The organism is Halobaculum sp. XH14, assembly GCF_032116555.1.
Taxonomy (GTDB): Archaea; Halobacteriota; Halobacteria; order Halobacteriales; family Haloferacaceae; genus Halorarum; species Halorarum halobium.
Genome location: NZ_CP134951.1, coordinates 1 through 115,343 on the forward strand (window position 1 = coordinate 1; position 115,343 = coordinate 115,343).

At 70.1% G+C, this 115,343-nt stretch carries 97 protein-coding genes (1 of these 97 running past the window's edge); 41 read left to right on the forward strand and 56 right to left on the reverse strand.

Features of this window, described 5'->3' with window-relative positions; translation table 11 throughout:
- Positions 1-436 precede the first annotated feature (436 nt).
- The 3 genes from RJT50_RS17730 to RJT50_RS17740 all read left to right on the forward strand — a co-directional run bounded on the left by RJT50_RS17730 (position 437) and on the right by RJT50_RS17740 (position 3,524).
- Positions 437-1,240 carry a ParA family protein gene (locus RJT50_RS17730; RefSeq protein WP_313696244.1) on the forward strand — a complete coding sequence of 268 codons (804 nt, stop codon included), beginning with the start codon at positions 437-439 and terminating at the stop codon, positions 1,238-1,240.
- A 52-nt stretch (positions 1,241-1,292) separates the two neighbouring features.
- The gene (locus tag RJT50_RS17735; RefSeq protein ID WP_313696245.1) at positions 1,293-1,733 is read left to right on the forward strand and encodes a DUF8160 family protein; all 441 of its coding nucleotides are present in this window, start codon (positions 1,293-1,295) and stop codon (positions 1,731-1,733) included.
- A gap of 492 nt (positions 1,734-2,225) precedes the next feature.
- Entirely contained in the window at positions 2,226-3,524 is a 1,299-nt protein-coding gene (locus tag RJT50_RS17740) for an MFS transporter (protein ID WP_313696246.1), read from the forward strand.
- Positions 3,525-3,562: 38 nt separating this feature from the next.
- On the opposite strand, the gene RJT50_RS17745 is transcribed toward RJT50_RS17740, so the two are convergent.
- Entirely contained in the window at positions 3,563-4,381 is an 819-nt protein-coding gene (locus tag RJT50_RS17745; RefSeq protein ID WP_313696247.1) for a hypothetical protein, read from the reverse strand.
- Between the two features lie 256 nt (positions 4,382-4,637).
- Positions 4,638-5,276 (reverse strand): ArsR/SmtB family transcription factor, encoded by a 639-nt coding sequence (locus RJT50_RS17750; RefSeq protein WP_313696248.1) that lies wholly within the window; start codon positions 5,274-5,276, stop codon positions 4,638-4,640.
- Between the two features lie 198 nt (positions 5,277-5,474).
- Here RJT50_RS17750 and RJT50_RS17755 point away from each other — a divergent pair, with 198 nt between their 5' ends.
- Entirely contained in the window at positions 5,475-6,905 is a 1,431-nt protein-coding gene (locus RJT50_RS17755) for a YjiH family protein (RefSeq protein ID WP_313696249.1), read from the forward strand.
- On the opposite strand, the gene RJT50_RS17760 is transcribed toward RJT50_RS17755, so the two are convergent.
- A complete protein-coding gene (locus tag RJT50_RS17760) occupies positions 6,902-7,552 on the reverse strand; it encodes a helix-turn-helix domain-containing protein (RefSeq protein WP_313696321.1) in 651 nt (216 codons plus the stop codon). The two genes, RJT50_RS17755 and RJT50_RS17760, sit on opposite strands and share 4 nt — an antisense overlap.
- An 86-nt stretch (positions 7,553-7,638) precedes the next feature.
- On the opposite strand from RJT50_RS17760, the gene hutU reads away from it, so the two are divergent.
- The 6 genes from hutU (at position 7,639) to RJT50_RS17790 (ending at position 16,461) form a co-directional block, all read left to right on the forward strand.
- On the forward strand, positions 7,639-9,378 hold the full coding sequence (gene hutU / locus RJT50_RS17765) for a urocanate hydratase (protein WP_313696250.1): 1,740 nt from the start codon (positions 7,639-7,641) through the stop codon (positions 9,376-9,378).
- Positions 9,375-10,385, forward strand: a complete 1,011-nt coding sequence (gene hutG / locus RJT50_RS17770) for a formimidoylglutamase (protein ID WP_313696251.1) — start codon at positions 9,375-9,377, stop codon at positions 10,383-10,385. Before hutU ends, hutG begins: the two co-directional genes overlap by 4 nt.
- Positions 10,378-11,676, forward strand: coding sequence for an imidazolonepropionase (hutI, locus tag RJT50_RS17775; RefSeq protein ID WP_313696252.1), 1,299 nt, complete (start codon positions 10,378-10,380; stop codon positions 11,674-11,676). Before hutG ends, hutI begins: the two co-directional genes overlap by 8 nt.
- A complete protein-coding gene (hutH, locus tag RJT50_RS17780) occupies positions 11,669-13,306 on the forward strand; it encodes a histidine ammonia-lyase (RefSeq protein WP_313696253.1) in 1,638 nt (545 codons plus the stop codon). The genes hutI and hutH overlap by 8 nt, the downstream gene beginning before the upstream one ends.
- A 120-nt stretch (positions 13,307-13,426) precedes the next feature.
- On the forward strand, positions 13,427-15,619 hold the full coding sequence (locus tag RJT50_RS17785; protein WP_313696254.1) for a prolyl oligopeptidase family serine peptidase: 2,193 nt from the start codon (positions 13,427-13,429) through the stop codon (positions 15,617-15,619).
- Between the two features lie 215 nt (positions 15,620-15,834).
- Positions 15,835-16,461, forward strand: coding sequence for a phosphoribosyltransferase (locus tag RJT50_RS17790; protein WP_313696255.1), 627 nt, complete (start codon positions 15,835-15,837; stop codon positions 16,459-16,461).
- A gap of 789 nt (positions 16,462-17,250) precedes the next feature.
- Here the strand turns inward: RJT50_RS17790 and RJT50_RS17795 are convergent.
- The 3 genes from RJT50_RS17795 to RJT50_RS17805 form a co-directional block, all read right to left on the reverse strand.
- Positions 17,251-18,540, reverse strand: coding sequence for a Cdc6/Cdc18 family protein (locus tag RJT50_RS17795; RefSeq protein ID WP_313696256.1), 1,290 nt, complete (start codon positions 18,538-18,540; stop codon positions 17,251-17,253).
- Between the two features lie 1,536 nt (positions 18,541-20,076).
- A complete protein-coding gene (locus RJT50_RS17800; protein ID WP_313696322.1) occupies positions 20,077-20,355 on the reverse strand; it encodes a helix-turn-helix transcriptional regulator in 279 nt (92 codons plus the stop codon).
- Between the two features lie 514 nt (positions 20,356-20,869).
- Positions 20,870-21,076, reverse strand: coding sequence for a DUF7563 family protein (locus RJT50_RS17805; RefSeq protein ID WP_313696257.1), 207 nt, complete (start codon positions 21,074-21,076; stop codon positions 20,870-20,872).
- A gap of 569 nt (positions 21,077-21,645) precedes the next feature.
- Here RJT50_RS17805 and RJT50_RS17810 point away from each other — a divergent pair.
- From RJT50_RS17810 to RJT50_RS17820, 3 genes are all read left to right on the forward strand, one after another.
- A complete protein-coding gene (locus RJT50_RS17810; protein WP_313696258.1) occupies positions 21,646-21,948 on the forward strand; it encodes a HalOD1 output domain-containing protein in 303 nt (100 codons plus the stop codon).
- 902 nt (positions 21,949-22,850) lie between these two features.
- On the forward strand, positions 22,851-23,078 hold the full coding sequence (locus RJT50_RS17815; protein WP_313696259.1) for a hypothetical protein: 228 nt from the start codon (positions 22,851-22,853) through the stop codon (positions 23,076-23,078).
- A gap of 167 nt (positions 23,079-23,245) precedes the next feature.
- Complete coding sequence (locus RJT50_RS17820; RefSeq protein ID WP_313696260.1) at positions 23,246-23,638, forward strand: DUF5658 family protein; 393 nt, start codon at positions 23,246-23,248, stop codon at positions 23,636-23,638.
- Between the two features lie 115 nt (positions 23,639-23,753).
- Here RJT50_RS17820 and RJT50_RS17825 read toward each other — a convergent pair whose 3' ends face one another.
- The 3 genes from RJT50_RS17825 to glmS all read right to left on the reverse strand — a co-directional run bounded on the left by RJT50_RS17825 (position 23,754) and on the right by glmS (position 26,694).
- Positions 23,754-24,032 (reverse strand): winged helix-turn-helix domain-containing protein, encoded by a 279-nt coding sequence (locus RJT50_RS17825; RefSeq protein WP_313696261.1) that lies wholly within the window; start codon positions 24,030-24,032, stop codon positions 23,754-23,756.
- A gap of 136 nt (positions 24,033-24,168) precedes the next feature.
- Positions 24,169-24,726 carry a DUF7344 domain-containing protein gene (locus RJT50_RS17830; protein ID WP_313696262.1) on the reverse strand — a complete coding sequence of 186 codons (558 nt, stop codon included), beginning with the start codon at positions 24,724-24,726 and terminating at the stop codon, positions 24,169-24,171.
- A gap of 150 nt (positions 24,727-24,876) precedes the next feature.
- Positions 24,877-26,694 carry a glutamine--fructose-6-phosphate transaminase (isomerizing) gene (gene glmS, locus RJT50_RS17835; RefSeq protein WP_313696263.1) on the reverse strand — a complete coding sequence of 606 codons (1,818 nt, stop codon included), beginning with the start codon at positions 26,692-26,694 and terminating at the stop codon, positions 24,877-24,879.
- 918 nt (positions 26,695-27,612) lie between these two features.
- Between glmS and RJT50_RS17840 the strand changes: the two genes are divergently transcribed.
- Positions 27,613-28,191: a DUF7344 domain-containing protein gene (locus RJT50_RS17840; RefSeq protein ID WP_313696264.1), complete on the forward strand. Its 579-nt coding sequence runs from the start codon at positions 27,613-27,615 to the stop codon at positions 28,189-28,191.
- 71 nt (positions 28,192-28,262) lie between these two features.
- Here RJT50_RS17840 and ddfA read toward each other — a convergent pair whose 3' ends face one another.
- The 4 genes from ddfA to RJT50_RS17860 all read right to left on the reverse strand — a co-directional run bounded on the left by ddfA (position 28,263) and on the right by RJT50_RS17860 (position 32,879).
- The gene (gene ddfA, locus RJT50_RS17845; protein WP_313696265.1) at positions 28,263-28,574 is read right to left on the reverse strand and encodes a DdfA family disk-determining factor; all 312 of its coding nucleotides are present in this window, start codon (positions 28,572-28,574) and stop codon (positions 28,263-28,265) included.
- 171 nt (positions 28,575-28,745) lie between these two features.
- Positions 28,746-29,813, reverse strand: coding sequence for a bifunctional sugar-1-phosphate nucleotidylyltransferase/acetyltransferase (glmU, locus tag RJT50_RS17850; RefSeq protein ID WP_313696266.1), 1,068 nt, complete (start codon positions 29,811-29,813; stop codon positions 28,746-28,748).
- A 116-nt stretch (positions 29,814-29,929) separates the two neighbouring features.
- Entirely contained in the window at positions 29,930-31,282 is a 1,353-nt protein-coding gene (gene glmM, locus RJT50_RS17855) for a phosphoglucosamine mutase (RefSeq protein ID WP_313696267.1), read from the reverse strand.
- A 115-nt stretch (positions 31,283-31,397) separates the two neighbouring features.
- Positions 31,398-32,879 carry a glycosyltransferase family 2 protein gene (locus RJT50_RS17860; RefSeq protein ID WP_313696268.1) on the reverse strand — a complete coding sequence of 494 codons (1,482 nt, stop codon included), beginning with the start codon at positions 32,877-32,879 and terminating at the stop codon, positions 31,398-31,400.
- Between the two features lie 248 nt (positions 32,880-33,127).
- Here RJT50_RS17860 and RJT50_RS17865 point away from each other — a divergent pair, with 248 nt between their 5' ends.
- The 7 genes from RJT50_RS17865 to RJT50_RS17895 all read left to right on the forward strand — a co-directional run bounded on the left by RJT50_RS17865 (position 33,128) and on the right by RJT50_RS17895 (position 42,557).
- Positions 33,128-35,575 carry a PKD domain-containing protein gene (locus tag RJT50_RS17865; RefSeq protein WP_313696269.1) on the forward strand — a complete coding sequence of 816 codons (2,448 nt, stop codon included), beginning with the start codon at positions 33,128-33,130 and terminating at the stop codon, positions 35,573-35,575.
- Between the two features lie 136 nt (positions 35,576-35,711).
- Positions 35,712-37,058, forward strand: coding sequence for an MBL fold metallo-hydrolase (locus RJT50_RS17870; RefSeq protein WP_313696270.1), 1,347 nt, complete (start codon positions 35,712-35,714; stop codon positions 37,056-37,058).
- A 300-nt stretch (positions 37,059-37,358) separates the two neighbouring features.
- Positions 37,359-38,429: a DUF1616 domain-containing protein gene (locus RJT50_RS17875; RefSeq protein WP_313696271.1), complete on the forward strand. Its 1,071-nt coding sequence runs from the start codon at positions 37,359-37,361 to the stop codon at positions 38,427-38,429.
- 1 nt (position 38,430) lies between these two features.
- Positions 38,431-39,018 carry a metal-dependent hydrolase gene (locus RJT50_RS17880; RefSeq protein ID WP_313696272.1) on the forward strand — a complete coding sequence of 196 codons (588 nt, stop codon included), beginning with the start codon at positions 38,431-38,433 and terminating at the stop codon, positions 39,016-39,018.
- Positions 39,019-39,139: 121 nt separating this feature from the next.
- Positions 39,140-40,261: a Gfo/Idh/MocA family protein gene (locus RJT50_RS17885; RefSeq protein ID WP_313696273.1), complete on the forward strand. Its 1,122-nt coding sequence runs from the start codon at positions 39,140-39,142 to the stop codon at positions 40,259-40,261.
- A gap of 330 nt (positions 40,262-40,591) precedes the next feature.
- The gene (locus RJT50_RS17890) at positions 40,592-41,287 is read left to right on the forward strand and encodes a DJ-1/PfpI family protein (protein ID WP_313696274.1); all 696 of its coding nucleotides are present in this window, start codon (positions 40,592-40,594) and stop codon (positions 41,285-41,287) included.
- A 160-nt stretch (positions 41,288-41,447) separates the two neighbouring features.
- Positions 41,448-42,557, forward strand: a complete 1,110-nt coding sequence (locus RJT50_RS17895; RefSeq protein WP_313696275.1) for a ferritin-like domain-containing protein — start codon at positions 41,448-41,450, stop codon at positions 42,555-42,557.
- Positions 42,558-42,599: 42 nt separating this feature from the next.
- Here RJT50_RS17895 and RJT50_RS17900 read toward each other — a convergent pair whose 3' ends face one another.
- The 13 genes from RJT50_RS17900 to RJT50_RS17960 form a co-directional block, all read right to left on the reverse strand.
- Positions 42,600-43,655, reverse strand: a complete 1,056-nt coding sequence (locus tag RJT50_RS17900) for a GNAT family N-acetyltransferase (protein WP_313696276.1) — start codon at positions 43,653-43,655, stop codon at positions 42,600-42,602.
- A 252-nt stretch (positions 43,656-43,907) separates the two neighbouring features.
- Positions 43,908-44,930 (reverse strand): NAD-dependent epimerase/dehydratase family protein, encoded by a 1,023-nt coding sequence (locus RJT50_RS17905; RefSeq protein ID WP_313696277.1) that lies wholly within the window; start codon positions 44,928-44,930, stop codon positions 43,908-43,910.
- 108 nt (positions 44,931-45,038) lie between these two features.
- The gene (locus RJT50_RS17910; protein ID WP_313696278.1) at positions 45,039-46,508 is read right to left on the reverse strand and encodes a flippase; all 1,470 of its coding nucleotides are present in this window, start codon (positions 46,506-46,508) and stop codon (positions 45,039-45,041) included.
- Positions 46,509-48,350, reverse strand: a complete 1,842-nt coding sequence (locus RJT50_RS17915; protein ID WP_313696279.1) for a hypothetical protein — start codon at positions 48,348-48,350, stop codon at positions 46,509-46,511.
- Positions 48,351-48,636: 286 nt separating this feature from the next.
- Positions 48,637-49,572 (reverse strand): glycosyltransferase, encoded by a 936-nt coding sequence (locus RJT50_RS17920; protein WP_313696280.1) that lies wholly within the window; start codon positions 49,570-49,572, stop codon positions 48,637-48,639.
- Positions 49,573-50,580: a GNAT family N-acetyltransferase gene (locus RJT50_RS17925; RefSeq protein ID WP_313696281.1), complete on the reverse strand. Its 1,008-nt coding sequence runs from the start codon at positions 50,578-50,580 to the stop codon at positions 49,573-49,575.
- Between the two features lie 214 nt (positions 50,581-50,794).
- Positions 50,795-51,826: a DUF354 domain-containing protein gene (locus RJT50_RS17930; protein WP_313696282.1), complete on the reverse strand. Its 1,032-nt coding sequence runs from the start codon at positions 51,824-51,826 to the stop codon at positions 50,795-50,797.
- A gap of 88 nt (positions 51,827-51,914) precedes the next feature.
- Positions 51,915-53,351: a nucleotide sugar dehydrogenase gene (locus RJT50_RS17935; RefSeq protein WP_425499742.1), complete on the reverse strand. Its 1,437-nt coding sequence runs from the start codon at positions 53,349-53,351 to the stop codon at positions 51,915-51,917.
- A complete protein-coding gene (locus RJT50_RS17940) occupies positions 53,348-54,331 on the reverse strand; it encodes a Gfo/Idh/MocA family oxidoreductase (RefSeq protein ID WP_313696283.1) in 984 nt (327 codons plus the stop codon). The genes RJT50_RS17935 and RJT50_RS17940 overlap by 4 nt, the downstream gene beginning before the upstream one ends.
- Entirely contained in the window at positions 54,328-55,449 is a 1,122-nt protein-coding gene (locus tag RJT50_RS17945; RefSeq protein ID WP_313696284.1) for a DegT/DnrJ/EryC1/StrS family aminotransferase, read from the reverse strand. Before RJT50_RS17945 ends, RJT50_RS17940 begins: the two co-directional genes overlap by 4 nt.
- Positions 55,446-56,021 (reverse strand): acyltransferase, encoded by a 576-nt coding sequence (locus RJT50_RS17950; protein ID WP_313696285.1) that lies wholly within the window; start codon positions 56,019-56,021, stop codon positions 55,446-55,448. The genes RJT50_RS17945 and RJT50_RS17950 overlap by 4 nt, the downstream gene beginning before the upstream one ends.
- A 378-nt stretch (positions 56,022-56,399) precedes the next feature.
- The gene (locus RJT50_RS17955; RefSeq protein WP_313696286.1) at positions 56,400-57,752 is read right to left on the reverse strand and encodes a right-handed parallel beta-helix repeat-containing protein; all 1,353 of its coding nucleotides are present in this window, start codon (positions 57,750-57,752) and stop codon (positions 56,400-56,402) included.
- A gap of 61 nt (positions 57,753-57,813) precedes the next feature.
- On the reverse strand, positions 57,814-58,713 hold the full coding sequence (locus RJT50_RS17960) for a polysaccharide deacetylase family protein (protein ID WP_313696324.1): 900 nt from the start codon (positions 58,711-58,713) through the stop codon (positions 57,814-57,816).
- A gap of 302 nt (positions 58,714-59,015) precedes the next feature.
- On the opposite strand from RJT50_RS17960, the gene RJT50_RS17965 reads away from it, so the two are divergent.
- The 3 genes from RJT50_RS17965 to RJT50_RS17975 are packed head-to-tail and all read left to right on the forward strand — an operon-like array spanning position 59,016 to position 61,365.
- Complete coding sequence (locus tag RJT50_RS17965) at positions 59,016-59,636, forward strand: PIG-L deacetylase family protein (RefSeq protein ID WP_313696287.1); 621 nt, start codon at positions 59,016-59,018, stop codon at positions 59,634-59,636.
- The gene (locus RJT50_RS17970; protein WP_313696288.1) at positions 59,633-60,712 is read left to right on the forward strand and encodes an ATP-grasp domain-containing protein; all 1,080 of its coding nucleotides are present in this window, start codon (positions 59,633-59,635) and stop codon (positions 60,710-60,712) included. The genes RJT50_RS17965 and RJT50_RS17970 overlap by 4 nt, the downstream gene beginning before the upstream one ends.
- On the forward strand, positions 60,709-61,365 hold the full coding sequence (locus tag RJT50_RS17975; protein ID WP_313696289.1) for a PHP domain-containing protein: 657 nt from the start codon (positions 60,709-60,711) through the stop codon (positions 61,363-61,365). Before RJT50_RS17970 ends, RJT50_RS17975 begins: the two co-directional genes overlap by 4 nt.
- A gap of 139 nt (positions 61,366-61,504) precedes the next feature.
- Here the strand turns inward: RJT50_RS17975 and RJT50_RS17980 are convergent, their stop codons facing one another.
- Both RJT50_RS17980 and RJT50_RS17985 read right to left on the reverse strand, forming a co-directional pair.
- Positions 61,505-61,723 carry a hypothetical protein gene (locus tag RJT50_RS17980; protein ID WP_313696290.1) on the reverse strand — a complete coding sequence of 73 codons (219 nt, stop codon included), beginning with the start codon at positions 61,721-61,723 and terminating at the stop codon, positions 61,505-61,507.
- Position 61,724: 1 nt separating this feature from the next.
- The gene (locus RJT50_RS17985; protein ID WP_313696291.1) at positions 61,725-63,665 is read right to left on the reverse strand and encodes a hypothetical protein; all 1,941 of its coding nucleotides are present in this window, start codon (positions 63,663-63,665) and stop codon (positions 61,725-61,727) included.
- Positions 63,666-64,183: 518 nt separating this feature from the next.
- Here RJT50_RS17985 and RJT50_RS17990 point away from each other — a divergent pair.
- The 3 genes from RJT50_RS17990 to RJT50_RS18000 all read left to right on the forward strand — a co-directional run bounded on the left by RJT50_RS17990 (position 64,184) and on the right by RJT50_RS18000 (position 67,444).
- Positions 64,184-65,821 (forward strand): alkaline phosphatase family protein, encoded by a 1,638-nt coding sequence (locus tag RJT50_RS17990; RefSeq protein ID WP_313696292.1) that lies wholly within the window; start codon positions 64,184-64,186, stop codon positions 65,819-65,821.
- Complete coding sequence (locus RJT50_RS17995) at positions 65,818-66,813, forward strand: GNAT family N-acetyltransferase (RefSeq protein ID WP_313696293.1); 996 nt, start codon at positions 65,818-65,820, stop codon at positions 66,811-66,813. Before RJT50_RS17990 ends, RJT50_RS17995 begins: the two co-directional genes overlap by 4 nt.
- A gap of 196 nt (positions 66,814-67,009) precedes the next feature.
- On the forward strand, positions 67,010-67,444 hold the full coding sequence (locus RJT50_RS18000) for a hypothetical protein (protein WP_313696294.1): 435 nt from the start codon (positions 67,010-67,012) through the stop codon (positions 67,442-67,444).
- Between the two features lie 217 nt (positions 67,445-67,661).
- On the opposite strand, the gene RJT50_RS18005 is transcribed toward RJT50_RS18000, so the two are convergent.
- From RJT50_RS18005 to RJT50_RS18015, 3 genes are read right to left on the reverse strand one after another with little or no spacing between them, the layout of a single operon-like run.
- The gene (locus tag RJT50_RS18005) at positions 67,662-68,798 is read right to left on the reverse strand and encodes an ABC transporter permease (protein ID WP_313696295.1); all 1,137 of its coding nucleotides are present in this window, start codon (positions 68,796-68,798) and stop codon (positions 67,662-67,664) included.
- Entirely contained in the window at positions 68,798-69,460 is a 663-nt protein-coding gene (locus tag RJT50_RS18010) for an ABC transporter ATP-binding protein (RefSeq protein WP_313696296.1), read from the reverse strand. The genes RJT50_RS18005 and RJT50_RS18010 overlap by 1 nt, the downstream gene beginning before the upstream one ends.
- The gene (locus tag RJT50_RS18015; protein ID WP_313696297.1) at positions 69,457-70,656 is read right to left on the reverse strand and encodes a COG1361 family protein; all 1,200 of its coding nucleotides are present in this window, start codon (positions 70,654-70,656) and stop codon (positions 69,457-69,459) included. The genes RJT50_RS18010 and RJT50_RS18015 overlap by 4 nt, the downstream gene beginning before the upstream one ends.
- Before the next feature lie 457 nt (positions 70,657-71,113).
- Here RJT50_RS18015 and RJT50_RS18020 point away from each other — a divergent pair, with 457 nt between their 5' ends.
- Positions 71,114-72,304, forward strand: coding sequence for a tyrosine-type recombinase/integrase (locus tag RJT50_RS18020; RefSeq protein ID WP_313696298.1), 1,191 nt, complete (start codon positions 71,114-71,116; stop codon positions 72,302-72,304).
- A 490-nt stretch (positions 72,305-72,794) separates the two neighbouring features.
- The gene (locus RJT50_RS18025; RefSeq protein WP_313696299.1) at positions 72,795-74,036 is read left to right on the forward strand and encodes an amino acid ABC transporter substrate-binding protein; all 1,242 of its coding nucleotides are present in this window, start codon (positions 72,795-72,797) and stop codon (positions 74,034-74,036) included.
- Positions 74,037-74,137: 101 nt separating this feature from the next.
- Here RJT50_RS18025 and RJT50_RS18030 read toward each other — a convergent pair whose 3' ends face one another.
- Entirely contained in the window at positions 74,138-74,659 is a 522-nt protein-coding gene (locus RJT50_RS18030; RefSeq protein ID WP_313696300.1) for a winged helix-turn-helix domain-containing protein, read from the reverse strand.
- 135 nt (positions 74,660-74,794) lie between these two features.
- Positions 74,795-76,741, reverse strand: a complete 1,947-nt coding sequence (locus RJT50_RS18035; RefSeq protein WP_313696301.1) for a 3-hydroxyacyl-CoA dehydrogenase/enoyl-CoA hydratase family protein — start codon at positions 76,739-76,741, stop codon at positions 74,795-74,797.
- Between the two features lie 322 nt (positions 76,742-77,063).
- Between RJT50_RS18035 and RJT50_RS18040 the strand changes: the two genes are divergently transcribed.
- From RJT50_RS18040 to RJT50_RS18050, 3 genes are read left to right on the forward strand one after another with little or no spacing between them, the layout of a single operon-like run.
- Positions 77,064-78,254, forward strand: a complete 1,191-nt coding sequence (locus RJT50_RS18040; protein ID WP_313696302.1) for a thiolase C-terminal domain-containing protein — start codon at positions 77,064-77,066, stop codon at positions 78,252-78,254.
- Positions 78,251-78,883 (forward strand): Zn-ribbon domain-containing OB-fold protein, encoded by a 633-nt coding sequence (locus tag RJT50_RS18045; protein WP_313696303.1) that lies wholly within the window; start codon positions 78,251-78,253, stop codon positions 78,881-78,883. The genes RJT50_RS18040 and RJT50_RS18045 overlap by 4 nt, the downstream gene beginning before the upstream one ends.
- 2 nt (positions 78,884-78,885) lie before the next feature.
- Positions 78,886-80,511: a long-chain fatty acid--CoA ligase gene (locus tag RJT50_RS18050; protein ID WP_313696304.1), complete on the forward strand. Its 1,626-nt coding sequence runs from the start codon at positions 78,886-78,888 to the stop codon at positions 80,509-80,511.
- A gap of 39 nt (positions 80,512-80,550) precedes the next feature.
- Here the strand turns inward: RJT50_RS18050 and RJT50_RS18055 are convergent, their stop codons facing one another.
- Together RJT50_RS18055 and RJT50_RS18060 are read right to left on the reverse strand one after the other, a co-directional pair.
- Positions 80,551-82,041 (reverse strand): aldehyde dehydrogenase family protein, encoded by a 1,491-nt coding sequence (locus RJT50_RS18055; protein WP_313696305.1) that lies wholly within the window; start codon positions 82,039-82,041, stop codon positions 80,551-80,553.
- Positions 82,042-82,137: 96 nt separating this feature from the next.
- Complete coding sequence (locus tag RJT50_RS18060) at positions 82,138-83,364, reverse strand: FAD-dependent monooxygenase (RefSeq protein ID WP_313696306.1); 1,227 nt, start codon at positions 83,362-83,364, stop codon at positions 82,138-82,140.
- A gap of 129 nt (positions 83,365-83,493) precedes the next feature.
- Here RJT50_RS18060 and RJT50_RS18065 point away from each other — a divergent pair, with 129 nt between their 5' ends.
- The 3 genes from RJT50_RS18065 (at position 83,494) to RJT50_RS18075 (ending at position 85,448) form a co-directional block, all read left to right on the forward strand.
- Positions 83,494-84,372: a fumarylacetoacetate hydrolase family protein gene (locus RJT50_RS18065; protein WP_313696307.1), complete on the forward strand. Its 879-nt coding sequence runs from the start codon at positions 83,494-83,496 to the stop codon at positions 84,370-84,372.
- 147 nt (positions 84,373-84,519) lie between these two features.
- Positions 84,520-84,681, forward strand: a complete 162-nt coding sequence (locus RJT50_RS18070; protein ID WP_313696308.1) for a hypothetical protein — start codon at positions 84,520-84,522, stop codon at positions 84,679-84,681.
- Between the two features lie 68 nt (positions 84,682-84,749).
- Positions 84,750-85,448 (forward strand): ABC transporter ATP-binding protein, encoded by a 699-nt coding sequence (locus tag RJT50_RS18075; protein ID WP_313696325.1) that lies wholly within the window; start codon positions 84,750-84,752, stop codon positions 85,446-85,448.
- A 124-nt stretch (positions 85,449-85,572) separates the two neighbouring features.
- On the opposite strand, the gene RJT50_RS18080 is transcribed toward RJT50_RS18075, so the two are convergent.
- From RJT50_RS18080 to RJT50_RS18115, 8 genes are all read right to left on the reverse strand, one after another.
- Complete coding sequence (locus tag RJT50_RS18080) at positions 85,573-86,619, reverse strand: branched-chain amino acid ABC transporter permease (protein WP_313696309.1); 1,047 nt, start codon at positions 86,617-86,619, stop codon at positions 85,573-85,575.
- Complete coding sequence (locus tag RJT50_RS18085) at positions 86,616-87,500, reverse strand: branched-chain amino acid ABC transporter permease (RefSeq protein ID WP_313696310.1); 885 nt, start codon at positions 87,498-87,500, stop codon at positions 86,616-86,618. Before RJT50_RS18085 ends, RJT50_RS18080 begins: the two co-directional genes overlap by 4 nt.
- Before the next feature lie 51 nt (positions 87,501-87,551).
- Positions 87,552-88,802 (reverse strand): ABC transporter substrate-binding protein, encoded by a 1,251-nt coding sequence (locus RJT50_RS18090; protein ID WP_313696311.1) that lies wholly within the window; start codon positions 88,800-88,802, stop codon positions 87,552-87,554.
- 202 nt (positions 88,803-89,004) lie between these two features.
- Entirely contained in the window at positions 89,005-90,087 is a 1,083-nt protein-coding gene (locus RJT50_RS18095) for a cupin domain-containing protein (RefSeq protein WP_313696312.1), read from the reverse strand.
- A 160-nt stretch (positions 90,088-90,247) separates the two neighbouring features.
- Positions 90,248-90,424: a hypothetical protein gene (locus RJT50_RS18100; protein ID WP_313696313.1), complete on the reverse strand. Its 177-nt coding sequence runs from the start codon at positions 90,422-90,424 to the stop codon at positions 90,248-90,250.
- Positions 90,425-90,671: 247 nt separating this feature from the next.
- A complete protein-coding gene (locus tag RJT50_RS18105) occupies positions 90,672-91,145 on the reverse strand; it encodes an acyl-CoA thioesterase (RefSeq protein ID WP_313696314.1) in 474 nt (157 codons plus the stop codon).
- Positions 91,138-91,887, reverse strand: a complete 750-nt coding sequence (locus RJT50_RS18110) for an acetate--CoA ligase family protein (protein ID WP_313696315.1) — start codon at positions 91,885-91,887, stop codon at positions 91,138-91,140. Before RJT50_RS18110 ends, RJT50_RS18105 begins: the two co-directional genes overlap by 8 nt.
- On the reverse strand, positions 91,880-93,256 hold the full coding sequence (locus tag RJT50_RS18115) for a CoA-binding protein (RefSeq protein WP_313696316.1): 1,377 nt from the start codon (positions 93,254-93,256) through the stop codon (positions 91,880-91,882). Before RJT50_RS18115 ends, RJT50_RS18110 begins: the two co-directional genes overlap by 8 nt.
- A 171-nt stretch (positions 93,257-93,427) precedes the next feature.
- Here RJT50_RS18115 and RJT50_RS18120 point away from each other — a divergent pair, with 171 nt between their 5' ends.
- Positions 93,428-94,177, forward strand: a complete 750-nt coding sequence (locus RJT50_RS18120) for an ABC transporter ATP-binding protein (RefSeq protein WP_313696317.1) — start codon at positions 93,428-93,430, stop codon at positions 94,175-94,177.
- A gap of 79 nt (positions 94,178-94,256) precedes the next feature.
- On the opposite strand, the gene RJT50_RS18125 is transcribed toward RJT50_RS18120, so the two are convergent.
- Positions 94,257-94,883 carry an MBL fold metallo-hydrolase gene (locus RJT50_RS18125; protein WP_313696318.1) on the reverse strand — a complete coding sequence of 209 codons (627 nt, stop codon included), beginning with the start codon at positions 94,881-94,883 and terminating at the stop codon, positions 94,257-94,259.
- A 162-nt stretch (positions 94,884-95,045) separates the two neighbouring features.
- Between RJT50_RS18125 and RJT50_RS18130 the strand changes: the two genes are divergently transcribed.
- Positions 95,046-96,488: an SLC13 family permease gene (locus tag RJT50_RS18130; RefSeq protein WP_313696319.1), complete on the forward strand. Its 1,443-nt coding sequence runs from the start codon at positions 95,046-95,048 to the stop codon at positions 96,486-96,488.
- 69 nt (positions 96,489-96,557) lie between these two features.
- On the opposite strand, the gene RJT50_RS18135 is transcribed toward RJT50_RS18130, so the two are convergent.
- From RJT50_RS18135 to RJT50_RS18160, 6 genes are all read right to left on the reverse strand, one after another.
- Positions 96,558-98,135, reverse strand: a complete 1,578-nt coding sequence (locus RJT50_RS18135) for a class I adenylate-forming enzyme family protein (protein ID WP_313696320.1) — start codon at positions 98,133-98,135, stop codon at positions 96,558-96,560.
- A 150-nt stretch (positions 98,136-98,285) separates the two neighbouring features.
- On the reverse strand, positions 98,286-99,053 hold the full coding sequence (locus RJT50_RS18140) for an IclR family transcriptional regulator (RefSeq protein ID WP_313696149.1): 768 nt from the start codon (positions 99,051-99,053) through the stop codon (positions 98,286-98,288).
- A gap of 444 nt (positions 99,054-99,497) precedes the next feature.
- Positions 99,498-101,450, reverse strand: coding sequence for an archaea-specific SMC-related protein (locus tag RJT50_RS18145; RefSeq protein WP_313696150.1), 1,953 nt, complete (start codon positions 101,448-101,450; stop codon positions 99,498-99,500).
- Between the two features lie 137 nt (positions 101,451-101,587).
- Complete coding sequence (gene rdfA / locus RJT50_RS18150) at positions 101,588-102,190, reverse strand: rod-determining factor RdfA (protein ID WP_313696151.1); 603 nt, start codon at positions 102,188-102,190, stop codon at positions 101,588-101,590.
- A gap of 198 nt (positions 102,191-102,388) precedes the next feature.
- Positions 102,389-103,204, reverse strand: coding sequence for an IclR family transcriptional regulator (locus RJT50_RS18155; protein WP_313696152.1), 816 nt, complete (start codon positions 103,202-103,204; stop codon positions 102,389-102,391).
- Positions 103,205-103,585: 381 nt separating this feature from the next.
- Positions 103,586-104,833 (reverse strand): Zn-dependent hydrolase, encoded by a 1,248-nt coding sequence (locus tag RJT50_RS18160; RefSeq protein ID WP_313696326.1) that lies wholly within the window; start codon positions 104,831-104,833, stop codon positions 103,586-103,588.
- A gap of 190 nt (positions 104,834-105,023) precedes the next feature.
- Between RJT50_RS18160 and RJT50_RS18165 the strand changes: the two genes are divergently transcribed.
- The 4 genes from RJT50_RS18165 to RJT50_RS18180 are packed head-to-tail and all read left to right on the forward strand — an operon-like array spanning position 105,024 to position 110,742.
- Positions 105,024-106,700, forward strand: a complete 1,677-nt coding sequence (locus RJT50_RS18165; RefSeq protein WP_313696153.1) for an ABC transporter substrate-binding protein — start codon at positions 105,024-105,026, stop codon at positions 106,698-106,700.
- Between the two features lie 15 nt (positions 106,701-106,715).
- Positions 106,716-107,675, forward strand: a complete 960-nt coding sequence (locus RJT50_RS18170; RefSeq protein ID WP_313696154.1) for an ABC transporter permease — start codon at positions 106,716-106,718, stop codon at positions 107,673-107,675.
- Positions 107,675-108,613 (forward strand): ABC transporter permease, encoded by a 939-nt coding sequence (locus RJT50_RS18175; protein WP_313696155.1) that lies wholly within the window; start codon positions 107,675-107,677, stop codon positions 108,611-108,613. Before RJT50_RS18170 ends, RJT50_RS18175 begins: the two co-directional genes overlap by 1 nt.
- Positions 108,610-110,742 (forward strand): ABC transporter ATP-binding protein, encoded by a 2,133-nt coding sequence (locus RJT50_RS18180; protein WP_313696156.1) that lies wholly within the window; start codon positions 108,610-108,612, stop codon positions 110,740-110,742. The genes RJT50_RS18175 and RJT50_RS18180 overlap by 4 nt, the downstream gene beginning before the upstream one ends.
- A 414-nt stretch (positions 110,743-111,156) precedes the next feature.
- Here RJT50_RS18180 and RJT50_RS18185 read toward each other — a convergent pair whose 3' ends face one another.
- From RJT50_RS18185 to RJT50_RS18210, 6 genes are all read right to left on the reverse strand, one after another.
- Positions 111,157-111,648, reverse strand: coding sequence for a DUF7965 family protein (locus RJT50_RS18185; protein ID WP_313696157.1), 492 nt, complete (start codon positions 111,646-111,648; stop codon positions 111,157-111,159).
- Positions 111,641-112,075 (reverse strand): hypothetical protein, encoded by a 435-nt coding sequence (locus tag RJT50_RS18190; protein ID WP_313696158.1) that lies wholly within the window; start codon positions 112,073-112,075, stop codon positions 111,641-111,643. The genes RJT50_RS18185 and RJT50_RS18190 overlap by 8 nt, the downstream gene beginning before the upstream one ends.
- A 43-nt stretch (positions 112,076-112,118) precedes the next feature.
- The gene (locus RJT50_RS18195) at positions 112,119-113,084 is read right to left on the reverse strand and encodes a VOC family protein (protein WP_313696159.1); all 966 of its coding nucleotides are present in this window, start codon (positions 113,082-113,084) and stop codon (positions 112,119-112,121) included.
- 151 nt (positions 113,085-113,235) lie between these two features.
- Positions 113,236-114,204 (reverse strand): amidohydrolase family protein, encoded by a 969-nt coding sequence (locus RJT50_RS18200; RefSeq protein WP_313696160.1) that lies wholly within the window; start codon positions 114,202-114,204, stop codon positions 113,236-113,238.
- 95 nt (positions 114,205-114,299) lie between these two features.
- A complete protein-coding gene (locus RJT50_RS18205) occupies positions 114,300-115,091 on the reverse strand; it encodes an SDR family oxidoreductase (RefSeq protein WP_313696161.1) in 792 nt (263 codons plus the stop codon).
- A gap of 78 nt (positions 115,092-115,169) precedes the next feature.
- Positions 115,170-115,343: the final stretch of a CBS domain-containing protein gene (locus RJT50_RS18210; RefSeq protein WP_313696162.1), read on the reverse strand. 231 nt of this gene lie beyond the right edge of the window; the window shows 174 of its 405 coding nt (coding positions 232-405); its start codon lies beyond the right edge, outside the window; its stop codon occupies positions 115,170-115,172.

Here is a 115,343-nt window from a genome sequence, read left to right on the forward strand (position 1 = left end):
GAAGTTTTGAGATCCGATTCAGGACGGCGAGAACAACTGTACCAACGAGTCGAACGGGGCGAGGCGGGCGAGCCGGAACGGAGGCCCAAACCAGCCGAGCCGCATCGAAGCGACCGGTTCGTCCGGTTCGGCTAGCAAAACCGATAGACGCCGAGGAGAAATCTCGCTGTCAACGGACTTGGTGGCCATCGATTTTTTGACCGCCAGCGCTCGACGCGGGACGGGCGAACTGACCGGCCCGGGCGAACCGCGCAACGAGGCCGATCCGCCCCGGACCCGCGAGCCGGACGAGCGAGGCAAACGGGCCGAGGAAGGCGAACGAGACACGGGGACCCAACCGCCCAAACCAGTTTAGATAGTTTGGACGGATTTCCCGTATCGTCTGACGAGCGTCTCACAAAGGGCTAATGCGGATGGGCCAGACGAACCAGTTTGTATGACCGATTCGTCTCGGACGCCGACGGTGGCCGTCTCGAACCAGAAGGGGGGCGTCGGCAAGACGACCACGGCCATCAACGTGGGCGGGGCGCTGAACGAGCGGGGCAACGACGTGTTGTTCGTCGATCTCGACCCGCAGGGCAACGCCACCGAGAACCTGGGGATGATGGAGGCGTACGACGCCGAGCCGCCGACGCTGTTCGACTGTCTCACCGACCCGGAGGAGCGCGAGGCGGTCCACGACATCGTCCACGAGCACCCGGAGATGGACGTGCTGCCCTCGAACATCGACATGACCGCCGCGGAGCCGGAGCTCACGCTCTCGCGCCGGAGCGGGGAGCAGCTCGCGCTGCTGCTCGACCGCATCGAGGACGACTACGACTTCATCGTCGTCGACTGCCCGCCGAACCTCGGGAACCTGATGGACAACGCGCTGTACGCGGCGCGCAATCTCCTCATCCCTGCACTGGCCGAATCCACCAGCAAACGGGCGTTCGAACTGCTGTTCGACCACGTCGAGGCCCTGGAACTCGACTACGACATCACCATCCGCGAGCGGGGCGTCGTCGTGAACCGCATCGACGTCCGGAAGAACCAGGCGAGCGAGATGGTCGACTGGATCAACGAGGCGTTCGACGGGGTTCCCGTGTGGGAGGTCCGCGAGCGCGCGGCCGTCCAGAAGGCCCTGGAGGACGGCTCCTCGCTGCTGCAGTACGACCCCGAGTGTGACATGTGCGAGGTGTTCCTCGAGGTCGCCGCGAACCTGGAGGAGCAGTTCGCCGTCACGGAGGTGGAAGCATGAGTTACCTCACACGCACTGCGCGTGCGGAACCCACGAGCGGAGGCGTCCGCTCATGAGCGAAGAGGACCGCGCCAGCAGGCTCCGGAACCGTCGCCAGCGGGCGAAGGACAAGGCGACGGGCGACGGCGAACCGGACGAGACGGCCGAGACCGACGAGTCGGCCGAAGCGGCCAACGTAGCCGAACCATCCAAACCGTCCGAACCGGACGAGCAGGGAGAGTCGGACGAACCGGGCGAGACGGCCGAGTCGGACGAGCCGGCGGCGGACAGCTCGGTAAAGGACGAACAGGTCGGGACGTACATGTACCTCCCGCGCGAGCAGAAGAAGGAACTCGAACGGACGTACAACCTGCTGAAGGCCGAGTACGAGTTCGAGTACGACGAGGAGTTCGAGAAGAACCGCCACTTCTTCCCGCTCGTCGTCCGCCACGGGCTGGCAACGCTGGCCGACGCCGACGCGGACGACGTTCCGTCCCTGCTCGAGGACGTGTAGGGCCGCTCCGTCGCGGGGATCCCGTCACCGACCCGCAATCGATAAATCCCATTTCGCGATACCTTCTCGTGGCCGGATGAGGCCGCAGTTCGACGTTCCCGAACACGCGGTGCGTTCCGGTTACTTCCCGTTCGGGCCGGTGCGGGCTATCGGTTCACGACCGAGTGACGCGGGACCGCCAGACCTTTATCTAGCGTCACTCATCCGACGCGTGAACCGTCCTATGATCCGCCGGCTCGCGTGTCGTCCGGTGTTCGATCCGCTCGCGCCCCCCGCCGCGCGACGGGCCCGATAGCCGCAGCACCCGGGCTCGCTTCGCTACGTCCCGTAGCCGCAGTGTACCGACCGAACACACACGCATATGCCGACAGCCGCCGAGCCGCCGGCAGGTAGCCGGGGCTCGCTCGATCACGGATCGCCGCTCGACCGACGGCCGCCTCGCTCGTATCGGCCGCTCGAACCATCGTCAACGCTCGCCGGAGGTGGCCGTCCATGACCACGGCCGACACGTCCGAGGAGGACCCGTCGCTGTGGCGGAACCGCGACTTCCGGCGGTTCTTCGCCGGTCAGTTCGTGACGAACGCCGGGGACAGCCTCTACACCGTCGCCGTCCTGTGGCTCGTCTTCGAACTCAGCGGCTCGACGGTCCTCACGGGGATCGCCAACGCGCTGTTGTTGCTCCCGTGGCTCCTCCAGATGCTCGCCGGGCCGATCGTGGACCGGCTCCCGCTCAAGCCCGTCCTCGTCGGGTCGCAGGTCCTGCAGGGCGTCGTCGTGCTGGCGCTCCCGCTCGCCGCGGCGGCCGGGCGGCTGAGCGTCGGCGTCCTGTTCGCGGTCGTCCCGCTGTTGACGCTCGCGACGCTGGTGATGACACCGGTGGGGACGACGCTCGTGCCGCGCATCGTCGCCGAGGAGCGGCTCTCGCGGGCCAACTCCGCGCTCGCGACCGTCACGCTCGGGCTCGACATGGTGTTCGACGCGCTCGGCGGCGCGTTCATCTCCGCCTTCGGCGCGACGACGCTGTTCCTGTTCGACTCCGCGACGTTCGCCCTCGCTGGCCTCCTGTTCGCCGAGATCACGGTGCCGGCTGCCGACGCCACGGAGGAGCGCCCCGACCCGGCCGGCGAATCGGTGGTCGGCTCCTACGTCGCCGACCTGCGGAACGGGGTCGACGTCCTCCGCGGAACCGTCTTCGTCGAACTCGTGTTCACGACGGCGGTGCTCAACCTCGCGACCGGCGTGACGCTCGCGATCCTCCCGGCGTTCGGCGACGCGCTCGGCGGCCCCGCCGTCTACGGCCTGTTGCTCGGCGCGCTCGGCGGCGGCCGGCTCGTCGGGTCGCTCCTCGCGCCCCGCCTCGAGGCGGTCGCGTACGGCCGGCTGCTGCTCGCCGGCGACTGCCTGGCCGCGTGCTGCTGGCTTGCCGCGGTCAGTGCGCCCTCGACGGCGCTCACCGTCGCCCTGTTCGGGCTCGCGTGGGTGCCGGCGGGGGTCGCCGGCGTGCTCACGTCGACGCTGAACCAGACGGTGTTCCCGGACGACCTCCTCGGTCGCGTCTCGTCGATCAAGGGGACGGCGGCGGGGGCCACGCTGCCGCTCGGCTCGCTGATCGGCGGCGGCGTCGCCGAGGTGCTCGGCGCGACGACGACGATGGGGCTGGCCGCGCTCGGCTTCGGATTCAGCGGGCTGTACGTGCTCGTTCGCCCCCGGCTCCGCCGTCTTCCCGCGGTCGCGGACGCCGACCCGGGCGACTTCGACGTGACGGCGTCGCCGTCCCGCGACGGGGAGTGACGCGGCGCGACTCCCCCACGGACCGGTTCGAAGCGGGCTCAGGAGGACTCGTTCGACGACCCGTTGCCCGCGTCGGTCCCGCAGGCCATCAGCGTCGACACCGTCGTCACGTCGAGCCCGCCCTCGGCGTCGAGTCGGGCCGTGGTCGACGAGTCGTTACAGTCGAAGTTCCCGGGCGAGAGCGCCGCGGTGGCGACCGCGTCCGATTCGACGACTCGCAGGTCGACCCCGTAGTCCCCGCTCTCGGTGACGGTGACGATCGCCCTCGTGTCCGCCTCGAGCGTGTAGACGCCGTCGAAGCGGGTGGTCGACGGGTCGTCCACGAGGAGCCGCACGGTCCACGAGTCGTCCGTCGGGTTCTCGATGACGACGTCGTGAATGCCCTTCCCCGTGTCCGCCGGGACCGGCTCGTCACCGACCACCTGCGGGGCGAGCCCGTCACCGTCGACCCGTTCGGTCACGACGCCCGGACAGGCCATGAGCGTCGAGATCGAGGTCGAATCCAGCGATCCGTCCGCCTGCACGCCGATCCCCGTCCGCGTGTGGTTACAGGTGAACTGCTCGGTTCCGATCGTCAGCGACTCGGTCGCGTCCGTCGCGGGCAGCGCCGCCTCGACGTCGTAGGGAGCGAGGTCCGTCAGCGACGCGGCGACGGTCGCGGCGGCGGCGAGGTCGAACCGCTCGTCGAGCAGCGCGTCACCGGATCGGACGATCGAGAGCGTCGCCTCCCGCCGCTCGTCAGTCGGGTTGGTCAGCGCGACGCGGTGGGGTTTCCTGAGCCCGCGCGCTTCGAGCGCGCCCGACCCGAGCGTCCGCTCGTCCGTCTCGTCCGCCTTGACGACGGTGGGGTCCGGCATATCGGTCTCGGTGGGAGTTCCGTCCGGCGAGGTGGGAGACGTTCCGGCACCGTCCGCGTTCGTGCCGGCGTCAGCGTCGCCACCGTCTCCACCGCCGCCCGGAGTCGCTCGCGAGACACAGCCCGTCACCGCGGTCGTCAGTCCGATCCCTGCCGCCGTGCCGATGAACGCTCGTCGGTTCACACTCGCACTGTATACGGGGGTAACCATCGCCCTACCCCAGGTTCAAAGAGGGCCTTTGAGTCCCGGACGCGAGCTAGGCCGACCCGTGACGACGCCGCCGGGGTCGGTACGTCCGCCAGTACCAGAGCCCGAACAGACAGCAGGTCACGACGAGGCCGACCCAGAGGAGGACCCCGCCGGGACCGGTCGCAAAGCCGGCGAGCGCGTCCCAGAGCGTCGGCTCCGGCGGCTGCTGGAGCGGCGTCCGGACGGGCCGGACGGACGGGCGGCCGGTCCAGCGGGCGTGGACGAGCGCGCTCGCCAGGCCGAGGACGCCGAGCGCGCCGAGCGCGCGTCGGAGCGCCGTCGAGAGCGACGGGGTCGCGTGTTCGGCCCCCGCGTGGATGACGAGCGCGCTGTTGGTGGGCGCGTACACGTCCATCTCGCGGCCCTGCCCGGAGTACCACGTCTCGACGACCTCGACCAGGTCCGCGTCCACGAGGCGGTCGAGGTGGTAGCTGGCGTTCTGGACCGACGTGTCGAGGGCCGCGGCGACGTCGGAGGCCGTCCGCGGTTCCTCGTAGAGGCTCCCCAGGATCCGACGCGCCGTCGTCGAGGAGACGGCCGCGAGGACGTCGTCGGCGTCGGCGTCCGCGAAGTCGACGAGCCGCGGGTCGAGGTCGCGGCCGGCGAGGTTCTCGGTGGCTGGCTTGAGCGGGAGGAGCGACGTCATTACGGCCCGGTTCGACCCGGGGTAGTTTACACCTGCTGAACGCTCAAAGGGTTCTTTGAGTCCCGTGCCGGTGCCTTCGAGGCCGCGGACGCCGACGCGGAGACCGCCCCGACGGCCGGGGTGAACCGGTCGCTGGCTTAAATCCCCCTCCGAGCGGCGGGAGGGTGTATACCGTCACCGTTTCACACATGGGACAGTATGGCAACCGAAGGAGCGGACGGCACGCACAGACTGGAGAGCGAGCCCGCGGCGCGGAGCATCGCCGACGTCGACCTGCACGAGTTCGACGGGCGGGCGGTGGCGAAGTTCGGCTTCGCGTTCGCCGTCGGCGCGTTCTTCTTCCTCCTGCCGGTTCCCTGGCAGGGCGAGGTGACGGTCCCGTTCGACATCGTCGTGAGCTGGATCACCGGGACGTTCCCGGACGCCGTGGGGGTGTACGCGCTGGCGATCATCGTCGCCGGCGGCGTCGCCACCACCCTCGCGGAGCTCGACGACCGCGGGCTCTGGACGACCGGGTACGACCTCTCGGCCTTCGAGAGCTCGACGGTGTTCTGGGCGCTTCGCGTGCTGGGGGCCGTCCTCGCGCCGATCATGTTCCTCAAGCTCGGCCCCGCGTGGCTCCACACGCCGAGCACTGGCGGGTTCATGTGGGGGACGCTCGTCTACAGCGTGGGCGTCATCATCCCGGTCGGTGCGGTGTTCATCACCGTGTTCGTCGAGCTCGGCGGGCTGGAGTTCGTCGGCACGCTCGCCCGGCCGGTGATGAAGCCGCTGTTCAAGCTGCCGGGACGGGCCGCCCTCGACAGCCTCGCCTCGTGGGTCGGCTCCTACAGCGTCGGCCTCTACGTGACGCGCAACGTCTTCGAGCGCGGCGACTACAGCAAGCGCGACGTGTTCACCATCGCGACGTGCTTCTCGACTGTGAGCATCGGCTTCGTCGGCGTCGTCGCGGCCACGCTGGAGATGCTGGCGCTGTTCCCCGTCATCTTCGCCGCCTACTTCGTCTGTGTCGTCGTCACCGCGGCCATCCTCGTGCGGCTGCCGCCGGTCAGCACGACCCCCGAGGCGTACATCACCGACCCGGACCCCGAGGTCCCGTTCACGGGCTCGCCCGGGGAGTACGTCCGCTTCGCGGCCAGCGAGGCCGTCGGCAAGGCCGCCGAGGGCGAGACGTTCCTCGGCGCCGCAAAGCGCGGGTTCGTCGACGGGGTGCGGCTCACGAGCCTCATCCTCGGCACCATCCTCGCGGTGGGGCTGGCCGCGACGCTGCTATCGGCCAACACCCCGACGTTCGACGTCCTGGGCGCGCCGCTCGTCCCCGTCATCGCCGCGCTCGGGATCCCGAACCCCGAGGTCGTCGCGCCGGCGACCATCGTCGGCATCACCGAGATGTACGTCCCGGTCCTGCTCGTCGTGGAGGCCGACCCGATGGCCCGCTTCTTCGTCGCCGTGCTGGCCGTCTCCCAGCTCATCTTCTTCTCAAGCGTCGGACCGATGACGATGGACATGTTCTCGGACGTGCCCGTCCGGTTCCGCGATCTCGTCCTCCTGTTCGTCATGCGGACGATCATCCTCGTCCCGTTGATCGCCGGCATCACCCACCTGGTCGCGGCGATGGGGCTGCTCTAGGCGACCACGTCGACGAGCGAATCCACCAGCTTGTTCTCGGCGCGGCGGAGGTGTTCCTCGGCCGTTCGGCGCGTCACCCCCACCGCGTCGGCGATCTCGGCGGTCGTCACCGCCCGCGGGATCTCGTAGTAGCCGTTGTCGGCCGCGTACCGCAGGACCGCGGACTGCCGGTCGGTCAGGTCGGGCGCGACCCCGTGGGGCGCGAGCAGCGGGCTTCGGGGGCGGACGGAGTCGATCTTCCGCTTCGACTCGACGGTGACGGCGGCGTCGGCCGCCAGGAGGTCGTGGAAGCAGTCGGTGAGCGCTCCGGCCGACAGCGACAGCACGCGACAGATCTTGTCGCCGCCCTCGTACTCCAGCGGGTACAACAGGAGACAGCCGTGCCGGTCGAGGACCGACTCGATCAGGTCGGCCTCGTGGTCGCGGAGGCAGTCGCCGGTGACCAGCACGGTCTCCCCGCGGTTCCGGAGCCGTTCCCGGACCCCGACCGTCTCGCTCACCCGGGCTTCCACCTCGTCTGCCGCCTCCGCGGAGACGTGGAGCAGGTCGCAGTGGCGGTTACACCAGAGTTCGATGCTCGCGGCCGTGCCCGCCGTCGCGTCGGCGTACGCCGACCGCCCGGTGATGCGCAGCGTCGCCTCGTACATGCACGGGAGCGCGGCCCGACGGTACATAAATGACACTCCGAACGGAGGGCCGAACGGTATCCGCCCACGTGTGCAACTAGCACGACATGGCAGGCCAGCAGGAACGGACCGACGCCGCGGATCGCATCGGCGAGCCGAGCGAGCAGTGGCGCGGCTACCGGGGCGCGCCCACCGGCACCGACATCGAGTGCGAGGGCTGGCGACAGGAGGCGGCGCTCCGCATGCTGAACAACAACCTCGACCCCGAGGTCGGCGAGGACCCGGAGAACCTCGTCGTCTACGGCGGCACCGGCCGCGCCGCCCGGTCGTGGGACGCCTACGACGCCATCCTCGACCAGCTTCGGGGCCTGGCGGACGACGAGACGCTGCTCGTCCAGTCCGGCAAGCCGGTCGGGCGGTTCAAGACCCACGAGCGCGCGCCGCGGGTGCTCATCGCCAACTCCAACCTCGTCGGGAAGTGGGACGACTGGGAGCACTTCCACGAACTCGAGGCGCAGGGGAAGATCATGTACGGCCAGATGACCGCCGGCTCGTGGGCCTACATCGGCACGCAGGGCATCATCCAGGGCACCTACGAGACGCTCGCGGAACTCGCCCGCCGGGAGTACGACGGCGACCTCGCGGGGCGGACGGTCGTCACCGGCGGGCTCGGCGGGATGAGCGGCGCACAGCCGCTCGCGGTGACGATGAACCGGGGCGTCTGCATCGCAGCCGAGGTGAAGGGCGACCGCATCGACCGCCGCCTGGAGACCGACTATCTGATGGAGCGCGTCGACGACCTCGACGAGGCGATGGCCCGCGCCGCGGACGCGGCCGAGGCCGGCGAGCCGTACAGCGTCGGCATCGAGATGAACGTCGTGGACATGCTGGAGACGATGCGCGCGGAGGGGTTCGTCCCGGACGTCGTCACCGACCAGACGAGCGCGCACGACGAACTGGAGGGCTACTACCCGGCCGGCTACTCGGTGGCGGAGGCCGACGACCTCCGGGAGTCCGACCCCGAGCGCTACGTCGCCGAAAGCCTGGACACGATGGAGCGACACCTCGACGCCATCCTCGCGCTCCGGGACGAGGGCGCGGTCGCGTTCGAGTACGGCAACAACCTGCGCGGGCAGGTCCGCGAGCACCGCGGCCGCGAGGACGCGTTCGACTACCCGGGATTCGTCCCGGCGTACATCCGTCCGATGTTCTGTCGCGGCCGCGGCCCGTTCCGGTGGGCCGCCCTCTCGGGAGACCCCGCCGACATCCACCGCACTGACGAGGCGGTGACGGAGCTGTTCCCCGACAAGGACGCGCTCCGCCGCTGGATCGACCTCGCGCAGGAACAGGTGTCGTTCCAGGGGCTCCCCTCCCGGGTGTGCTGGCTCGGCTACCAATCGAACGACGACGGCCTCACCGAGCGCGCGGAGTTCGCGCTCGAAATCAACGAGCTGGTCGCCGACGGCGAGATCAGCGCGCCGATTGTCGTCACCCGCGACCACCTCGACGCGGGCTCGGTCGCCTCGCCGAACCGGGAGACCGAGGCGATGAAGGACGGCACCGACGCGGTCGCAGACTGGCCCATCTTGAATGCCTTGCTGAACTGTGCCGCGGGCGCGGACATCGTCTCGGTCCACGACGGCGGCGGCGTCGGCATCGGCAACGCGCTCCACGCGAACAACCACGTCGTCCTCGACGGCTCCGAGCTCGCGGCAGAGAAGGCGCGACGCGTGTTCACCACCGACCCCGGAATGGGCGTGATCCGCCACGCTGACGCGGGCTACGAGGACGCCCTCGAGGAGGCCGAGCGGTCGGACGTCACGGTCCCGATGCGGGAGGAGCGATGACCCTCCGCGCGCCGCCCGACTGGCTCGGCCCGTCGGACGACCCGAACGACGCGCAGTTCGGCGACGTCGTCAAGCCGACGGCGCTCGCGGACGCCGACGAGTACGACGCGGTCCTCGTCGGCGAGCCGTACGACGGCGCCGTCATCGGCCGGCGCGGTGCCGCCGGAGCCCCGAGCGCGATCCGCGAGTCGCTGGCGGGCGCGAAGGCACACCACTACGAGGCCGGACCGGTGACGGGCGTCGGCGACCTGGGCGACGTCGAGATTCCGGGCAGCGCCGACGGACGGGGAGACGCAGGGACGGACGCGGGAGTGGGCGAACCGGACGTCGCCGCGGTCCAGGAGGCCGTCGCCGAGACGACCCGCGAGGTCCACGCGGCCGACGCGCTCCCCGTCTTTCTGGGCGGCGACAACTCGCTCACGGTTCCGAACGTGCTGCCGCTGCTGGACGGGGCGGGCGCCGTCGGGGACGGGGTGGCCGCCGGCGCGGCGGAGCCGAGCGTCGGCGTCGTCAGCCTCGACGCACACCTCGACTGCCGGGAGCCGACCGACGGCCCGACGAGCGGCACGCCGTACCGGCAGCTGTTCGACGCCGGGCTGGACGCGCTCTCGGTCGTCGGCGCGCGCCACTTCGAGACGTCGACCGCCTACGCCGAGTTCCTCGCCGGGCGCGACGGCACCGTGTTCACGCCGCGGGACGTCCGGGCCGACCCGGCGGGCATCGCCGACGCCGCCGTCGAGGCGCTCGGCGACGTCGATCAGGTGTACGTCAGCCTCGACGTCGACGTGCTCGACGGGGCCGCCGCGCCCGGCGTGAGCGCGCCGACTCCCGGCGGAGTTCGGACGGCAGAACTGTACGAACTGGTCGGGAGCCTCGTCCGCGACGGGCGCGTCGTCGGCGTCGAGGTCGTGGAGTGCGCGCCGCCGCTCGACCGCGACGGCCGGACGGTGACGGCGGCCTCGCGTGCGGTCGCCCACGCGCTCGCCGGGGTGACCGCCCGTGCGTGAGGAGTCGGGTTCCGGCGAGTCGGCGACGGCGGGGAGCGAACCGCCGGAACGCACGGTCGTCCACGGCGCCTCGGAACTCGTCGTCGGCCCGGACGACGGCGTCGAAGTCGAGACGATCACGGACGGGGCGTTCGCCGCCGAGGACGGCCGCGTCGTCGCCATCGGCACGACCGACGAGGTGCTGCGCGAGTACCCCGCCGGGAGCGCCGACGTCGCCGTCGACGCCGACGGTCGCCTGGTGACGCCGGGGTTCGTCGACCCGCACTCCCACGCCGTCTTCGCCGGCGACCGGACCGACGAGTTCGCGGCGAAGTTGCGGGGCAAATCCTACGAGGACATCCTCGCCGAGGGCGGCGGCATCCTCCGCACGGTGAGAGCGGTCCGCGAGGCCGACGAGGCGACGCTGACCGCGAACCTGCTCGAGCACCTCGACGTCATGCTCGCGCACGGCACCACCACGGTCGAGGTCAAGAGCGGCTACGGCCTCTCGACCGAGTCCGAACTGAAACTGCTCCGCGCCATCGACGCGGCCGCCGAAGCGCACCCGGTCTCGGTCGTGCCGACGTTCATGGGCGCGCACGCGGTCCCCGATGGCGACGACGCCGAGGCGTACACCCGACGGGTCGTCGACGAACAGATACCGGCCGTCGCCGAGCAGGGCATCGCGGACTTTTGCGACGTGTTCTGCGAGCGCGGCGTGTTCTCGGCGGACCAGTCGCGCCGGATCCTGGAGGCGGGACGGGAGGCCGGCCTGACGCCGAAGATCCACGCCGACGAGTTCGCCGACGTGGGGGCGACGGGGGTCGCCGCCGACGTCGGCGCGGCGAGTGCGGACCACCTCCTCCGGACCGACGACGACGGTGCCGACCGACTCGTCGAGGCGGGCGTGACGCCCGTCCTGCTGCCCGGAACGGCGTTCGCGCTCGGCGAGGCGTACGCCGACGCCCGCCGGTTCCTCGACGCCGGAACGCCGGTCGCGCTCGCAACCGACTTCAACCCGAACTGCTTCGCCCGCAGCATGGGCTTCGTCGCCACGCTCGGCTGCGTCGGGATGGGGATGACGCCGGCCGAGTCGGTCCGGGGGGTCACGCACGCCGCAGCGGAAGCGCTCGACCGGGCGGACGGGGCGGGCGGCGTCGGGACGCTCCGCCCCGGCGCACCCGCTGACGCGGTCGTCCACGGCGTAGGGAAACTCGTGGACGTCCCGTACAGCCTGGACGTGAACACGGTCGAGACGGTGCTCTCGAAGGGGAGTCGCGTCGTCGCGGACGGGAGGGTCGCCCGTGAGTGAGACCGAGGTCGTCCTCGACGGCGACTCGCTCACGCCCGAGGAGGTCCGCGCGGTCGCCCGCGACCGTGTGGCCGTCCGAATCGCGGACGCGGCACGGGAATCGGTCCGCGAGGCCCGCGAGCGTGTCGTCTCGGCCGTCGACTCGGGCGAGGCGGTGTACGGGCTCAACACCGGCTTCGGCCACCTCGTCGACACGCGGATCGACCCCGAGGACGTGGAGGCGCTCCAGACGAACCTCGTCCGCAGCCACGCGGCCGGCGTCGGCAGGCGGCTGACCGACGAGGAGGTCCGCGGCCTGATGCTCACGCGGGTCAACGCGCTCGTGAAGGGCTACTCGGGCGTCCGCGAGGTCGTGGTCAACCACCTCGTGGCGATGCTCAACGAGGGCATCCACCCGGTCGTCCCGGCCCAGGGGAGCCTCGGCGCGAGCGGCGACCTCGCGCCGCTCGCGCACGTCGCGATCGTCCTGCTCGGGGAGGGGACGGCGACGGTGGACGAGGAGGACGGTGCCGGCGGCGAGGGCGACGACGTGGCGGGCGGCGCCGAAACGAGCGACCGGACGGAACTGTCGGGGGCGGACGCGCTCGCCAGCGCCGGCCTCGACCCGCTCCGACTCGCACCCAAGGAGGGGCTCGCGCTCATCAACGGGACGCAACTCACCGTCGCGCTCGCCGCGCTGCTCGTCGTCGACGCCGAGCGCGTCCTCGACGCGGCCGACGCCGCGGGGGCGCTCACGACCGAGGTGACGATGTCCACGACGGCCAACTGCGATCCCGCAGTGACCGACGTCCGGCCCCACGCGGGCCAGGCCCAGAGCGCGGCCAACGTCCGCCGGTTCACCGCCGGCTCCGAGGTCATCGAGTCCCACCGCAACTGCGACCGGGTGCAAGATGCGTACTCCATCAGGTGTCTCCCGCAGGTCCACGGCGCGGTCCGGGACGCGGTCGCCCACCTACGCGAGGCCGTCGAGGTCGAGTTGAACAGCGCGACCGACAACCCGCTCGTGTTCCCGCCCGAGGCGGTCGCGGGGCGGGCCAGCGGCGGCGACGACGCGGCGGTGCTCTCGGCGGGCAACTTCCACGGCGCGCCGCTGGCCCACCTGCTCGACTACGTCGCCGCCGCGCTGACCGACCTGACGGCCATCTGTGAGCGCCGGGTCGACCGCATGCTCAACCCGGAACTCCAGGAGGACCACCTCCCGCCGTTCCTCGCCGAGCGGAGCGGGCTCCAGTCGGGGTACATGATCGCACAGTACACCGCCGCGGCGCTGCTGAACGAGTGCCGCTCGCTCGGCCGGGCCGCCACGGACTCGACGCCCGTCAGCGGCGGCCAGGAGGACCACGTCAGCATGAGCGGACAGGCGGCGCTGCACGCCCGGACGGTCGCGGGGAACGCCGCGACGGTCGTCGGCGTCGAACTCGTCTGTGGCGCGCAGGCGGCCGAGTTCCTCGATTCGGACCTCACGCTCGGCGACGGCACCGCCGCTGCCTACCGGACCGTCCGCGAAGTCGTCCCGCCACTGGAGACCGACAGGCCGCTCGACGCGGACCTGCGGGCGGGCGAGCGGCTGGTGGCGAGCGGAGCGATCCGGGACGCGGTGACGGCTGCCGCGTCGGCCGACGCCGAGTGACGGCGGCGATGGGAGCCGGGGCGGAGCCCGCGAGCCGCCGGATCGCCCCGCCGGGTCCGAACCCCCACGAACGCTGCCGGGTGCCAACGATTTATGCGCCGCCGTCGTCGCCGAGTTCGTATGCCACCGTCCCCGCCCGCGACCGAGCGCCGCCCCGTGACCGAGACCCTCCACGGCGAGGAGGTGACTGACCCGTACCGCTGGCTGGAGGAGGGGAGCGAGGCGATCGAAGCGTGGGTCGAGGCCCAGAACGAGTACGCCGACGGCTTCCTCGGCGGGGACACCGCCGAGGCGCTCGGCCCCCGGTTCGAGGAGCTGGCGCGCGTGACCGACCACGGCGCGGTCACCGCCCGCGGCGGGCGCTACTTCCAGACCGTCGAGGGCCCGGAGCAGGACCACGGCGTGCTGTTCGTCCGCGAGTCGTTCGACGAGGAGCCGCGGGGGCTCGTCGACCCGAACGCCTTCGAGGCCGAGGCCGCCTCGATGAACTGGTACGTCGTCGGCCCCGACGGCGACCGCGTCGCCTACGGCTACGACGAGGGCGGCGAGGAGCAGTACGACGTGCGCGTCGTCGACGTCGGCTCGGGGACGGTGACCGAGGAGATACCGGGGCTCGGCCGCGTGAACCCCGGCGGGTTCGCGTGGACCGACGACGGCTTCTACTACGTCGCCACCGGCGACGTCGGCGGCGGCGGCCAACTGGAGAAGGCACTGTACTACCACGAACACGGTACCGACCCCGACGACGACCCGTTCGTCACGGACGCGTTCGGCGAGCACGACTGGCCGCAACTGGAGTTCGACGACGAGTCCGGCACCCTGCTCGCGGCGGTCCACGAGGGCACGGCGAACTCGGAGGTGTTCCTGGTCGACGTCGACGCCGCGGAGTCGGGTGACGGGTCCGATGGCTCGGACGAAAGTACGACGGGCGGAAGCACGATGGACGGGAGCGCGCTCGTACCCCTGATCACCGACGCGGACGGCACGTTCCGCCCGCACGTCCACGACGGGACGGTCCACTTCGTGACGAACTACGGGGCCGCGTTCTCGCGGGTGCTCTCGGTGCCGGCCGCGGAAATGGCGGCGCTCGCGGCCGACGGGGGCGACGCCGACGCTGCCGATGATCCCGAAACCGCGGGAGGCGGGCTGCTCGACCCGAGCGCGCTGACCGAGACGGTCCCCGAGACCGACGGCGTGCTCCAGGGGATCGCCTTCGCCGGCGACCGCCTGCTCGCCCACCACATGCACGACGTCAGTTCGGAGCTCACAGTGTGGGCCGACGGCGAAGCGGTGGAGCGGATTCCGACGCCCGAGTTCTGCAGCGTCGCCGGCGTCTCGGGCGACGAGTCGGGCGGGGACGGCGAGACGGCCGGGGACGGCACGACGACCGTGGACGACGAGGTGTTCTACGTCGAATCGACGTTCGACGCGCCCTCGCGGGTCCGGCGCTACGACTTCGGGACCGGCGAGGCCGAGACGCTCGCGCGGGCCGACGTCTCGTACGAGGTCGACGTGGCCGTCTCCCAGGAGTTCTTCGAGTCGACCGACGGGACGGCGGTGCCGGCGTTCGTCGTCCACCGCGAGGGGCTCGAGCCCGACGGCGACGCGCCGACGGTGCTGTACGGCTACGGCGGCTTCCGCATCCCGCAGACGCCCGGCTTCGATCGCTTCCGCGGGCCGTTCCTCGCGGCCGGCGGCGTGTTCGTCGTGGCGAACCTGCGCGGCGGGAGCGAGTACGGCGAGCCCTGGCACGAGGCGGGCATGCGCGGGCGCAAGCAGACCGTCTTCGACGACTTCTACGCGGTCGCGGAGGGGCTGATCGATGCGGGCTACACGAACACCGACCGGCTCGCGGCCTACGGCGGGTCGAACGGCGGCCTGCTCACGGGCGCTGCCGTGACCCAGCGGCCCGGCCTCTGGGGCGCGGTGCTCTCGACGGTGCCGCTGCTCGACATGCTCCGATTCCACCGGTTCCTGCTCGGCGAGTACTGGACCGTCGAGTACGGCAGCCCCGACGACCCGGACGACTTCGCGTACCTCCGCGAGTACTCGCCGTACCACAACGTCGCCGAGCGGGCGTACCCGCCGACGATGTTCAAGACCGCCGCGGGCGACACCCGAGTCCACCCCGGCCACGCGCGCAAGATGACCGCGCTGATGCAGGAGCGAAACACGGGCGACGCGCCAGTCGTCCTCCGGACCGAGACCGACACGGGTCACGGCGTCGGCAAGCCGACCGAGATGATCGTCCGCGAGCAGGTCGAGCAGTGGACGTGGCTGTGCGACCGGCTCGGCGTCGACGTCGGCCAGTAGCGGGCACCTGGCGTGGGGATTGGCGGGGGACGCACCCAGGTTGCGGTCGTGAGGTCGGCTGCCCCCCGACAGTCACCAGGGCGCGTCGGCCTCCCCCGAGTCGACGAACTCGAACAGGTCGTCGAACTCGGCCGGGAGCGACGCCGTCAGGTTCCCCGCCGGGCGCGTGTCCTATTTCACCCTTCGGACCGAATCGGTCCCGAGGACGAGCGCGCATGTTCCGCGACCGGACCGACGCGGGCGAACGGCTCGCACGGCTGCTCCGCGACCGGGGGGTCCGTGCCGACCTCGTGCTGGCGATCCCGCGCGGCGGGCTCCCGGTCGCGCGGCCGGTCGCGGACGCGCTTGGCGCGCCGCTCGACGTCGTCGTCGCCAAGAAACTCGGCGCGCCGGGCAACCCCGAGTTCGCCATCGGCGCGGCAGCCTCGGACGGGAGCGTCTGGCTGAACCGGGACGCGATCGCCCGGCTCGGCATCTCCGAGCGCCACGTCGAACGCGAGCGGCGGGTCGCCGCGAGGGCCGCCCGGACCAGAGAGGCGGCGTACCGCACCGGCGGCCCGCCGGACGTTCGGGGCGCGTCGGTCGTCCTGGTCGACGACGGCGTCGCGACGGGCGCGACCGTCACCGCCTGCCTCCGGCTGCTCGCGGCGCGGGGGGCCGGACGCGTCGTGCTCGCGGTCCCGGTCGGTCCCCCGGACACCCTCGATCGGCTGGCGGGCGAGGCCGACGAGGTGATCGTGGTCGAGTCGCCGCCCCATTTCGGTGCCGTCGGCCAGTTCTACCGGCGGTTCGAGCAGGTCTCCGACGGGGAGGCGATGGCGATCCTCGGCGGTGCGTCCTGACGGGCGGCCGGTCGGAGATCCCGGAGGCGGCCACGAGCGACGAGACGCGTCGGCACGTTGTGAGGAGACGCGTCGACACGAATCGTGAGACGGTGCTCACGCGCGACCGTTCATAAAACGCCCGGCGGGCGCGGACGCCTCGGACGAGTCCCGGACTGTGGGGTCCGTGACGCCGAGTACGCACGTCGCGCCGTCTCCGGGCGGGTCGGTTCGAAAAGGTGCCGGATGGGGTGGATGCCGGGTACGGCACCTGATGTGGGGTCGTCGACGGTACAGGGGGGAACGACCGTCGAATCTCGCTCCGCAGGTCGCCACCGACTCCTTCGGAAGGCGTTCGCGCTCCGGGCCAGGCACGCGAGGCCCTCCGACGGCCGGTAGCGTCTATCCGTACAGCCGATTCCCCCATTGTTATACGGGTTGTACCGCGCCGACATGTCTCCGGCGAGTCTCTGTCCGAACCTGCCAGCGTGCGAGGGGCCTCGGCGCCGGTCGGACACACCTCTTTTCGAGTGCTCTCCCGCGGCCTCAGCCCTCGGGAGGAGCCCCGTTCGACGCTCTCGGCCGTCGTGGGGGCCTGCGAGCACTCGAAAACCGGTGTTCGGTCGCTCGCGGGAGGCTACCGAATGCGTTCGGTTCGGATCGGAACACCGGTTTTCGAGTGCTTTGGACGGCGGTTTCGATGGATAGGGGAGTCCTAGCCGGAAGTAAGCATTTGAAAACTGGTGTGTTCTCGCGGGTGAGGGGTCTCCCCGTCCGTCGGCCGAGTCGGTCGAACGGCCCCGATCGGGGTCACTCCTCGGAGAGGCCCGCCCGCACGAGGATGCTGTCGAGTTCCAGTTCGACGCCGGCGGTCGGGAGCTCCGAGCTGTCGATGGCGTCCTCGACCTGTCGGACGGTGAGCGCTTCGGACAGTTCGTACGTGTTGTACTGGCCGCCGCGGAGCCCCTCGTTGTTCTGGAACGACTGGAGGAATCCGAGCATGTCGAGCCGCGTCAGGTGGTTGTACATCCCGCGCTGGCTCAGCGGGTCGTCGCCGGCGGCCGAGGCGAGCTGCTCGTAGATGGCGTGGATGGCCTTCGTCCGGACCGGCGTGCGACCGTCCGCCTCCAGGCGGGCGACGGCGTCGATGATGAGCTGCTTGTGCTGGTCCTGGTCGATGATCGACTCCACCATGTCGCCGTAGTCGAGCTCCTCCTTGGCGGCGTACACGTCGCTCGGCGCGATCGGCATGTTCCCGGCGTTCTCGGCGTGCTCGGCGGCCTGTTTCAGCAGGTCCATCGCGCGCCGCGCGCTCCCGGATGAGTTCCGCATGGCGAGGGCCGCACACAGCGAGAGCACCTCCTTGTCGTACGTCTCGTCGTGGAGCGCGTTGTTCGCGCGGGCGGCGATGATCTCCTCGAGCTCGTCCGCGCTGTAGGCCGGGAACTTGATCTCCGTCTCACAGAGCGTGTCGCGCACCTTCGGCGAGAGGTTCGAGCGGAACGTGTAGTCGTTGCTGATGCCGATGAGCCCGATTCGGGTGTCCTCGACGTAGCCGATGTCGCGGGCCCGCGGCAGGTCGTACAGCAGCGTGTCGCTCTCGCCGACGCGGTCGACCTCGTCGAGCACGATGAGCACCGTGCCGCCGATGTCGTCCAGTTCCTCGTAGAGCATCGAGTACACCTCCCGGGAGGCGTACCCCGTCGAGGCGATCTGGTCGTCCCGGAACTCGTTGACGAGCGCGATGGCCACCTGATAGGAGGAGGCCGTGCCGTCCGAGGGCGCGATGTTCTGACAGTTGATGCGGACGTGCGTGAACGCCCGCTGCTCGTCGGGCGACCTGTCCGCGTTGCGCTCGCGGATGTCCGACTCCAGCTCCCGAAGCAGATACTTCGTCGCCGCCGTCTTCCCGACGCCCGTGTCCCCGTAGAGAAACGCGTTCCGCGGCGGTCGCCCCTTGTAGACGGGCTTCAGCGCGTTCACGTAGTTCTGCATGACTTCGTCGCGGCAGAGGATCTCCTCGGGGGTGTGCTCCTCCGTGAAGAGGTCGGCATCGCGGATGATCTCCACGTCGTCCTCGAAGATGGAGTTCGACCCCATTGACACGCGTGTCGGCCACCGGGGGGATAAAGCTAGGTGTTACGAGTGCTTTCGAGTGCTTTCAAGTGCTCACCGGTCGTTTCGAGTGCTCTGCGAGTGAGTGCAAGTGACTGCGAGTGACTGCGACTGCTCCCCGATTCGCCCCCGTTCGCCCCGGAATCGGCGGGTGTCCCACACCGATTTTCGAGTGCTCGGCGGACGGCGACGGTGGCCGGCGGCATCGAGCAGCGTGTTCCCACCTCGCTTGACGATCGAACCGCCCGCGGTCAACGGTCGGTGTAGGGCCGGTACGGCCCGGTTATGCCGGCCGTGCGAAAAGTTCTCCAGGTGCGTTCGCGAACGTGACGGCGAGGGCGCCGGACGCACACCGGTTTTCGAGTGCTCGGGAGTGTGAGCCGGCGTCTGCCGTGCGTCTTGCGCCGCCGGCGATCCCGTCACGGTCGGGTCAGTTTCGACCCATAGGAGCCGGATCGAAGCCGTCGTGTCCGTTCGTTGGTAACTGAGGCGAGCAGAGTGCGTGGCGGCTTCCTCGAGGTCACACCGATTCGTCTCGCGGTGTCACTCCCGGGAGTGTCACTCTGAGGAGTCACCGTGCCCGAGTCGTCGCGTCAGGAGAGCTTCGTCCGAGGAAAGTTCGTCAGGAGAACGTCGCAGGGAAAACTCCGTCAGGGAACCATAGCGTTGTTGCTGTGTCGGGAGTGCCGCACCGTGATCGTCACGTCATGTCGGTCGGTCGGTGCGTGGATGGTGGTTTGTCGACGACGGGACGGGAGTAGGCACGTCGTCGGTCGGTGATCGGACCGCCCGGGCGAGCAGGCTGGGGAAATCGGGAGGGGAGGGGAGGGAACCGTGATGCGACGGACGGACGCGTACCGTCCCACACCGGTTTTCGAGTGCTATCGGTCGGTCGGTTCGGCGGCCTCTCGTCGATCGCAGGCCGTCTCGGTTGTACGGTTATAAAGAGCGGCTCGGATGCACGTAACGTTAGTGACTCGAGTTCGAATAATCGCATGGAGGCATCCCGTCTCTAATCTGTTAACACTCCACTACTACTAGACTAGTAGAAAAGGATATAATATATTGGAATGGGGCCAGCGTTCCAGTCGATGGATTCGCGGTTGCCGCCCGGATTCGCCGGCCTCGTCAACCCGCCACCGCACGATCGGTACCCTCGCTTCGACAGCAAAAGCACTCGCAAACTGGTGTGAGGGTGTCCCCGTCGACGCCATCGTGCTCCGGGCACGTCACTCTCGGAACGTCTCCCCGTGGGAGTCCGAGCGACGGGCCACGACGGACGGCGACGGACCTGGACCGGGTGAACGTCCCGTCGATGGACGGCCGGCGGCCGGGTCGACACACCGGTTTTCGAGTGCTATCGTGGCCGGACCGCGGCAGTCGTCGTCGCGACCGGACGGCTGGTGGCCCGACGAGACGGTTCGCTCGTGCTCGCCGCGGGACGCGAGCGACACCTCGACGGCCGACCGGGGACGGGGGCGCCCGGCGGACTCGGGACGACGTGGCGGACTCGAGACGACGTCACCCCACGCCGAGCCGATCCCGTTCCCAGCGCACCCGCTCTTCGGCGCGTTCGCGGCCGACGGGCGTGAGTTCGTAGGCGTTCGTCCGCCGGTCGATCTCCCCTTTCACGACCAGGTTCGCCTCGACGAGTTCGTTCAAATTCGGGTAGAGCAACCCGTGGCTCACCGATCGCTCGAACGTTCGCTCGACCTCCTCCGCGATCGTCCTGCCCGAGGGTCGGTCGAGCCCCGGAATCGTGTACAGGAGGTCCCGCTGGAACCCCGACAGCTCGCCCAGGAGCGGATCGCTCACGGACGCCCTCCGCCGCGGCTCGGCTGTTCGACGTGACGCCGGACCGACGTCGGACCGTGCGCTGCTCGGTGAAACGGTCGGGTCATCGTGGAGCAACTTCGACGCAGCGGTACTTAGTTCGTGTGCCATCTCGTCACAATGGGGGTGGGCCCCGAGCACCCGAACCTCGTGCCCGGGGAGGGGGGAATGCGGCCGGTTCGGGAGAGCCGGTACCGAGTCACACCGATGACGAGGAACGTGACGACCTCGGGCGGTCGACAGCGTCCCCGAACCGGGACCACGGCTCCGCATCGACCTCCGGCGGGCGGAGCGTGGCTGTTCCGCAGGCAGGCTTTGCACAACGGGACGGATAAACCTTGCTAGCGTACCACACGGGGGACAGTCACGTTCGCTGTGAGGAACGTCAACGGCACCGTTTCGAGCGAGGGGCGCTCGTTTCCGTACCGACCGGGCGCCGTCGCTTCGGGAGCGAACGACGCGGAGCCGCCCGCCCGTCGGATCAGGTGCCGGGCGGCCGCCGCCCCGAGGAGACGCTGTCGGTCGATTCGAGCGGCACCTCCTCGCCGGGCGACTGGGCGGCGATGCCGCTGTTGAGTTCGGTCTGGGTCATACAGCTGTCACACCCCCGCACCTGATCGTCGTTGCCTCCGAAGACGCGGACGAACGACGGCGTGACGAAGCTCCCGCAGTTGGTACATTCTGGCATGATGTTGTCCACCGGCCGGTCCGGCCGATGGGTTGGTGGATGGGTGTCGCCGGCGTCACTGTTGGCCTTGACATATCACGGTGTTCAACAGTCGGGGGCGTCCGTCCTCGCCGGCGGCGACCACGACCGCCGTGCTCGACCGGGATCGAGCCGGTTTTCGTCCGGCGGAGCTCTCGCGTCGGACTCGACCGGTGAACGGCGCGGCGGCCCGACGGCGCAGCGACCCGACGGTGGGCCCACGAATCGGGTGTTCGAACCACGGTAGGAACTTCATACCGACGAGTAGCCACGGCATACGGGAACGAACGTGCGTATCCCGACACTTTACGATGTTACTACTGTAATGCCTTCTCGCCGGTAGCTTTCCGTAACGGACGGTTAACGGCCGGATAAGTCGGGCGAATCCTCCGGAGACGGCGATCGATCTCGATACCAGTATGTTGCTGGTGAAAGACCGACGTGGGGCCGTATCCCGGCCGGTCGTGAGTCGGTTGCGCTGCCGGGAACGCGGTTTCCTGACCCAACACCGGAACTTCTATCACGAATCCTTTTTAACACGGGACTGAACGATGGAGCAGTATCGGACCGACGGGGGAAACGGGGGGGCGACCGTCGAGCGAGCGACCCACGACCCGACGAACGGCGAGTCGACCGCGACCGCGGTCGTGATGGCGGTGGGACGCGCCAAGGGAGTGGAACCGACCGGGCTGCCACGGCTCGAGTCGACGATCAACACCGACGCCCTGGACAGGCTCGTCCGTTCGATGGCCGAGAACGACGCCGACTCGGAGGCGAAGGTGTCGTTCAGGTACGCGGGGGTCGACGTCTCGGTCGACGGGTCGGGCGACCTCGTGGTCTGGGTCGCCGAGTAGCCGCCCGGGCCGCGGACGGTCGTTCGACCCGGGGAACGTTTTCCGGACCGCCGAACGGTTCCGCGCCCCCACCGAGCTGCTGGCTCCCGCGTCGCGTGCTGGCTGATCGCTCCCCGCGTCGCGGGCGGGGCGACGGTGAACGGGCGTTCCTCCCGCTCCTGTACGGGACGATCCGCCCGGGTTCGGGACGATTCGATCGGAGTTGCATCGCCGTCGACGGCTCGGTTATATCGGCAAAAACAGGGGTACTGGCCGTTTAAACGCGGCTCACGTCACTCGTCACCGTCGCCGGTGACCTCCGGAATGAGCATCTCGGGGCCCCGCTCGTACTTGGGGGTGCTCGCGAACTCGTGCATCCGCCGCTTCTCGTCATCGGTGATTCGACCCGACATCTGTTACCCTGTGGGAACGAGTGGTAAAAAGTAATTTCGAGTATAACGGGCCGTATTTATCGGCCCCGTCGGCGGTATGTTTCGGTTATCGGTCGGCTGGCGGCTCGATCACCTCGACGACGCCGCGGACGGTCAGTCGTCCATGGCCGTGAGCGGACGCGTGTAGCTATCGGCGACCCGGACGACGACGGCCAGGAGCACGACCAGGACGACGGTCGTGAGCAGTTTTCGTGACATCGCGGCGGAGACGAGGACGCGACTCCGTTTCGTTATCCCCCTCGTAATCGGCGCTGGCGCACCGTCGACCCGACCGGACCGTCGCCCGTCGCCGGGTAGCCTGACCGTTCGAGCGGTCACCGTCCGCATTACAAACCTCCAGACTGCACTGCTGAAAGGTGTGATTACAGTGAGTCCGTCCGACGAAACCGGGAGCTATCGACGCCCGGCCGCGGCGCGCTCGACGCCGGAGCGACCGGTTCCCACGGGCCAGGACGGCTCCGCCGGGGCGGAATGACCTCCCCGAAGACCGCCATTCTGGTGGCCGACGCCGCCGTCGGCCTGGCCATCGGTAACGTGCTCGCCATGCTGCTCGTGGTGACCCACCCGGTCCAGATGTCGACCATGCTGCTCGTCAGGAACGTCTTCATCGCCGGCTTCGTCGCCGGCGTCCTCATCACGCTGCTCATCACGGGTGCCCGCGACGCACACCGGCTCGGCCTGCTGACCAGACACTCGTAGCCCGTCGGCGTCGCCGGTCCACGTCGACGGGAGTCCTAGCAGCTCGAGAACGGCTCGACGGCCGACGGCGACGAGTCGCGGCCGGCGAACGCGATCCCGGAGTCGGCCCCCGACTAACGCCGGGAAGTGGCCGTCTTACGAACACGTGCGGGCGGCAGTAGTCCCGTGTGAGCACGGACCATCCGACCCCCGAGAAACGCGCCCGTCGCCTCGGAACGCCCTCGCCGGGGGTCGGCGTCTTCGCGCTCGTCCTCACCCAGGCCGGCGATCTCGTCACGACGCTCGTCGCCCTCCGGTCGGTGCCGGCGCTCGAGGAGGCAAACGTCGTCGTCGCCCGGGCGATCGCGGCGTTCGGGCCGACCGTCGGCCTGACCGTGGCATCGGTCGTCGCGGTCGGCAGCCTCGTGGCCGCGACGGAGCTTGGCGCGGCGATCGTGCGCGACCACGCCGACGGCTCTCGACGGGTGGTGGGCGCGGTTCGACTGCTCGGTTACGGCCCGGCGACGGCGCTCAACGCGGGCGTCGTTGCCCACAACGTGCTGTTGCTTGCGACGGTCTGACGGCCGGGCACCCGTCCGGACGGCGTCGCTGCCGCTCGATCGGTTCGCGGGCGTCGGGACCGTTCGTGCGTCCGGGGGACGTCCGTTCAGCCATCCGGGACGTCCGGCGTCCCGGTCAGTCGAGCAGGTCCTGGGTCTGAATGAGGCTCCAGGTCTCCCGACCCTCCTCCGTGATCCCGTACACGCGTCCCTTGCGTCGCTCCTCGGGAACGAGCAGTTCGACGAGTTCGCGCTCGCGCAGCCCGCGGAGCGCCCGCGAGACGTGCGTGACCGCGAGGTCCTCGTCGTCGGCGATGCCCGAGGGCGTCGCCGGGCTGTCGGCCAGCCGACCGAGGACGGCGACCCGGTAGCGCGAGCTGATGACGTAGCCGACCACGTCCCAGTCGTCGCTCATGCGTCCGGTCCCCCGGTCGATCCTCCGGCGGCCTCGACCCGGTGTGGATGGGTTCCTGAGTTCATCGGTCCATGCTGTGTGCCCGCGAGGCGGGCCCGTTCGGTCTCCCCCGCGCAGGGGGTGGCTGTACGGCGGCTCATCGGCGGCGGCGCTCCACGAGCGTCATCTCGCGCCCGTTCGTCACGAACCGCGTGTACACGTACTGTGCGACGGTGACCGCCAGGAACGCCCCGACGACGACGACGCCCGCGACGGCGTCCGGGACGCCGGCGAACAGCGGCGCGTCGACGACGGTGAGCAGGTAGAACAGGCCGCCGACCGCGGCGGTGCCGATGTAGAGCGCCTGCCACGGCGGCTCCTCCCGTTCCTCCTCGGGCAGATACCGCTCCAGCTGCCCGACCGTCCCCGTGAGCTCGATCTCGCCGCTGTCGGGGTCGTAGTCGACGATGCCGGCGTTGCGTAGCTTCGGGATGTGTGTCTGGTACAGTGAGACGTACACCCGTTTCTCCTGCTGGTCGGTTAGCTCTTCGGCCGGCACCTGGTTCTCCCAGGCGGCGACTTCCCGTGCGAGCGCGGTCAGTTCGATCGGGCGGCCGTGCTCACGAAGGTACGAGATGACGAAACGACGCCTGGGGTTACTCAGGAGGTCGTACACCTCGTTCTGCGACAGCCTACCGTGCTCTGACTCGGACATCAGTCGGGGCTCGTGTGTTCGGCGATCGCGGGCCGCCGTTGCACCTATAGCGGTCGTTCGGCCACTTTGTTACTCCCAGGTTACGCATTGGCGACGTGAGGACGCTGCTCGGGCCCGCGCTGATTGCATACCCCCCTCGGTCCCGCCGGTTCATTCCACCGTGACACTCTTTGCCAGGTTTCGGGGTTTGTCGATGGACCGCCCGAGGAGGTCGGCGACGTGATACGACACGAGCTGGAGCTGCACGTTCGCCAGCACGCCGAGCGCGTCCGGGTGCGTGTCGGGCACCGGGAGGAACTCGTCGGCCAGCTCGCGGACCTTCCGTGACCCCTCGCCGGCGATGGCGATGACCGGCGCGCCGCGCGCCCGCACCTCCTCGACGTTCGCCAGCGCCTTTTCCTCGTGTCGCCCGTCGAAGACGGCGACGACGGGCGTCTCCTCGGTGACGAGCGCCAGCGGTCCGTGCTTCAGCTCAGCCGAGCCGAACCCCTCAGCGTGCTCGTATGTTATCTCTTTGAACTTAAGTGCACCTTCCAGCGCAACCGGGTGGCCGACCCCCCGACCGATGAAGAAGTACGCGTCGCGGTCGCGGTACCGGTCGGCGAGGTCGGCCACCGTCGAGTCCTCGAGGACCCGCGTGAGGTCGCTCGGGAGCCGCCGGAACGCGGCGGCGCGTTCGGCCCGGTCCTCGCTGGGCGAGCCGGTCAGGTCCTCGACGAGCCGTTCGCCGAGCAGCGACAGCGCGGTCACCTGCGAGGAGAACGTCTTCGTCGCGGCGACGCCGATCTCCGGTCCGGCGCGGATGAACAGCGCGTCGTCGCACGTCCGGGCGGCGGTGGAGCCGACGACGTTCGTGACCGCGAGCGTCCGGGCGCCCTCGTCGCGCGCGTGGCGGATCGACTGGAGCGTGTCGGCCGTCTCCCCGCTCTGTGTGACCGCGACCACGAGCGTGTCCTCGGTGACGGGTGTGGGCGTCGTGGCGTACTCGCCGGCGCGGAACGCGTGTGCGCGGACGCCGCTCTCGACGAGGTGTTCTCTCGCGTACAGGGCCGCGTGGTAGGAGGTGCCACAGGCGACGAACTGGACGTCGCTCACCCCGTCGAACGACCCCGGCGGGAACGACGACAGCGAGACGCCGCCGTCGTCCTCGATGCGGCCGCGGACGGTCCGATCGAGCGCCTGGGGCTGCTCGTTGATCTCCTTGAGCATGTAGTGCTCGTAGCCGTCGCGCTCGGCGTCCTCCGGCTGCCAGTCGACGCTGGTCGGCTCGCGCGGTAGCCGGTCGCCGTCGGTGTCGGTGACGCGGTAGCCGGCCGGGCCGACCTCGACGACGTCGCCGTCCTCCAGGTGGACCACGCGGTCGGTGTACTCCAGGAACGACGGGACGTCGCTGGCGAGGAACTGCCGGTCGTCGTCGAGTCCGAGCACGAGCGGCGAGCCGCGCCGCGTCGCGTACAGCGATCCCTCGCCGCCACACAGCGTCACGACGGCGAAGCTGCCCTCGAGGCGGTCGACGGCGCGCCGGAACGCCTCGTCGGTCGACCGACCGTCGTCGAGCCCCTCCTCGATGAGGTGGGGGATGACCTCGGTGTCCGTGTCGCTGGTGAACTCGTGGCCGCGCTGGCGCAGTTCCTCGCGGAGCGTCTCGTGGTTCTCGATGATCCCGTTGTGGACGACCGAGACCGTGCCCGTGCAGTCGGTGTGCGGGTGGGCGTTCTCGTCGGTCGGCGGGCCGTGGGTGCTCCAGCGGGTGTGGCCGATGCCGATGGAGCCGGCCGGGACCGTCTCCGCGACCGCCTCACGGAGGGCGTCGATCTCGCCCGAGCGCTTCAGGACGCTGACGTCCGCTTCGCCGCGGGGGACCGCGATGCCGCTGGAGTCGTAGCCGCGGTACTCGAGGTTCGCCAGCCCGGTGAGTAACTCGTCGACGACGTCGCCCTCGGCGACGCAGGCGGTTATCCCACACATCGGGTGGCTCCCTCTCGAGACCGGTCGTGCGCCTGTACGAGTGATTGTGACGGTGGTGCCGCCGATAGGGGTCCTCTCATTGGTGGCTCCCGGATGGGCGCGCCATCCGCGTTGACGATGGGGAATGACCCGTTCGCTCCATTGTTATTCGTGCGCTGTGGGCCGTCTCCGTCGGGTTAGTCACGTCCAGCCCGTCGCGCGTCGCGGCGGCCGTATCGTGGACTGATACCGGCAAAACGGCCGAAACCGAGCGGTAGCGAACTGATAACAAAGGGGTTAGCTAGCCCCGAGACGGACGTCACATGTTAGTCATCCGCTGGGCGGGAGACGGCGCGGACGAGCGGTTCGCGCCGTCGATTCCGCCCACCACGCACCCGATCGGGCCGGATCCGGCGGTCGGCGGCTCGGGCACCGTCGGCGCGCGCGGGTGCCGACGACCCGTCGCGTGTCGCCGCCGAGCCAGATCGGGTCGCCGAGTCGTTCGAGGAGTGGGACGCGGTCGCGGTCCGTCACCCGGCCCGTCTCGACGTGTGCCGCCGCCGGCGCCGTCGGGCCGGACGCCAATCCGGGGACCGGCACCGAGCCGGGCGAGACGCTGGCGCGCGACCGGGGAAGCAATGACCTACCGTCCCTCCGAACGAGCGAATCGGTCGACCTGCGCGGGATCCAGCGGTTTCGTCCCCGAGGCGAGGCCGTCGACACGAACCGATAAAGAACCGCTGCCAGTGAGTTGCATAAATACAGCATTACGTATAAGTAATGTGCGTACAGACATTGTAGCTGCCCGAAACACGACGGGTGGGAAAACGGAGTGCCGGGGTGGACGTCTCGGACGCCCCATCGAATCGAGCGGACCGTGGACGCCGGAGCGGACTCGTGGAACGAACCATGTCATCGAAAGCCGGAACCCAGAGACAGATGAACAGTAGTGAGCCGACGACCCCCGAACGCGTCGGCTCAGCGGATAGTTCCTCCCCAGAGGAGGAGAGCGCGGAGGAAGCGACCGAACAGCGAGCACGGGACCTCCCCCTCGACATCATCTTCGAGGTGTTGAAAAACGAGCGCAGACGGCTGGTCCTGGCGTACCTCCGGGACGCGGAGGGGGCCGTCACGATCGGCGAACTCGCCGAGCACATCGCCGCACACGAGAACGACATCACGCCGGCCGAGCTGAACGCCCAGCAGCGCAAGCGCGTGTACATCGGCCTCTACCAGTGTCACCTCCCCAAGATGGACGACGCGGACGCGGTCGCGTTCAACCAGGACCGCGGCATCGTCGAACTCGGGCGGAGCGCGGACACGCTGTATCAGTATCTCGACTCCGACTCGGGGGTCGAGGACAACGCGCGGTTGCGACAGTACACGATGTTCTCGGTCGTCGGCGGGCTTGCGTTCGTCTCGGCCCAGTTCGCGGGCACGCCGATGCTCCCCGAACTCATCGTGTTCGCGGTACTGGTCGGGGTGCCCGCAGTGACGTACTTCTCGGAAGGGACGTAGAGACCGGGTCGGCCACCACATCGTTCCGCTCCGATAGCCGATCAGGGGGGGAGAAACCGTCCGGGGCTCCGTTACTCCCGGACGACGACTTGACCGTCGCTGTGAACCGTGACGCCGCAGCCGTCGAGTTTGAAGAAGACGCCGCCGTCCAGGCCGCGGCTCCGTCCGTTCATGCGGTCGCCGAACAGCGCGTTCAGCGCGTCTGGGTCGACCGCGCTGTTCAGCGGTTCCACCGTCATCGGATCCTTGTCGAGCGTCGCCGCGACGGCGGTGACGACCGCCTCGGCGACCGACTCGTCCCCGAGGTCGATCCGGCTCCGGTGTGCGACGTCCATCGCGTTTGGTCCCCGGTCCACGGCGAGGTCGGGATCGGTCACGGTCATCGGAGATCCCTCCAAAATTGCAGGCTGGTAACAGGGAATAATTCTGCTAACATGCTGATGTACGACCCGTAGTGAGTATCTGCTGTACTTTAAACTAACGAGATATCGTGGGTGCCTCGGGCGGGTATGGAGGCCGGCCGCCGACCGACGGACTGCGTCCGGTCGCCCGGCTCAGTACGGCAGGCCGCCGGCGGTGGGCGAGGCGGCGACCAGCGCCGCGGGCTCCGGGGAACTCGCCCCGCGGTCGCCCCCGACGTCGGTCCCCGGCGCGAGCCCGCAGCCCGGCGCGAGCACCGCGTCCCTGAGGTGGACGTCACGTTCGACGGTCGCGCCGGGGAGCAACACGGCGTTCCCGAGCTCCGCCCCGGACCCCACGGTCGCCCCCGCGCCGACGACGACCGGTCCGTGGAGCGCGGCGTCGCGCGCGACGGTCGCGTTCGCCCCGACCAGTACGGGCCCCGAGAGCGTCGCGCCGCCCGCCACCTCGGCTCCCTCGGCGAGCGTCACGGCCCCGGAGACCGACGCCTCCGGCGAGCACGTCCCGTCGAGTCCGCCGGACAGGTCCGCGAGCGCGAGTTCGTTCGCCGCGAGCAGGTCGGCGGGACGGGCCACGTCGAGCCAGCGGTCGGTCTCGACGACCGAGACGTCCGTCCGGTCGACGGCGCGCGCGAGCACGTCCGTGATCTCGTGTTCGCCGCGCTCGCTCTGGCCGACGTCGAGCCAGTCGCGGGCGGCCGCGGGGAACACGTACGCCCCGGCGTTCGCCAGGTTCGTGGGCGGGTCCGCGGGCTTCTCGACGACGTCGGTGACGCGGTCGCCGTCGGTCGAGAGCACGCCGTACTCGCTCGGGTTCTCGACCCGGTGGGCCGCGACCGCGGGACCACGGTCGAACAGCGCGGCGACGGACGCCGGATCGTAGAGGTTGTCGCCGTTCAGCACCGCGAACGGGCCCTCGAGGTACGGCCGCGCGGCGTCGACCGCGTCGGCGGTGCCCTCGGGGACGGGCTGGTTGGCGTAGTGGACCGGCACGCCCGCGTACGTGTCGCCGAAGTACGAGCGGACGTGTGAGGCCTTGTAGCCGACGACGAACACGAGGCCGTCGGCGCCGCCCGCCACGGCCGCCTCGGCGGCGTGGGCGGCCAGCGGGCGGTTGGCGACGGGGAGCATCGGCTTGGGCGTCACCGTCGAGAGGGGGCGCATCCGGGTCCCCATTCCCGCGGCGAGGATGACAGCCTGCATACGCCGACTGGCAACGGACGACGGGACCCTTGTAATGCGACGGCTATCCCGACGGAATCTCGGGAACGGCTCCTGCCGGGACGAAAACCAGGGACTGAGTCCCGACGCCGGCCGGCTTACGCCTCGGGTCTGCCCGCCGGCCCCGCGTCGAGCTCCTCGATCGCGTCGCCGACGTGCTCGCGGGCCTGCTCGAACAGCTCGGTCGTCCGGTCGGCGTCCTCGGACTCGGCGGTGATGCGGACCAGCGGCTGGGTGCCGCTCGCGCGAACCAGGAACCAGCCGTCGGTCACGTCGACGCGAACGCCGTCGATGTCGGTGACGGCGTCGTAGCGGTCCCGGATCGTCTCGCTCACCGCGGCGACGACTTCGTCGTTTCGCTCGATGGAGACGCTCTCGCGGCGGAGCGGCGTCGACTCCACGGTCGAGAGCTGCTCGGCCAGCGGGCCGCGCTCGGCGACCATCGAGGCGAGCCGCACGGCCGCCAGCGGTCCGTCGGGCGCGGGGACGGCGTCGGGCCAGATCCACGCGCCGCTCGGCTCGCCGCCGAACGCGACCGAGCGCTCGCGGGCGCGCTCCGCGACGTGCCCGTCGCCGACGGCCGTGAGCGTGAGCGACGCGCCGACGTCCTGGAGCGCCCGCCGGACGGCCATGCTGGTGTTGATCGGCGCGGCGATGCGCTCGCCCGGCTCGACCGCGTCGCGCGCGAACAGCGCGAGCAGCGCGTCGCCCGCCACGAACTCGCCCGTTTCCGTGACCGCGAGCATCCGGTCGGCGTCGCCGTCGTGAGCGATGCCCAGGTCGGCGTCGATGGCCCCGACGAACTGGCGGAGCGACCGGCAGTGCTCCGCGGTCGGCTCGCTCGGCCGGGCCGGGAACGAGCCGTCCGGTTGGGCGTTGAGCGTCTCCACGTCCGCGCCGAGCCGGTCGAGCGCGGCCGCGGTCAGCCGTCCGCTGCCGTTGCCGGGGTCGACGACGACCGAGAGCCCCTCGAGCGGCGCGCCCGCCTCCACGAGCGCGTCGACGTGGCGCTCGACCGCGTCCTCGGCGGTCTCGACGGCGCCGACGCCGTCCCAGTCGGCGCGGTCGAACTCGCCGGACCGGATCCGTTCCGCGATCGCGTCCTGCTGGGGACCCACGTACGCCGAGCCCTGCTCGTCCCAGAGTTTGAGCCCGTTGTCGGCCGGCGGGTTGTGCGAGGCCGTGACGGTCACGCCCGCGTCGGCGTCGTACCAGCCGACGCCGCGGACGACCGTCGGCGTCGACACCTCGCCGAGGCGGACGACGTCGGCCCCGCACTCGGTGAGCCCCGCGACGAGCGCGTCCGCGAGCATCCGACCGCTGTCCCGCGGATCGCGCCCGACCACGACCCGGTCCCTGCCGGCCGAGGCCACCGCGCGCCCCACGTCGAGCGCCGTGGACGCGGTGACCTCGGACCCGACCTCGCCCCTGATTCCGCTGGTGCCGAACATGGGTGGTGCTGTCCCAGCCGGACAATAGTTATACTGCTTATACTCCGACGCCCTCGTCGTCGGTCGCGACGTCGCGTTTCGGGCCGGAACCGCACCCGTTCCGCTCGTGTGGTGGCTACGTGTCTGTCTCGGCGTCGTCGCCACCGGCGGAACTGTTGGCGGCACCCGAACCGGTCCCGCCGAGGTCCGCAGCTCCGGCGCCGTTGGCGTCACTTGCACCGGGCTCGCCGACCTCGCCGATGCCGACGTCGGCGGGATCGACCTCGCCGGTGCCGGCGTCCCGAGCGGCGGCGTCCGCATCGGCGCCGCGGGGCTCCTCGACCGCTCGGCCGTGGTCCGCCGCTCGCCCGTGACCGTTGACCGCGGGGTCGCCGGCGAGTCGACCGTCCGCCCCGTCCTCGTCGTTCGACGGGCTGCGGAGGCCGGGCGGCCCCGAGCGCACGGGAGAGACGTCGGCGCCTCCGGCGGCCTCGTCTCGCGCCCCGCGACGACTGACGACCGCCGCGTCGGCGTCGACGGGCCCGACCGCGTCCCGGCCCGTCCGGTCGGCCCGGCGACCGCGGCGCGTGCCGCCGGTTCGCCGGTCCGCGCCGTTCAACGCCGCGTTCGCGTCCATGTCGAGCGTCATCGCCCACAGGGTCGAGAGCACGCCCAGCAACCCGACCAGAAGCGACGAGCCGAGCGCGGCCGCCGCCCCGCCGCCGGCGAGCCCCGGAACCGTCGCGCCCGCGAGCGCGGCCGCCCCGGCGACCACGCCGAGGCCCCCGGCGAGCGTCGCCAGCGCGCCGACCGCGTAGGCGAACACGAGCGGGTGGAAGTCGAACAGGAGGTACTTCGTCCGCATGCGCCAGAGGAAGTTTCGGAGGAGCATCCCCGACACCTTCGGGATGTACGTCGAGTAGTCGATGTGGCTCTCCTCCTCGCCGTACGTCACGGGCCGCGGGACGTCGAGTACCCGGAGCCCGGCGACGTTGAGTTTGACGAGCAGGTCGTTGCAGTAGCCGTAGAACTCGTACATCCCGTCGATGTCGGCCCGTTCGAGCGCCTCCAGCGAGATGGCGGTGTAGCCGCTCTGGGGGTCGCCGGTCGTCCAGTAGCCGCTGGCCATCTTCGTCAGCCCCGAGAGGACGGCGTTGCCGACGAAGCGGAACGCCGGCATCTCGTCCCGGTCGGTCCGGTTCAGGAACCGGTTCCCCTTGGTGTAGTCGGCCCGCCCCTCGACGATGGGGTCGAGCAGCGCGTCGAGCATCTCCGGCTCCATCTGGTCGTCCCCGCCCATCACGGTCGTCACCGCCATGCCGTCCTCGCGGGCGTGCCGGTAGCCGGTCTTTATCGCCCCGCCGACGCCGCGGTTCTCCTCGTGCTCGATGGGCACGACGCGCCGCGTGAACCGGCGCGGCCCGTCCGGCGCCGGCTCGAACGCCTCGTTGAGACGGCTCGCCGTCTCGCGGATCTCGGCCAGGGTGCCGTCAGTGGAGCCGTCGTCGACGACGTACACCCGGTCGACGAACGACGGCACGCCCTCGAGGGTTCGGCCGACGAGTCCCTCCTCGTTGTATGCCGGGATGACGACCCCGACGGTGTGTCCTCGGTACATGATCTCGCCGGGGCTGTGCCCGGCAGGTCGTGCCAGCGTACGCCCACGAACGGTTTTGTTACCCGTCTCCTGTCGCGTCGCCTCGGCCGCTGGCGGACGTCAGCCGCAGGGTAAACAGGCCGAGATTACCTGACCGAAGGCCGATACGACTCGACCCGTCCGCGACGGGGACCGATCGCGGCGAAACTGGCCGCCTGCGGGCCACAGCCGCTCCATAACAAAGCCTCGCGTCCGGGACCGGAAACGCAATGACCGGGAACCGCGCCGCCGAGCGGACCGCCGCGTTCACGCTCGCGGTCGTCGTCGTGACCAGCGCAGTGACCGCCGTGCCGGGCCTCGTGCTGTTCGTCGGGACCGCCGCGGCGAACTACGACGGCAGCGTCGCGGTCGCACAGGGCACGAACTGCTACGACGTCACGCCGGTGAGCGGCAACCAGGACGTGATCGACTTCTACGACTACCGGAACCCGGAAACCGAGCCGTCGTCGAGCACCTACAGCTCCTTCGGGACCACGGAGTACCAGGAGACGAGCGTCTCCTCGATGTTCGTGTACGAGGGCTCCGAGGGGACGAGCCTCGTCGTCGTCCACGACCGCACGGGCGACGAGGACGGCGGGACCACCATCACGTGGGAGCTCTCCGGGCTCCCCGCGGACGCGGAACTGGCCGTGCAGGACGACCAGTACACGAAGCCGAACGGTGAGCCCCAGGACGACGACTTCGAGTACGCTGACGGCGATCCGACCGCGGACATCGACTGGAAGTACGCCGAGAACCGAACCGATGGGGCGGCCTTCCGGGGGCTGGAGAGCGAGGGGTTCGACACCATCACCATCGACCCGGCGTACAACGAGGAGGCAGATCACTGGGGCGATTGGGGAAGATCCGGCTCCCCCGAGTTCCGGGTGGACGCCTGGAAACTGAAGGAGGAGGGCGGCAGCACGGTCGCGGAACTTGCGCTCGACCGGTCCGTCTACGTCCACGGTAGCCCCTGCTGGTCCGGGTCCGCCCCCGACGCGACGATCGAGAACCCCGACTCCCCCGCAGTGAACGAGTCGGTCACGTTCGACGCGGCCGGCACCGTCGACGCCGACGGCAACGTCGCCGGCTACGAGTGGGACTTCGACGGCGACGGCGAGACCGACGAGACCACCACGGACGCGACCGCCGCGCACGCGTTCAACGAGTCCGGACCCCGCTCGGTCTCGGTCACGGCGTTCGACACGTACGGGAACAACGACACGGCGACGACGCAGGTGCTCGTCGGAAACACGCCGCCGACCGCCGATCTGACCGCGTCCCCCGCCGCGGCCGCGCTGAACGAGACCGTCACCCTGAACGCCTCGGCGTCCGCCGCCGCCGACGGCGACATCGGGACGTACGAGTGGGACGTCGACGGCGACGGGGTGGTGGACAGAACCACCACGAACGCGACGATCGAGCACGCGTACGCGGAGAACGGGACCTACGACGCGACCGTCACCGTCGTCGGCGGCGACGGCGAGAACGCCTCCGCATCCGTCGAGGTCGCCGTGACCGACGAGCCGCCGACAGCCGCGTTCTCGGCCCCCGACTCGGTGACGGTGAACGAGACCGCGACGTTCGACGCCGCGAACGCCACCGACGACGGCGGCATCGAGACGTACGAGTGGGCGTTCGGCGACGACGCGACCGCGACCGGCGAGACGGTCGCGCACGCGTACGAACGACCCGGTAACTACACGGTGACGCTCACGGTCGCGGACGGGCGGTCGAACGACACCGCCTCGAGGGAGGTCACCGTCACCGACCCCGACGAGGGCACCGGCAACGAGAGCGAGGACGGTGACGACGGAAACGGTACCGATGGCGACGACGGTGACGGGAGCGGTGACGGCGACGGCGGCGGCGGTGGAGCGCCGCCGAGCGGCGGCGGCAGCCCCCCGAGCAGCGGCGGCGGCGCGCCGCCCGCCGGCGGAGGTGGCGGTGGTGGAGGCGGTGGCGGCGGCGGGGCGAGCGAGGCCGAGGAGCCCGACCCACAGCCCGCCTTCGAGGTCGGCGCGCTGAACGCCACCGCGACCGAACTGGTCGCGGGCGGGACGGCGACGTTCTCGCTCCCGGTGGCCAACGCCGGCAACGCCTCGGGCAACACGACCGTCGCGTTCGCGGTGAACGGGACGACGCTGGCCAACCAGACGGTCGAGGTCGGCCCCGGCGAGAACACGACCGTCAGCTTCTCCCACCGCTTCGACGAGGCCGGCACGGCGACCGTCGCGGTCGGCGACGTCGCGCCGGTCGCGGTCGAGGTGCGCCCGGCCGAACCGGACCTCCGGGTGATGGCGCTCACGACCGACACGGACTCGGTCACCGAGGGCGAGCGGGTCCGCCTCGACGCCACCGTCCGCAACGCCGGCCACGCCGCCGGCTCGATGGAGGTCGAACTGGAGCTGTTCGACGAGGTCGTGGCCGTGGAGACCGTCTCGGTCGAACCGGGCGAGACGCGCACCGTCTCGTTCACGAGACGGATCAGCGCGCCCGGCACCTACACCGCGAGCGTCGCGGGGCGGAACGTGACCCTCACCGTGGTCGACACCGCCGACCCGACGCCCCCGTCCACCGACTCGACCGCGACCACGACGCCCGGGTTCACGGCGCTCGAGGGGCTGCTCGCGCTGCTCGTGGCGCTCGCGCTCGCCGTCGGCCGCCGGGAACGCTGATCCGATCCGGCCGATTCGCCCCCGGGTAACCCGCGTTCCCGTTCGGAAGGGTGTGCCAAACGGCGGGACTGCGACGTGTTGACGCACATTAACAAAGGTCGTCTCCCCACCACCGTCGCTCATGCGAGTTCGACACGTGAAGTCGTCGACCGTGATCGTCGAGGACGGGGACACGTCCGTCCTGTGTGACCCGTGGCTGCTCGACGGAGCGTTCTACGGCTCCTGGGTCCACTACCCGCCGCCGGCGATCGAACCCGAGGACGTCGACGTCGACTACATCTACGTCTCCCACATCCACCCGGACCACTTCCACCGGGAGACGATGGAGCGGCTCGACACCGACACGCCGGTGCTCATCCACGACTACGCGACCGACTTCCTCAAGCAGAACATCGAGCGCCTCGGCTTCGAGACGGTCGAACTCCCGCACGCCGAGCGCACCCACCTGAAGGGCGACCTCCACATCAACGTCCTCGGGGCCGACAACTGCGACCCTGAGGTCTGTGGCAGCTACTTCGGCTGCGGCTGGTGGATGGAGGGCGCGTCCGACCGGACCACCGACGGCTCGACCCAGATCGACTCGATGGGCGTCTTCGACGACGGCGAGTCGGTGCTGGTCAACGCCAACGACTGCCGCTGGCCGCTCTCCGAGCAGGCCTGCATGACGGTGAACGAGCAGTACGGCGAGATCGACATGCTGCTCATGCAGTACTCGGCGGCGAACTTCTACCCGCAGTGCATGGACGACTACACGCCCGAGGAGAAGCGCGAGGCCCGCGAGGAGGTCATCGAGGAGATGTACCGGGACGCCGAGGGGTTCATCAACGTCCTCGAACCGAAACACGTCATGCCGTTCGCGGGGAGCTACACGCTCTCGGGGTCGCTCACGCACCTCAACCAGTACGTCGCCTCGCCCAGCCGACAGGAGGCGTACGAGCACTTCTCGACGAGCGACACCGTCGAGCCGGACCACACCGAACCGGTGCTGGTCAACAGCGACGAGTGGGTCGACGTGAAGACCGGCGAGCAGTCCGCCCCGTACACGCCGGTCGATCCGACGGAGAAGATCCAGTACATCCAGGACGAGCTCTCGACGGTCTCGTTCCCGCACGAGAGCGACGAGATGCCCACCGTCTCCGAGTTCGAGGAGGTGCTCGACCAGGCCTACGAGCACTTCGACGCGAAGCGGCGCGACATCAACTGGGAGAGCGACACGACCGTCCTCCTCGAACTCGTCGACGACCGGGTCGCCTCGCTCTCGATGGCTGGCGAGGGCTGGGAGATCGTTTCCGAGCGCGAGGCCAGGCAGGTCGAGGACTACGTCCGGATGAACGTGGATCCCCGCCTGCTCTACCGCATCCTCAGGGGGCCCCAGTACGCCCACTTCAACAACGCCCAGATCGGCTCGCACATCGGCTTCGAGAAGGAGCCCGACGTCTACGAGCGGCCGCTCTACTACTCGATGAGCTTCCTGCACGCCTGACCGGCACCGTCGACCCCGTTCGGCCGGCGGGACGACACGCCACCGTCCCGCCGCGACCCCCCACGCTCCCCCGTGTATCCTGCCTATAACAATGTCCGCGTCACTACTCCACCAACCCGACTCGATGATGTGTTCGACGGGACCCGAGGGTTCGTGTGGCCGACAGGGAGGCTCCCGACGCGGGGGGGCGACACCCCCAGCGACGGTCGCGTGTCGGCGACTCGCCGACCGCGGACCGGGCGCGGGGCGCGTCCGGCGGAGCGACGGCCCGCGTCGGCGCGGACGCGGGGGCCGGGACCGATGACCACCCACAGCGCCACCGAGGCGGCGACCCGGCGGTTCCCGGCCGACGTGCCCCTCGTCGTGCTCTACGCCGCGGCCGTGACGGGGCTCGTGATCTCCGGGCCGTCGCTGTTCGCCGGCCCGCTCCGCGTCGTCGTCTCGCTCCCGCTGCTCGTGTTCCTGCCGGGCTACGCGATCCTCGCGGTGCTGTACCCCGGACGGCCGACCGACGCCTCGACGGGCGGGGCGGTGAACGACCGGTCGGCCCTGCTCGACCGGGAGGGGCTCCCCTGGGGAGAGCGCGCGGCCGTCTCCTTCGCCGCGAGCCTCGCACTGTTGCCGCTGCTCGCCGTGCTGCTCGCGGTCGCGCGGGTTCCAATGGAGCCGGTTCCCATCACCGTCAGCCTGGCGACGGTCACGGTGCTCGGCTCCGTGGTCGGCGCGCTACGCAGGCTCCAGCTTCCGGTCGAGGGACGGCTCAGGCTCCCCGTCCACCGGTGGGCGTCGGAACTGGGACGCGGCACCGTCGGCGCCCCCTCGCGGCGGGACGCGCTCGTGAACACCGTCCTGCTCGTGGCGGTCGTGGCGGCGCTGTCGGGGCTGGCGTACGGGCTCGCCGCGCCCCCGACCGACGGCGGCGGTTACACCGACTACGCGCTCGTGACCGACCAGGGCGACCGGCTCGTGGCCAGCAACTTCACCACCGAGTTCGACGGCGGCGAGTCGGCCTCGATGGTGTTGACCGTGGAGAACCAGGAGGGCGTCCCGCAGCGATACACGGCGGTCGTCACGCTGGAGCGCGTTCGCGGCTCCGGCGGGAACTTCAGCGTCGTCGAGCGCCAGGAGCTCACCCGGCTCTCGACGACCGTCGGCGATAACGAGACCGCCCGCGAACCGCACACGATCCAGCCGACGATGCTCGGCGAGGATCTCCGGCTCAGCTACTACCTCTACGCCGGCGACGCGCCGGACGTGGTCTCTGACGCCCCCGCGGACGAACACCTCTACCTCTGGGTCGACGTCGGCCGGGGCGCGGCCGGGAACGAATCGGCCGCCGTTCAGGAGCCGCGGGTCGCCGGGGCTGCCTGAGATGTGGCCGTGGGAACACCTCGCCGTGGGCTACTTGCTCTACTCGGGCTACACGCGGCTCCGCGGGCAGGGCGCCCCGGCGACGCTCCCGGTGATCGCGCTCGTGCTCGCCACCCAGATGCCCGACATCATCGACAAGCCGCTGGCGTGGATGTGGGGCGTGCTCCCGGCGGGACGGTCGCTCGGCCACTCGCTGCTGTTCGCGACGCCCGCGACCGTGTTCGTGGGCATCACCGGCCTGCTCGCGCGCGTCCCCCGGATCACGCCGGCGTTCGCGCTCGGCTACTTCTCGCATCTCGCGGGCGACGTCGCCTACCCGCTCGTCGTCGCCGAGGACCTCAGGATCGGCTTCCTGTTCTGGCCGCTCGTGCCGGCCGGGGACGCGGAGGCACCCGAGGCGCTCCCGCACCTCCAGGAGCTCGTGATGGACTTTCTCGCCTTCCTGCTCACCCCCCGCGGGACGCTGTATCTCCTGTTCGAGGGGACGCTCGTCCTCGTGACGGTGCTGGTCTGGATCTGGGACGGCTTCCCCGGGGTGCGGCCGGTGATCGACGCCGTGACCCGGACTCCGAACCCGGACCGGCGGTGAGCCGCGGCCGGGAGCGCCCCGGCCGGCTCCGACCCGCGGGCCGCGGCACGCCGGCTCGTTCCCGGCCCTTCGGGCCAAAGGCTCTCCATAACAATGTAGCGACGGGGGCCACGACACGTCGATGACACTGCGAACGGCAGTCGTCGGCGGCGGGAACGTCTCCCGGATTCACCTCTCCGGGCTCTCGCAGAACCCACGAACCGAACTCGTCGGCATCTGTGACATCGACCGGGAGCGCGCACGGACGCTCGCGGAGGAGTACGACACGGACGCGTACTTCGACGTGGAGGAACTGGTCGCCACGGCGGATCTCGACTGGATGCACGTCTGCACGCCGGTCCAGACCCACCTCGACGTGGCCAAGACGGCAATCGAGGCGGGCGTCCCCGTCCAGATCGAGAAGCCGACCACTGAGACGTACGAGGAGTTCGAGGAACTCGCGGCGACCGCGGACCGGCACGGCGTCACGGTGTCGGCCAAACACAACCGCGATTTCGACCCGGCGGTCAGGGCCGCCCAGGCGAAAGTCGAGGCGGGCGAACTCGGGGAGCTGAAGGGGGTCGACGTGGTGTACATGGGGTCGAGCCTCGCGGACGACCCAAACCGGGGCGACTGGAACTTCGACCTCTCGGGCGGCGAGTTCGAGGAGGGGATCCCGCACCCGCTGTACCTGGGGCTCCGGGTCGGCGGCTACCCGGAGAGCGAGGCCGCCGTCCAGGCCTCGACGAGCCTGTTCGGGACGTACGACAAGCCGTTCGACTACGACGCCATGCAGGTGCAGTACCGGAGCGAGGACGGCGTGCTCTGCTCGACGCGGGTGATCGGCGGGACCGTGCCGAACCGGCTCATCCTGCTCCACGGCGACGAGTGCTCGCTCACGGTCGATCTGATCTCCCAGACGCTCGTCAAGCACGACCGGAAGTACAAGTCCTCGGTGGTCAACCGGGCGCTCAACAACGTCGACCGCATCGTCGACCGGACGCTCGGCACCGTCCGCAACGTCCGGGGGGTCATCCAGCGATCCCGGGACGATAGCTGGGACGCCGAACGCCGGGCCAACGGCCACTACTACCAGAACGACGCCGAGTCGAGGGCGCTCGAGAGCGGCGGCGAGATGCCGGTCCCGCTGGCGGAGGCCCGGTGGACCATCTTCCTCATGGAGGAGATTCGGAACGCGGCACGGAGCGACGGCTCCCCCGACGTCGAGTCCGTGGAGCCCGCGGTCGCCACCGACGGCGAGTGAACCGCGGCGCTCACGCCTGAGACGACCTGCCTCCACGGCGCTCACGCCTGAGACGACCTGCCTCCACGGCGCTCGGCCCGCCCGTCACGGCCGAGACCGTCGTCGCTCGCCCTGCTCCTGCCCGTCCGCTGACGCTGCCGGCTCTCCCACCCGTCCGCGTTTCCCCGCCGATCGCTGGCGCGGCCCGCCCTCGCGCCGTTCACGGTTCGCCGCCGCACTTCGCCGCTCACGACCTGCCGCCTGCACCCCGTCGCGCGCACCCCATCGCCCTGACATTCTCCGACGACTGCGGCACACCGTTTTTACGACACACCCGCCAAGTGGAACCCGATGCCATCCGCACTGTTCGTCGTCAGCGAGGAGGGGTACTGGGGAGAGGAGTGCGTCGAGCCGCTCACGACGCTCGACGATGCGGGCGTCGACGTGACGGTCACGACGCCGTCGGGCGGATCGGCCGTCGTCGACGAGCGCTCGGTCGACCCCGACAACGTCGGCGAGGAGACCGCCGCGTTCGTGCGCGAGGTCGCCGAGTCCGACGACCGGCTTCAGGACCCCGAACCGATCGCCACTGAGTCGGCCGACGGCTACGACGCCGTCGTGTTCCCGGGCGGCCACGGCACCGAGTGGGACGTGAATCAGGACCGGCACGCCCGCGAACTCCTCAGGGAGGCGGTCGAATCGGGCGACTCGACGGCGCTCGTCGTCTGTCACGCCGTGGGCATCCTCGCGTTCACGCGCGACTCGTCGGGCGGGCTCCTCGTCGAGGGCCGGGACGTGACTGGCTTCCCGAACGAGTGGGAGGAGGGCATCGTCGACGACCTCGACCGGATGCCAGACGGGCGAAAGCTGCCGTACTGGGTCGAGGACGAGGTGAGCGCCGCCGGTGCGAACTGGGACGCCGAACTCGACGCCGACGTCTCCGTCACGATCGACGGCGATCTGGTGACGGCGCGCGGGCCGGGCTCCTCGGCTGCCGCGGCCGACGCGCTGCTGGGCGAACTCGGCGTCGAACGGCCCGCGGACTGACGGGGCTGCGACGCCGTCACGTGAGCCGGAATCCTGTCATCCGGATTTGACACTCCGCGTCAAGTTACTGGCCGATGCGTTAGCTTACTCCTAACCGTACACCGACTAACAAAGGTCCTCTTACCGAACCTAGTCACGTCGGAACCGCCGACGTGAAACAATGACTACGGGTCCAGAGAGCGACGAGCACGGCAGTATCGACTCCGACACGACCGACCGGCCGACGATGCGGGAGATGGGGCGACAGACACCCTCCCGGCGCGGCCTCCTGCTGGGAACCGGGGTGGCCGTCGGTGCGGGGCTCCTCGGCGTGGGCGGCTCGGCGCTCGCACAGCAGGAGGGCGGGGACGGCGACGGGACGGACGCCGTCCCGGACGAGTACTCCCGGCAGTACACCGACGTCGACGTCCTCTCGTACGCGCTCATGCTCGAACGGCTGGAGGACGCCTTCTACGCGGAGGGGCTCGACACGTTCTCCGAGGAGGACGTCGCCGACTCCGACGCGCTCGAGCAGTTCGGCGACGGGATGACGACCGCCGTCTGGGAGTATCTGACGACGGTCGGCGACCACGAGTCGACACACGTCGACCAGCTCGCCCGCGTCATCGAGGCGCTGGGCGGCGACCCGGGCGAGGCCCCGGAGTTCACCTTCGGGTTCGAGACGTTCGACGAGTTCCTCGCCACCGCGCAGGTGCTCGAGAACACGGGCGTCGCGGCGTACGCGGGGGCGGCCCCGGCCATCGAGAGCCCGGACGTCCTCTCGGCCGCGCTGTCGATCCACAGCGTCGAGGCGCGCCACGCCGCGTTCCTGAACCTGCTCACCGGGGCTTCTCCGTTCCCGAACGCGTTCGACGAGGCCATGTCGATTCCGGAGGTGCTGGAGGCGATCCAGCCGTTCCTCCCCGGCGACGAGGAGACTGACACGCCTGAGGAGGAAACCGACACGCCCGAGGAGGAGACGGACACGCCGGAAGAGGAGACGGACACCCCCGAGGACGCGACCGAAACGCCGGAGGAGGAAACCGACACGCCCGGGGAACCGACCGAAACGCCGGAGGGCACTGACGTTCCCGAGGGGACGGACACGCCGTCGGGAACGGAGACGCCGACGGACGGGACTGACGCGCCCGGCACCGCCACCGACACGCCGACGAGCGGCACCGGAACGCCCGGCGAGGGGACCGGGACGCCGGTCGACGGGACCGACTCGCCGCCCGGCACGCCGGGGACCCCCCCGAGCACGACCGACACGCCGGGTGGGGGGACCTAGGCGCGACCGCCGGTCGTTCGCCCCGCCAGTCCTCCCGGCGGGTCAGAGTCCCCGCCGCTGATACCGCCTCCGGCCGAACTTGTAGAGCGGCCAGGCCACCGGCGAGAGCCCCTTCTCCATGCTGAACAGCGGGACGGCGCGCGCGCCGTACTTCTGCTTGAACCCGAACACCGAGTTGCGGAAGTGAGCGCCGGTCTTCCCGAACCCGTACTCGTCGAAGCCGTGCTCCATGCCGAACTTAATCGCGTGCTCGTGGAGCAGTTCCGACGGGTGGTACTGGTAGTTCGACGCGTCCGGGACGGCCGAGAGCCAGTGGTGGAGCACCGACGCCTCCTCGTCGAGCAGGTGGACGTAGCGGCCGACCTCGCGCCCGTCGACGACGGCCGTGAACACCCGGACCCGGTCGCCGAACTCCTCGGCCAGCGACTCGAGGAAGGCGCGCGGGAGCACCGTCCCGTCCACCCGCTCCATGTTCGCCACGTACGGCTCGTAGGTCGCGTCGAGGTCGTCGCCGAGCCGGGAGACCTCGACCCGGTACTCCTGCTCGTGGGCCTCGCGGAGGTCCTTGCGTCGCTCCTTGTCCATCCGCGAGCGGACCGACTCCCAGTCGCCGTCGATGTCGAGTACGAACAGGCAGGTGTGGAACGTCGGCTCGTAGCCGCGCCCCTGGAGTTGCTGGCCGTAGCGGACGTTCGTCAGGTCGTGGGACTCCAGCCGGTGGAACACGACCCCTCGGCCGACCGACGATTCGAGGCCGTCGAACAGCAGGTCCAGCGACTCGCGCTCGTCGGTCAACAGCAGCGGGCCGCCGAAGCCGGGCGAGGAGGAGGTCACCATCCGCAGCGGCGGGTCCGAGGGCAGGGGGTCGGTGACCGTGTCGGGCAGCGGGAGCTCGCGGAGCACGTTCGGCAGCACGGCCACGGGGTTGCCCTTCTTCTCGACGACGACGTGGCGACCCTCCTCCTCGAACCCGTCCTCGAGCGCGCGGATCCACTCGTGTCTGTGGAACAGCGTCCCCCGTTCCGACTGGGAGACGACGTGGTTCCACTGGTTCTCGTTCACGTCGGCGACGGTGCGGTGGGCGCGGAACGCTGTCATGGATGCTGGTAGGGGTGGCCGGCGTCCGTTCCCGGACTGGCGGGACGGCCCGTCGGGCCGTGCGTCGTTCCTCCCGGCGCTCGGGTCCGGGGATGATTCACTGGTCTGTCACGTCGCCGTCCGCGGATTTCGGCCGCGTACGTGGCGATTTCCGGGCGTTCGGACATTGTAATGGGACGGGTATCGGGCGGGTGGCTCGGGTAAGCCGGCGTTGTGGCGTCGTGACTTCCGCGACCGGCGGGCTCGGGTACGCTACTCACCGGCGCTCGGCCGGTTGACCCGAGTCGTCGCGTCCACGAGGTCGGCCAGCCCCTCGCGGAGCGACGTCGTCGGCTCGTATCCCAGCAGCTCCTCCGCCCGCGAGACGTCGGCCCGACTGCGCCGGAGGTCGCCGGGGCGGGGGTCGACGTGGACGATGTCGACGTCGGGGTCGGTCAGTTCCCGGACCAGCTCGGCGAGCTCCCGGATCGTGACGCTCTCGCCGGTGCCGACGTTGACGGCCGTGCCGACGCGGTCGGTGACGGCGGCCGCCAGGTTCGCGTCCACCACGTCCGAGACGTGGACGAAGTCGCGCGTCTGCTCGCCGTCGCCCTCGACCGTGAGCGGGCCGCCCGAGCGCGCCTGATCCAGGAAGGCGCTGATGACGCCGCTGTACGGGCCGCTCGCCTGCCGCGGGCCGTACACGTTGAAGTAGCGGAGCGCCACCGTCTCCAGGTCGTACAGCTCGTCGTACAGCCGGGCGTAGTGGTCGAGCGCGAGCTTGTCGAGCGCGTACGGGGAGGACGGCCGCTTCGGCTGGTCCTCGGTGACCGGGACCGATTCTGGCTGCCCGTAGATGGCGACGCTCGAAGCCAGCACGACGCGGGCGTCGACGCGCCGGGCAGCCTCCAGCACCTGTACCGTGGCCGTCGCGTTCCGGTCGTGGCTCTCGGTCGGCCGGTCGACCGACTTGGGAACCGAGACGAGACCCGCCTGGTGGAACACCATGTCGATCCCCTCCATCGCCGCGCCGAGCGTGTCCGGGTCGCGCACGTCGCCCTCGAGGAGCCTCGCGCCGTCCGGGACGTTCTCGCGTCGCCCCGTCGAGAGGTCGTCGAGCACCCGGACGTCGTTGTCGGCCACGAGCGCGTCGGCGAGGTGGCCCCCGACGAACCCCGCGCCGCCGGTCACGAGCACCGACTGCCCCGTCGGCCGGTCGGTCGCGGGCGCCCGGCCCGCGCCGGCTCGCCGCCCGGAGTTCCCGGCGTCCCCGGCACGTTCCCCGTCGTCGGTCATCGCCGCCCACCGCGCGAACGCTGTCGCCCGTTCATACGACCGAGCAGGGTCGGTCGCGGGATTGTTAGCCGTCCGCTTCCGGCCGGGAGCGCCCGTTCGGGCCGGGCCTCAGCCGATGAACTCGGCGACCTCGCGGACGTCGAGGACGCCGCCGGCGACCGAGAGCACGCTCCAGACGAGCAGCCCGACGACCACGGCCCCCACGAGCGTGAGGATGCCCGACACCATCGGCAGCACCGAGACGACGACCGCGCCCATCCCGGCCGTGACGAGACAGACGATCCCGGCGTGCCGGGCGACCCGTCGGAGGCTGAACTCCAGCTCGCTGTGGATGACCCAGACGTTCGCGCCGGTGTAGACGGTGTAGGTGATCACCGTGGCGATCGCCGCGCCGACGACGCCCATCGTGGGGATGAGCACCAGGTTCAACAGGAAGTTCGCGACCGCAGTGGCCGTCTTGACGACCGCCCGCGAGCGGGCGCGTCCCAGGTAGTCCAGCCCGTCGCTGGTCACCTTGTTGATCGCGTTGACGAAGATGAAGCCGCTGAACACCTGGACGACCGGGACCGCCTCGAGGTACGGCGTGCCGAACACGTACCGGACCATCGGCTCGGCGACGAGGATCAGCCCGACGGTCGCGGGCACGTACGCCAGCAGGACGTACTGGAGCGACCGCTCGTACAGGCTGGCGGCCCGGTCGAGCCGGTCGCCGGACTTCTGCTCGCCGAGCGCGGGCGAGATGGTGAAGCCGAACGACGCGGCCGGCATCGAGACGAAGTCGGAGACCTGCTTTGCGACCGTGTAGTAGCCGACCGCGGTCATGTTCATGAGCAGGCCGACCAGCACGGTGTCGACGCGCTTGTCGAGGACGTTCGCGCCACGGGTCGCCGTCAGGGGCACCGCGTACTCCAGCATGCGTCTGGTGAGCCCCTCCTCCATCTCGGGGGCGGGCTCGTACCGCCGGTAGAAGTCGACGTACAGCGCGCCGAACCCGACCACGCTGGCGAGGACGAAGCTGGCGACGTAGCCCGCGAGCGCCCCGACCGCGCCGAAGCCGAGGAGCACGAAGGCGGCGACGAAGACGAGCCGGGAGACGCTGCTGATGACCTTGACGACGGCCGTCCACGTCACCTGGTTGAACCCCTGGAAGATCGAGCCGAGGTACTTCGTCCCCGACCGGCTGCCGATGTAGACCGCGCCGACGAGCAGGAAGGGGACGATCCGCGGCTCGTCCAGCAGCCGTGCGGCGGGCCGCCCGACGACGACGACCGCGACGCTGAGGACGACCGTGATGACGCCGAGATACAGGACCGACCGGCGGATGATGTGGGGGATCTGTCCCGGGTCGGTCTCGGCGAAGTCGGTGATGTACCGCGCGGCCGACTTCGGGAGCCCCAGCGTGGCGAAGATGCTGACGATGGTGAGCACCGAGAGCGCGAAGTTGAGCCGGCCGTACCCCTCCGTCGTGAGGAGAAACCGGGTCAGGAGGACGACCAGCAGCGCGTTCGACACCATCCGCACCACGCCCGCGCCGAAGATGGCCTTCACGCCCCGGGAGAGCCGGTCCGTCGAGACCATCTAGGCCCCGTCCCCGTCGATGAGATACTGCCGGAGGCCGTCGTTCGCCCGGATCCTGTTCACGCCGGGCGTCGTCTCGAGCGCCCTGAAGCTCGCGGCGTCGTACCGGAAGCCGTCGTAGAGGCGCACCTCACGCTCGTAGTCCGCGTCGTTGACGATCAGATACCCCTGGTCCTCGAACCGGTCGAGGTAGCCCTGCCCCCTGAAGCTCGTGCCGTTGATCCCCTCCCGGTAGCCGGGGAAATCGAGGGTCGTCGTGGCCCGCTGGGTGCCGTACTCGGCGTCGACGTAGCGGCGCGGCCCGCCGCGGATCCCGACGAACGGCGTGCCCTCCTCCCGGTGCTCGAACGCCTCGGCGAAGCCGTCGATGCGGGTCTCGGTCACCTGGTCGTTCGGCTGGTACGTGTACGGCGAGCTGTGGTAGGCAGCAGCCCCCACCGGCACCATGACCAGGAACAGCACCACGAGCACCACGCGCGTGTCGGTCCCGACCCGACCACCGCCGTACGCGCGGACGGCCCTGGCCAGCCCGACCGCGGCGAGGATCGTCACCGGCACCATGATGAACCCCTGATACCTGAAGTACTGGTCGCCCGCGGAGGCGACGAGGAACAGGAGGAACAGCCCGAACAGCGGCACGAGCGCCGCGGCGACGTAGACGAGCAGCGAGGTGACATCAGTCCGCTCCTCGCGGAGCCGGCCGGCGATCAGCGCGACGATCAGCCCGCCGGCCAGCAGCGAGAGCACCACCCCCGGCAGGAACAGTTTAACGAACAGCGAGGGGAGGCTCCCGCCGACGGCGACCAGCGACGTCCCCTTCGACGCGACGACGGTCCCGGCCGAGGAGCCCTCGAACACGATGCTCGTGATGGTGGCGACGATGGCCCCCTGGACGCGCTCGAAGCGCGGCGCCCAGAGCAGGAACGCGACCGCGAGGACCCCGGTCTGTGCGTACAGCGGCCGATGGGCGGTGATGGGATGGTCCGTCGTTCGTGCGCGGTACAGCACCTGCACGAGCGCGATGGCGCCGAAGAACAGCACGACGTTCAGCGCCTGCTGGGGGTGGACCAGCACCACCGCGCTGGAGGCCAGCGCGAGCAGGATGCCGACGGCGGTCACGCGGTCGCCGGCCGCCCCGCGCCGGACCGCGGCGTCGGCCGACGCGCGGAGCGGCCTGGTGCTGTATCGGAGCACGAGGTACAGCACGAACGGGAAAAAGAGGATCGCCTGGCTCGTGGGGTGTGCGAACGGGTGGACCGAGACGCCGTTGACCGGCGCGAGCAACAGCGCCGAGAGGACGCCCAGCGTGACCGCGAGCCGCGAGTCGTCGAGCAGCCTGACACACAGCGGGACGAACAGGAGGAACACGAGCGTGTAACAGACGATGGTGACGAGCATCAGCGCGACGCGGACGGACAGCCCCGTGACGGCGGCGACGAAGACGGCCGTGCTGTGGACGCCCGGGTAGAGCAGGTTCACCGGCGTGAGCGTCCCCGACGCCAGCTCGCGCGCCCACCCGAGGTGGCTCAACGCGTCGCCGGAGCCGTAGAAGTAGTAGCCCCGGAGCAACGGCATCGTGACCAGCGCGAGGACGGTCGCGCCGGCCAGCAGGACGCCGGCGTTCCCGAGCCGATCCGGAACCTCCCCGAGCAGCGCGACCGTGACCCCGGCCGCGAGCGCGACGCAGAGACACGCCCAGACGGCGGGCGGCGTCGCCGCGTACAGCGACAGTTCGTATCCCGTCGGCGGCGCGCGGCGCGCGAGCAGCACCGCTGCCAGCAGCGCGAGAAATCCGACCGTCAGCCCGACTTTCGAGCGGCGATGTGAGTTCCTTCCTGACATGTTCGGCTCCCCATCCGGACGTGGGTTCTCGTCATACACCGACCACGTCACGGGCTTAGTTATGGAGAACCAACGCCGTCTCGTCGCGGTTTAGCCGCGGAATACCCCGGCGAGACGGGGAGCCACGATTCTCGCGGCCGGCGGTCGGCTGCGGCCCGCCCGTCGCCGTCACGGTCGAACCGCGACGAGAAGGAGCGGGTTTCCGGGCCGGTCGGCGTCGTCGGCGACCCGAACTCGCCGGCGTGGGCACGGCGACCCGACCCGTTTCCGGACGACGCGAGCGGGTTCAGTTCGAGAGGACGGAGCGGTACACGTCGCGGAGGCGCTCGTTCGACCGCTGGACGCTCACCTCGCGGGCCGCCTCCCGGCCGTCCGAGCGCTCGCCCGCCGCGAGCACGTCGGCGAGCGAGCTCGCCAGCCCCTCGTCGGAGACCTCGACGGACGAGGGGGAGACGTCCCGGAGACGGGCGCGCACGTCGCCGACGTCCGTGGAGACGACCGGGAGGTTACACGCCATCGCCTCCTTCACCGAGTTGGGCGACCCCTCCCGCCGGGACGTGATCAACAGCGCGTCGGCCGCGTTCATGTAGACGGACATCCGCTCGTGGGGGACGCCCGTGACCGTGTGGAGTTCGACGCGCCCGTCCACGCGCTCGCGCGTCGCCTCGACGACGCGCTCGGCGCGCGGGAAGTCCTTCACGCCGCGCTCGGGCGGGTACGGGAAGAGGACGTGCCTGGCGTCGGGGTCCCAGCCCAGGTCCGCGCGCGCCTCGCCGACGTCGGCCGGCGCGAAGCGGTCGAGGTCGACGCCGTGGGGGATGACGTGACAGTCGCGGTCGAGCCGCTCTGCCATCTCGGGGGACATGACGACCACGGCGTCGGCCAGCCGCGCGCAGAGCGCGCTGACCGGGCCGTACCGACCCATGAGGTCGCTCCCCCAGAGCGAGACGACGACCGGGAGCGACGGCTGTGCCACGGCGGCCGGGGCGGTCAGGCCGTAGTTGGCGTGGACCAGGTCGTAGTCGCCGAACGACCGGCGGAGCACCGACGGGTAGAGCCGGAGGTAGTTCAGCGGGCTCCGGCCGTCGACCGTGCCGTCGCCGAAGCGGCGGGCCCCCGGGACCGGCAGCGTCTCGGTCTCGACGCCGGCCGCCTCCAGGTAGCGCACCTGCTGGTTGAAGAAGCGCGACTGCGCGTTGGTGACGAGCTGGAGCGCCCGCATCTATCGGGCCACCAGCCTGTAGGCTCGCTTGGCGACGTCCATGCCAGGGCCGCCGGACTCGAGGACGTAGTAGGGCGCGAGCTCGGCCCCGAACTTGCTCTTGTACCGGCAGAGACGCTCGGTGTTCGCGCCCATCAGGTCGTACGAATGGACCGACTCCCGCGGCTCGCCAGCGGCGACGTCCTCGACCATCGTCCAGTGGACGAGGCTGTTGACGCTCACGCCCTCGTGGGTCGTCCGCGCGCCGCCGAGCCAGTAGTAGGCGGCGTCGTTCGAGTACAGCGCGACGACGCCGGTGAGGAACTCGTCGTCGGGCCCGCGGGCGACGTACGTGCGACAGCGGTCCTCGGCGGCCAGCGCCTCCGTCAGGTCGCGGACGTACGGCCAGGTGAGGCTAAAGCCCCGGTCCTGCTCGTCGTAGCGGTCGGCGGTGTGCTCGAACACCTCGCGGGTGCCCTCCCGTCCCTCGACCCTGACCGTGACGTCGAGGTCGCGGGCGTCGCCGATCTCGCGTCGGAGGCTCTTGCTGGCGGCCGTGAGCAGGTCGTCCGGGTCCTCGTCGACGGCGAGCCGGTAGGTGAACTGGACGTCCAGATCGAGGTCGTTCCAGACGTACGGCCGCGGGTCCGGGTAGGCTGTGTTGCAGACGGTCCGGAACAGCGTCAGCGAGCCGTCGACGTCGAACTCGTCGACGAGCTTCCCGGCGAAGGCGGCGTTCACCTTCTCGCGCTTGCGCCGCTTCGGGCTCGCGGGCATCACGATGGGGCCAAGCTGTGGGACCGCGAACCCGGGCGGCGGCGACGTCACCGCGGTGCCGACGGACCGCTCCCGGACGAACGCGGGAAACAGGCCGACCGGCCGGTCCCCCTTGAACCCCCCGTACAGTCTGAGTTCGCCCTCCGCGTGGTCGCCGAGCACGTCGAGGGCGGCAGGCGCGTGGAACGCCTCGAACCCCGACGCGGGCAGGGCGTCGCCCCACTCGTCGAGGCTGAGCGTCTCGAGTCTCATTCGGTCGCGTCGGGGGGCCGAGCCCCGTTTGTTACAACCCGCCTACCGTCCTCGGGCGGCCCGTAGCGGGCCGAACCGGCATCGGCGATCGTTGTCGGACTGGTCGCTGTCGGACTGGTTCCTGTCGGAGCGATCGCTGCCGGAGTACTCCCTGCCGGACTGGGCCTTGCCGGATCGCTCCCGAAAACTGACCTCCCACGGTCGGCCGCCCGGCTCACGTGGCGGCCGCGTCCGTGACCAGGTCGACGATGTGGGCCGTCACGTCGACCTTCTCGTCCAGCAGTTTCCGCCGCCGCCGCTCCCAGCGCTCGCCCGCCTCGGGGTCGTCGGCGAGTTCGAGGACCGTTTCGACGAACGCGGCGCTCTCCCGGCAGGTCGTGATGAGCCCGTGCTCGTGGAGTTCGCGGAAGTTGCCGAACTCCTCGTCGTAGGGGTTCAGCCGGACGCTCGGCGTGGCGAGCAGCGCAGCTTCGGTCGCCATCGTCCCGGAGTCTCCCGCGTACAGGTCCGCGTGGGCCAGTAGCTGGTGGAGGTCCTCGGGCGGCACGGGAAGCTCGCGGTCCGCCAGGTCCGGCGGGAGCGCTCCCTCGCTCGACACGTACACCGGCATGCGGTCCTCGACGCGCTCGATCAGGGACCGCTTCTCGTCGGTCGAGAGGCTCCGGTGGCCGGCGTCGTGGTGGGCGTCCATGGCGACGAACCGAAAGACCGCGTACGGCTGGTCGGGGTCGACGCCCGCCTCGCGGAGCACGTCGGGGTCGCGCTCGAACCGGTCCGGGTGGAGGTACGCGAGTTCGTGGAACCCGTCGTACCGGCGCTGGGTCGCGCCCAGGTCGCGCTCGAACCGGGCCGGCGTGCAGACGACGCTGGCGAAGGGGATCGTGACACGGTCGACCAGCCGGGTCTGTTCGGTGTCGTTGAAGACGACGTTGGGGACGCCGAGCAGCCACGAGACGTGCGCGGCCGCCGGGTTGAGCATGCTGACGACCACGTCGGGGTCGAACCGACGGGCGAGCCGCAGGAGTCGAACCTCCCGTGCCATCCACTCGCCGACCAGCCCCGGGCCGCCCCCGCCGCGCTCGGACAGCGGCGTGTGCTCGAACCCCTCCGCGTCGAGCAGATCCGTCGTGACGTCCTTGACGCGCGAGGCGATGTGGATCTCGTGGCCCGCCGCCGAGAGCTCCTCGGCCGCGTGTTTGAACAGGTGGACGTGCGCCGGGTGGTTCACGTCGAACAGCGCGCGCATCAGTCCACCCGCGGGTGGACGGGACGCGGCTGATCGCCCGGCGTCAGGCCGGCAGCGCGCGCCCGGCGGCCGCCGCGCGTCCGCGCCGTCACCGCCAGCCCCTCCCCACCGTGTAGTGGGGGTGGTCGGCGCCGCCGAGGTCGACGCTGTCCCGGCCGTCGACGACCACCGTGGGCTCGTCGAACGCCGTCCAGTCGACCGCGTCGAACTCGTCGTGGGCGGTGACGACGACCACGGCGTCGACGTCACGGTCGTACATCTCCTCCAGCGGCACCGTCTCGGCGTCGAACCCGTCGGCGTCGACGAGCGGGTCCGCGCCGAACACGGTCGCGCCGTGCTCGGAGAGCGTCGAGCAGACGCCCAGCGCCGGGCTGGCGCGCGTCTCCTTCACGCCCGCCCGGTAGGTGAGTCCGAGGACGAGCACGCGCGCGTCCGCCAGCGGACCACCGGCCGCGTGCGGGCCGTCGTCCGGGTGCGAGTCCCCGTTCGCGCGCGGCTCCCCGTCGGCGGGGACGACCCCGCCCGCCCGGAGTCCCTCCGCGACCTTCGCGGCGACGAAGCCGGGCATCGCGTCGTTCACCTCGCGCGCGGTCTCCAGGAACGGCGCTGGCGACTCCAGCCAGTTGATGAGGAAGTACGGGTAGTACGGGATGCAGTGGCCGCCCACGCCCGGGCCGGGCGTGTGGATGTCACAGAACGGCTGGGTGTTCGCGGTGTCGATGGCCTCCCGGACGTCGATCCCAAGCTCGTCGGTGAGCCGGCCGAGCTCGTTCGCCAGGGCGATGTTCGCGTCGCGGTACAGCCCCTCGAACACCTTCACCGCCTCGGCGGTGGTCGCGTCCGACACCGGCAGCACGTCGTTGTCCACGAGCGCCTCGTAGACGACGCGCGCGCTCCGGGTGCTCTCGTCGTCGACGCCGCCGACGACCTTCGGGTGCGCGCCGCGGACGTCCCGGAGCGCGCGCCCGCTGGAGGTCCGTTCGGGACAGAACGCCAGGCCGAACTCCCCGCGCCGGAGGCCGCTTTGCTCCTCCAGCAGCGGGAGCACGACGTCGCGGCAGGTCCCCGGCGGGACGGTGGATTCGACGACCACGAGGTCGCCCGGGTACAGCCCCTCGGCGACGCCCTCGACGGCCGCCTCAAGCGTCGAGAGGTCCGGCTCCTTCGTCTCGGTGACGAGCGTCGGCACGATGAGGACGTGGACGCTCGCGTCGCGGGCGGCCGTGGCCGGGTCGCTCGTCGCCGTCAGCGAGCCGTCGGCCGAGACGTCGGCGACCGCCTCGGGCAGTCCGGGCTCGCGTTCGACGTGGCTCTCGCCGGCGTTGATCGACGCCACCACGTCCGGGTCGACGTCGACGCCGGTGACGTTGCCGCACGTCTCGGCGTAGACGGTCGCCAGCGGGAGCCCCATCTTGCCGAGGCCGTAGACGGCCACCGGCACCTCGCCGTTCACGAACGCCGCCCGCCTGGCCTCGTCGTCGAGGTCGGAGCCGTACAGCGACCGGATCCCGGATCGGGTCGTCACGTCGGCACCTCCGTCTCCGCCCCCGGCCGCTCCCGACCGGCGGCGATGTCGTCGATGGTCCGGGCCACCTCCACGGCGCGGAGGCCGTCCTCGGCGGTGACCACCGGCTCCGCCCCGTCGCGCGCGGCGGCGACGAACGACTCCAGTTCGGCCTTCAGCGGTTCGCCGTTCTCGACGATGGGCCGCTCGACGACGCTCTCGACGCGCTCGCGCACCGCGCCGTCGTTCTCGATGTACGCCGGGGCGGTGTGTCGGTGGATCTCGACGGACTGGTTCATGTAGTCCACGCGGACCCGGCACTCGCGGGCGGTGATCCCCAGCTTCCGCACCTTCCGCTGGGTGACGCGGCTCGCCGTGAGGTCGGCGACGACGCCGTCGTCGAACCGGCAGGTCGCGGTGGCGTAGCGGTTGCCGGCCGCGCCCGCCGCGTCCACCGCGACGGGTGCCTTCCCGAGCAGCGAGCAGACCACGTCGATGTCGTGGATCATCAGGTCGAAGACGGCCGAGTCCGCGACCTCCCGCTCGCGCGGCGGGCCGAGCCGCTGGGCGTCGAGCGCGAGCACCTCGACGTTCGGGACGATGTCCGCGAGCGCCCGCACCGCGGGGTTGAACCGCTCGATGTGGCCGACTTGGAGGACCAGGTCCTCGGCCCGCGCCCGCTCGGCGAGTTCTCGCCCCCGCGGGAGGTCCTCGACGTACGGCTTCTCGACGAGCGCGTGGGTGCCAGCGTCGAGACACCGCTCTAGCATCGAGGGGTGTGCCGCAGTCGGGACCGCGACCGAGACGAGGTCCGCCCGCGAGAGCAGGTCCCCCGCCTCCCGCGCGACCGTGCCGTAGTCGCGGGCGACCGTCCGGGCGGCCTCGGCGTCGAGGTCGGCGACGCCGACGAGTTCCGCGTTCGGGAGCTCGCTGTACACCCGGGCGTGGTTGCGCCCCATGCTGCCGACGCCGACGACGCCGGCCGAAAGCGTCTCGCTCATGCGCTCCGGCGGCCTCGATCGGCCGCCAGTTCCGGGGAGTCTCCGGTCGTGTACGATTCGACGGCCGCACAGATCCGTCGGAGGTCGTCGGTCGAGAGCGACGGATGGACCGGCAGCGAGAGCACCTGTTCGGCGGCGCGCTCGGCGACCGGGCAGTCGGCGTCGAAGCCCTCGTAGGCCGGCTGCTCGTGGATGGGAACCGGGTAGTAGATGCCCGATCCGACGCCCGCGTCGGCCAGGTGCTCGCGGAGCCCGTCGCGGTCGTCGTGTCTGACCGTGTACTGGTGGTAGACGTGGCGCGACCCCGGCGGCTCGTTCGGCGTGATGACGCCCGCGTCCGAGAGCCGCTTCGTGAGGTAGGCGGCGTGTCCGCGCCGGGCGATGGTGTGGTCCGTGAGCTTCGGGAGCTGTGCCCGCCCGATGGCCGCACAGAGGCTCGTCATCCGGAAGTTGTGGCCGACCTCGCCGTGTTCGTACCCGGAGATCCGGCCGTGGTCCGCGAAGCGGGCGACCCGCTCTGCCAGCTCCGCGCGGTCGGTCGTCACCATCCCGCCCTCCCCCGTCGTCATGTTCTTCGTCGGGTAGAAGGAAAAGCAGGCGGCGTCGCCGAACGAGCCGACGCGCCGGCGGTCGAACTCCGCGCCGTGGGCCTGCGCGGCGTCCTCGACGAGCGCCAGGTCGTGCTCGTCGGCGATCTCGCGCAGGTGGTCCATCGCGGCCGGCAGGCCGTAGAGGTGGACCGCGAGGATCGCTTCCACGTCGTCGCGCTCGCGGACGACCGCCTCCACCTCGCGCGGGTCGAGCGTGAACGTCGAGGGGTGGACGTCCGCGAAGACGGGTTCGGCGCCCGCGAGGCGGACGGCGTTCGCGCTGGCGACGAACGAGAACGGCGTCGTGACGACCGCGTCGCCCTCGCCGATCCCGAGCGCCTCGAACGTGGCGTGGAGCGCGGTCGTCCCGTTCGTCGTGGCGACGCCGTGGGCCGCCCCACAGAACTCGGAGAACTCGTCCTCGAAGCGCCGGACCTCCTCGCCGTCGGCGAGCTGGCCGCTCTCGAGGACGCGCTGGACGCCCTCGCTCTCGGCGTCGCCGATCCGGGGGTTCGCGATGGGGATCATCGCTCCGTGTTCCCCCCCTGGAGCCGCTCGGGCAGCGGCTGGTGTTCGGCGGGCGAGCCGACCGCGAGGGTGTCCGCGGGCACGTCCTCGGTGACGACCGCGCCCGCGGCGACGAACGCGCGCTCCCCGACGGTGACGCCCGGGAGCACGGTCGCGTTCGCGCCGACGGTCGCGTCGTCCTCGAGGGTCGGCCCCTCCAGTTCGACCTCCTGGCGCAGCGGGTAGTCGTCGTTCGTGAGGATCGCGCCCGGGCCGACGAACACCCGGTCGCCGACGGTGGTGTTCGTCGGGAGGTACGCGGCGGTCTGGATGCTCACCTCGTCGCCGACGGTCGAGCCCCCGTCGATGACCGCGCGGGTGCCGACGAGCACGTCGTCGCCGACGACGGTGTCCTCGCGCACCAGCGCGTCGTGGCCGGTCGTGAACCCCTCGCCGATCTCGACGTCGCCGTACACGACGGTGCCGCGCCGGATCGTCGCGCCCGGCCCGATGGTAGGCGTCGAGCCGTCCGGGTCGCCGAGCGTGACGTTCGGGTGGACCTCGGCCCCGTCGCCGAGCGTCGCGTTCGTCACTGGCGGCCTCCGTCCGGCCCGGGCGTCCGGGCCGGCTGGCCGCTCCTCCGTCCGGTTCGTCGGGTCTGTGTGTGTGTCCGAGACATGGATGCGGACTGCACGGTCGCTCCCGGCAGTATCGGGTCTTGACCGGCATCGGACCATTGTTATGTGCGCCTTTTGTCGGGTTAACAGCCGGCTGTCGCGTCGCTCTCACGCGATTCGGCCGCCTACCCGCGAGGCGAAACCCGCATTGACGGCCGCGAGCGACGCCGGAACGGGCGATGCTGGCTGCTCGCCCGCGACGGTAGACCCTGTCTCACGGTCCGCTGACGGTCCCATGCGCGCCCCGCCGTTTTCACCGGCCATCCGACACGTTCGCCACCCGGCTCGACGCCGTCACTTGCAGCCGGCGTTCGGGAGCCGGTCGCCGCCGGCCGTGAGCCGGTCGACCGACACGTCGCTGATGTCGATGTTCGAGTTCCGGAACTGGTAGGGCGCGTTCGTCACCGCCAGATACGTGTCGCTGATCGAGCCGTTCACCCTGATCGCCTGGACGCCGCCGCGCTCGGTGCCGGGCTGGTGGACACAGAGCCCGCTGAACCGGCAGTCGTCCCGGTGGCTCGCGTAGATCGCCGACCCCGTCGCCGCCTCCCCGGTGATGACGACGTCCTCGATGTGGAACGAGCCGCGCCGGGCGAAGACGACGTCGGTCGGGCTCTTGATCCGGATCGCGTTGACGCCGTCCGCGTCGACGCGGATCCGGGTGTCCCGCATCGTCGCCGACTCCTGTTCGGACGCGAACGTCACCGCCCCGTCGCTGGAGGTCACGTCCAGCATCTCGACGAGACACTTGTCGATCAGGACGTCGCGGCCGCCGCGCAGCCGGATGCCGCGCATGTTCTCGAAGCCGTCGGGCGAGTCGTCACAGCGGACGTGGACGCCGCGGACGACGCTCCCCGGCCCGGCGTTCACGCGGACGCTCGCCACGCCGTTGTTCGCGTAGTAGCCGCCGAGCACGCGAACTCGTCCCTCCGGGGGGTTCGCGTAGAGGCCGTTGTCCGGGAACCCCTCGATACGGCAGTCGACGAACGAGACGTCCCCGCGCGTGTCGTCGCCGACCTCACACCCGGTGTTCGACCACTCGCCCACGGACCCGTCGGGCATCCGGAGCCGCTCGACGAGCCCCGTCCCGTCCGGGCTGGCGACGTCGACGCGGACCCCGTCGCTCTCCACGTCCTGCCTCCCGGTGACCGTGACGTCCCGCAGGACCAGTTTGTCGTCCACGCGCGCGGCGATCGGCCGTCCGCCCGTGTCCGGCTCCCGGAAGTCGAACTCCAGCCCCGAGACCAGCAGCTGGGACGCGCTCCCGGGGTCGCCGAGCCTGAACAGCGGCTTCCGGAACCCCTTCGGCGGGACGACGGTCGCGTTGTCGGCGACGAGCCCGAACTTGGAGAACGAGGAGAACGCCCAACTGTCGGCCAGCCGGTAGCGCCCCGGCGGGAGGTACAGCATCCGGCCGTCGCCGGCCACCGCCTCGAGAACGCCGCCGAGTTCGCGGTCGGCGAGCGGCCCCTCGACCTCGGCTTCGAGGTCGACGAACTCGTCGAACCCCCAGGCGTCGGCGATCGCGTCTAGCTGCGGGTTTCCGCCGGGCGTCGCCGCGGGCCACTCCCCGGGAACCGCCTCCCCACACCCCGCGAGTCCGGCGGTCACGCCCGCGGCCGCGGTCAGTAGCGTCCGCCGTTTCATACGGGTGTCACGACGCTCACGTCGGTTTGTTATGACGGTCGTGTGAGCCGGTAGACCGCCCTTACGCGGACTGGACGGCGTCCGTGTCGGCCAGCGCCTCGTAGCGCTCTCCGGGCGGGCCGATCCACGCGCCGAGCTCCCTCGCGTACTCGATCAGCCGCCGGTAGAGCAGCCGCTGGTTCGGGTACTCGCGGTCGTTGAACTTGTTCGGGTGCCACAGCACGGTCATCACCGCGCCGTTCTCGGCGGCCTCCTCGAGCACCCGCTCACAGCCCGCCCACGCCGCCGCGAGCTCGTGTTCCGGGTCCGGCAGCGCGTTCTCCATGATCGTCAGCGGGAACACCACGAACTCGTCGTCGAACGGCCGTCGAACGCCGTAGCCGTTCTCGAACCCGTACGTCGTACTCGACCCGAGCGAGGCGTCGTACGCCAGGCCGACGTCGGCCTGTCGCTCCCACGTCTCGGGCACCTCCAGGTTGAGGTAGTGCTGTCTCCCGCCGCGGACCTCGTGGCCGAGGACGCGTTCGAGCGCCGCCTTCTCGCGTCCGAGGCGGTCGCGGTCCGTGTAGGACTCGTAGGAGCCGTGGAGCCCGACCTCCCACCCGCGGTCGTCCAGTTTCCGGATCACGTCCACGATGTCGGGGTCCTCGAGCGAGTAGCGGCCGGCGTAGAGCTGCCAGCTCTTCGGGCTGAGCCACTCGCGGGGCGGCCTGTCGCGCAGGAGGTCCTGCTCGTTCAGGAAGTAGAACGCCGACCTGACGCCCAGTTCCTCCTCCAGGGCCATCACCTCCTCGAACTGCCAGTACGGGTTGACGTCCGGGAGCAGCGTCCGAAGGTGGTAGGGGTCGCGTTCGGTCACCGCGTAGTACAGCGACTGGTACGTCTTGTACGGCCGGTCGACGTCGTGGGTCAGACACAGCGAGAACGAGTGCCCCTCGGGCACGCCGGCCCGTTCACCCATCCCGTCCGAACCGGCTCGTGTCGCTGGCCGGTCGTTCACCTCGCGTCCTCCGTCGCCCGATTCCGCGTCCTCGGGTCATGTCGTCCACCGTGGACGTTCGACCCGTCGCCTCCATAGTTATGGACCGCCTGCGGGTCGGGACGGACGAGGACGCGCCTCCCGACGCGGTTCCGGTCGTGAACCGAACGGGTCGAGCGCCTGGCGGACTCGGGCGAGTTCCGGGACCGGACCGCTCCGGGCGTCCGGCGGCCGGGGGTATGGAACCCATAACAAATAAACGAGGTTCGGTACTCCGGGTCGAAATGGACGTTGCTGTCCTCAGTCCGCACACGGACGACAGCGAGCTGTCCGCGGGCGGGACGATCAACCGGCTGCAACGGGACGGCCACGACATCCACTACGTCGCCTTCTCCACCTGTGACGAGTCGCTCCCCGCGGGGAAACAGGGGGTGCTCCGCCGCGAGTTCGAGAGCGTCATGGAGTTCGTCGACCCGACCGAGTACTACGTCTTCGACTACGTGGTCCGGCGGTTCAACGAGCGCCGGCAGGACATCCTCGAGGACCTGGTCGCGCTCCGCGAGGAGCTCGATCCGGACCTCATCATCGGCCCCTCGACGAGCGACCACCACCAGGACCACACGGTCGTCGCAAAGGAGATGATCCGGGCGTTCAAGAGCGGGCCCAGCATCATCGCGTACGAGCAGCCCTGGAACACGACGTCGTTCGACACCGACCTGTTCTCCCCGCTCACGGCGGCGGATCTGGACTCGAAGCTGACACAGCTCTCCCAGTACGACAGCCAGATCGAGAAGGGCCGGCCGTACTTCGAGGAGGAGTTCATCAGGGGGCTGGCCCGGGTCCGCGGGCTCCAGGGGAACGCGCGCTACGCCGAGGCGTTCGAAGTGGTCAGGTGGTTGCTGTGAGCGAGCTGACGGTGCTCGTCACCGGCTGTGGCGCGCCGGGGTTCCCGGGGACCCGCTGGTCGCTCCACGAAAACGGGGTCGACCGCGACGTGCGCGTCGTCGGCACGGACGTCCGGACCGAGCAGGCCGGCCGCCATCTCGCCGACGGGTTCCACCAGGTCCCCCCGGCCGACGACGAGGGGTTCGTCGACGAACTCGTCGACGTCTGCACGACCGAATCCGTCGACGTCGTCCTCCCGCAGGTGACACGGGAGCTCCCGGTGCTGTCGGCCCGGACGGCGGCGTTCGAGCGCGTCGACGCCGCGGTCGCCGTCTCCGGGGCGGACGCCATCGCGCGCGCGAACGACAAGAAAAAACTCATCGAGGTCTGCGAGGAGGTCGGCGTCCCCGCGCCCGAGACGTACGCCGCGGAAACGATCGGCGAACTGGAAGCCGCGTGCGACCGTCTCGGCTACCCCGAGACGCCGGTCGTCGTCAAGCCGCCGGCCTCGAACGGGAGCCGGGGGGTGCGAATCTTCGACGAGGACAGGGACCGGAAGCGGGCGTTCTACGAGGAGAAGCCGACCGGGCTCTACAGCACGCTCGGCACGTTCCGGGAGACGATGGGCGAGTCGTTCCCCCGCCTGCTCGTCATGGAGCACCTACCGGGCGCGGAGTTCACCGTCGACGCGTTCCACCCGCCCGACGGCGGCGAGCCGACGGTGGCGATCCCCCGCCGGCGCGACGAGGTCCGCGGGGGCATCAGCTTCCGGAACACCGTCACCGAGCACGGGGCGATCATCTCCCACGCCGAGCGGCTCGCGCGCGAACTCGACCTGTCGTACGCGTTCGGGTTCCAGTTCAAGCTCGACGGGGACGGGACGCCGAAGATCCTGGAGTGTAACCCCCGGATCCAGGGGACGATGGTGACGAGCACGCTCGCGGACGCGAACGTCACCTACGCGGCGGCCGCGAGCGCGGCCGGCGAGCCGGTGCCGTCGTTCGACCCCGCCTGGGACCGCTCGTTCTACCGGTACTGGGGCGGCATCGGTACGGCGGACGACGAGGTCGTCGGGAACATCGGCGAGCAACCATGAAGCGGTGGCGGCGCTACGACGGGCGGCTCGCCAGCGGCCTCTGGCACGTCCACACCGAGCGGACCGACGGCGAGAACTCCGTCACCGAACTCGTCGCGTTCGCGGACGACCGCGGGTTCCCGCTGCTGGGCATCACCGAACACGTCCGGCGCGAGCCCACGTACGACTTCGACGCGCTCTACGAGGAGGGAAAGCGGGCGGCCGCGGCCGCGGACCTGGAGTGTGCGGTCGGCTGTGAGGCCAAGGTGCTCGACGCCGACGGGACGCTCGACGCATCGGAGGGGACGCTCGACCGCGCCGACGTCGTGTACGCCGCCTACCACGGGACGCCGTTCTCCAGGGACGAGTACCTCGAATCGGTGCACGCGATGCTGGAGAACCCCGCGGTCGACGTCTGGGCCCACCCGTGGTCCTACGCCGACGGGCAGGGGTACGAAATCGACGCGGACGAGCGGGCGGCGGTCCTCGAAGCGGTGCGCGAGAACGACGTGCTGTTCGAACTGAACGTGCAGCGTCCGCCGGACGGGTTCGACCCGCGCACGGAACTGCGCGACGTCCGGACGGTCGTCGGCTACGACCTGCACGACCTCGACCGGTGGCAGGGAAAAAACGAGCGCGTGGGCCGGAGTGAACCGGAAGACATCGAGAAGTAGCGTCCCGTCAGCGGGGTGAATGGAACCACGACGGGCGGGTCGCTCCCGCGCCGTCGGGGCGCGTCGCGCTCGTGTCACGGCGGGTCCGTCCCGCGTCGTTTCGGAGGGCCGGGCGGTCCGGACTGGCGTCGTCGCCGGCCTACACCATCGTTTCGAGCTCGCAGACCGAGTCGGGGTCCGCGACGATGAACGCGTTCTCCCGGAGCAGGTCCTCGTCCGAGGGGAGCACCAGCATGTGCTCCTTCTCACCGTCCGAGGAGCGTAGCACGTCGAGCTCCAGGAATCGGTAGCCGAGGTCGCCCTCGAGGTCCGGGTCCCGCGGGAGCTGCTCCCAGTCGCGGTGGGTCACGCTGCTCATCTCAGGCGTTCCGGTTGACGTTCACTTCCGCGTCGCCGTCGACGGTCATTGCCGTCAGGCTGCCCGAGAAGTTGTACGCGTCGACGCCGTTGCCGACCACGCCGATGACCTTCCCGTCGCGGGCGATGTCGTTCATCTCGTCCCACGGCATCGAGTCGTCCGTGACGACGCTCTGCTCCTGGTTCCGGTTGACCTGGCCCGACACGGTGAACGTGTACTGGGTGCCCTGGCCGGCGCCTTCGACGAGGAGGACGTGCGGCGTTTCCCCGCCGTCGCCGCCGTCGGAACCGTCGCTGCCGTCCGAGCCATCGGACCCGTCGGATCCGTCACTGCCGTCGCTCCCGTCGGATCCGTCACTGCCGTCCGACCCGTCCGACCCGTCGCCGCCGGAGTCGTCCGAGCCATCGGAACCGTCGCTTCCGTCTCCGCCGCTGCCGTTGTTGCCGTCGCCGCCGGCACCGACGACCTCGTCGATGGGCATCGTCGTCCCGTCGACCGACACGTCGACCGCGTAGCCGTCGTCCTTGGCGTAGCCCAGCACCTCGCCGTTGAACTCGAACGAGTCCAGCTCGTCGGGGCCGAGGTCGTTGACCTTGATCACCGTGTTCCCGTCGGCGTTCGTGCCGATCGAGTCGGGCGAGTCGCTGCCGGACTCAGCATGCTCGCCGAGCTTCGCCTCGCCGGAGACGACGAAGTCGAGGTCGAAGTCGCCCGGGATCGCCGAGTCCGAGATCGGGTTGTCGGGCCCGCCGTGCAGGACGAGCGTGTGGTCGTACTCGGTCGGCTGCTGGTCCTCGTCGTCGCCGACGTCGCCCGAGGACGTGCCGTCCCACGGGCCGATGTCGGGGCCGACCCCCTCGATCTCGTCGGCGACCGCGTAGCCAGTGACCGCCGAGGGCAGCGGGAAGGAGACCTCGCCGTCGGCCGCGAGGTCGGACTCGCTGACGCCGCCGGCCTGGAACTCGTAGCTGCCGGGGCCGGTGGCGACGCAGTTCTCGACGGTGACGTCCATGCCGCCGCCGGACTTGTCGCGGACCAGCACCTGGTCCGTCTCGTTGTAGAACGTGCAGTTGCGGATCGTGACCGACGAGCCCGCCGCCTCGTCGTGGAGCTCGATCGGGTTGCTCGCGCCGTCGACGTCGAGGTTGATGAAGTAACAGTTCTCGATGAGGAGGTTGCCGGGTTCGCGCAGCCGCACGCCGCGGGCGTTCGGAACGCCCTCCGCGTCCGACCGCACGTCCCGCGTCACCGCGATGAGGCTGTTGCGGACCACGGTCGTCTCGCTCATCGGGTCGCTCGTCCGGTGGCCGACGCGGATGTTGGCGATGTTGTTGTTGACCGCGGCGCAGTTCTCGTACAGCATCGGGATCTTGTCGGTGTACGCGCCGTTGTTGGCCATCCACGCCCACGCGGAGTTACGGACGACGGCGGGCTCGCTGCCGTTCGATCCGTCGGGGTTGAACAGCGCTCGATCCTCCAGCTGGCCGCCGCCCTCGGGCCAGATGAACCCGTTCAGCTCGCTGCCGCGAACGAGGTCGAGTCCGGCCTTCGGTTCGGGGTTCTCCCCGCGGACGACGATGTTCTCGACGCGCCCGGCGACGGTGCCGTCCATCGTGTCGGACTCGAGGTTCAACACGACGTCGCCGGGTTCGCCCCCGCCGACGAGCGCGTCGCCCGAGCCGATCGAGAGCGACTCCCAGGTGTACTCGCCCGGTTCGACGACGACCTCGCCGTCGGGGCTGGCCGTGAACGACGACTGGGCCGCCGCCCCGCCGGTGAGCGTTCCCACGGATCCCAGCGTCACCGCCGCGGCCGCCGCGCCCTTGAGGACCGAGCGCCGGGAACTGCTCCCCGGCTCCCCCGCGGTCGACCCTTCGGTATCGCGCTGTTCGTCGGTAACGTCTCCCTTCTCGGCTGCCTCGTCGTTGTGGCGTTTCGCCATACCCGGTAGGAAGTGGTTTCCTGAAAAGCCGTTTCGACCAGCTCCGGCCTACTATCGGGTAATACCGCCCTACTTGTGGACGGATGCCGACCGACTGGTTACCAGTTCTCGACCGGCTCTCGTTGGTCGTAGGTACGAGTCAGTTAATCCCGGCCGGGACGCGGTGAGCGGAACTAGGAGCGTGTTACTCGTGGTAGGGACCATCAACCCGCGACGGGCCGAACTCGCCCCCGTCCTACACGCGCCTTACTACGGGAGTAAAAGCCGCTTACCGGGGACGAGAGATGCTAACCCGGCGATCGCCACGGCTGGAGACGCCCCACAGCTCACGCTTCCAGGGTCGTGTTCGACCGCCTGGACGCCGCGATCGATCGGCTCGGACCCGGCCGTAGCAACGCGTCTCTCGCCGGTACGACGGGGTTACCCTCGTCCCGGTCGGATTACTCGACGGTAGTGTGAGCCAACGACCAGGAGACAGCGGCCTCATAACAAATGTCGCGTGGTTTCTGGGGGAAGCCGTGAGCCGACACGACTCCGATGGACTCGGGACCCTGCTCGTGGGGCTCGACGGCGCGTGCCTGCCGGTGGTCGAGCCGCTGGTCGCCGAGGGGCGACTCCCGGCGCTCGCCGACCTGCTGGACCGCGGCGCGTCGGGCCCGCTCGAATCCCAGATCCCCCCCTGGACCCCCAGCGCCTGGCCCTCGCTCTACACCGGGACGAACCCCGGGAGACACGGCGCGTTCGACTTTCTCACCTTCGACGGCTACGACTGGGACGTGGTGAACCGCTCGCACGTCCGCGAACGCGCGCTCTGGGAACTGCTCTCCGAGCGCGGCCGCCGCAGCGTCGTGGTCAACGTCCCGGTCACGTCCCCGCCCCCGGCGTTCGACGGCGCGCTCGTCCCGGGCTACATCGGCCCCGAGTCCCCCCCCACCCACCCGGAGGGGCTGCTGGACGAGCTCCGCGCGGAACTGGGCGGGTACCGCGTGTACGCGCCCGACGACGTCGAAGGGGACGAGCGGGTCGAGTGGTATCGGCGGCTTACCGGGATGCGCGGCGCCGCGTTCCGACACCTCGTCGACCGCTTCGACCCGACGTTCGGCTTCCTCCAGTTTCAACAGACCGACACGGTGTTTCACGAGCGACCCGAGGACGACGAGGCCGTCCGGGCCGTCTACGAGGCGGTCGACGCGGAGGTCGGCGCCGTCCTCGACGCCTGCGACCCGGACACGGTCGTCGTCGCCAGCGACCACGGCGTCGGTCCCTACGACCCCGAGGAGTTCCGCGTCAACGAGTTCCTCCGCGAGCGCGGCTACGTGGAGACGACGCGGGGCGAGGGAGGGATGCCCTCCTGGGGCCAGATCAGCCGGGACGCGGGCGGCGGGGACGGCGACTCGGACTCCGACGGTGACGGCCAGTCGCTCGGCGAACGCCTCGTCGCGCGCGCTGCCGCGATGGGAATCACGAGCCAGCGCATCGGCGCGCTGCTCTCGCGGCTCGGGCTGGCCGAGTTCGTGCTGGACTACGTCTCGACGGACACGGTCCGGGCCGGCACCGAGCGCGTCGACTTCACGCGCTCGACGGCGTACATGCGCTCGCGGACGGAACTGGGCGTCCGCGTCAACCTCGCGGGCCGGGAGCCGGACGGGACCGTCTCGCCCGCGGAGTACCCCAGCGTCCGCGACGACATCGTGGCCGACCTGGCGGGCGCGGAGACGCCCGCCGGCGACCCGGTGTTCTCGACGGTCGCCCCCCGCGAGGCGTTCTTCGAGGGCGAGCACGTCGAGGACGCGGCCGACGTCATCGCGGTCCCGGCCGACTTCGACACGTACCTCTCCGCCTCGCTGCTCGGCGACACCTTCGGCCCGGCGGCCGAACCGTGGAACCACAAACGCGACGGGCTGTTCGTCGCCGCCGGCGACGGCGTCGACACGGACGCGAGCCTCCGGGACGCCCACCTCTTCGACGTCGCCCCGACGGTGCTCTCCTCGCTTGGCGTCCCACCGAGCGCCCGGATGGACGGCGACCCGCTCCCGGTCGTGGATCCGGTCCCACCCGACGACTACCCGGCGTTCGACCCGGAGGCGACGCGCCGGACCGACGACGAACGAGTCGAGCAGCGACTGGCCGATCTCGGCTATCTGGAGGACCGATGAGCATCGACATCCGCACGACGGACGACCGACAGTGGAACGACATCGTGAGCGACTCCCCGGCGGCGACCCCGTTTCACCGCGCGGAGGCGCTGGACGTGCTCGAGACGCACGCGAACGCCACGCTCCACCGGCTCGCGGGGTTCAAGGGCCAGGAGCCGGTGGGGCTGTTCCCCGTCTACGAGGTCGCGAAGGGGCCGGCGACGGCGGCCGTGTCGCCCCCGCCGGACCTCAAACTCCCGTACTTGGGCCCGTCGCTCCTCAACACCGGGAAGCTCAAGCGACGCAAGCGGGACCGACGCCACCGTCGGTTCATCGACGCCGCGCTGGAGTGGGTCGAACGCGAGGTGTCCCCGAATCTCTGGAACGTCCGGACGCCGGTCGGCTACGACGACATCCGGCCGTTCCAGTGGCGTGAGTACGAGGTTTCCCCCCGATACACGTACGTCATCGACCTGGAGACGACCCCGGAGGACCTGCTCGGGCGGTTCAGCTCGGACCTGCGGAAGAAGGTCCGACGGGAGTACGACGTCAGCTACGAGGTGACCGAGGAGGGGCCGGCCGCCATCGACCGCATCGTCGAACGCACGCGGGAGCGCCACGAGGAGCAGGGCGAGTCGTTCCCCCTGACGGCCGAGTTCGTCCGGATGCTGGCCGACCGGCTTCCGGACGGAACCGTTCGGCCGTACGTCTGTCGGATCGACGGCGAGTTCGCCGGCGGCCTCATCGACGTCGAGGGGGACGAGCGTGCGGGCGCGTGGATCGCCAACGGCAAGACGGACGCGCCGGTTCCCGTCAACGACCTGCTCGAATGGCGGGTCTGTGTCGACGGGATCGACCGCGGCCTGAGCACGTACGACCTGATGGGCGCGAACCACGAGCGCATCTACTCGTACAAGGCGAAGTTCGCCCCCGACCTGGTCCAGTACTTCACCGTCCAGAAGGGGTCGGTCGGGATGAACGCCGCCACGAAGCTCTACAAGAAACTCCGCTGACAGGTGGGCCACGTCGAGTCGACTCCGGCGGCCCTCCGCCGGCGTAAGCCGAGCGTACCGGACGACGGCGGAGGGTGCCGAAGCCGACGAACGGTCCACTGAAAACCAGCGAACTGGGGAAAACTGGGTTTCAGCCGCACTTACGTCCGAACACGCCCTTCATACCAAAGTGGCAACCCGTCGTACGCCAGCGGGCATGCCAGACATCGACCGTCGGAAACTGCTCGGACTCGCAGCGACAGGACTGGCAGCCGGGCTGGCCGGCTGTGGCTCTCCCGGCACGGACGAGGGCACCGAACCGCTCGAAACGGAGACGGTGGGCGACGGAGCGGAGACGGAGGAGGAGACGCCGACGGAGACGGAGGCCGAAACCCCGACCGAGGCCGAGGACGCGACCGAAACCGAGGCGGAGGCCGGGGTGGGCAACGAGACTGAGACGGAGATGGGTACGGAGACGGAGGTCGGAGTGGGTAACGAGACGGAGATGGGCAACGAGACGGAAATGGGTAACGAGACTGAAACGGAGATGGGTACGGAGACGGCAATGGGCAACGAAACCGGGACGGAGACGGCAATGGGTAACGAAACCGAGACGGCAATGGGTAACGAGACGGAGACGGAGACGGCCTGATCGGGCTACACCGATCACGACGGCGACCCGCGACGGGTTCCGAAGCGAGCGGGAAGCCGACCGACCGGTTCGGAACGTTTTGCTAACAAACTCGCTTTTCTCGTTCGGACGGTTCGTCCGGTTGGGAACGCGGCTCGGCCCCCGCCCGCCAGCAGGGAGTCGACCCCTCGACATGACCGGGCGGCTTCGGTGCCGACGACGACGCCGTGCCCCGATCTCAGCCTCGCAACGAGTCCACCGGCCGGTCGTTGGCGGCCTTCCACGCGGGGTAGATTCCGCTCAGCAGGCTCGCCAGGACCGCGAACCCGAAGCCCAGCACCAGGTAGCGGAGCCCGCTCCAGTTGAACACGAGCATCGCGTCGCCGGCGATCGCGTCGAACATGAAGAGGCCGACGGCGAGCGAGACGGCCGCGCCGACGAGGCCGCCGACGACGCCGAGGAACATCGCCTCGGTGAGGATCATCCGGAGCACCTCGCCCCGGCGGATCCCGACGGCGCGGAGCACGCCGATCTCGCCGCGGCGCTCGATCGTGCTCATCAGCATGACGTTGAGGATGGCGACGCTGGCGACGATCAGCGAGATCGACCCGATCCCGAGCAGCGCGAGGTTGAGCGTGTTCAGGAACGATCCGACGTTATCCTGGCCGCCGAACGTGAAGACGCTCAACACTTGCTCGTCCTCGCCGTTGAACCGCTCGGAGATGCTCGCGGCGATCTCCTGGGCGGCCGCGCCGTCCTCGGCGATGATCGTCACCGTCCCGTAGTGCTGCTGGTCGGAGAGCGCCGAGACCGGCAACACCAGTTCGTTGCCGCCCCCGAACCCTTCCGTCTCGATGAACCCCCTGATGCGGTAGAGCTGGCCGTCGTACTCGACGGGGTCACCGATCTCGAGCCCGAGGCGCGTGGCCGTCCCGTTGCTGATCAGGGCACCGGACTGGAGCCGCTCGGGGGATTCGCCCCTCGACACGTTGTACATCGCGCTCGCCTGCGTCACCCCGGTGACGCTCACCCACGCCTCCTGGCCGTTCCGCGACGTGATCGTCGTCGAGTTCGACTTCTGTGGAACGACGGTGGCGTCGTCGGCGATGCCCCGGATCTCGGACACCTGATCGTCGGTGATGCCGTCCGTGGTGATGTCCTGGCCCGGCGAGACCGTCACCTCGTCGGTGAGGCTTCCGAGGCTCGAGGTGGCCTGCTGCTGGAGGGCCGCGCCCGCCATCCCGAGCGACGCGATGGAGATCACGCCGATGACGATGCCGAGCGCGGCCAGCCCCGTCCGGACGCGGTTGCGTCCGAGGTTGCGCCACGCCATCAGGGCGCTCGGGAACCGCCACAGCACGTCGGCGATGCCCATCACTGGATCACCCCGTCGACGAGCCTGACGACGCGGTCGGTGTACTCCTCGAGCTGTTCGTCGTGGGTCACCGAGACGATGGCGACGTCCTCGTCCTCCTTGAGCCGCGTCAGCTCCTCGAGGATCGTCTGCCCGGTGTCCTGATCCAGGTTGCCGGTCGGCTCGTCCGCGAGCAGGATGTCGGGCTCGTTGATGAGCGAGCGCGCGATGGCGACCCGCTGTTGTTGCCCGCCGGACAGCTCGCTCGGCGTGTGGTCGAGGCGGTCGCCGAGGCCGACCCGCCGGAGCAGATCGACCGCCCGGTCGTGACGGTCGACCGAGGTGTCCCACATCGACGGGAGTTCGACGTTCTCGGTCGCGGTGAGCATCGGGAGCAGGTGGAAGTCCTGGAACACGAACCCGATGCCGGACCGGCGCTCCTCGGTGAGTTCGTCCTCGCTGAAGTCGGTCACGTCACGCCCGTCGAGCCGGACGGTTCCCTCCGTCGGCGTGTCGAGCAGGCCGATGACGTTCAACATCGTGCTCTTGCCCGAGCCCGAGGGACCGATGACGGTGACCATCTCGCCGCGGTCGGCGTCGAAGTCGACGCCCTTCAGCGCCTCGATGGTCTCCTCGCCGCTGCGGTAGCGCTTCACGGCGTCCTCGAGTTCGATGACGCTCATTGGTTGCGCCATCGGTACACCGCGCCCCCGATCACGACCAGCGCGAGGACCGCGCCGATCGGGAGCAGCGGGAGCCCGCCCGAGCCGCCCTGTTGGGGTGGTTCCCCCGGCTGGCCCCCGTTGCCGCCCGGCTGGCCCATCCCGCCCGGCGGGGAGGCGTTCGTGGACCCGATCTCCAGCGTTTGGGTCGTCCGCACCCGCTCGCCGTCGACGAGATACGTGATCTCGACGGGCACCGACGACGTGCCCGACTCCACGTCCCCAGTCAGTTCGAACGTGGCGAACTCGCTGGCGTCGATCGCCCCGATGAAGTACTCGCCCGACGGCGAGACGGGACTCACGCTCTCGCCGTCAGGGATCCGGACGAGCACGGACTCGGTGTCGGTCCCGCCGATGTTCGCGGCGTCACCCTGGATCGTCAGCTGTCCGCCGAGCCGCGTGGTCTCGATCCCGGTGAGCCGGATCTCCCCTTCCACCTGCCCGTCGTCCGCCACGTCGACGGTGTGGGTGGCGGTGTGGCTCGTTCCCGCGGCCGTGTAGCTCGCGGTGAACGTGACCGCGCCGGCCGAGACGTTCCCGGTGTCGAACGCCGTGGATCGGCTCGTCTCGGGGGCGATGTCGAACAGCAGGTTGCGTTCGATCGTCTCCCCGCCGGCGCTCGCCGTGATCTCGACGTCGGAGAGGTTCGTGTTCCCGAAGTTCGTCAACGTCACCTCGGTGGTGTCGGACCGGTTGGGGACCGCGGTCGAGGAGAGTTCCGCCTTGACCGTCGGGTCGGCGACGTCGACGTAGACCGGGTAACTGTAGGACCGGTAGTCGCCGCTCTCGTCCTGGACGACCACGTGGGCGGTCAGCCGCTTCTGTCCCGGGCTGTCGAACGTCGTCCGCAGCGGCACCGAGACCGACCCGCCCGGCGCGACCGACCCGACGTCAGCGACCCGTCCGTACTCGTCGGTGGTTCCGGACCGTCGGAGGTAGACGTCGGTGATCTTCACGGTCTCGCTGCTGGTTTCGAGGTTGGACACCGTCGTCTCGATGGTGACGCGCTCGCCGGTCACCGGATCGTCCGGCGTGACCGTCACCGACGAGATCTGGACGTCGGCCCGGACCGCCGTGGCCGGCGCCACTGCAACCGCTACACTGCTGGTGAGGACCGCGCAAACGACGAGGAGTTTGCTCAATCGTAACGGGGACATGTGTGGTCACCATCACGCGACTGTTGAATGCTTTTCCGTTCGACACGAACGGGTCGTACCCGGTCGCCCGAACGCCATTCCCCGGTCGATGCCGTTCCGCGGCTTCGGGCGATGGAGACGGGGGTCCGGTTCACGGTTCCGGTTTTGCGGGACCGGCCGCCGGCTCACGTTCCCGTCCGCCGTGAGTACCGATGAGATGACAGAAGTGCGCTCGAACGACCGTTCACCCGAATCCACACGCCACAGTTTCTCTCTACCGGCCGTAGCTAGCTCCCGCACGCCGACGTTTGATATAGCGATATGAGGTATATCTGAACGTCGAACGCCGTTACTCGCCGTGTTCGAGGCCGAAACAGCCGATGTTCGGTCGATGGCCGGTCGCCACGATCCACTCGGTTGTAATCGAATACAACCAAGTGGTTATTTGTGGGTCGACGCCTTCGGGTCGGCCCACGACATGGCCTCCGCAGACGACGCCCGGTCCGGGGAAAGCGAGCCGCCGCTGCGTCGGCTCGTCGACGACTTCCTCGAATCGAAGGCGGAGCGCGGCTCCGGCGCGTACGCCGCGAGCGCCGCGTCGGTGCTCGATCGGTTCGCCGAGTGGCTCGCGGCGCGGGACCGGACGCTCGCGGATCTCGACGACGAGCGGCGGGGCCCACAGCTCATGCGCGGCTACGCCAAGCACCTCCGACGGCGGGCGAACGCGGCCGACGGCATCTCGGCCGCGACGGCGAACACCTACTACGCCTACGTCTCGGGCTGTCTCGCGTACGGCGTCCGGGACATGACGCTCTCGGTGAACCCCGCCCGGAGCGAGACGGCCCGGGAGGAACTCCCCGCGGCCGAGGGGAAGCGCTCGGACCAGCAGTTCTGGAGCCGCGACCAGCGCGACGCGCTGGTCGAGCACGCGGCCCGCCGGGCGTCGACGGCGATCGAGGCCGAGCCGTTCGCGGCGCTGACCGAGGCCCGCGATCACGCGCTCGTCGCCACGCTCGCGTTCGCGGGCGTCCGGGGCGCGGAGGTGCTCTGCCACCGGAAGGACGACCGGCGGGGTCGCCAGGGGCTCCGCTGGTCGCGGGTCGACCTCGACGACGGCACGGTCGAGGTGCTCGGCAAGTCCAAGACCGAGGGGAAGCGGTGGCAACACGCCTCCCTCCCGGGGCCGGCCCGCGACGCGCTGGCGACGCTGAAGCGCGTCCAGCGCCCCCCGACGCCCGACTGGCCCGTGTTCGTGACGGATCACGCGCCCACGCTGTGGTCGTGCGCGCGCGAAGAACTCGGTGACGAGCGGGTCGATGACCTCGTGGCCGAGCACGGCGACGTCGGGGCCGTCCTCCGGGCCGAAGCGGTCGTCCCGCCGGCGCTCACCACCGACGGCGGGCGCTCGGTGCTGCGTCGACTCACCGACGCCGCGGGGATCGACCTCCCGGACGGGGCGTCGTACCTCAAACCGCACGGCGCGCGCCGCGGCATCGGCGAGGAGCTGTACCGCGTCGACCGCGGGCTGGCACAGGACCTGCTCCGGCACGAGGAGCTCTCGACGACGAAGGACCACTACCAGCACATCGACGCGGCAGAGCGCACGGCGGCGATCGACGCCGAACTGGAGCGGCTCGACGACGAACGTGGGGACGACGAGCCGCGGTGACGGCGACTCGACCCGGCGTCCGCTGGCTACTCGTCTCCGGTACGACTCATCTCAGAAAACAGGCCATTCGATAGAATGAGGATATAGTTGACACCTCTCCAGCGGCGGTACCGAACCGTCCGTCACGGAACGGCGTCGCCGACGTTCGCCGTGGTCCATCGTGGTAGTTCCCCGCAGTGTTCCTATCCCGACGTCCCTTCTCGGTGTCGACGGAGCCGACAGCACTCGTCGGTTCGACGTGCCGCCGTTCGTCGCCCGCCGAGCGGTTCGAAACATAATGAATCGTATCATCACTGGAAACTGTTATTTCTGACTCGGCATTCGGTACGAGAGTCCGTGTGATGGCGTCGGACGCGACCGGCGCGCGGCCACATCGCGCCGGGCTCCTCGGCGGGCGATCCAATCGACCCACATCGTGAGTCCGAAATTAACTCACAAAAGAGCGTTATATATACGGTAAATTTAACACAATGTATGTTTACTGCCTCTCATGGACAGATTCGATACTATGGGTTCCAGACGGAAGTACCTCAAAACGGCGGGAGCGGTGGGCGCGGCCGGTCTGAGCGGCCTCGCCGGCTGTACGGCGCTCGGCGGCTCCGGCGGGTCGGGCACCATCACCATCGCGGCGGCGGTTCCCGAGACCGGCCGCCTCTCGAGCGTCGGCAACGAGATGCTCGAGGGCTACCGGCTCGGGGTCGACCTGCTCAACGAGGACGGCGGCATCGACGGCAGCGAGGTCGAACTCATCGTCGAGGACGACGAGAGCGACGCCCGGCGGCTCCGCGAGGTGCTCCAGCAGATCACCAGCAACAACGACGTCGACGTGATCTGGGGGAGCTTCTCCAGCCCGCTGGTGATGGCCGGGAGCGCGTTCGCGGAGAACCAGGGACTCCCGTTCCTCGCGGTCGCGACCTGCTTCGAGGAACCGCTTGTGAGCGGCGAGAAGGAGTGGACGTACACGCCGTTCCCGAAGACGCGTGACGTGACCCGGGCGACCGGCGAGATCCTCGGGATGTTGCCCGAGGACGAGCGCCCCCAGCGGGTGGGCATCTGGGAGGAGAACTCCGGCTGGGGTGCCGAGATGGCCGACGCCTGGGAGTCGACGCTGTCCGGGGCTGGCTACGACGTCGCCATGCGCGAGACGTACAACACCGGGAACGGCGACTTCTCGACGCTCATCGCGCAGGCGGAGAGCGCGAACGTCGAGGCGCTGCTCGCGAACCCGCAGCCGCCGGACGGCATCACCGCGATGAAGCAGCTGAACTCCTCGGGCTACATGCCGTCGTTCATCGAGTTCGTCCGCGCGGCCGACCCCCAGGCGTGGTGGTCGGCGCTGGGCGAGGCGGGCGCGGGCGTCCTGATGAGCCCGGGCTGGGCCCCGGGGATGACCGACAACGGCAACGAGGCGCTGTTGAGCGCCTACCAGGAGCGGTTCGCCGAGTCCGAGGACGAGATCCCGCGCGTGATGGTCGGCGTCGGCTACAACCTGGCCCAGACGACCGGACAGGCGCTCGGCGCCGCGGGCTCCTCCGAGCCGGACGCGGTCCGGAGCGCGCTCGACGAGGAGGAGTTCAACACGGTCATCGGCGAGTTCTCGTTCGACCAGTACGGGATGCCCGAGGAGGGACAGCTCGCCGCGGCGAGCGCACAGTGGCAGGGTGGCGAACAGCGCCTCGTCTTCCCGCAGACCGACCAGGCGTCCGAGATGCGCTACCCCATCGAGCGGTAGTCGGCGCGGGCCGACGGGGGTTCGATTCTGCCGGCGGGTTCGATTCCGACCGGAGGAGGATTCTGACGGGGTGACGATTCGACGATCGGGGCCGACCCCGCTCAGTCCCGTTCGTTCGACGACAGGCTATCGAACAGTCGCGGGTCGGTCCCGAACTTGAGGACGTTCGTCATCACCGAGTTGCGGAGGTTGCTGATCACCCGGCCGTGCTCCTTGTAGAACTCGTGGATCCACTGGGAGCCGGCCTCGCGGCTCGGGAACATCATCACCGACGTCCACTGGTACTCGCCGTCCGAGAGGAAGTAGAACAGCGTGTGCTCGTCGTCGCGGATGTACTCCATCGCCTCGCGCCACTCGTCGGCGAAGTGCTCGGGGTTGAACTTGAACTCGAACTTCTCGAAGATGAAGTACTCCTCGTTCGGGATGATCGCCTCCCGGAACACGCCCTCCTCGCGCATGTTCCGGATCGACTTGCTCACGGTGACGTGGGAGATGTCCACGCCGTGGTCCTCCGCTAACACCTCGGTGATCTCGCGGGCCGAGCGCTGCGGGTCGGTCGCCAGCTCGCGGAGGATCAGCACGTCACGCCGCTTGAACTCCCAGTCGGGTTCCGAGTCGGACATGGTGGTACTGGCCGACACGACGGTGAGTCCCGAGAGTGTTTCGATGGTTCGAGCGAGCGGTTCGAGGGGGCCGTCCGCGGACTGCGGCGACGGCCGAGAACCTCCCGGGCGACCGAAGGGACCACCGACGATCCGCTACTCGCCCTCGAACTCGGGCTCGCGGTCGTCGCGGAACGCGGTCACGCCCTCCAGCATGTCGTCGGTGCTCACGAGCAGGCCGAACCCCTGGCTCTCCAGGTTCAGCGCCGTCTCCAGGCTCGCGTCCTGCCCGTCGTTGATGACCTTCTTCGCCACCTTCAGCGCGACCGGCGGGCCGGAGACGAGGTCCTCGACGTAGTCGTCGACGACGTCGTCGAACTCCCCGGCGGGGACGGCGCGGTTGATGACGCCCCAGTCGGCGGCCGTCTCGGCGTCGACGTGGTTCCCCCGGAACACCAGCTCCTTCGTCCGCACCTCGCCGACGAGGCGGACGAGCCGCTGGGTCGCGCCCCCGCCCGGGATGACGCCGAGGTCAATCTCGGGCGTCCCGAACGCGGCGTCCTCGGTGGCGACCCGCATGTCGCAGGCGAGCGCGAGTTCGAACCCCGCGCCGAGACAGTAGCCGTCGATCTTGGCGAGCGTCGGCCGCTCGAACTCGTACACCGTCCGGAACACGTCGTCGACGTCCATCATGTCCCGCGGCTCCGCGGTCGGGAACGCGGTCAGGTCGGCCCCGGCGCTGAACGTCCCCCCGCTGCCCTCGAACACCACGCAGGAGACCTCCTCGGTGTCGACCTCCCCGAGCAGGCGGTCGACCTCCGCCAGCATGTCGTCGTTGAACGCGTTGAGCCGCTCCTCGCGCTCGAACGTCACGCGCAGGACGCCGTCGTCGTCGAGTTCGTGCGCGAGGTAGTGGTACGGCCCGCCGTGGCTGTAGTCGTAGAACCCCTCGCCGGCGGCCTCGCCCGTGTGGCCCGCCTCGACGCGCTCGCGCAGGTAGTCGGCCGGCTCGTACCGCGCCTCGCCCGTCTCCTCGTACAGCGACGCCAGCTTCTCGTGGATCGCGTCGAGCCCGCGCTTGTCGGCCATCCGGCAGACCCCCTCGGCGAACCCGCCGCCGAGGCGCATCCCGACGTCGATCTCCTCGGGCGGGGCCACGCCGGCCCCGACGAGCTTCGCGGCCTCGTTGACCATCCGGGCCTCGATCCGGAGCGTGTCGAACCCCTCGCCCTGGCCGTGCTCGTAGTCCACGCCCTCGCCGTCCTCGTGATCGTAGTAGCCCCGCCCCGACTTCTTCCCCAGGTGACCGCTCTCGACCTTCTCCTTCCACACCGGCGGGATCGGCCGGCCGGCCTCCTTGCGGGCGTGATAGCCGATGTCGATGCCGGTGAAGTCGGCCAGTTCGAACGGCCCCATCGGGTAGCCGCGCCGGAACACCATCGCGGCGTCGGCCTCGCGCACCTCGGTCTCGTCGGCCGAGAGCATCCAGGCGGCCTCGGCCATGAACGGGACCAGCACGTTGTTGACGACGAAGCCGTTCACGTCCTTGCGGACGAAGATCGGCGTCTTGTCGATCGACTCGGCCCACGCGGCCGCGGTCTCGGCCGTCCCGTCCGCGGTGTGGTCGCCGTACACGACCTCGACCAGGTCCATCTTCACCGGCGGGTTGAAAAAGTGCGTCCCGACGACCCGCCCGGGCCGGTCGGTCGCCTCCGAGATCTCCGTGATCGAGAGGCTCGAGGTGTTGGTCGCCAGGATCGCGTCCGCCGGGGCCAGCTCGTCCAGGTCGGCGAATATCTCCCGCTTGAGGGCCATCTTCTCGGGCGCGGCCTCGACGACGAGGTCGGCGTCGTGGACGGCCGCCTCCAGCTCGGTCGCCGTGTCGATCCGGTCGAGCACCGAACGGGCCGACTCGTCGATCTGCCCCTTCTCCTCGAGCTTCTCGAGGCTCCACTCGATGCTCTCGTAGCCGTCGCGGACCAGGTCCGCCTCGACGTCGCGGAGCGTCACGTCGTACCCGCCCAGCGCCGCCACCTCGGCGATGCCGTGGCCCATGCTCCCCGCGCCGAGGACGGCGACCCTTTCGATCGTATCCACAACCATCTTGTGAAATACGTATCGTACATCTCGTGCTTGAATCTGGCGGTTGTTGTAACGTGAAGCGGGTTCCGGAGTTTCCAGCGTGTGTTCCGACACGCTCCCCGTCGCCGGGCGGCGGAAGGCGAGGACGACGGCCCGGCGAACGCGACCCTCCGGGGCCGCCCCGTCGCCGAGGAACCGGCTCGATTCGACGGGGCCGAAATTTCCACACGATATGGAATCGCCAAAATCGGTCCAAAATGTTAATTAGCGCCCCGACACACAGTCGGGCAATGGGAGACGTGACCACGGGACGAGACGTCGGCCGGCCGGCGGGGGCCGGACGATGACGCGGTCGGTCGGCATCGTCGGCGGCGGGCACACGCGGTGGGGCCGCCGCGAGGCGACGTGGAAGGATCTGGCGGCGGAGGCCGGCAAGGCGACGTTCGACGCGGTGCCGGACGTCGGCCCCGAGGACGTGGAGGGGCTGTTCGTCGGCGCGGTCCAGCCCGAGCGGTTCGCGTTCCAGACGCACGTCGCGCCGCTGGTCGCCGAACTGCTCGGCATCAACGTCGACGCGATGATGGCCCGCACCGAACTCGCCTGCGCGAGCGGCCAGGCGGCGCTCCGCTACGCGTGGCTCGCCATCGCGGCCGGACAGCTCGACACGGCGCTGGTGCTCGGCGTCGAGAAGATGAACCTCCCCGAGTCCGCGGGCGAGGAGATGCAGGCGAGCATGACGAACGTGCTCGACCGGGAGTTCGACGGCGTCAACGGGCTGAACGCGCCGCCGTACTTCGCGATGATCGCCCAGCGACACATGCACGAGTACGACACCACGCGCGAGCAGGTCGCGCAGGTGAGCGCGAAGAACAAGAGCCACGCCGCCCACACCGAGTACGCCCAGTTCCGCGACGAGGTGACCGTCGACGACGTGCTGGAGTCGTACCCGCTCTCGCCGCCGCTGTGTCTGTACGACTGTAGCGGCGTCACGGACGGCGCGGCCGGGCTGCTCCTCATGAGCGAGGAGAAGGCCCGCGAGGTCACCGACGAGGCGACCTGGATCACGGGCAGCGGGCAGGCCTGCATGGCGAGCAACTCCATCAACAACCTCCCGTCGCTGTCGGCGTGGCCGCAGGCGACCGTCGCCGCCGAGGGAGCCTACGAGGACGCGGGCATCGACGACCCGCTCCGCGAGATCGACGTCGCGGAGATCCACGACTGCTTCTCGATCAGCGAGATCGTCGAGTACGAGGACCTCGGCTGGGTCGAGAAGGGCGAGGGCGGCCAGTTCGTCGAGGACGGCCGGAGCGAACTCGACGGCGACATCGGCGTCAACCCGCGCGGCGGCCTGCTCGGCTGCGGGCACCCGCTCGGCGCGACGGGGATCTCGCAGGCGCTGGAGATCCACGACCAGTTCCGCGGCGACGTGCCCGACGAGCGGCGCGTCCCCGACCCGGAGACGGGGCTGATCCACAACCTCAGCGGGAGCGGCTCGGTTCACAGCGTCATGGTCATGGAGCGTGAGCGCCCATGAGCGACGACGCGACGCCGAGAACGGACGGCACCGAGGGGGAGGCGGCGACGGGCCGCCACGCACACGGGACGGACGGCGGCCGGGAGGGGCTGCTGCCCGACGGTGGCCGTCGGACCGTCGAGCTCCCGGACACCATCGAACTGCCGCGCCTGCTCGACTTCTACGAGCTCCAGACCGCTGAACACACCAGGATTCACGAGTTCTACGACCGGCTGCGCGAGGGCGTCCTCTCGACGACTCGCTGTGCCGACTGCGACGCGCTCCACTACCCGCCGCGGGTGGTCTGTCCCGAGTGTACGGGCGAGGACCTCGAGTACGTCGAGCTCCCCGACACGGGAACGCTGTACGCGTTCAGCGCGCTCCGCGGCGGCGCGCCGATGGGGATGGCCGACGAGGCGCCGTTCACGGTCGGCGTCGTCGACCTCGACGGCGTGGACGTGCGGCTGTCGGCCCGCATCGACGGCGCCACGGTCGAGGACCTCGACATCGGCGACCCGGTCGAGTTGGCGGTCGTCGACGTCGACGGCCCGGCGGACCACGAGCGCGTGTTCTACCGGTTCGAGCCGGCCGGCGCGACGGGCGGCGAACCGACCCACGGCGACCGGCCGGCCGAGCACGCGGAGGAGTGACCATGCACGAGTACGACCTCACCATCACGACGTTCCTCGAACGCGCGACCGAGCTGTACGGCCACAAGGAGATCGTCACGAAGCTCCCCGACGGGGGCCTGCACCGCTACACGTACGCGGACGCCGCCGATCGCATCGCGCAACTCGCACACGCGCTCGACGAGTTCGGGCTCGACCGCGGCGACCGCGTGGCGGCGATGGCGGCGAACCACTTCCGCCACTACGAACTGTACTTCGGTCCGGCCTGTAGCGGCCGCAGCGTCCACACGGTGAACCACCGGCTGCCCGACGAGCACCTGGTCCACATCATCAACGAGGCGGAAGACAGGCTGGCCTTCGTCGACCCCGAGTTCCTGGAGACGGTCGAGGGCGTCGCCGACGACCTGGAGACCGTCGAGCGGTACGTCGTCCTCGCCGACGAGGTGCCCGACACCTCTCTCGGCCCGGTCGTCGACTACGAGTCGTTCATCGACGGCTACGCGACCGAGTACGACTGGCCCGACCTCGACGAGGACACCGAGTGCGGGCTCTGCTACACCTCGGGGACGACGGGGCTCCCGAAGGGCGTCCAGTACTACCACCGGAAGGTGTACCTCCACACGATGGCCCACGGCCACGTCGACGTGTTCGGCGTCGGCGAGCGCGACACGGTGATGCCGGTCGTGCCGATGTTCCACGTCAACGGGTGGGGGTTCCCGTACACGGCGACGTTCTTCGGCTCCGGGCTCGTCCTGCCGGGCGGCCACACGGACGTCGAGTCGGTCGCCGGCCTGATCGACGACGAGGACGTGACCGTCGCTGCGGCGGTGCCGACCGTCTGGATCGACATGGAGTCGCACCTCGGCGACGACGAGGCGGGCGTCCTCGACAGCCTCGACCGCGTGCTCACCGGGGGGAGTTCCCCGCCGGAGTCGCTCATGCGCCACTACGACGAGGTGTACGAGGCTCCGATCCACCAGGGGTACGGCATGACCGAGGCGTCCCCGCATCTGGTCAACACGTTCGTGACGACCGAGGCCGAGACGCTCCCCGAGGAGACCCGCTACCGGCTCCGGATGAAGGCGGGCATCCCCGCCCCCGGCGTGCAGATCCGCCTCCGCGACTCCGAGGGCGAGCCGGTCCCCCACGACGGCGAGACGCGCGGGGAGATCCACGCCCGCGCGCCGTGGCTCATCGACGAGTACTACGAGCGCCCCGAGGCGAACGAGGAGTCGTTCTCCGAGGACGGGTGGTTCGAGACGGGCGACATCGGCACCATCGACGAGCACGGCTACCTCGACGTGGTCGACCGCCTCGACGACGTCATCAAGTCCGGCGGGGAGTGGATCCCCTCGATCCAGCTGGAGAACGAACTCATGGGCCACGACGGCGTCGAGGAGGCGGTCGTCATCGGGGCCGACCACGAGAAGTGGCAGGAGCGCCCGGTGGCGTACGTCGTCCGCGCGGACGGGTCGGCCGACGAGGCCGCCCTCCGCGAGCACCTGCTCGACCGCTACCCGAAGTGGTGGCTCCCGGACCTGTTCGTGTTCGTCGAGGACGTGCCGCGAACCACGACCGGGAAGTTCGACAAGAAGCTGCTGCGCGACTCGTTCGACGAGGAGTTCGGCACCCTCCCGACCGAGGAGTGAGTCTGGGGCGGCCCGGGTCGGCCCCGGCCGCCTGCCCGCTCAGAACGGGTACTCGCGCGGCTCGTGCTGGATCGAGATCCACTTCGTCTCGGTCACCTCGTGCAGGAACTCGTCGCTGTTGTACCCGCCCATCCCGGAGGCGCCGGTGCCGCTGAAGGGAACGTGCGCCTCGTCGTTGATGGGCTGGTCGCCGATGTGGACCATGCCCGTCTCCATCCGGTCGGCGATCTCCCTCGCGGTCCCCAGGTCGCCCGCGTGGACCGAGCCCGAGAGCCCGTGCTCGGTGTCGTTGGCGAGTTCGACCGCCTCGTCCACGTCCGAGAACGGGATGACGGGCGCGACGGGGCCGAAGTGCTCGTTACACGCCGCGGCCATGTCGTTTGTCACCTCCGAGAGCACGGTCGGGGCGACGACGAGCGAGTCGTCGACGCCGTCGAGTTCGACCGTCTCCCCGCCCGTCTCCAGCGTCGCGCCCGCCTCGACGGTCTCCTCGACGTACCCCAGCATCTGGTCGCGCTGGGACTCGTCGATGATGGGGCCGACGACCGTCCCGGGGTCGTGGGCGGTGCCGACCGGGAGCGACTCCGCCCGGTCGACGAGGGCGTCGACGTACTCGTCGTAGGCGTCCTCGTGGACGAGATGGCGGTTGATGGAGATGCACACCTGGCCCTGGTGGACGAACGAGCCGAAGGTCGCGGCGTCGACCGCCCGGTCGAGGTCGGCGTCGGCGGTGACGACGTGGGCGTTGTTGCCGCCCAGTTCCATCGCCGGGGTGGCGAGGTTCTCGGCCGCCTTCGAGGCGACGCGCCGCCCGACGGGCGTCGAGCCGGTGAACGCGACGACGTCGCCGTGGCGGTGGCTCGCGACCGCGTCGCCGACGTCGGAGCCGCGGCCCGTGACGACGTTGAGCACGCCGTCCGGGAGACCCGCCTCCTCGGCGAGCTTCGCGAAGAGGAGTCCGCCCGTGATCGGCGTGTTCGACGCCGGCTTGACGACGACCGCGTTGCCGGCGGCGATGGCCGGCGCGACCGCCCGCATCGACAGGTTGAGCGGGAAGTTCCAGGGCGAGATGACGGTGACGACGCCCTTCGGGACGCGCTCGACGATGTTCTCCTTGCCGGGGACGTTCGAGCCCGCGTGCTCGCCCTTCATCCGGCGGGGGAGCGTCGCCGCCTCGGCGGCCTGGTCGGTGGCGATCTTGATCGACGTCTCGCCCATCGCGCGCGAGCCGCCCGCCTCGTACTCGAGCAGTTCGACGATCCCCTCCTTGTGCGCCTCCAGCCCGTCGACGAACGCCTGCGCGGCCTGCTGCCGTCGGGCCGGGGGCGCGTCCGCCCACTCCTCGTGGGCCGCCTGCGCGGCCTCGTAGGCGTCGTCCACGTCCGACTCGACCGCGGCCGGGACCTGCGCGACCGTCTCGCGCGTCGAGGGGTCCTCGACGTCGATGGTCCCGTCGCCGGCCGATTCGACCCACTCGCCGTCGACGTATAGGTCGTTCCAGTCGGCGTCTATCGAGATACTGTCTCCCATGGCGTTCGGCGTTCGGACTCCAGCACAAAAACGGATGGGGCGAGAGCGGGGGAGCCGGCGTCGACCCGTCGTTCGGGGGGCGTCGAACCGCGCGGTTCAGTACCGCCCGATGGTGGCGATCGGCGGGCCGCCGCGCGGGCCGTACGGCGCGTCGTCGAGCCACTCGCCGGCGTCCTCGTAGTAGTCGGACAGCCCGGCGGCGGCCCGCTTCTTGAACTTCGTCACGACGCCGTCGCCCTGGAGGTACTCCAGCGCCTCGCCGGCGGCGTTCTTGTTCCACTCGGCGGCCGCCTCGCGCCGGGCGCCGTACAGTTCGACCTCTGCGCGGGCGACCCCGTCGCTCTCCGACCGCGCGGCGACCGCGATGGCCGAGGCCGCCTCGTCGGCGTCGGCGATGCCGGAGTTCATCCCGCGCGCGCCGAACGGCGCGAACAGGTGGCCCGCCTCGCCGGCCAGCAGGACCCGCCGGTGTTCGTCGACGAACGAGTCGGCGGTCACCTGCTTGAACTGGTAGGAGGAGACCCAGTCGACCCGGTCGCGGTAGCGCTCGCCCAGCGTCTTTGCCACCATGTCGCTCACGACCGCGTCGCTCGCCAGCCGCTCGGGGTCGTCGGTCAGCTTGCACTGGATGTCGACGCGCCAGCCGCCCGTGAACGGCACGAGCAGGACGTTCCGCCCGCCGACCTCGGGGTGGTCGTAGTGGAACACGCGTTCGTGTGCGCGCGGCTCGTCCGGGTGCTCGTCGACGTCGGCGATGATGAACGAGTTCTCCGACTGGCTCCCCTCGAAGTTCGAGCCGATCTCCTTGCGGACCGTCGAGCCGGCCCCGTCGGCCCCGACGACGTACGGCGTCTCCCACTCGCGGCCGTCCTCGGTCTCGACGCGGACGCCGTCGGGCTCCGACTCGACCGTCTCGACCGCCGAGTCCCAGTGGATCTCGACGTCGAGTTCCGCCAGCGCGTCCAGCAGGAACTCCTCGGTCTCGACCTGCGGCAGGCTGGTGAAGTGCGGGAGGTCGCCGGTGCCGCCCGGGCTGTCGTACGTGCGCGAGAACACCTCCTTCCCGCGGAACAGCGTCCGCCGGGTGGGCCACACCAGCCCCGCGTCGGCGAGCCGCTTGCCCAGCCCCTCGCGGTTGCGTTCGAGCGTGTGGAGCGTCGTGCCGTGGACGTAGATTGCCCGGCTCCCCGGCCGGTTGCGGCCCTCGGGCTCGGCTTCCAGGACGACGACCGGGACGCCCCGGGCCCGGAGCGCGAGCGCGGCGGTCATCCCCGTCGGCCCAGCGCCGGCTACGACGACCGGGTCGTGCTGACTCTCGGACATACTCGATACTCGGATAGGGGACCCAAAGCGGTTTTGGTTAGCGCACCCACGATCATCGGGAGCCGACACCCGCGGCCGGTACCGACCCGAAGAGCATGTTTTATGGTCGCACTCGCCGCCAGTTCCAGTATGCGATTCGTGACCTACGACGAGGGCCGCCTCGGCCTGCTCACCGACGACGGCGAGGGCGTCATCGACCTCTCCGACCGGCTCGGCATCGACTCGCGCGACCCGCTCGTCGCGTACATGCGGGGCGACTACGACGCGTCCCGGTACGCCGACGCAGAGCCCGACCACGACCGCGCGGCGGTCGACCTCGGCTCGCCGGTCCGCCGGCCGGGGAAGGTCATCGCCGCGCCGCTCAACTACGAGAACCACATCGAGGAGGCGCTCGCGGACCGGGACATCACCACCGAGGAGTGGTTCTCCATCGAGGACAAGGGCTACTTCCTGAAAGCGCCCTCCAGCGTCGTCGGTCCGGACCACGGCGTCGAACTCCCGTTCTCGGACCGCCGGACGGACCACGAGATCGAACTCGCGTTCGTGATGGGCGAGGAGGCCAAGGACGTGTCCGCCGAGGAGGCGTGGGACCACGTCTTCGGCTACACCATCCTGCTCGACATCTCCGTGCGCGGCGACCAGGACCGCTCGAACCGGAAGTCCTACGACACGTTCACCGTCGTCGGCCCGTGCGTCGTGACGGCCGACGAGATCGACGACCCGCAGGACCTGGAGATGGAACTGCAGCTCAACGGCGAGACGCGCCAGCGGGAGAACACGGGCGACATGGTGTACACCTGCGCGGACGTGGTGCAGTACGCCTCCATCGGCGCGACGATCGAGGTCGGCGACGTGATCACCACCGGCACGCCGGAGGGCGTGAGCGAACTCCACGACGGCGACACGATCGACGCCGAGATCGAGGACGTGGGGTCGATGACGGTCGACGTGACCGGGCGGGACGTGCGGTTCGCGGACGTGGACGTGGCGAAGGGCGGACAGGAGTAGTTCAGGACGCCGTTTTCCTCGGGTTTCGTTTTCCGTCCGTCGCGTCGATTGCCTCGAACGCCCCTCGCGACTGTCGGCCTGCGCGGGACGCTCCGCGCTCCTCGGCCTTCGGCCTGCGGTGCTCCCCCTCGCGCGCGGGCCGTCGAGGTGACGGCCGACGGCCTCCGCGACGTCGAGGGCGACCTGTGGACCGTGGACCGGGAGGAACTCCGGAATTCGGTCGGCGAGACGCGCGAGCGCGTCGTCGGCCGCCACGGGCTCTGGTTCGCGTTCCGGACCCACTACGGGGAGACACACGTCCTCCGGTAGCGGGGACCGCATCGCGCGGGGGGAGGCTTTATGTCCGCGCGCGGACGACGGCGTGACAGACGATGGCAATCCTCGAATTGGACGAGATCGACGTCGGATACGGGGCCGTGCAGGTCATCTGGGACGTGAGCCTCGACGTGGCGGAGGGGGAGACGGTCGCGCTGCTTGGCGCGAACGGCGCGGGGAAGACGACCGTGCTGAAGACGATCTGTGGCCCGCTCACGCCGATGGACGGCGACGTCCGCTTCAGGGGCGAGTCGATCGGCGGCCTCCAGCAGGACGAGGTGGTGCCCGAGGGCATCGCGCACGTCCCCGAGGGCCGCGAGATCTTCCACGATAGCTCCGTCGAGGAGAACCTCACGCTCGGCGCGTACGCGAACCGCGACGGGATGGCCGAGCGCCGCCGCGAGGTGTACGACATCTTCCCGCGGCTGGAGGAGCGCACCGGCCAGCGCGCGGGCACGCTCTCAGGGGGCGAACAGCAGATGCTCGCCATCGGCCGGGGGCTGATGTCCGACCCCGACCTCCTGCTGCTCGACGAGGCGAGCCTCGGGCTCGCGCCGGTGCTCGTCGACGACGTGTTCGACGCGATCGAGCGCATCAACGACGAGGGGACGACCGTGCTCATCGTCGAACAGGACGTCCACAACGCGCTGCGGGTCGCCGACCGCGGCTACGTCCTCGAATCGGGTCGCGTGTCGCTGTCGGGGTCGGCCGAGGAACTCGCCGAGGACGAGCGCGTCGCCGCGTCGTATCTCGGCGGCTGAGCGGCCGAGCGCGCGCGGCGGCCGACGTGGAGCGACGGCGACCGCCGACGGCCCGCGAACGGCACACGAAGAACCGAGGACGGAACGAACGGACCGAAAAACTCGAACTTCTCGCCGGAGCGGGCTAGGCCCCTTCGGACCGCGACTCCTCGACGTCCGACGGGGGCGTCTCCGTCTCCTCGTCGTCCGAGAGGTAGCGCCGTTCGACGAGCCCGTACAGCCCGCTCGGGACGAAGACGATGAACAGGATGATGAGCAGTCCCTCGATCGTCGTCGCCAGCCCGCCCGCGACGGCGCGGAGTCCGGTGTCGAGCGCGAGGAACAGCCCCGCCCCGATGACGGGCCCGAGCATCGTCCCCATCCCGCCGAGGATGACGACGACGAGCGTGTCGATCATCCAGACGACGTCCAGCGTCGACTCGGGGTTGACGTACAGCGTGAACTGCGCGTAGATCGCGCCCGTCAGCCCGGCCATGAGCGAGGAGATCACGAACGCGTACATCTTGTACCGCAGCGGGTTGACGCCGAGGCTGCTCGCGGCACCCTCGTCGCCGTGGATGGCCCGCATCGCGAGCCCCCAGCGGCTCTCGATCACGAGGTACGCCGCGACCAGCATCCCGACGGTGACGACCAGCGCGAGGAGGTACATCGCGTCGGCCCCGATGCTGCCGTTGATGTAGTAGCCGGTCGAGCCGCCCGAGAACCGCCGCTGGTCGAGCAGCACCAGCTGGATGATCGCCGCCAGCGCCAGCGTCCCGATGGCGAAGTAGTGGCCCGTCAGCCGGAACATGATCGGGCCGGTGGCGAGCGCGAGCAGGCCGGCGGCGAGCGCGCCCCCGAGCAGCGAGACGATCGCGACCGCCGCGGGTGAGCCGAGCGGGATGAGCTCGGGCAGCCCGGCGCGCGAGGGCGTCGTCAGCCACGCCGAGACGAACGCGCCGGTCCCGAAGAAGGCGGCGTGGCCCAGCGAGACCTGCCCGGCGTACCCCGCCAGCACGTTCCAGGAGATGCCGAGCATCGCGAACACCAGCCCGGTGAACACGATCTCGGTGATGTAGGCGGTGGTGGTGAACGGCACGATCGCCAGGAGCGCCACCCCCACGGCGGCCAGCGCGAGCCGTCGCCGGTCGCCGGCGATCCCCTCGGCCGCGGCGCCGAACCGGTCCATCATTCGCCGTCACCCCCGCCGGTGCCGAACAGCCCCTGGGGCCGCACGACGAGCACGAGGAGGAAGATGGTGAAGCTGATGATGTCCCGGAAGCCGCCGCCGAGATACAGCGTCCCGAGGTTCTCGGAGACGCCGAGAACGAGCCCCCCGACGAGCGTCCCGGCGATGCTCCCGACGCCGCCGAGCACGACCACGGCGAACGCCTTCAGCAGGTACGACCACCCGACGAACGGGGTGATGGGGAACAGCATCGAGAGGAGCGCCCCGGCGGCCCCGGCGAGCGCCGTCCCGATGCCCAGCGTGATGACGTAGATGCGGTCGGTGTCGATGCCCATGTACCGCGCGGCGTCGCGGTTCTGTGCGGTCGCCCTGATGGCCCGCCCGGTCGTCGTGTACCGCAGGAACGCCCAGGTGGCGAGGATGAGCGCGACCGAGACGACGAACGTCACCGTCCGCGGGAACGAGAACAGCACCGGGCCGATCTCGAGGCTCTGTCCCGAGATGCCGACCTCGGCCGAGCGCGCGTCGCTCCCGAGCACGATGCGCCCGAGGCTCTGGAGCACGAGCGCGAGACCGAACAGCACGATGATCGGCTGTTCGATCCCCTCGTCGACGACGCGGTCGAGCACGAGCACCTGGATGGCCATTCCGAGGACGAAAAGCAGCGCCATCGCGACGAACATCCCGATCAGCGGCGTGATCCCGGCGGCCGCGAACAGCAGGATGGCGACGTACGCGCCCAGCATGAGCATGTGCCCGTGCGCGAGGTTGACGATGTCCATGATCCCGAACACGAGCGAGAGGCCCAGCGCGGCCACGGCGTAGATCCCCCCGAGGAGGAGCCCGTTGACCAGGATCTGTAAGACGAGTTCAGTCGGCGGCATACGTGTGAGTCGGTGGTTGGTGGGGCATATAAAACCGGGGTGGGGAGCGGGTTATCGCTCGCCCCAGGGCGTCATCGGGTACTCGAAGTCCATCGCGGCGTCGCCGTCGACGTCGGGGTAGACGGTGTGCTGGCCGCCGTCCCACCACTGGCCGGTCGGCGCGGTGAGTTCGCCCTCCGTCGGCAGCCCGTTGCTCTCGAAGGTGAAGTCGCCGATGACGGTCCCGAACTCCGTCTCCCGGAGCGCCGACTGGTACGCGCCGGGGTCGGTGGACTCGGCGGCCTGCGTGGCCTGCAGCGCGACCTGCGCGACGTTGTAGGCCCCGCCGACGGCGGTGGGGATGAGCTGCCCCTGATCGAGGCCGTACTCCGACTCGTAGGCGCTCTGCAGGTCCGTGTTGCCGTTCCCGGTCATGCCCGGGACCCAGCCCGGACACATGCAGGCGTACGCGCCCTTCTGGCCGAGCGCGGACCACCACGCCGTCGGGTCGGCCGCGCGGACGTACTTCAGCACCTCCGGCGTGTAGTCGTTCGCCTGCATCTGGTTGATCGACGTGATCCCGCCCGGCGGCGTCGGGTTCGACAGGAGGATCTCGACCTCCTGGCTCTGCGACTGGGAGATGAGCGTCGAGAAGTCCTCCGAGCCGAGTGAGAACGTCTCGCGCAACACGACGTCGTAGCCCGCGTCCGAGAGCGTCGACTCCCAGGCGTCGGCCTGTTCCGCGCCCCAGCCGGAGTTGGGCTCCCAGATGCCGACGCGGCTCGGCCGCTCGTCCTCGGGGATGAGTTCGAGTAGCCCCTGCGTGGAGCGGGCCACGTCGCGCGATTTGGGGAACGGCGAGTAGGTCCACTCGTACCCCTCGTTCCGGTGGGGGCCCTCGAAGGCGAAGAACGCGCCCAGGAACGGGATGCCCTGGTTCTCCGCGAACGCGCTCCCGGCCGTGACCAGCAGGCTGGAGAAGCTCCCCCAGATCATGTCGACGTCGTTGTTGCTGGTGATCTGCTGGAGGCTCTGGCGCACCTGATCGGCACTGCTCTCGTCGTCCTGGATGACGATCTCGACCTCCTGGTCCAGCTGGTCGTTCATCCGGGCGACCCCGAGTTCGTAGCCGCGCCGGACGTCCTGGCCCAGCGAGGAGAACGAGCCGGTCTCCGGGACCGTCGCCCCGATGGTGAGCGTGCCCGACCCGCCGGAGCCGCCGAAGGCCGTACAGCCGGCGAGCCCCGTCATGCCGGCCGCACCCGCGGCACCGACCGTTTTCAGGTACTGTCGTCTGGAGTTACCCGTAGCACTGTCTACCATGCTATGCGTCCTCATTACGCTCTCGTATGTAAAACCATGTGGTTCTTCTCCCCGTTTTCGCCCCGGAACGATGGTCCAGACCCCGCTCCACGACGGTGGTCGCACCGAGAAAGCAGCCGGAACGCCGGGACCGCGACGATCGGACGGTGCGATCGGAACGCTCCGATCCGGCCGCCGCGACCGGGCCGTTGCGACCCGGCCGCTACGAAGAGGGCTCGGCCTCGGCGTAGAAGTTGAACGCCTCGAGCACCGGCCGGTCGGTCATCCCCAGCAGGATCGCCTCCCCGTCCGGCTCGTGGTGGTGGATCTCGTCGGGCGGCACCACGAAGATGTCCCACTGGCCCCACTCGAGCGCCTCGTCGCCGACGTGGGTGGCGCCCTCGCCCTCGATGACGAAGTACACCTCCGTCGCGTTGTGGAAGTGCGGGTCGGTCGCCTCCTGGAGCAGCTGCGCGCGGAACGACATCGTCGGGAACAGCGGCTCCTTCCCGGTGGCCGGGTTGACGTACGCCAGGCTGTAGCCGTCGTGCGGGTCGGGCTCGTCGTTGTCGGCGCGCTGGCGCAGCGACTCGAGCATCTCGTCCCAGCCGAAGCGGTACGGCGGCGTCGCCTCCCTGTTCCCCTCGAACGGGCCGGGGATGGTGCCGTCCCCCTTCTCGTCGGCCGGCCGGCCGCGGCCGTACTGGGAGTCCCAGTAGCCCTGCGTCTTCGTCACCGGCTGGCGTTCGAGCTCGTGGTTCTCGAACACCTGCTTCTTGTTCAGCGAGTCGAGGAACAGCGGCAGGTCGAGCACGTCGAGCCAGGCGGCCGTCTCGTCGGAGTCGTTGACGTGGTCGTGCCACTCCCACTGCGGGGTGGTGATGAGGTCGTTGTTCTCCATCGGGAACTCCTCGCCCGCCACGACCGTCTTCATCTCCTCGTTCCCGTCGATGGTGAACCGAAGGGCGTTGGCCGAGTGTCGGTGCGAGGGCGCGGTCTCGCCGGGCGAGACGGTCTGGACGCCGACGTAGATGCTGTTCGAGATGGCGTTCTCGGTCCCGGTGTTGATGGGCACGGCGACGCGCCGCTGGAACCCCGGCGGCAGGTCGGCGATGGGAACGTCCGACTCGACGCCGTCGATGGCGGCCTGGATGTCCTCCCAGTGCCAGATGTCCGTCTCCAGGTCGTCCATGACGTTGCCGAAGTCGTCCTCCACCTCCCAGAGCGGACGGAGGCCGTGTTCCTCGAGGATGCTCCGGGTCTCCGCACTGACCTCTAGGAGTTCCTCAGGGTCTTGCTGGGCCATGGACAATAGTTAGCACAGATTCGGCATAAGTGTATTGGACGGGCGAGCGGGCCGTCGCCCGGATTCGCGGCCCGTGAGGGCCGTCCTCGTCGGTATCCGTTCGATGCGTCGGGGGGTCGGCGCGGTTCGAATGCGGCGTTCGCGTCGCCCGGCTCGCGCGCTACGCCCGCACCTGGTCGTCGAACACGTCGCTCGATCGGAACACCGACCGGCAGTCCTCACAGACCATCTGCCCCTGGATGGCGTACTCCCAGAGCTTCCCCCCACACTGCAGGCAGTCGAAGTGCGCCTGGACGAACGGGTCGGCGTCCGAGTAGATGTTCTCGAAGTCGGCCATGGTGTCGTGTTGGGTGAGGAGGTCAAAAAGGATGCCGTCCGCGCCAGTCCGGTGTCGTCCGGGCCTGTTGTCGCCTCGGCCGCATCGAACGCCCCCGCGGCTGTCGGCTCGGTGCGGCCGCTGCGCGCTTCGCGCTCCCTGCGGTCGTTCCGGTACTCGTCCCTCGCGCGCGTCGTCTCTCCCCTGCGGGGCTCGCCGTCACGCGCGACAGCCGGCTGCTCTCCGGTCTCGTAAACCGGGAAACCGGTCAGTCGTCGGCGTACGGCTCCATCGCCGAGCGGAGGTCGTCGGGCAACTCCATCGAGCCGTCGCCGCCGTGGTGGGCACAGACCCGCTGCTCGTGGCCCGAGAACGCCACCTCGCCGTCGTTCCGCGCGACGTACTCGAACCGCACGCTCCGGGTGCCCAGTTCCGGGGTCAACTCAATGCTCACCTCGTCGCCCGCCTCCACCGGCGCTTCGAACTCGAAGTCCATCTCCACGAGCGGCAGCCCGAACCCGTGCTCCTGTGAGATCTCCCAGAACGGGAAGCCGACCGCCTGCATGAACATGTCCGAGGTCTCGTGGAGCGCGTCCACGATGCGCGGGTAGTGCGCGATGCCGAACGGGTCCGTGTCCGAGAACCGGACCGTCCAGACGCGCTCGAAGCCCCCGTCCGCTCCGTCCGGTCCGTTCGCCCCGTCCACTTCGTCCGGCCCGTCCCGCTCGCCACCGTCACTCATCGCCCGCACCTCCGTCCAGCACGACGAGCGCGTCGAGCGCGACCGCCCCGTCGTCGGTCGACAGCACCGGGTTCACGTCCACCTGCGCGACCGCCTCGCGCTCGACGAGCAGGTCGCCGACCGCACACACCACGTCCGCGAGCGCGTCCACGTCGGCGGCGGGCCGGCCGCGGTAGCCCGAAAGCAGCCTGGCGGCGGTCAGTTCCTCGACGGCCTCGCGCGCCTCGGCGCGGTCGAGCGGCGCGAGCCGGTGGCTCGTGTCCTCGTACACCTCGGTGAAGACCCCGCCGAGCCCCGTCAGCACCACCGGCCCGAACGACGGGTCGCGCAGGCCGCCGACGATGACCTCCGTGCCGGCGTCCACGTCGCGCGCCTCCTCGACGAGCACCGCGGCGTCGATGCCCTCGTCCTCGGCCGCGTCGAAGACGCGCTCGGCGGCCGCCGCGACCGCCTCACTGGAGTCGAGTCCCAGCGCGACGCCCGCGCCGTCGGCCCACTCGCTCTTGTGGGTGACCGCCGGCGATGACACCTTCAGGACGACCGGGAAGCCAAGATCGGCCGCCGCATCGGCCGCGGATTCGGGGTCGGCGGCGACGGCGAACTCGGTCGTCTCGACGCCCGCCTCCGCGAGCAGCGACTTGGCTTCCGCCTCGGTGAGCGTCGTCCGTCCGTCCGCCCGCGCCGCCGCGACGGGGTCGGCGGACGGGTCGCCGGCGGGCGCGCCCGAACCGGCATCAGACATCGGCGCTCACCTCCTCGGACACACCAGTTTTCCCGAGTTCCGCGAAGCGGGCCAGCAGCGCGGTCGCCTCGGCGGCGCGCTCGGGCGAGGTGAACGTCGGCACGCCCGCCTCCCGGAGCGCCGCGAGTTCGTCGTCCATCGCCCCGGGCGGCCCCTCGGTGGCGAACAGCACCGGCTTCCCGACGCGCTCGGCGAGCCCGTCGAGCGTCTCGACCGGGTAGCCGAGCGCCTCCTCGAACAGCTCGTAGACGAGGACGACGTCCACGGCGTCGTCCTCGGCGACCGCCTCGACCACCTCGCCGAACTCGGGCATCGGCCGGCCCGTGTCGACGGGGTTGCCGGCGAAGGTGATGCCCGGGAGGATCTCCTCGACCCGCTCTCGCGTCTCGGGGCCGAGATCGGGGAGGCTCGCGCCGCCCCGCTGGAGCCGGTCGGCGACGATGATGCCCGGGCCGGCCTGGGCGGTCACGACGCCCACGTTCGCGCCGGCGGGCGCCGGCGAGTCGGCGAGCGCGACGCCGGCGTCGAGCAGCGCCGCCGTGGAGTCGACCGTCGGCACGCCGTACTGGGCGAAGCCGGCGGTGTAGAGGTCGTGATCGCCCGTCAGCGCGCCCGTGTGCGACTCGGCGAACTCGCCGACGTCGGACTGGCCGACCTTGTACGCCGCGACGGGCGTTTCGGCCGCGCGGCACGTTTCGAGCAGCGAGCGGCCGTCGTCGGTGCCCTCGACGTGGAGGATCACGGCGTCGGTGGCGTCGTCGCCGTCGAAGTACTCGATCGCCGCCTCGAAGCCGACGTTCGCCCGGTTGCCCAGCCCGACCATCGCCGAGACGCCGCGCCCCTCGCGGAGCGCCTGAAACGCGAGCTGGTGGGCGACGCCGCCGCTCTGGGCGACGATGGCGACGTTGCCGGCCGGGAGCCGCTCGACGCCGCCGGCGAAGGAGGCGAGCAGGTCGTCCCGCGGGACGACGAAGCCGCTCGTGTTCGGCCCGAGCAGCGCGAGGTCGCCCTCGGCAGCGATCGAGACGATCTCGTCCTGGAGCTCCTCGCCCTCGTCGCCGGCCTCCGCGAAGCCGCCGGCGTAGATGACGGCCCCGCCGACGTCGGCCGCGACGCACTCGGCGAGCACGTCGGGGACGACCGGGCCGGGGACACACAGCAGCGCGAGGTCGACCGGCTCGTCGACGTCGGTCACGGACGCCACGAACGGCTCGCCGAACACCGACCCCTCGCCGGAGGGGTTGACGGGGTAGACGCGCCCGTCGAACGCGACCGCGTTCGCCATCGCCTCGTAGCCGATCTTCCCCTCGGTGCTCGAGGCCCCGACGACCGCGACGGTTTCCGGGCTGAACAGGCGTGTCAGGTTCACGGTTTGCTGTTGGCTGATGTCACCAAATCGTTTTCCCTGACGTGTCGTCGGCTCGTCCGTCGGTGCGTTTGGGGGGCTTTCGAGGCGTGCGTCACGACAACCGACCAACCTCCACGATCCGCCGCGAACGAGGAGTAGGTTTATGCGAGGCGATAGTCAACGACTCCCACAATGGCGTTACTGGAGGGCGAACATCTGACGAAGCGCTTCGGCGGGGTCGTCGCCGTCGACGACGTCTCGTTCTCGATCGACCGGGGCGAGGCGGTCGGGCTCATCGGACCGAACGGCGCGGGCAAGTCCACGCTGTTCCGACTCATCACCGGCGTCCACTCGCCGACCGAGGGCACCGTCACGCTCGACGGCGAGGTCATCACCGGCCGGAAACCGTACCAGATCTGTCACCGCGGGCTGGTGAAGACCCACCAGATCGTCAAGCCGCTGGAGGGGCTCACGCTGCTGGAGAACGCGACCGTCGGCGCGGAGTTCGGCGGCCGTGACCCCGAACATCCCGAGGAGCGGGCCTACGAGGCCCTGGAGTTCGTCGGGCTCGACCACATCGCGCACGACGAGCCGGACGAGCTGAGCGTCGGCGCGCTCAAGCGACTGGAGATCGCCCGCGTGCTGGCGACCGACCCCGAGGTGCTGCTGCTCGACGAGGTCGCTGGCGGGCTCGACACCGAGGAGACCGAGGAGATCGTCGACCTCATCCGCGAGATCCGGGACCGCGGGACGACGGTGTTCCTCATCGACCACGTGATGCGCGCGCTCATGTCGGTCAGCGAGCGCGTGTTCGTCCTCGACAAGGGCGAACTCATCGCGGAGGGCACCCCCGAGGAGATCCAGAACGACGAGCACGTCATCGAGGCGTACCTCGGCGAGAGCGCCGCGCGCGACCACGCCGGCACGGCCGCGGGCGACTGACCCACGGGTTCACGGGTCGCCATGGCGACCGGCGACCGACGCGGTCGGTCCGGTCGGGTTCGGCCACCGCTCGCTCCGGCTACTCCGGCTTTCCGATGAAGTTCACGAACCGCTCCAGCGTCCCGCTCGCCCCGTCGGTCACCGACGAGCCGTGGTACACGAGGCCGACGTCGAACTCGTAGCCCAGCAGCCGCTCGAGGCTCTCGTCGGCCCGCGCGAGGTCGGCCGAGAAGAACGCGGTCGGCAACACGAAGCCTCCCTCGGGCAGCCCCCGCGCGTCCGAGCCGAACACGGCGTCGCCCAGCACCGCGACGCCGGCGTCCTCGTCCACGAGCGAATGGTGGTGGTCGGCGTGGCCGGGCGTGTGGACGGCCGTAAACCGCCCGACTGCGTCGCCGTCCCCGTACCGACGGGTCGGCTCGTGGTCGTCCAGTTCCAGCCCCTCCGGGGCCCACGTCTCCAGGTCGTAGCGCTCGGCCAGCCCCGCGACCCCGCCGACGTGGTCGGGATCGCCGTGGGTCAGGACGAGCCGTTCGGGCTCGACCCCGAGTTCGTCGAGCCGGTCGGCGACGACGTCCACGGTGTCGGCGAACGCCGCGTCGACGAGCGTCGGGACCTCGCCGTCGAACAGGAACACGCGGTAGCGCCCGCCGTTCAGTTCGGCCACGGTCAGATCGTAGACGTCCGGCGCGATCTCGTCGGTCATGCGGTCGGGATTCGCCCCGCCACCGACTAAGCGTTTTCCGCGGTCGGCGACGGGCGAGTTCGGTCGGGCCGGGAAAGCCGCCGATCTCCGGTCGGCGGTCGGGCTCCCCTTCCGGAACACCCATAGGACCCCGTGTCGTGGGATGGGACAGATTCGTCACACATGGCGACCCTCCCCGGCTTCCCCGACGACGCGCTCCCCGACCTCGACCCGTCGTGGCTATCGGTCCCGGCCGGGCTGGCGGCCGCGGGGCTGGTCCTTCGCTACGCGCCGCTCTCGCCGGACGCGGCGACGATGCTCGCCATCACGGTGTTCAGCATCTGCCTCTGGATCGGCGCGCCCGTCGAGCCGTGGTTCACCGGGCTGCTGGCGCTCGGGCTCGTCGGCGTGACGTTCTCGACCGAGCTCGCGCTCGTCGGCTTCCGCTCGCCGGCGACCTGGCTCGTCGTGCTCGGCATCCTGCTGGGCGAGGCGACGAGCCGCAGCGGGCTGGCGAGCCTCGTCGAGCGCTACTCGCTCCGCGCGCTGGCGCGCCGCGGGACCGGCGACGCGCGGGCCGCCTACCGCTTCCTGCTGGCCGCGCTCTCGGCGGCCGCGCTGGGACTCGTCGTGCTCGTGCCCTCCTCGCTCGTCCGCGTGCTCATCCTGGGGCCCATCCTCGTCTCCGTGGGCGGCGTGTTCACCGAGCGCCGGCCGAAGATCGGCCTGTTTCTCGGCCCGCTGTTCGTCACCTACTACGGGGGGACCGGCGTTCTCACCGGGTCGCTCGCCAACATCATCATCACCGGGCTGGTGGAGGCGAACGCCGGCCTCTCGATCGGCTGGGTCGAGTGGGCGATGTGGCTCGGGCCGGTGATGGCGGTGGGCCGGTCGGTCGCCATCGCGCTCGTCGCGTACGTCCTCTACCGGCCGCGGGACGCGGACGCCGTCTCGGCCCCGGAGGCGGACGATGACGGCGCCTACCCGGGCGAAGCCGGCGGGACGGAGATCGAGGTGTCGGGCGAGCAGTGGCGGATGCTCGCGTTCCTGCTGGTCGGCGTTGCGATCTGGGCGACCGACTCGCTCCACGGGCTTCACCCGTTCTACGGCGCGCTCGTCGTGACGCTGCTCGCGTTCGCCCCCCGGATCGGCGTCGTCGGCCCGGACGCGCTCGCGGACGCCGACTTCTCGATCGCCTTCTTCCTCGGCGCCATCTTCGCCATCGCGGAGGGGCTCCGGCGCACCGCCTTCACGGATCTGGCTGCCGGGGCCATCCTCTCGCGGCTCCCCGAGGGTGCGCCGCTGGCGCTCGTGCTCGCGTTCGTCGTCGTCGCCGCCATCGCGCTCACGTTCCTGATGGAGGGGCTCGCGGTCGCCAGCGTGCTCACGCCGGTGCTGGTCCCGTTCGCGGCGGGCGCGGGGGTGCCGCTGCTTCCGGTCGCGCTCGTCGAGGCGGTCGCGCTGAACACCTACTTCTTCCCGTACCAGTCGGCGGTGCTCGTCGCCATCCTCGGGCTCGACGTCGTCGACTCGCGGGAACTCATCCGGATGGCGACAGTCTGCTCGCTCGTGACGCTGCTCGTGCTGGTGCCGATCCAGATCGGAATCTTCGTCGTCGCCCTGTGAGCGCCCCGCGGTCATCGGCGTCCGCCGCCGCCGTCGCCCGCCTCCGTCGCCGACGGGCGCTTGCCCGACTCAGCCGAAGTGCTCCTCGATGACCGACTCGCGCAGCACCGTCCCCGTGTCGGTCCGGGGGAGCGGGTCGGTCCGGACGGCGTACTCGCGGGGGCGCTTGAAGTCGGCGAGCGAGTCGCTCGCCGTGCAAAAGTCGTCGAGGTCCGGCGCGTCGACCGAGCCGTCGGTCACGACGACCGCCGTCACGCGACGGCCCCAGCGCTCGTCCTCGATGCCGAACACGAGCGCTTCGCTCACGGCCTCGTGTGCCTCCAGCGCTCGCTCGACCTCCGCCGGGTAGACGTTCTCGCCGCCGCTCGTGAACATGTTGTCCACGCGATCAACGATGTAGAGGAAGCCGTCCTCGTCGATCCGCGCGACGTCGCGCGTCCGGAGCCACTCGCCGAAGTAGCTCTTCGCCTGCGCCCGCTCGTTGTCGATGTACCCCTCGGACATGCCCGGCCCGCGGGCGATGATCTCGCCGCGCTCGCCGGCGTCGACGGTCGCCTCCGGGTCGGGATGCTCGTCCACCGGCGCGGTCTCGACGACGCGAAGCTCCCACGAGAACGCCTCCTTGCCGATCGTCCCCGGATGCTCGTCCTGGGCGCTCGGGTGCGCGAACGTGAGGTCCGGCCCGGCCTCGGTCATCCCGTACGTGTTGTAGAGGTGCTCGGAGAGCAGTTCCGTGGTGCGCTCGACGAGGCGCTCGGTGACGATGGCGCCGCCGGTCCGGACGTACTCCAGCGACCCCGTGTCGTAGCCGGCCTCGGCCTGCACCTCGTTGATGGCGTCGAGCTGGGTCGGCACGGCGAGCAGGCCGGTCGCGCCGTGGGCCTCGACCAGTTCGAGCACCTCCTGCGGGTCGAAGCTGGGGTGCAGGACGACGGTCGCGCCCGCGAGGAAGTGGGGGTAGAGCCACGCATCGGAGGTGACCATGTGGTACCAGGGCGTCGTCACGACGGCGGTGTCGGTGACGTCGATGCCGTGTTCCATGACGCCCTGGACCGCGCCGAGCCACAGCTGCTCGCCGTCGAAGCGGACGGCCTTGGGCCGGCTGGTCGTCCCGCTGGTGTAGAAGACGCTGCACTCCTCGCCCGCCGGGAGGTCCTCGTGGAGGTCGTCGTCAGCGTCCGCGAGCACGTCCTCGTAGGACTCGACGCCGGCGGCGGCCGCGCCGTCGACGTCGCCGGCGGCATCGAGGGAGGTCAGGTCGGCCTCGCCGGCGTGGATGGCCGTCTCGAACGCGCCCCGCGCGAGCATGGCGAGCGCGGTCGCGGCGTTCGCGTCGTCGAAGACGAGCGCCTCGGCGTCGGCGGTCTCGGCCATCGCCACGAGCTCGCCGACCTCGCCGCGGAACGAGAGCTGGACCGTCGCGGCGCCGCGCTTGTGGCCCGCGACCATCGACTCGACCGCGCAGGGCCCGTTCAGCGCGAGCACCGCACAGCGCCCGTCGCCGATGCGCTCCCGGAGGGCGTTCGACAGGCGCGTGCTCCGTCGGTCGAACTCGCGGTAGGTGAACGAACGGCCGTCGGCGGTGACGACCGCCGTGTCCGCGCCGTGACATCGCACCGTGCGGTCGAATGCCTCGAGGAATTTCATGGTGGCTGAACTGTGTGAACACTCCGCATTTATCCGTTTAAGGATTGCGATGGCCCGCGTCGCAGTCACGCGAATTCGGCCGACCGGTCGGGGCGAGACGGACGGCGACGGGGTTTTCGTTCGCTCTCACCGAACGGGGATGACGGTCGCCTACCGGTAGGCGAGGTTGAGTTCGACGTCGTTGGTCGAGGCCCGCAGGCGCTCGGCGAGGTCGGTCTCGCAGCGCTCCCGGCTGACGCGGTGGGCGGGGCCGGCGACCGCGAGCGCGCCGTGGACGGACTCTTCGAACACGAGCGGGACCGCGACGGCGTGGATCCCCTCCAGGTCCTCGCCGAGGTTCAGCCCGTACCCCTGCTCGCGGACGCGCTCGAGTTCGGCGAGCAGCGCGTCCGGGTCGGTGATGGTGTTGTCCGTCCGCGCCGGCAGGCCGTGGGCGTCGATGATCTCCCGGACCTCGGATTCGGGAAGCTGTGCGAGGATCGCCTTCCCCCCCGAGTTGCAGTGCATGTACGCCCACGAACCGATGAGCGTGTTGGCGTTGATGTTGGTGCGACCGGCTCGGCCGTAGAGATACATCAGTCGACCGTTCTCGTGGGCGAGCAGCCAGGCCATCTCCCCCGTCGACTCCACGAGGTCGTCCACGATGGGCTTTGCCGCCTCGTACACGTCGTACTGGTTGCGGACGTACTGGCCGTAGCTGAAAAACTGCAGGCCGAGGTGGTAGGTGTCGCCGCGCTTCTCCACGAAGTCGTGGGCCAGCAGCGACGCGAGGTGGTCGTGGACCGTGCTCTTCGCGAACCCCGTCCGCGCCGCCAGCTCGGTGACGCCCATCCCGTCGGCCTCGCGGAGCTGTTCGATGATGGAGAATAGCGTCTCGTCCGATCTCACCCCCCTTCCGTCCGTGGTCTCTCTGGGCATACTCGAACCCAGTGACGCCTGCTACTAAACTCTTCAGCCCGTGCGGCCGGCGGCGACACGGCCTCCTGGCGTCGTTTCCCCGGGAATCAGCAGCGTCTGATATCCACGTTCCGTCTCTCGATTTTGGTTCGGTCAGACCGAACGAACTGTCGTGTTCGTTCACGTTGGTTCGAATCGTCACGAAAATTCCCCCGATTCGGCGAGATTCGGAACCCCTCGCCGCGGTGATCGGTCACTAGTTCGGTGACACCGAACGAAGATCCCGCGGCGCGGTCGGCGTGTTACACTGGTACGTCTGTAAGGAGCTCCGCGCTCGGAGGGAGCGACGGGGCGGAACGGGGAAGAGTGGACGGGCGAAACGGGGAACGGCTGGACGAGCGGAACGACGGGGACGGGTTCGCGTCGGCGTGAAGGGCTCGGGCGTTCGAGCGGGGACGGGGGGCGCTACGCGGCGAGCTCCTCGACGTAGTTGCGGTCCTCGGAGAGCGCCTCGGCGTCCTCCGGGAGCAGCGCGACGACGAAGTACTCGGCGTGCTCCTCCAGGTAGTCGACGACCCGGGCGATGCGGTCCGAGTCGATTGCCTCCAGGGAGTCGAGCACGATGAACGGCAGCTCCTCGTACACGTCGTGGACGAGATAGCCCGCGAGCGCGAACACGAGTCCCGTCACCTCGCGCTCGCTCTCGGAGAGGTGGTCGACCGTGTCCCGGTAGGACTGGCCGTCGTCGGTCGAGCGGATGATGTGCAGGTCGAACTCGGGGCGGGTCACCTTTCTGCGCCCCTCGCGCACCTCGCGCTCGCGCCGCTCGATCCAGATGCGCTCGATGTTCTCGTACTGCAGGATGTCGAGGACGGCGTCCATGTGGTCGTTGAACGACTCGACGGCGTCCTCCTCGATGCGGTCGACGCGCGTCCGCAGCTCGGTGAGCTCCTCGGCGATCTGCTCGCGCTCCTCCTCGAGCCCCTCGACGTCGGCGACGGCGTCCTCGCGCTCCTGGATGCGGCCCTCGACGCCCTCGAGCTCGGATTCGAGCCGTTCGATGCGGAGCTCGAGCTCGTTGGCGCGGCGGTGCTTCTCGATGACCTCGTCGTAGTCGCCCTCGCCGACGCGCTCGGTCTCGTCCTCGAGCTCCTCGACGACCTCGGCCTGCTCCTCGCGTGCGGATTCGAGCTCGTCGATGCGCTCCTGGGTGGCCTCGATCTCGCTCTCGATCTCGTCGAGCCGTCGCTCGGCGCGCTCGCGCTCCCGGCGGGACCGCTCGATTTCGGACCGTTCGCTGGAGAGCTCGTCGATCCGGCTCCGTATCTCGTTGCGCTCGTCGAGCTTCTCCTTGCGGATCTCCGAGAGCAGGTCGACCGTCTCGGCGATGCGGTCGCGCTCGACTTCCGAGCCGCACGTCCAGCAGACCGTCTGTTCGCTCTCGTCGACGAGCTGGTCGGTGACGGCCCCGTCGTCGCCGGTCGGATCCCCGTTCAGGTCGAGATCGAGCCCGTCGCCGTCGAGCATCTCCTCGTTGAAGCTGATGACGCTCTGGAGCTCACCCAGCGTGTCGTCGAGCGCGCGCTTTCGCCGCCTGGCGTCGGCGATTCGGTCGGCGATCGCCTCGGGGTCCCGCTCGGCCTCCTCGCTCTCCGCCAGGGTCTCCTCGAGCGACTCCCGTTCCGCCTCCAGTTCGTCCAGGCTCGTCCGCTCGGCCTCGACGTCGAACTCCACGTCCTCGAGCTCCGAGCGCGCCTCGCGGAGGTTCTGGAACGCCTGCTCGATGTCCTCCTTGCGCGACCGGCTCTCCTCGAGGTCCGCGTCGAGCTCGTCGATCTCCGCCTGCACGGCCTCGCGCTCCTCGCGCGCCTCCGCGAGCTTCTCCTGGATCCCGGTGCGCTCGGCTTCCAGGTCCGGCAGCTCGCTCTCGAGCCGTTCGAACTCCTCGATGCGGTCGTCGATCTCGTTCTTCTCGCGCTCGCGTTCGGCGATCTCGGCCTCGATGCGGTCCGTGTCGATGGGCCGCATGATGATCTCGCGGAGGTCGTCGCCGCGCTCGACCGCGCGGCGCACCTCGTTGTTCTCGAGCAGGAACGCGAACATGTCCGCGAGCTGCGGGTCCTCGAGGTACGGATCGCCGTCGAAGACGACGGTGTCGCCCCGGCGCGTCAGCGTCCGCGTGCAGGTCTGGTCGCCGAACTCGAGCTCCACGCGCCCCTCGTCGGCGTCGCCCTTGAGGGACGGCTTCTCGCTGCCGAGTCCCGCCATGATCGCCTGCAGGAACGACGTTCGGTTGGTCGCGTTTCGCCCGCTGAGAACGGTCACCCCCGGCGGAAGCGTCACCTCAGCCTGGTCGATGCCGCCGATGTTGTGCGCCCGGATGTGGACGTCCTGTCGCGTGAGTTCCGTCGATTCCATCGTAACATGTTGTTGATTTCACGGGCTTAACTGTTTTTCTTCTCGTAAGAACCGGTCCCGCCGGTCCCGCCGCCCGTGACCGTCAGGCCCGCCGACCGCGCTTCGACAGGAGCGAACGCCCCCGGTTCGTCGGCCGATCAGCAGTCGCAGCCGCCCTGCCTGATGAGCTCGCCGACGGCATAGCCCGTGCCACACTCGCTGCAGACGACCTGGATGTCGACGAACACCTCGTACTCGCGGTCGGTCAGGTCCTCCGAGTTCACCAGCCCCTCGATGGTCGACTCAGCGACGACCGAGGTGCGCCCCTGGAGCCGTTCGAGCGTCTCGATCTTCCGCTGGACGCGGTCGGCAGAGCGGTCCGGCAGCTCGGCGTCGCGGTACTTCGTCAGGTACGTGTGGATCGCCTGGTGGGTGACGAAGTCGTCGCGGACCCGATCCACGTCGACGCCGTCCTGTTCGAGTTCGCGGCGCTTGCGCATCCGGTCGGCCTCGGAGACGTCGTCGCCGGTGAGCACGTCGTAGGTCGTCTCCACGTCGCTCGACAGGGCGGTCCCGCCGGAGTCTGTGATGGCCGACTCGAGCACGCTCCGGTTGAACTCGTCCGCGAGGTCCCGGAGGCTCGTGCGCTCCCCGCCGTCGCCCGTCCAGCTCGCCTCGAGTCGCTCCCCCATCCCGACCAGGTCGTACTCGTCGATGACGCGTGCGACCTTGCTGTTCCGCTGGGGACCGGATGTCGTCATGAACTCCCCTTCGCACCCTCCCATTACAAAGGAACCGATGTCGGCGGTCGCGCGGCGGGGACGCGAGGCGTCCAAACCGGTTCGGACGGTTCGCTCGGTTCGTCCGACTCCTCCATTACAGAGGTATCGGTGTAAGTTCGAGCGGGGGGCGGCGACCGCCGGTTCCCCTCTCGGAAACGGCCGCTCCGCCGCCCGGCGCTAGCTGAACGTCGGGAACTCGTCCTCCGTGTCCTCCATGTTGACGTTCACCTCGATGACGTTGGCGGTGTTGACGACGTGCTCGACGAGTTCCTCGTGGTACTCGGGCTGTTTCATGCGCTTGACGGGGCCGGAGACGCTGATGGAGCCGAGCACGCGCCCGTGGCGGTTGCGGACCGGCGCGCCGACCGCCTGCAGGCCCTTGATCTCCTCCTCGTCGTTGAGCGCGTACCCCTGCTCGCGGACCGTCTCCAGTTCCTCGAACAGCGCCTCGCGGTCGGTGATGGTCGCCTCCGTCTTCGCGGGCAGGCCGTAGCGGTCGACGATCCACTCCACGCGTTCGCGCGGGAGGAACGCCAGGATGGCCTTCCCGGTCGCCGAGAAGTGGAGGTAGTCGGCCCGCTGGAGCTTGTTCACCTGGTAGCTGCTGCCGACCGCCTTCTCCCCGCTCACCTTGTAGAGGTTGACGCTGAGACCGTGCTGTTCGGCCGCGAGGTGGGCGAACTCGCCGGTCTTCTCCGCCAGCGTCTCCAGTTCGCTCTTGCCGATCTGGTAGAGCGTGTTCTGGTTCCGCACGTACTCGCCGACGAGCAGGAACTGGAGCGAGAGCCGGTACGTGTCGCCCTCCTTGACGACGAACTTCTCCTCGCGCAGCGTGCTCAGGTAGTTGTACACGACGCTCTTCGAGAGGTCGAGGTGGTCCGCGAGCTCGGTCACCCCTGCGCCGTCGAGCGCTTCCAGCGCTCGAATCACGTCGAACGCGCGCGACACCGTCTCCAGGGTCCGGGGCGAACCGGGCGTGGGGTCAGTTGTCATGGCGGCGCTTCACGTCCCTCCGACAAAGGTGTTTGTATTTGACGTACGTCCGATTTCCATGGATCGGCCGATACTGCCGTCTCCCGTGAGTCTCCTCGGGACTCGTCGAAAATGATTCTCTCTTATCACCCGAAAAGACACGTTAAAGGGTCCCAATAGTGGATTTTCCAATATCGAACGTAACCGTTTCCATATCGAGAATCCGTGTGAACAAGGGGCACGCGACGCGTCGCTCCCCGAAGCGACGCCCCCGCGTGGAATCCGGGCCGTGGAGCGGGTCGTGGAACGTGAACGACGGAGTGCAGGCCGTCACGGGAAACCGAGGCCGACGGGCCGTCGCCTCGCGGCCTCGGCGTCAGCCCCCACGTCGTCCCCGGCTCGTCACTCCCCGGCCAGGTCCGCGAAGGTGCCGGCGAGCACGCGCGTCACGGCCGCACAGTCCGCCCAGTCCGTCCACTCGCGGGGGTTGTGCGAGACGCCGTCGACCGAGGGTGCGAAAAGCAGCGCGGCGTCGGTGACGGTGGCGACGTGCATCGTGTCGTGGCCCGCGCCGGAGTGGAGGTCGAGGGTCCCGACGCCGGCGGCCTCGCCGGCGTCGTGGAGCGCCCCGCGGAGCCGTTCGTTCATCCCGACCGGGCGGCGGTCCCACTCGTGCTCGAACACGGTCGTCACCGGCCGCTCCGCCTCCAGTCGCGCGAGGCTCGCCCTCGTGGCCTCGATGACCGACCGGATGGCGTCGTAGGAGACGTCGCGCACGTCGACGGTCAGTTCGACCGATCCGGGGATGACGTTCGGCGCGTTGGGCGAGACCCCGAGTTTGCCGACCGTCGCGACGGTCGTCTCCGAGACGTCCGGCTCCGTCCCGGTCGCGCGCTCGACGTCGAGCACGAACTCGCTTGCGGCCGTCAGCGCGTCCGCCCGCTCGGCCATGGACGTGGAGCCGGCGTGGTCCGCCTCGCCCGCGATCTCGACGGCACAGCGCGAGAGGCCGACGATGCTGGAGACGACCCCCGCGGGGACGCCGGCGTCGACGAGCCGTTCGGACTGCTCGACGTGGATCTCGATCCAGGCGTCCCAGCCCGCGGCGTCGACGGCCCCCTCGCCGCGGTAGCCGATGTCCGCGAGCGCGTCGCCCAGCGGGATGCCGTCGTCGTCCTCGATGGCGAGCGCCTCGTCGACGGTCAACTCGCCGGCCGCGACCCCGGAGCCGACGAGGCCGCCGCCGAAGCGCTGGCCCTCCTCCTCGGTGAACGAGACGACCTCGACGGGCCGCGCGGGTTCGACGCCGGCCTCCTGGAGGGTGCGGACCGCCTCCAGCGCGCCGTAGACGCCGAGCGGGCCGTCGAAGATGCCGCCTTCCGGGACCGAGTCGAGGTGACTCCCCGACGCGACGGGCGCAGCTTCGGGGTCCGCGCTCGGGGGACACCACCGCCCGACGACGGTGCCGACCGCGTCGACGCGGACCGTCAGGCCGGCGTCGCGCAGCCGTTCACAGAGGAACTCCCGCGCCCGGCGGTCCGGTTGTGTCCCCGTCAGTACCGTCCGTCCCCGACCGGCCGCCGACGGAACGGCCCCGAACTCGGCGTTCGCCTCGAGGTCGCTCCTGAGTCGCTGCTGGTTGACGTCCATGGCTGACACTGCCCGAGTCGTGGCTCACCCTATTTTACTGTTTGCCAACGTGCGTGACTCGTGGCACTTTGCCGCCGAGCGCGGGTGCCGGCGCACTCGGCCGGAACGGCGGGCCGCACCCGGTTTCCGGGCCGCGCGAGCCGGTGACGAACACAAATTTTATTAGTTATGAGTAATACTGACGCCGTGTATGCAAGACCCTAGCAAGGGGACCGACTCCCCGGACAGCAACGCAACTCCGGCCCGGAGCGGGGCGGGCCGTCGCGCGTTCCTGAGCGCGGTCGGCGTGACGGGCGCGTCGGCGCTGGCCGGCTGTGCCGGCGGCGGCGACGGCTCCGGATCGGGCGGCACCGACGGCGACGCCGGCGGGACGGGCGGCGGTGGCGGCGACGAGACCGACACCCCCGCGTCGGGCGGCCCGCAGACGGGCGGGACGCTCCAGTGGGGCGGGGCGGTGCCGGTTCAGGGGCTCGACCCGCACATCGACACCTCGGCGGCGTCCAAGCGCGTGCTGGAGAACGTGTACGAGGAGCTGGTGAAACTGCAGGACGACTACTCCATCGAGCCGCACCTGGCAAGTTCGCTGGAGCAGTCCGAGGACAACACGCTGCTGTCGATGGAGCTGGAGGAGGGCGTCACGTTCCACGACGGCTCGGAGATGACCTCCGAGGACGTGCTGGCAACCTACGAGCGCGTCCAGAACGGCGACTTCCTGGCGACCGGCTTCTTCGAGTACGTCGAGGAGCTGCGCGCCCCGGACGACTACACGTTCGAGATCCAGCTGACCCAGCCGTTCGCGCCGTTCATCGCGAAGATGGCGACCGCGGAACTGGCCATCATGCCCGCCGAGAACGCCTCGAAGGAGATGGTCGAGGAGCCGATCGGCACGGGCCCGTATCAGTTCGAGAGCCGCGAGATCGAGACGTCGTTCACGATGTCGCGCTACGAGGACTACTGGAACGCCAGCGAGGAGAGCGGCCCGTTCATCGACGAGATCGTCAAGAGCGAGATCCCCGATCCGAGCGTCCGCCTCCAATCGTTCATGGCGGGCGAGTACGACTTCATCAACGGCATCGCGCCCAAGGACGCCTCGCGCGTCCAGAACGACTCCAGCGTCCGCTTCGAGACGCAGTTCCCGAAGTCGCTCGTCTACCTCGGGCTGAACTGCGACCGGGAGCCGTTCGACGACAAGGACGCCCGCCTCGCGCTCGACTTTGCGGTCGACAAGGGGAAGGTCGCCGAGGCGGCGCTGTACGGCACCGGGCAGACGACGGCCTCGCCCGCCGCGCCCGGCAGCCCGTACGTCCACCCGGACATCGGCCCGCGGCCGCGCGACCTCGACCGCGCCCAGGAGCACCTCGACGCCGCCGGCATGTCCGACGGCTTCTCGGCGACGTTCAAGATCCCGCAGTCGTACCCGACCCAGGTGCAGGGCGCGGAGGTCATCGCGGCCGACGCCGCGGAGGTCGGCATCGACCTCGAGATCCAGCAGATCACCTGGAGTTCGTGGCTCTCGGACGTGTACACGAACCGCGACTTCCAGGCGACGACGAGCTCCTACCTCGCGCTCTGGTACCCCGACGTGTCGTTCTACAAGTTCCTCCACCCCGACGGGGCGTTCTTCTTCACCGGCTGGAGTAACGACGAGTACAACTCGCTCGTCGAGGAGGCCCGCGCCATCTACGACGAGGCCGAGCGCGCGGACCTCTACCACCAGGCGACCGAGATCATGCACGAGGAGCGCGCCGGCCACCTGCTGCTCTGGTGGCAGCCGAGCCTCTACGCCGCCCAGCCCGCCTACAAGGGCGACATGGGCGCGCCGGACGGCTCCACGCTCCAGTTCCAGGACAACTGGCTCGACCGCTAACCACCTCTCCCCTTCATGTCGATGTATAACTACGTGTTCCGCCGCGTGGGGTTCATGGCGGTCACGCTGTTTTTCGTCACGCTGATCGCCTTCGCCGTCACCACCATCCTGCCGGGCGACGTGGCGCTGCTCATCCTCGGGCCGAACGCCACCGAGGAGTCGCTGGAGGCGCTCCGATCGCAGATGGGGCTGAACCGGCCGCTGTACGTCCAGTACTTCGACTGGGTGTTCGGGTTACTGCAGGGTGACATGGGCCAGTCGCTCCGTTTTAGCGAGCCGGTCTCGGCGCTGGTCGCCGAGCGCCTGCCCCGGTCGCTCATGCTCGCCGTCTCGGCGACGTTCGTCGCGGTGGTGCTGTCGATCCCGCTCGGGGTCTACGCGGCCATCAACCAGAACGAGGCGCCCGACGTCTCGGCGTCGATGTTCGCGTTCGTCGGCATCTCGATGCCCATCTTCCTGTGGGGGCTGGTGTTCATCCTCGTGTTCGCGGTGTGGTTCAACTTCTTCCCCACCGGCGGCTACGTCCCGCCGAGCGAGGACCCGATGGCCACGCTCTCACACCTCGTGCTCCCGGCCGGCGCGATGGGTTTCGCGCTCACCGCCTACATCATGCGGATGACCCGGTCGTCGATGCTGGAGGTGCTGAGCGAGGAGTACATCAACCTGGCCCGTGCCAAGGGGATGAGCCAGCGGGTCGTCGTGCTCCGCCACGCGCTGAAGAACGCGGTCATCCCGGTCATCACGGTCATCGCGTTCCAGTTCAGCTACGCGTTCGGCGGGGTCGTCGTCCTGGAGGAGGTGTTCTTCTGGCCCGGCATCGGTCGGCTGACGCTGACCGCAATCCAGAGCAGGGACATCCCGCTCATCCAGGGCTGTATCATCGTCGTCGCGCTGATATACATGTTCTCGAACTTCGCCGCCGACCTGCTGTACGCCTACTTCGACCCGCGGATCCGCTACGGGGGTGAGGAGTGATGGCGACAGAGCAGGAGGCACCGACCGACCGTGGAATCGGCATCAGCGACGCGCGGCGCGAGCGGCTCGGCCGCTTCGCGCGCAAGTTCCGCCACAACACGAAGGCGATGCTCGGGCTGACCATCGTCGCGTCGCTCGTCCTCGTCGCGTTCTTCGCGCGGCCCATCGTCGTCGAGGGGATCACGGTCCAGCCGTTCTCGCTGGCGCCGTACCCCGTCGCCGAGACGAACATCCCCGACCGGACGCAGGCGCCGTCGCTGGCGCACCCGTTCGGCACCGACGACCTCGGCCGCGACATCTTCAGCCGGGTCGTCGTGGGGAGCCGCATCTCGCTGTACGTCGGCTTCGGCGCCATCTCGGCCGCGCTCGTCGTCGGCGCCGTCCTCGGCGTCGTCGCCGGCTACGCGGGCGGGCTGACCGACGAGCTGCTGATGCGCGTGATGGACGCCGCCATGGCGTTCCCGCCGGTGCTGCTCGCGCTGACGCTGCTGGTGGTGCTCGGGCCGGAGTTGAGCAACGTCATCATCGCGCTGGCGTTCGTCTACACGCCCTACATCGCCCGCGTCTCGCGGAGCGCGGCGCTCGCCGAACGGAACGAGTCCTACGTCGAGGCGGCGGTCGCGCGCGGGGAGAGCGACTCGCGCATCGTGTTCGCCGAGGTGTTCCCGAACTGCACCGCGCCGATGCTCGTCCAGGGGTCGCTGAACATCTCCTTCGCCATCCTGGCGGAGGCCAGCCTCTCGTTCCTGGGACTCGGGGCACAGCCGCCCCGGCCCTCCTGGGGGCTGATGATCAACACCGGCCGCGGGTTCATGGAGACCGCGCCGTGGATGCTGCTGTTCCCGGCGCTGGCCATCGGCATCGCCGTCGTCGGATTCAACATGCTGGGTGACGGGCTCCGCGACGTGCTCGACCCCAAGGTGGAGGCGATAGAATGACCGAGTCACCGACCCGGTCCGACGGCCCGCTCCTCGACGTTCGAGACCTGCGGACGGAGTTCCGCACGGAGGAGGGACCCATCGTCGCCGCCGACGAGGTGTCGTTCAATCTCGACCGCAGGGAGACGATGGGGCTGGTCGGCGAGTCCGGCGCGGGCAAGTCGGTGACCGCGCGCTCGCTCATGCGGCTCATCGACGCGCCCGGCGATATCACGGGCGGCGAGGTCGTGTTCGACGGCGAGGACCTCCTCTCCTACACGGAGGCCGAGATGCGGGACGTGCGGGGCAACCGCATCGCGATGATCCCGCAGGACCCGATGTCCTCGCTCAACCCGGTGATGACCGTCGGCGAGCAGATCGCCGAAACCATCCGCCGCCACCAGGGCGCCTCGAAGAAGGCCGCCCGGGAGCAGGCGATCGAGGCGATGGACGAGGTCGGCATCCCGGACGCCGCCGAGCGCGTCGACGACTACCCGCACGAGTTCTCGGGCGGAATGCGCCAGCGCGTGCTCGTCGCCATCGGCTTCTCCTGCGAGCCCGACCTCATCATCGCCGACGAGCCGACGACCGCGCTCGACGTGACGACGCAGGCGAAGATCCTCGAACTGCTGAACGACATGCAGGAACGGGAGGGCACCGCGGTGCTGATGATCACCCACAACCTCGGCGTCGTCGCCCAGACGTGTGACCACGTCGGCGTGATGTACGCCGGGAACCTCGTCGAGACGGCGCCGCTGATGGAGCTGTTCGACCGGCCGCGCCACCCGTACACGCGGGCGCTCATCGACTCCATCCCGGAGGTCGAGACCGACTACGACGAGCTTCCGACCCTCGCGGGCTCGATGCCCGACCTGGGGGACCTGCCCGACGGCTGCAACTTCGCGCCGCGGTGTCCCCACGCCACCGAGGACTGCCGGGTCGGCGGCGACCCGCAACTGGATGGCGTGGCCGATGCCCCGTCGAAGGCGGCCTGCATCCACGCCGCGGACCTCGACCTCTCGGAGAGCACGACGCCCGACGCGACCGGCGGCCGGGACGCGGTGGATCGGAGCGGGGAGCCGCTGTTCGAGGTCCGCGACCTGCGCAAGCACTTCGCGGCCGGCGACGGGATCCTCGGCAACCTCCACCTGTCACGGGACGGCGGCGGGCTGCCGACGCTCGAACGCCGGTCCGTGAAGGCCGTCGACGGCATCAGCTTCGACGTCCACGCGGGCGAGACGGTCGGGCTGGTCGGCGAGTCCGGCTGCGGGAAATCGACGGTCGCGCGGACCGCGTTGCGGCTCATCGAGCCGACCGACGGCGAGGTGTACTTCGAGGGCCAGCCGGTCCACGACCTCGGCTCGACCGAGGTCAGGAGCCTGCGCCGCGAGATGCAGATGATCTTCCAGGACCCCGGGAGCTCGCTCAACCCGCGCAAGACCGTCGGCCGCATCGTCGGCCGCGCGATGGAGAAACACGACATCGCCACCGGCGAGGAGAAGCGCCGGCGCGTGCGGGAGCTGCTCGAGCGCGTCGGGCTCTCGGGCGAGGCCGCCTCGAAGTACCCCCACGAGTTCTCCGGCGGGCAGCAGCAGCGGGTCGCCATCGCCCACGCGCTGGCGGTCGAGCCGAAGCTGATCGTCTGTGACGAGCCGGTGTCCGCGCTCGACGTGAGCGTGCAGGCCCAGATCCTCAACCTGCTCTCGGACCTCCAGGCCGAGCGGGGGCTGGCGTTCCTGTTCATCTCCCACAACATCGGCGTCGTTCGGCACATCTGCGACCGCGTCGCGGTGATGTACCTCGGCAAGATCGCCGAGTTCGGCACGGTGGACCAGGTGTTCTCCGCACCGTTCCACCCCTACACCGAGAGCCTGCTCTCGGCGGTGCCAAACGCCGACCCGCACCGGCGGCCGGAACGCATCCTGCTGGAGGGGAGCGTCCCCTCGCCCATCGATCCGCCGTCGGGCTGTCCGTTCCAGACGCGCTGCCCGCGGAAGATCGGTGACGTCTGCGAGACCGACGTCCCCCCGCTGGAGGACGTCGGCGAGGGCCACCACATCTCGTGTCACCTCTCGATCGAGGAGATGAGCGAGCGCGAATCGTTCATCGCGGCCCCCGAACCGGACGCGGGCGCGGCCGAGTCCGACTGACCCGCCGCCGGTGAACGGGGGCGGGGCGCGTCGCCACCCGAGGCGGCCGTCCGCTGTCGGCTGCCGCGCCGGACTCGACGACCGATCGGTCGAACGATCAGCGATCGGATGAATACGACGAACGTTCAAACGAATTGGCGTTTCGACGGGGGCGGGCGGCTATCGGTTCAAAGTACCCTGATTAGGCTCGAACCGTCCGGTATCCCCCTTTTGACGTGATCAATTCGGGACGACGTCGACCGACCAGAAAACTGGACCGACTTCACCAGATCCGACACGAGTGGGCGGTAGAGGTCACGTTTCCGCGATTCATCGAAGAAGGTTGGTCGATCCCCGTCGATGCTGATGTCGTCTCCACGGAATAGTCCGGAGATGGACCGGTTCGAGTGACTCGTCCGAACCGACGCGGGGCGGTCACCCGTCCGGGTTCGGGACGAGCGCCCCGCTCAGTCGATAGCAGACGACGTCGACGAGCCCGAACAGGAGGCCGACGGCCAGCCCGACGATGGCCCCGCCGGCCGCGCCGATCAGCAGCAGGAAGGCCGACGCCGCGACGTCGACCATCCCGTCGACCACCACGTTCACGGCCGCGATGACCAGCGCGATGCCGACGACGAACCCCATCCCGACCAGCGCGCCCCCGAGCGTCCCGCGCAACAGGAGCCGTCCGGTCTCGCCCGCCTCGCTCCGCACGAGGCCGCCCTCCGCGAACACCCACCGTGTCGAGAGCCAGAGTAGCAGCCAGAGGTAGCCGAAGCCGGCGAGTCCGGGGAGGGTGCCGAACTGGGGCAGCACGTCCGCCAGCCCCCCGCTCGCGTGGCCGAGGATGAGCAGCGGGAGCGCGAAGGCGACGAGGTTGAACGTCGCCACGAGCCAGACTTCCGCCGGGTCGGCGGCCTCACCCATGGGCGAGCACCTCCGCGAGGACGACGACGGCCAGTAGCGACCACGTGGTTACTAGATAGCTCCGTTCGAGCGTCGACCCGAACTCGGATTCTCGACGCAGGTCGGCCCCGGCCGGGACTCGGAGTACGAGCCCCGTCCGGAGGAACGACCCGAGGACGACGACGAGGACGACGAGCAGTTTCGTCGTCAGCAGGCCGCCCCAGCGGGTCGCCGGGCCGGGCGCGCCGAGGGCGCCGAGGTTGCCGACGCCGGTCGCCAGCAGCAGGGCGAGCACGGTCCAGAAGGCGCACTCGACCCGGCGCAGTTGCGCCCGGTCCGGTCTGGCCGGCGTCTGGAAGGCGTACCAGGTGACCGCCGTCCCGCCGACGAGCGCGACCATCGACAGCAGGTGGACGGTCCTGACGGCGACGTGGAGGGCTGTTGCCATCGGCGTCGGTTCTCGGCGGGGTGACAAATAACGGGGTGGTCGCTCACTCGGCGTCGGAACCGCCGTCGAGATACGGGATGCCGACCCACTCGGGCCCGCGGCCGATCCACTGGTGGTCGGTCGCGCCGCCGATCTCGTCGGCGGTCCACTCGATCGGCTCCCAGTCCGGCTCGAAGTTGAGATAGCCCGGTCCGGCGAACAGTTCGACCCGGACGCCGCTAGCCGGGTCCGAGACGTAGAGGAAGTCCGCCTGCGTGATGGCGTGCCGGCCCGGCCCGCCGTCCGGGGCGATGCCGTGCTCGGCGAGGACGTCCGCCGCGTCCCAGAGGTCGTCGAACCCGTCGACGTGGTAGGAGACGTGGTGGAACGTCGACTCGCTGCCCGCCTCCTCGCGGTGGATGGCGATGTCGTGCGGGAGCGCGGTGACCGCGAGCCACCAGCCCCACAGTTCGTCGTCCTCTCCGCGGTACCGCTCGCGCGTCTCGAACCCGAGGACGCCCTGGAGCCAGGCGGCGTGGTCCCGGGAGACGGCGTCCTGGAGGTGGACGTGGTCGATGCGGCGCGGCGCGACCCGGTTCGCCTCGGCCTCGCTGTACAGCCGGTTGTGGAGCTTCGACCGCCGACCCTCCGGCGCGTCGGGCTTCTCGACGTCGTAGTAGAACTCGTACCGGTGGCCGAACCGCTCGACGCGGATCGCCTCGCCCTGTCCGCGCTCCTCGCCGGCCGGGACGTGGGTCACGTCGATCCCGTCGGCCTCGAACTCCCGTGCCAGTTCGCCCAGCGCCGCGGCGTCGCGCGTGCGGAACGCGACGTGGTCCACGCCGCCTCGGTCCGCCTCGGTGAGGCTGAGGGTGTGGTGCTCCCAGTCGCGCATCCCGCGGAGGTATGCCGTCCCGTCGACCCGCTCGGTCACCTTGAACCCGAGCACGTCCCGGAAGAACCAGAGCGACTCCTCGACGTCCGGAGTGTAGGCCGCGACGTGGCCGAGTTTGGCGAGCGGGGAGCTCATCGCCGCTCCCCCCCGCTCGTCGTCCCCATTCCCGGTGCCAGCACCGCTCCGGAACCGCCCGCGTCGTCCGTCCCGCTCGCTACGTGCATGTGGCGCTCGTTCCGGGATGGTCCCCGGCGGTTGTTAATTGATAGCATCGTTCGGTGGGGGTTCACTCGACCAGGGCCGCGACGTTGCCGCCGAGCACCCGCTCGCGGGCCGACTCGTCCAGGTCCATCCCGTCGACGGCGAGCAGGCCGGACTCGATCCACTCGCGACCGCGTCCGGGCCCGAACGGGTAGTCGGTGCCGAACACGAGCCTGTCGTCGCCGAAGAAGCCGTGCGCGCAGTCGTGGGCGATGGCCGAGCCGCTGACGGCCGTGTCGGCGTAGAACTCGCGGAAGTGGTCGCTCGCCCGCTCGGAGAGCTCCGGCAGATCGGTGTCCGCGTAGTTCTCGGGGTACTCCCGGCGCGACCGGACGAACGAGTCGATCCGGCCGCCGTAGAACGGCACCATCCCGCCGCCGTGGTGGGCGAGCAGGTCGAAGTCGTAGGCTTCGGTGACGCCGCCGAACACCAGCCGCGAGAGCGCGAGCGTCGTGTCGAACGGCCAGCCGAAGAGCCGGTGCTCCATGTACTCGCTGGCCCAGTCGTACCAGTCGTGGAGCTGCGGGTGCATCCACAGGGGGGCGTCGTGGCGCTCGGCCCGCTCGAACAGCGGGTGGAACCGCGGCCGGTCGATTGGCTCGCCGTCGACGTTCGAGAACATCTGGATGCCGGCCATGTCGAGCTCATCGATGCACCGATCGAACTCGGCCATGAACTCCTCGTTCACCTTCGGGATGGTGCCGACGGGGACGAACCGGTCCGGGTGGTCGTCGGCGATCCGTCGCACCTCGTCGTTCGCCAGCTTCGTCAGTTCCAGGGCCGTCTCGCCGTCCATTCCCTGCCAGAGCGGCGGGAGCGCGAGCGTGAGCACCTGCCTGTCGATCCCGTACTCGTCCATGTCGCCGAGCCGGCGGTCGAGGTCCCAGAGGAACGACGGGTCGCCCGTCAGCCCCTGGAAGTCGTACTCGGCGACGAGGGTGTCGTAGAACTGCTCGGTCAGGACGTGGGTGTACGCGTCGATGGTGTCCGGCATGTGTGGTGGTGTTCGATCGGTTTGGATGGTTCGGACGATTCGGACGGGTGGGACGGAAATTCCGTGTGACCGAGTCGGTCGGTCGGCCGTCCCGCCTACAGGTTCGAGCGGGCGTCCCCGCCGTCGACCATCACCGCCTCGCCATTGATGAACGACGAGCGCTCCGAGGAGAGGAACGCGACGACGTCGCCGTACTCATCCGTGGGGCCGAGCCGCCCCTGCGGGATGTCCTCCGTCCAGGCGTCGTACCCCTCCTCGTACGTGTCGTGGGCGCCCTGGTCGACGGACGTCTGGATGAGATACTCCATCCGGTCGGTCTCGTGGGCGCCGGGCATGACGGCGTTACAGCGGATCTCCGGGGCGAGCTCCCGCGAGAGCGTCTTCTCCAGCCCGATGACGCTCATCCGCACCGAGTTCGAGAGCACGAGGCCGTCGATGGCCTCCTTCACGCTGTGGGACGTCGAGCAGACGACGGTGCCGCCGCCGTCGGCCCGGAGGTGCTCGACGGACTCGCGCACGAGCCTGACGACGCTCATCACCAGCAGGTCGTAGGCGTCGTACCACTCCTCGTCGGTCGTCTCCAGGAACGGCTTGCTCGGCGGGCCACCGGCGTTGGTGACGAGGTGGTCCAGCCCGCCGAACTCGTCGACGGCGCGGTCGACCAGCGCCGACACGTCGTCCGCGTCGGTGAGGTCGCCCGGCTGGCCGACGACCTCGCCGGTCGCCGCCTCGCGGACGTCGGCCACGGCCGCCTCGAGCCGCTCCTCGTCCCGTCCGTTGACGACGACGTTCGCTCCCTCGCGGGCCAGCGCGGTCGCCGCCGCCTTTCCGAGCCCGCTGCTCGATGCAGCGACGATCGCGGAGTTCCCCGTGATGTCGAGGTCCATGCTGTGAACGTGTCACGAGTTCGGTCCTAACGGCTCACCTTCTGGCAACACTTTCCGACTGTTCGGGGAGGGAGGCGGTCAGGCGGGGCTCGGCGTCCGGGACTGCGAGACGTACGCCGCGAGATCTGTCGTGGTCACGATGCCGATGACGCCGTCGGCCTCGGAGACGATGGGGACGTGGTGGACGCCGTTGTCCAGCATCGCGTCGGCGACGTCGCCGACCGCGTCCTGGGCCGTCGCGGTGATCAGGCC

Bases quoted from the DNA above. Each gene is read 5' to 3' on its own strand.
- RJT50_RS17730 (WP_313696244.1), top strand. From the start codon at position 437: ATGACCGATTCGTCTCGGACGCCGACGGTGGCCGTCTCGAACCAGAAG.
- RJT50_RS17735 (WP_313696245.1), top strand. From the start codon at position 1,293: ATGAGCGAAGAGGACCGCGCCAGCAGGCTCCGGAACCGTCGCCAGCGG.
- RJT50_RS17740 (WP_313696246.1), top strand. From the start codon at position 2,226: ATGACCACGGCCGACACGTCCGAGGAGGACCCGTCGCTGTGGCGGAAC.
- RJT50_RS17745 (WP_313696247.1), bottom strand. From the start codon at position 4,381: ATGCCGGACCCCACCGTCGTCAAGGCGGACGAGACGGACGAGCGGACG.
- RJT50_RS17750 (WP_313696248.1), bottom strand. From the start codon at position 5,276: ATGACGTCGCTCCTCCCGCTCAAGCCAGCCACCGAGAACCTCGCCGGC.
- RJT50_RS17755 (WP_313696249.1), top strand. From the start codon at position 5,475: ATGGCAACCGAAGGAGCGGACGGCACGCACAGACTGGAGAGCGAGCCC.
- RJT50_RS17760 (WP_313696321.1), bottom strand. From the start codon at position 7,552: ATGTACGAGGCGACGCTGCGCATCACCGGGCGGTCGGCGTACGCCGAC.
- hutU (WP_313696250.1), top strand. From the start codon at position 7,639: ATGGCAGGCCAGCAGGAACGGACCGACGCCGCGGATCGCATCGGCGAG.
- hutG (WP_313696251.1), top strand. From the start codon at position 9,375: ATGACCCTCCGCGCGCCGCCCGACTGGCTCGGCCCGTCGGACGACCCG.
- RJT50_RS17785 (WP_313696254.1), top strand. From the start codon at position 13,427: ATGCCACCGTCCCCGCCCGCGACCGAGCGCCGCCCCGTGACCGAGACC.
- RJT50_RS17790 (WP_313696255.1), top strand. From the start codon at position 15,835: ATGTTCCGCGACCGGACCGACGCGGGCGAACGGCTCGCACGGCTGCTC.
- RJT50_RS17795 (WP_313696256.1), bottom strand. From the start codon at position 18,540: ATGGGGTCGAACTCCATCTTCGAGGACGACGTGGAGATCATCCGCGAT.
- RJT50_RS17805 (WP_313696257.1), bottom strand. From the start codon at position 21,076: ATGCCAGAATGTACCAACTGCGGGAGCTTCGTCACGCCGTCGTTCGTC.
- RJT50_RS17810 (WP_313696258.1), top strand. From the start codon at position 21,646: ATGGAGCAGTATCGGACCGACGGGGGAAACGGGGGGGCGACCGTCGAG.
- RJT50_RS17815 (WP_313696259.1), top strand. From the start codon at position 22,851: ATGACCTCCCCGAAGACCGCCATTCTGGTGGCCGACGCCGCCGTCGGC.
- RJT50_RS17825 (WP_313696261.1), bottom strand. From the start codon at position 24,032: ATGAGCGACGACTGGGACGTGGTCGGCTACGTCATCAGCTCGCGCTAC.
- RJT50_RS17830 (WP_313696262.1), bottom strand. From the start codon at position 24,726: ATGTCCGAGTCAGAGCACGGTAGGCTGTCGCAGAACGAGGTGTACGAC.
- glmS (WP_313696263.1), bottom strand. From the start codon at position 26,694: ATGTGTGGGATAACCGCCTGCGTCGCCGAGGGCGACGTCGTCGACGAG.
- RJT50_RS17840 (WP_313696264.1), top strand. From the start codon at position 27,613: ATGAACAGTAGTGAGCCGACGACCCCCGAACGCGTCGGCTCAGCGGAT.
- ddfA (WP_313696265.1), bottom strand. From the start codon at position 28,574: ATGACCGTGACCGATCCCGACCTCGCCGTGGACCGGGGACCAAACGCG.
- glmU (WP_313696266.1), bottom strand. From the start codon at position 29,813: ATGCAGGCTGTCATCCTCGCCGCGGGAATGGGGACCCGGATGCGCCCC.
- glmM (WP_313696267.1), bottom strand. From the start codon at position 31,282: ATGTTCGGCACCAGCGGAATCAGGGGCGAGGTCGGGTCCGAGGTCACC.
- RJT50_RS17860 (WP_313696268.1), bottom strand. From the start codon at position 32,879: ATGTACCGAGGACACACCGTCGGGGTCGTCATCCCGGCATACAACGAG.
- RJT50_RS17865 (WP_313696269.1), top strand. From the start codon at position 33,128: ATGACCGGGAACCGCGCCGCCGAGCGGACCGCCGCGTTCACGCTCGCG.
- RJT50_RS17875 (WP_313696271.1), top strand. From the start codon at position 37,359: ATGACCACCCACAGCGCCACCGAGGCGGCGACCCGGCGGTTCCCGGCC.
- RJT50_RS17880 (WP_313696272.1), top strand. From the start codon at position 38,431: ATGTGGCCGTGGGAACACCTCGCCGTGGGCTACTTGCTCTACTCGGGC.
- RJT50_RS17885 (WP_313696273.1), top strand. From the start codon at position 39,140: ATGACACTGCGAACGGCAGTCGTCGGCGGCGGGAACGTCTCCCGGATT.
- RJT50_RS17890 (WP_313696274.1), top strand. From the start codon at position 40,592: ATGCCATCCGCACTGTTCGTCGTCAGCGAGGAGGGGTACTGGGGAGAG.
- RJT50_RS17895 (WP_313696275.1), top strand. From the start codon at position 41,448: ATGACTACGGGTCCAGAGAGCGACGAGCACGGCAGTATCGACTCCGAC.
- RJT50_RS17900 (WP_313696276.1), bottom strand. From the start codon at position 43,655: ATGACAGCGTTCCGCGCCCACCGCACCGTCGCCGACGTGAACGAGAAC.
- RJT50_RS17905 (WP_313696277.1), bottom strand. From the start codon at position 44,930: ATGACCGACGACGGGGAACGTGCCGGGGACGCCGGGAACTCCGGGCGG.
- RJT50_RS17910 (WP_313696278.1), bottom strand. From the start codon at position 46,508: ATGGTCTCGACGGACCGGCTCTCCCGGGGCGTGAAGGCCATCTTCGGC.
- RJT50_RS17915 (WP_313696279.1), bottom strand. From the start codon at position 48,350: ATGTCAGGAAGGAACTCACATCGCCGCTCGAAAGTCGGGCTGACGGTC.
- RJT50_RS17920 (WP_313696280.1), bottom strand. From the start codon at position 49,572: ATGCGGGCGCTCCAGCTCGTCACCAACGCGCAGTCGCGCTTCTTCAAC.
- RJT50_RS17925 (WP_313696281.1), bottom strand. From the start codon at position 50,580: ATGAGACTCGAGACGCTCAGCCTCGACGAGTGGGGCGACGCCCTGCCC.
- RJT50_RS17930 (WP_313696282.1), bottom strand. From the start codon at position 51,826: ATGCGCGCGCTGTTCGACGTGAACCACCCGGCGCACGTCCACCTGTTC.
- RJT50_RS17940 (WP_313696283.1), bottom strand. From the start codon at position 54,331: ATGAGCGAGACGCTTTCGGCCGGCGTCGTCGGCGTCGGCAGCATGGGG.
- RJT50_RS17945 (WP_313696284.1), bottom strand. From the start codon at position 55,449: ATGATCCCCATCGCGAACCCCCGGATCGGCGACGCCGAGAGCGAGGGC.
- RJT50_RS17955 (WP_313696286.1), bottom strand. From the start codon at position 57,752: ATGAAACGGCGGACGCTACTGACCGCGGCCGCGGGCGTGACCGCCGGA.
- RJT50_RS17960 (WP_313696324.1), bottom strand. From the start codon at position 58,713: ATGGGTGAACGGGCCGGCGTGCCCGAGGGGCACTCGTTCTCGCTGTGT.
- RJT50_RS17965 (WP_313696287.1), top strand. From the start codon at position 59,016: ATGGACGTTGCTGTCCTCAGTCCGCACACGGACGACAGCGAGCTGTCC.
- RJT50_RS17975 (WP_313696289.1), top strand. From the start codon at position 60,709: ATGAAGCGGTGGCGGCGCTACGACGGGCGGCTCGCCAGCGGCCTCTGG.
- RJT50_RS17980 (WP_313696290.1), bottom strand. From the start codon at position 61,723: ATGAGCAGCGTGACCCACCGCGACTGGGAGCAGCTCCCGCGGGACCCG.
- RJT50_RS17985 (WP_313696291.1), bottom strand. From the start codon at position 63,665: ATGGCGAAACGCCACAACGACGAGGCAGCCGAGAAGGGAGACGTTACC.
- RJT50_RS17995 (WP_313696293.1), top strand. From the start codon at position 65,818: ATGAGCATCGACATCCGCACGACGGACGACCGACAGTGGAACGACATC.
- RJT50_RS18000 (WP_313696294.1), top strand. From the start codon at position 67,010: ATGCCAGACATCGACCGTCGGAAACTGCTCGGACTCGCAGCGACAGGA.
- RJT50_RS18005 (WP_313696295.1), bottom strand. From the start codon at position 68,798: ATGGGCATCGCCGACGTGCTGTGGCGGTTCCCGAGCGCCCTGATGGCG.
- RJT50_RS18010 (WP_313696296.1), bottom strand. From the start codon at position 69,460: ATGAGCGTCATCGAACTCGAGGACGCCGTGAAGCGCTACCGCAGCGGC.
- RJT50_RS18015 (WP_313696297.1), bottom strand. From the start codon at position 70,656: ATGTCCCCGTTACGATTGAGCAAACTCCTCGTCGTTTGCGCGGTCCTC.
- RJT50_RS18020 (WP_313696298.1), top strand. From the start codon at position 71,114: ATGGCCTCCGCAGACGACGCCCGGTCCGGGGAAAGCGAGCCGCCGCTG.
- RJT50_RS18025 (WP_313696299.1), top strand. From the start codon at position 72,795: ATGGACAGATTCGATACTATGGGTTCCAGACGGAAGTACCTCAAAACG.
- RJT50_RS18030 (WP_313696300.1), bottom strand. From the start codon at position 74,659: ATGTCCGACTCGGAACCCGACTGGGAGTTCAAGCGGCGTGACGTGCTG.
- RJT50_RS18035 (WP_313696301.1), bottom strand. From the start codon at position 76,741: ATGGTTGTGGATACGATCGAAAGGGTCGCCGTCCTCGGCGCGGGGAGC.
- RJT50_RS18040 (WP_313696302.1), top strand. From the start codon at position 77,064: ATGACGCGGTCGGTCGGCATCGTCGGCGGCGGGCACACGCGGTGGGGC.
- RJT50_RS18045 (WP_313696303.1), top strand. From the start codon at position 78,251: ATGAGCGACGACGCGACGCCGAGAACGGACGGCACCGAGGGGGAGGCG.
- RJT50_RS18050 (WP_313696304.1), top strand. From the start codon at position 78,886: ATGCACGAGTACGACCTCACCATCACGACGTTCCTCGAACGCGCGACC.
- RJT50_RS18055 (WP_313696305.1), bottom strand. From the start codon at position 82,041: ATGGGAGACAGTATCTCGATAGACGCCGACTGGAACGACCTATACGTC.
- RJT50_RS18060 (WP_313696306.1), bottom strand. From the start codon at position 83,364: ATGTCCGAGAGTCAGCACGACCCGGTCGTCGTAGCCGGCGCTGGGCCG.
- RJT50_RS18065 (WP_313696307.1), top strand. From the start codon at position 83,494: ATGCGATTCGTGACCTACGACGAGGGCCGCCTCGGCCTGCTCACCGAC.
- RJT50_RS18080 (WP_313696309.1), bottom strand. From the start codon at position 86,619: ATGATGGACCGGTTCGGCGCCGCGGCCGAGGGGATCGCCGGCGACCGG.
- RJT50_RS18085 (WP_313696310.1), bottom strand. From the start codon at position 87,500: ATGCCGCCGACTGAACTCGTCTTACAGATCCTGGTCAACGGGCTCCTC.
- RJT50_RS18090 (WP_313696311.1), bottom strand. From the start codon at position 88,802: ATGGTAGACAGTGCTACGGGTAACTCCAGACGACAGTACCTGAAAACG.
- RJT50_RS18095 (WP_313696312.1), bottom strand. From the start codon at position 90,087: ATGGCCCAGCAAGACCCTGAGGAACTCCTAGAGGTCAGTGCGGAGACC.
- RJT50_RS18100 (WP_313696313.1), bottom strand. From the start codon at position 90,424: ATGGCCGACTTCGAGAACATCTACTCGGACGCCGACCCGTTCGTCCAG.
- RJT50_RS18105 (WP_313696314.1), bottom strand. From the start codon at position 91,145: ATGAGTGACGGTGGCGAGCGGGACGGGCCGGACGAAGTGGACGGGGCG.
- RJT50_RS18110 (WP_313696315.1), bottom strand. From the start codon at position 91,887: ATGTCTGATGCCGGTTCGGGCGCGCCCGCCGGCGACCCGTCCGCCGAC.
- RJT50_RS18120 (WP_313696317.1), top strand. From the start codon at position 93,428: ATGGCGTTACTGGAGGGCGAACATCTGACGAAGCGCTTCGGCGGGGTC.
- RJT50_RS18125 (WP_313696318.1), bottom strand. From the start codon at position 94,883: ATGACCGACGAGATCGCGCCGGACGTCTACGATCTGACCGTGGCCGAA.
- RJT50_RS18130 (WP_313696319.1), top strand. From the start codon at position 95,046: ATGGCGACCCTCCCCGGCTTCCCCGACGACGCGCTCCCCGACCTCGAC.
- RJT50_RS18135 (WP_313696320.1), bottom strand. From the start codon at position 98,135: ATGAAATTCCTCGAGGCATTCGACCGCACGGTGCGATGTCACGGCGCG.
- RJT50_RS18140 (WP_313696149.1), bottom strand. From the start codon at position 99,053: ATGCCCAGAGAGACCACGGACGGAAGGGGGGTGAGATCGGACGAGACG.
- RJT50_RS18145 (WP_313696150.1), bottom strand. From the start codon at position 101,450: ATGGAATCGACGGAACTCACGCGACAGGACGTCCACATCCGGGCGCAC.
- rdfA (WP_313696151.1), bottom strand. From the start codon at position 102,190: ATGACGACATCCGGTCCCCAGCGGAACAGCAAGGTCGCACGCGTCATC.
- RJT50_RS18155 (WP_313696152.1), bottom strand. From the start codon at position 103,204: ATGACAACTGACCCCACGCCCGGTTCGCCCCGGACCCTGGAGACGGTG.
- RJT50_RS18160 (WP_313696326.1), bottom strand. From the start codon at position 104,833: ATGGACGTCAACCAGCAGCGACTCAGGAGCGACCTCGAGGCGAACGCC.
- RJT50_RS18165 (WP_313696153.1), top strand. From the start codon at position 105,024: ATGCAAGACCCTAGCAAGGGGACCGACTCCCCGGACAGCAACGCAACT.
- RJT50_RS18170 (WP_313696154.1), top strand. From the start codon at position 106,716: ATGTCGATGTATAACTACGTGTTCCGCCGCGTGGGGTTCATGGCGGTC.
- RJT50_RS18175 (WP_313696155.1), top strand. From the start codon at position 107,675: ATGGCGACAGAGCAGGAGGCACCGACCGACCGTGGAATCGGCATCAGC.
- RJT50_RS18180 (WP_313696156.1), top strand. From the start codon at position 108,610: ATGACCGAGTCACCGACCCGGTCCGACGGCCCGCTCCTCGACGTTCGA.
- RJT50_RS18185 (WP_313696157.1), bottom strand. From the start codon at position 111,648: ATGGGTGAGGCCGCCGACCCGGCGGAAGTCTGGCTCGTGGCGACGTTC.
- RJT50_RS18190 (WP_313696158.1), bottom strand. From the start codon at position 112,075: ATGGCAACAGCCCTCCACGTCGCCGTCAGGACCGTCCACCTGCTGTCG.
- RJT50_RS18195 (WP_313696159.1), bottom strand. From the start codon at position 113,084: ATGAGCTCCCCGCTCGCCAAACTCGGCCACGTCGCGGCCTACACTCCG.
- RJT50_RS18200 (WP_313696160.1), bottom strand. From the start codon at position 114,204: ATGCCGGACACCATCGACGCGTACACCCACGTCCTGACCGAGCAGTTC.
- RJT50_RS18205 (WP_313696161.1), bottom strand. From the start codon at position 115,091: ATGGACCTCGACATCACGGGGAACTCCGCGATCGTCGCTGCATCGAGC.